Origin of the sequence: Plesiomonas sp. ZOR0011 (genome assembly GCF_000800945.1) — a bacterium.
Lineage (GTDB): Bacteria > Pseudomonadota > Gammaproteobacteria > Enterobacterales > CAMTGL01 > Plesiomonas > Plesiomonas shigelloides.
Map to the genome: position 1 here is coordinate 1 of NZ_JRKB01000028.1, position 100,310 is coordinate 100,310.

Genomic DNA, 100,310 nt, shown 5'->3' on the forward strand with positions numbered 1-100,310 from the left:
GGTGAGAGAGGATTCGAACCTCCGACCCACTGGTCCCAAACCAGTTGCGCTACCGGACTGCGCTACTCACCGAATGTGTGACGCATATTACTGCTGATAAAATTAAGCGTCAATACTTTAGATGTGAAATAACCATAAAAAGACGTGGGATAACAATAAAACTTCGCAGTTTCCATGAGATGTTTTATTAAGTTTTCCAACTCTTTTCTTTATGGATTTATCTTGTGTCTTCGCGGTTAACAATGCGTTTAATTGTATTACATGTCTGGTGGCGCGAAGGCGGTGCAGGGAAGCCCGTGATGTGGTATGCAGCATCAGGATGTTCAATTGACTCCGCCAAGCCGCGTTATTCAGCAATCGGCTACGCAGCGCAGATAATCTACTCGGTGAATAAAGATTGCAGTTTTGCACCGTTGCAGGCCGCAGTGAAGTTTTGCATTGCAATGTCAGTGTCTTTTTTCGGTGTCTTACGCGTTTTCTTTAAGAAGGCATGTAAAACAATGATGTCTTTATTTTTATCGCGCATAAATAATATACGCGCTGATTCTTTTCCACTGTCAACGCGTAATTTGTAAATGGTACCTTTATATCCCCAAATCTTTGGATTTAATATTTTCAAACTATTACAGGTATAAATATCATTGAGCGCTTGGTAGGCTCTGAATTTCTTTTCAATCGCGGATGTCAGCTTGGTGGAGATGTGCTGCATAAAATCGCACAACGAACTTGAGGTTGGCGTATTTTCGTTGTTATTCGCCGCAAGACAAAAGATCTGCATAAGCCTATTCGCTCTTTAAAATCGGTCGTTGAGGGGAGCGCGAGAGTGACTCAGGGTACTTTACATCAACGTTATTCAGATAACCGCCATGGGCCATGGATACATGGATAGTAGCATTGGGTTACGCGTGAGCTTAGAGCTAATGTGTGATGGGCTGTGTCAGTGAATGGGTGAACTGCAATGAATACAGCCCCAAGTGGGGCTGTATGAGGCTGATTTTATCGGGTTTGCGTATAGGCGTTATCAGCTATGCGGGCGCGTGGTCATGATGCTGGCACGATCGCCGAGGCGTAAAAACAGCGCATGCAGATGCGGACAACGTTTCGGCCAGTGGACATCGATTTCACGAAACAGCAGATAATCCAGCAAACAGACTATCGCGATGTCTGCCAAATTCAGCTGTGGCAAATTGCAAAATTGCTGATTGGCAGCCGCTTGCTCGAGGAAATTCAACCCACGACTGATTTTCAGGCGCTGTTTATCCATAAAGGCCACCGATTGCTCCGCTGCCGGACGTTGCAACTCCATCACAATCAAAATGGCGGCATCAGTGACCCCATCGGCAGCGGCTTCCAGTTGTCGCACTTGCAGGCTATGCAACGGATTGGCCGGTAAAAACGCCGGTTCGGGATACGTCAGCTCAACGTATTCGGCCAGTAACGGCGAGTCAAACCAGCAACCGCCTTCGTTGGGTAGCAGTACCGGAATTTTCCCCAGCGGGTTGTAATCCGGTACGCGACTTTCCGGTTTGCCAGGTGGATCGTTTACAAAGTCAAAGGCTACCCCTTTTTCTTGGAGCAAGATGGCAATCTTACGAGCAAACGGGCTGGTATGGCTTCCAATCAGTTTCATAGGCATGTCCTTGCGCAAGTTTTCACCTATCTTGTCACTCACCTGCGGGAAATACCAGCGGATTTAGTGTGCTACGTAGCAAGCTTTTTTCTTCCAGCTGAGCATCCAAAAACAGACTCGCCAGATCGTCGGCGACGGCTTCCACCTGCGGATCTTTTTCCTGATACAACAGCTTGATGTAACTACCGCAATCTCCACAGCTTTCGGCTTTCACCGCTGCCTGTTCACTGTCGAGTGACCAGTAATCCAGCTTACCGGTTTGCTCACAATTACTGCATTTGACTCGCACCACATGCCATTCGGATTCACACAGTGCGCAGTGCAGATAACGTAGTCCGGCGTGTGTCCCCAGATGCACGACGCCACAGACCGGAACACAGCCACACACCGGACAATGCTGACGAGCCTCACCGTAATCGGCTTGTGCTTGGCCTAGACTGCTGAGCGCGGCGGCGCACTGGGCGCGATACACCCCGAGTGCGGCCCAGATAAAGGGCGCTTTATCGCTGCCGACCACGTTGAAGTCATACTCCAGCAGGGCGGATGCTAAGGTATCTAGCTCACCGGCTGAGGTTTTAGCCAGATTTTCCAGTACGCTGCGCACCGGTTCATCGGCTTGCGGCAATAACTCGGCAATGATGGCATGCAGCAATTGCTGCCAATGGCGATGGGGGTTGCTTTCATCACGCGGGTCAAGATCAGCGCCCAGTCGTGGCAAATGGGCCAGCGGTGCGCGGCGTGCGTTGGCGCGCGCAGGCGAAATTAACAAGTTGTCAGTCGCCGCAGCTTGCTGCGCCGCGAGAGCATGCGCCAGTTGCTGACGTTCGCCCTCTGGTAGCGGATGGTCATGCTGGGCATGGTGCTGCGCATTGGCCAGTGTGGCCGCAAAGCGCAGATAATCCCCAAAGGGGTGTTTCACCGCCAGTGCGCTAAGACGCTCGGCACGGCGGCGGTACAGATGAGCGGGGGCGGAGAAAAGCAACGGTGGGATCTGGCCCACCGTTGAGGTTTTACCGCGCTCCGTACTCAGTTCTTCCTGAGAAAGGATGCGAATTGTCATGAAAAACAGAGTCCTGTTATGTCATCAATTATGTCAGAGAATGGGTGACTGACATGCAGCGCCATATGCCTCAAGAGGCATCACGGCGCGTATCTTGTCCGGCTTGCTTTTGTTTCCATTCACGGAACCAGCGTGGATGGTGCTTTTTGGCCCAAGCCACGCTCACCCAGCCTTCCACCATCGCGGTCAATGTCCCTTTTACCCACAATGCCGCATAAACGTGGATAATGATCACCAGCATCAGTCCCACCGCCGCCAGTGAATGCACCAGCAACGCCAGACGGATCAGCGGGATAGGGAACGACGGCGCAAAGTAAGGCCGCCAGATCACAATGCCACTGGCCAGCAATAACACCAGACTGCCGACAGCCAGCCAGAATACACACTTCTGTCCGAAGTTGTAGCGGCCGGTGTCACCCACTTCCTGATTCATCGCAATACGATGAATGTTTTTCGCCCAGCGCAAATCCTCTTTATTGATGAGGTTATGCCGCCAGTAGCGGAAAAACATCAGGCTAAATGCCACAAACATAAACACACCGATAAACGGGTGCATGATGCGAGCCAGTTGTGGGGTGCCAAAGATAGACATCAACCAGTTAAAGGACGGGAACAGCAAGCCCAATCCACTGATTGCCGCCAACACAAAGCAGAAGGCCACTACCCAGTGGTTGATCCGCTCCGGCGCGCTGTAGCGCAAAATGGTGCGCGGCTCACTCATAGCTTGTCCTCCTTGTGCTCGCTAGACGGTGTCTCCGCTTTTTTAAGGCTTTCGGAGGTGCTGTCATGGGCCTGATCCTGCGATGGTTGCTGCAGGTCGTGCTCAGCTTCGTCCTCTTCTTTCTTGCTGACGCGGTTAGGGCCTACGCCAACATAGTGGAAGATACTGGCAGCAAATGCCGCCGCAAAGCCGATCGCGGCCAACGGTTTCCATACCCCTTTCCAGAACTTCACCGCCTCACTGACTTGCGGATTTTCCGGCAAGCCGTGATACAGCGTCGGCTGGTCAGCATGGTGCAGCACATACATCACGTGGGTTCCGCCTACACCTTGCGGATCGTACAATCCAGCATTGGCATAACCACGCGATTTGAGCTCGGCCACGCGCTGGGCCGCCAGCTCTTGCATCTCGGCTTTGCTGCCAAAGTGAATCGCGCCGGTCGGGCAGGTTTTCACACACGCGGGCTCTTGGCCGACTTTAACCCTGTCGACACACAAGGTGCATTTGTAGACGCGGTTATCTTCCTTATTCATGCGCGGAATATTGAACGGACAGCCGGCAATGCAGTAGCCGCAGCCAATGCATTGCTCAGACTGAAAGTCCACTATGCCGTTAGCATACTGGATGATTGCCCCTTCCGATGGGCACGCCTTGAGGCAGCCCGGATCGGCGCAGTGCATGCAGCCGTCTTTACGGATCAGCCACTCCAGTTTGCCGTTTTGCTCAGTTTCGGAAAAACGCATCACCGTCCACGATTTGGCACTCAAATCGGCAGGGTTATCGTACACCCCGACGTTACTGCCGATTTCATCGCGGATGTCGTTCCACTCGGAACATGCCACCTGACAGGCTTTACAGCCGATACAAGTGGAGACATCAATCAGCTTCGCCACTTCCTGCTGGTTATCACGCACCTGCGGCGGTGGCGTGAGAGAGCTGGTGGCGGAGCGCCGGATAATGTCTTGAGATTGCAATGACATAAGACTCCTCCGTTACACCTTTTCTACGTTAACCAGAAATGCTTTGAACTCCGGCGTCTGGGTATTGGCATCCCCGACAAACGGCGTCAGGGTGTTAGCCAAAAAGCCTTTCTTGGCGACCCCTTCAAAGCCCCAGTGGATTGGAATACCGATGGTATCCACCTCTTGGCCGTTGACCTGCAAGGTGCGAATACGCTTGGTCACCACCGCCTTGGCCTTGATATAGCCGCGGTTGGAGCTGACTTTCACTGTATCCCCGTGTTGAATGCCTTTTTTCGCAGCCAGCGTTTCACCAATTTCGATGAACTGCTCAGGCTGGATGATGGCATTCAAACGCGCATGCTTGGTCCAGTAGTGGAAGTGTTCGGTGAGGCGATAGGTCGTGGCCACGAATGGGAACTCCTTGGCACTGCCCATGGCCGCTAAATCGTCTTTGAACACCCGAGCCGCTGGGTTTGACACCACATTCGGGTGCAGCGGGTTGGTGCCGAGTGGCGTTTCAAACGGCTCATAGTGCTCAGGGAACGGGCCTTCAGCCATTTTATCCAGCGCAAACAGACGGCCTAAGCCTTCCGGTTGCATGATAAATGGCCCGACACCGCTGTCCGGTGCGGCGGTGGAGTAGTCGGCGATATCAATACCGATCCACTTACCGTCATTCCAGCTGATCAGCTTACGCTTCGGATCCCACGGTTTCCCAGCCGGGTCGGCGGAGGCACGGTTATACAGGATGCGGCGGTTCAGCGGCCATGCCCACGCCCAGCCGAGAGTGTTACCGAGCCCTGACGGATCGGCATTATCGCGCCGCGCCATCTGGTTACCTTCTGGCGTCCAGCTACCGGCAAAGATCCAGCAACCGCTACTGGTGCTGCCGTCATCGCGCAATTGAGCGAAGCTGGAAAGCTGTTGGCCTTTTTTCACGATCACGTTGCCATCGGCATCGCGCAGGTCGGCCAGTGCTTTGCCGTTGTTCTCCATCGCCACTTCTTCGGCTTGCGGATTATGCGGCTGCAGGTAATTCCAGCTCATGTTCAGCACTTGCTCCGGCAATGCGCCACCTTCGTTGGCGTACAGCTCACGCAAGGTGCTGAAAAGACCGGCTAAGATCTCTCCATCGCCCAGCGCTTCGCCCGGAGCATCGGCGCCTTTCCAGTGCCACTGTAACCAGCGACCCGAGTTGACGATTGAACCATTTTCTTCGGCAAAGCAGGTTGATGGCAGGCGGAACACTTCGGTTTGAATATCCGCCGGATTGACGTCATTAAACTCACCGTGGTTTTGCCAAAAATTAGCGGTTTCGGTGTTTAACGGATCAATGATCACCAGATATTTCAGCTTCGACAGTGAGGCCACCACTTTGTTTTTATTCGGGAACGAGGCCACTGGGTTAAAGCCTTGGCACAGATAGCCGTTGACCTTACCTTGCGACATCATCTCGAAATACTGCAGTACGTCGTAGCCTTTATCCCACTTCGGCAGCCAGTCATAGCCCCAGCTGTTTTCCGGTTGGGCTTTATCGCCATAGAAGCTCTTCATCAGGCTGACGAAGAATTTCGGATAGTTACCCCAATAGTTCACCTGACCTTCGAGCAGTGGTTTCGGGGTCATGGCGGTGAGGTAGGTCTGCAGATCTGGCTGCTTTTCTGACGGCAGGGTTAAGTAACCCGGCAGGCTTTGCGACAGCAAGCCTAAGTCAGTCAAACCTTGAATGTTGGAGTGACCACGCAGCGCGTTAATGCCGCCACCGGCCATCCCCATGTTACCCAGCAGCAGCTGGATCATCGCCATGGTACGGATGTTCTGCGCACCGATAGAGTGCTGAGTCCACCCGAGGGCGTACAGGAATGAGGCGGTTTTGTCTTTGGCGCTGGTTTCGGCAATCAGTTGGCAGACGGTGAGGAAATCCTCTTTCGGCGTACCGCACAGATTGCTGACGACTTCAGGCGTGTAGCGGCTGACGTGCTGCTTGAGCAGATTCCAGACGCACTGCGGATCTTGCAGGGAAGGATCGCGCTTGGCAAAGCCGTTCTCATCCAACTGGTAGGCCCACGTGGATTTGTCGTATTTGCGTTTTTCTGCGTCATAGCCGGTGAACAGGCCATCTTCAAAGCCAAAGTCAGGACGTACCAGCAAGCTGGCGTTGGTATAGGCGTTGACATATTCCTGATTGATCTTGTGGTTGTTCATCAGGTACAAAATCACGCCGGACAGGAACGCAATGTCGGTTCCCGAGCGGATCGGGGTATAGAAATCGGCCACCGACGCTGTACGGGTAAAACGCGGGTCGATCACAATAATTTTGGCATTATTGTGGATCTTGGCTTCCATCGCCCAGCGGAATCCCACCGGATGCGCTTCTGCCGCATTACCGCCCATCACCACGATCAGGTTGGCGTTTTTGATATCTACCCAGTGGTTGGTCATCGCACCGCGACCAAATGTTGGAGCAAGACTTGCTACCGTTGGTCCGTGTCAGACACGTGCTTGGTTGTCGACGGCTAACATGCCGAGCGCACGACTAAACTTCTGGGTTAAATAACCGGTTTCATTACTGGCGGCCGAGGCACATAACATGCCCGTGGTTAGCCAGCGGTTGACCGTAACGCCATCGGCGTTGGTCGGGATAAAGTTGGCATCGCGGTCAGCCTTCATCAGGCGCGCAATGCGGGTAAAGGCGTCATCCCAGCTGATCCGCTGCCATTTATCCGAGCCCGGCGCGCGGTACTCTGGATACTGCAGGCGGCTTTCACTGTGAATGAAATCGACCAAGCCAGCCCCTTTCGGGCACAGTGCCCCACGGTTGACTGGATGATCCGGATCCCCTTCGATATGGAAAATGGTCTCTTTGGCGTTTTTGGCGCCATCCCCGAGGCTATACATCAGTAAGCCACATCCCACCGAACAGTAGGTACAGGTATTACGGGTTTCGCGCGCCCGCAGCAGTTTGTACTGCCGCGTTTCCGCGAGGGCTACATCGGGAGCAAACCCGAGTGCCGCAACCGTAGTACCCGCCATACCGCCAGCGCAGATCTTGAAGAATTGTCTTCTGCTGACTCGCACGGGATTCTCCTTGCGGTTGTAATCAAGCAATGGTTATAGGGTCGTTTTTAGTTTGCGTTTTCAGAGGGATAGGTTGGGGAAACACCTTCGTGTCGCAGATGAAGTGATGTTGCGGCAACGTATCCCTGTCGCGTCCGCGCTGCGAGCGATATCAGGTCATCTCCTGACGACAGCGCGGTACGTTGCAATAATACCACAATGTTTGCGCGGGTGTTAAATCTGCGCACAAGCTATTGGGGTGGCGTGAAAATAGCGTGTGGTTCTGGTCGGAAAATCCACCCTTTTTCTATTGCTCTGTGCAGATAATGCAGTGGTGAGCGGTAATATCATCGGTGATGAATATCACGCTTTGATGTGGCTTGATGGTAAAGGCTTGCAAAATAGTTTGCACTGGTCACAGACCATCGGCTATCGCAGGCGTAAGCTTATCCACTCCGATTAATCACATAATAATTACGATTACTATAATGAAATTAAAAGCAGTGGCAGGGTTATTCCTGTTAGCCTCCTCTTACTCTGTTCTTGCCGCGGATGGCGATATTCGTGAAGTCAGTATTTTGGGCACCTCTGATCTGCACGGGCATTTTGTGCCGTGGGACTATGCGGCTGATCAGGCCAATTTGGCGGGCAGCCTAAGTCAAATTGCGACCAAAATTAATGAAATACGTCAGAGTCTACCGAGTGTTATTTTGGTGGATGCTGGCGATACCATTCAGGGCAATTTTGTCGAAACGTTCAAGAATGAGCCTGTTTCACCCATGATGTTGGGTTTTAATGCCCTTAATTACGATGTGTGGGTATTAGGAAACCATGAATTTGATTTTGGTTTACCGGTATTAAAAACCTCGCTCGATCAATTCAAAGGCCAATCGCTGGGTGGCAATATCAAGCGCGCTGATGGCAATCCATTTTTACCGGCCTATACCATTATTGAGCGACAAGGCGTAAAAATTGGCGTTATTGGCATGGATACCCCTATGACGGCGCATTTTGCTGAAGGCAGTGACCGTCTGGGCGGCGTGACATTTACCAATCCTACGCAAGAAGTCCGCAAGACCATCGCTAAGATTAAAGACCAAGTGGATGCGATTGTGCTGGTGGCACACATGGGGCTGGATAATGAAAATGATATTGCCGATACCAGTGTGACCGATATTGCCAAAGGGAATCCAGAATTAGCCGCAATTGTTGCCGGACATATGCATGTCCGGGTTGATAAAGCGGTGGTTAATGGCGTGATCATTACCGAACCGGATAAATATGGTCGTGCGTTGTCGCGCATTGATCTGAAATTTGAAGAGAAAAACGGCAAATATACGCTGATCGATAAAGACAGTTATACCTACAAGATTAAAGATCTGGCATCAGACAAATCGTTGGAAAGCCTGTATGCGCCGTATCATAAAAAATTACGGGAAAATGCCAATCGTGTGGTCGCACAACTTTCCGGTAGTGATTTGGTACCTAAAGATGAAGTAAAAGGGATCCCACAAGTACAAGTTCAAGACTCAGGGATCAGTGCCTTATTCCAAGAAGCGGCATTTTATTATGCGCCGAAAGCCAATGTGATTGCCTTGGGGATTGATAACGATAAAGCACGCTTAGATGTGGGGCCGATTAAAGCCAAAGACATTGCCTATAACTATCAATATGCCGGCGGTGAAATTACGGTATACCAGATGACCGGCGCCGATCTGAAAGCGTATATGGAATGGGTCGCCGATTATTTTAATCCGGTGCAAGACGGTGATGTGACATATAGCTTTAATCCAGCGCGTCGTTCATCAAAATACTCCACCAATGACTTTTTCGCTGGCGTGACCTATACCATCGATTTGCGTCAACCGGTCGGACAGCGGATCACCAATCTGAAGCTGGCGGATGGCGCTGTGGTGCAGCCAGATACTGAAATTTGCTTGGGGATGAATAGCTATCGCATGGGGCATCTGACTAAAAAAGGTGGTCCATTGCAGGGTAAATCCTTCCCAGTGATTTTTGATACCGAATCGGCATTTGGTGAAGAGCAAGGCACGATCCGTAATTTGACTATTCGCTATCTGGAAGAGGTCAAGCAGGGCCAGTATCAAGGAAAACCGCAGCAACGCTGGTCATTGCAAGGTTTATCTGGTTATGAACGCGAGCGGGCAATTGTGCGCGATATGCTCAACCGCGGTGAAATTCAGGTGCCATCACTGGAAAACGGGCGTTATACCAATACGGCATCGATTAATGTGAAGCCTTATTTGTTTGCCGATGCAACAGCAAAAGCGGCCGCGCTGAAGCAACTGGACTCCCAGCTCAAATCCGCTAAAAATGAGGGAGATAAGCAAGCCGTTCAACAACAAATCTTGCTGATCAATGCGTTGAATTAAACTGAGCCGTTAGCCGCTAAGTATCTGGTTTGCGGCGGTTGACGGTACAAATGTGAATCACATTACCGTGTGCGCGTATTTTCGCGCCTAATGTGTGTAATGAATAATGCCATATCCTGAGTAATCGGTGATATGGCGTTTTATTTTAACCTCCAATGCTTAGCATCATGACCGGCTAGCTTTGGAATGACCGCTTTATCTTCAGCTCTCAGAGGGTGAACGTCTGTATGCCAACCCCCATAAAATGGACTGCTCGCAGCAATAAAATTGTGGTGTATACCGGTACGTTGAAAAATATGCAGCGTTATACCGGTACTGCGGAATTGTTCGAAAAAGGCATCCTCTTTGGCCGTGGCGAATGTCTTGATGGTACGCGTATTGGGCCGTGGCAGTTTTTTCACCCCTGCGGCGCATTACGCTCTGAGGTAACCTTTGATTCACAAGGGCGTGAAGAGGGCGTGGAGCGCTATTTCTATCCCGATGGCCGTTTACAATCGATTGGTCAATATCGCGCTGGCCAGCCTGTTGGCGACTGGATGGAGTATGGCCAACAAGGCGGATTGACCTCGTGCAGTGAATACAGTGACAGCGGAGAGCGTCTGTGTATGTATGACTATGTGGTAGAAGATAGCCCACACCTGCGCCGCTATATGCTCTTTGCTGCCAATAAAATGGTCTTGGAGTGTTGGTATCACCCAGATGGCTCGTTATGGCAGCAATCGCGCTATGAAAATGGACAAGAAATCTCCCGCTGGCGGCCCGATTATCGCTGCTAGTCATTTGTTGTGAACTTACGCATATGCATTTGATTGCGCTCAAGTCTCAGCAGGTTACACTGTGACACTCGCTACGTTGTAATCATTATGGATGATGTATGCCTGTATCCTCGCGTTTACTGGGGGCGTGTTTCGCCGCTTCCCGTTCAATGACCTTCAATCGCCGCACGCTATGGCGCGTTTTGCTCATGAGTGCCGGTCTGTCTGCCTCTGCGAGTGGATGGGTGTCCTCGGTATGGGCGTCGGAATCTTCCAACGTCATCCGTTTGGAAGATGTGCTGACCGAAGAAGGCTTGGCTGCGCTTCGGCAAGAGCAGGCGTTAGCCAAAGAAAAGGCCGCGACCAAGACGGCGTCGAAATCATTGGTTCCGATTCAGTCACAAGGGCCTGAGCATGCCGTTAAGCTGTCGGCTAATGGCCAGAGCCTGTTACTGCGCACCATCCCTCCGGTTACGGGTGAGACTGCGAATGCGCTGGCCGCATCGGGCGAATCTGCACCAGAACAGACTCAGTCTGCTGCTTCTGCCGGCATGGAAGAGTCTGGTATAGAAGATCTGAATGCCATGCTAGATGAGCTGTTGCCGACGGCATGGCGCTATGGTGATAAGCTCAGTGCATTCCACGGTGGACGGTGGCAGCAGTCAAATCGCAGTATCCCACTGACAGGCTTTACCTATGCCAATCTGAATCAGATCTTTTTTTCACAAAACGGACAAGTACTGGCGTTAACGGCAGGTTCGCACGGCTCATTGGATGCACTGCGGATGAATGCCGAAGGGCATCGCCAAAAACTGATCCCCGATGACATGGCGCGCTTTTCGGCAGTCACCGCCATGGATGCCACGGGTGCCACCATTGGGGGCTGGTTGTTAGCCAAATCAGCCACCGCGGTACCACAAGGCTTTATTTGGCATCAAGAGCGCGGCTTAACCGTCTTGCCTCCCGAGCACGTTTTGCCGCAGGCGATCTCGGCTGATGGTACTGAGGTGATCGTGGATGCCTACGTGGCCGATCGGGCGTTATTGCATCGGCATCACCAATTCGGCCAATTACCGGCTGATTTGCCCGGCAGCCAAGGCGGTGGGGCCTTTGCCATCAGCCAAGATGGGAAAAAGGCCGCCGGTTATACTTATGGCAAATCAGACTATGTCCGCGGTTGGATCTGGGATGCAACGCACGGCTACCATCCTGCTGCGCGGGCGTTGTATATCAGTAACGCCGATACGGAAAATCCTGAAAAATGGCAGGCATTTGGCGATCAATTGACCCGTTTGGCCGGCTTGAGTGAGACTGACCAACACTCACAACTCAAGACGCGTTTACTGCGCCGTGATGCTGCTGGTCAGACTGAAACCGTTGCCGATGACGGCTGGTTCTTGGGCTATGGGTCCTTATCGAAAGCCCTAATCTGGCAGGCGTGGAGTGAAGAGCAAGGGCCAATCGCCATGCTCAGCCGTACTGGGCAAACCGTAGTACCGGTGCCTAAACCGGACGGCGTTAAACCACAAGATCTGGTCATAATCGAATTATCCTCTGATGGACAATCGCTGCTAAGCGGTAATACCGAGCGGCAGATAGTCACGCGCGGTAAATGGCAAATCGCCATTCCGGATGAAGTGATCGGCCATACGTTGGTGATGTCGGCAGACGGGCGCATTCTGGCAGGCACCTATCCAGATGAGCAGTGGAGCAACCCCGATCATATTTTTTGGCTAGATCTGGATAGCGGCAAACGGCGCTACTTTGCCTCCTGTAGTGCGGCTAGCGGCGTTCGGCAGAACGTGATGCTCAATGAGAAGGGCGATGAGCTGATTGTTACCGATGAAGACGGCGGCTATTGCCGCTACCACATCGGCACTAACATAATCGGCGCTAACATAAAGGATGCACAATAATGGTTCGGCTAGGATGGCGCGAATTATGCGCGATAGTTATTGGTGTCAGTGTGAGTGTGTCGGTTCAGGCTAAAACGCAATCGAATTCTTGTGCTTGGCTCACAGGGGAGTATCAGATTATGTGGCCCAATGCCGAACCGCAGCCGATGCGCATCAGTGTGCATGACACACAAGACGTGCAAGTCGAAATGGCGGTCGCGCCAGATGTGTGGATTAAGCAGCCGCTGGAGTCTATGCGCAACCAAGATGGCATGCTACCGCCTTGCGCGCCGATGGTGATTGATTATGGGTTATTCTCAACCACCCGTCAGTTGTCATGGTTTTTAAATGAAAACCCGGGTGAGGCGTGGGTCTTTGTAACGGAGGGTAAACCTATCCCCGTGCGCAAACTTACCGGTGTTGGTGCATACCAGGCACAAAAAGCGGAGCACTAAGCCCTGCATTCAACCGTGGGCTCAATGCAGCAAATCGCCTGCATGTAAGTCAGGTGCATTAAGCAGAATGCCTAAACTTTTAGTTCTTAGTGACAGCGGCCCATGTGATTAGGCCGTTGATACGTGCTCGATCAGCACTACCGTCATATCATCTTCTGGCGTGCCACCGTGCAGATGATCAAACCACTGTGCGATCGCCCGCGCGGCTTGCTCAATTGGTTGCGAGAGCGTGGCTAAGAGTAGCTGTTCGAGTTCATGGTGATACAGTTGCGCACGAGTTTGGCTGCGCGATTCCAATAAACCGTCGGTGTACAGCATCAGCCGTTCACCGGCGGCGAGCGTCAGCTCCAGCTTGCTATAACGTGTATCTTCCGCAATGCCAGCCAACATGCCGGTGATCGGCAATATCTCTACTTTGTCAGGTTGAATTAGCCAAGGTCGCGGATGACCGGCACAGGCCAGAGAAACACTCTGCTCACCCAGTTCTGCGGCAATGCAGGTGGTTAACGCACCGCTCAGTAGGCTGTCATTGAGCATGCTTTGTGACAGGCTATTAAGCAAAATATCCACGCCTTCATTTTTATACAGCCCGCAAATCAGACCGCGAAAATAACCGGCATGGGCATAGGCAAAGAATTTGGCCTGTTCCCCGTGCCCCATAATATCGCCAAGTAGCAGCAACGAGTGATTGTGCAGCAGATAATCGCCACCGCCCGCTGAGGCTACCCGACTTTCTACCGCCAAGCGGTAACTTCCGATTTGGCTGGGTAGAGACGGGCGTAAGCCAGCAGTCACCTTCGGGTCTAACCGTTGGCTGATGCGGTTTTTCAGGTGCAAACTGCGTTGTAATACTCGCGAGACAATATCCAGCAGCGCCGCTTTTTTTACCGGTTTAACCAGATAGTCATCCACCCCGAGTCGCGCGGCGGTTTGCCGAACATGGCCGCTGTCATCACCGGTAATAAACACAAACGGCAAAATATCAGTTTCTAGCTGACCAGAAAGATTTTTGCGCAGACTCAGGCCGTCCATGCCTTGCATAGCAATGTCTGAGAGGATCAAGTCCACTTGATTACCGAGAATATAGGGGATGGCATCTTCGGCGGCAGAAAAGGGCACGCAGGTGTATTCATGCTCCAAATAACTTAGGATCAAACGCCGGATCACGGGGTCATCATCCACCACCACAATCACCGGTTTTTTCTGGGCACAAAATGGTGCCGCGACCACCAGTAAGTTGAGCCCGTCTGCGGTATGTTGATAATCCACCCGCGCAAACAAGGTGCGGATCACGGCAATACCGTAACCGCTTTCACTGAGTTCGTCGGGAAGCGCACTCGGTTCGGTGTGTGCTTGGGTTGCACCACCATCATCTTCAAAATGTAAACTCCACCCCTCGGGCGTGAGGCAGAGGGTCAGCAGGATATAGCTGGCCGCCGGTGTCGCGTGTTTGACGATGTTGGTGCCTAATTCCGATACCGCCAGCAGCCAGTGTTGATTCTCCTGTACTGCTACATTATGGCGACTCAACACGGCATTCACATGCGAACGTAACTCACGGATCGCAGCCAGTGTCGCCGGTTTTTTAAATGTCCACTCATGCGGTTTCATAGCAGAACCTATATGCGCAGGGAAAGGAGATGGGATTTACTGAGTCGGCGACGCAAACGTGCCATCAACCCCGGTGCATAGCTTTCTAGCCGGTATGTTTCGCGGATCAGCTCATCGGACAGCGGTGGATTAAAACAATCATTGGCGATATAACCCAAAATATGGGTTTCCGTGTGATGCAGTTTTTTCAGGGCACTTTTTACATCCGACTCTTGCGTGCGCGAGAACAAGACACAGAGCAAGGTGGCATCACAGCAGGAGCAGATGATCTCGCTGGGCAGATATTTGGTTTCATCACTGGTGACCGGTGGAACATCCACAATGATCAGGTCATACAGTTCACGCTGAGTTTGCAAAAAGGCGATAAAGTTTTTGCGCTGCCAGATATCACTCAGTGCGGTGTGTACGACGGTACTGGCACAGGAAAAATAGGCGGAGATCCGGAAAATATCGGGGAAATTTTTGCTAATTATCCCCGGATACAGGCTAGGCAGGATTGGCGAGCTGGTGTTGAGCTCTAGCAGCAAGACATTCAACCCCGCTTGCTCACCACGTTGTGCCAAGGCCAGTGCGGTACTGGACACGCCTTCTTGATGTACCGATGACGTAATAGCCAGCGAGCGAATACCTTTGGCCTGTGTACGGTCAAACAGGATATCGATCTCTTTGTGGTATTCGCTGGTATTCATGGCGCGCTCCTCAGATCTTGATCAGTAAGGTCACAACCGAGAGCATGGTAAAGACATCGCGCATGCCATCCATAAATATCGACCAATTACTGTCTTTAGTGTCCGGTATATACACCGTATCGCCGGCACGCAGGATTGGCAGACGGCTGTAATCAGGCTGCTGCATAAAGCTCAGGAGATCGAAGGTACGCGCCTGATCGTTTTTGCCGCTTTCTGATAAGTTGGCGACGATAATTTTTTGCACATAGGCTGAGCTGGTGGGGCCGCCAGCTTCTGCGAGCAGGTCAAGCAGGGTCATGCTTTCATTAAAGCGATAGCGCCCCGGTTTACCGATCGCTCCCATGATGCGCACGGTTGACTCTTTGCTGGTATCGAGCCAGAGCCGATCTTTTTCCGGGATATAAATCGAGTCGCCGGTGACCACTTTTGGCAGCAGGCTCTCATCGCCGGTTTCAAAGTACACCGAGAGATCCAGTTTACTGACGTTGGCGGTGTTGCCGTTACGGTGCACGATACGGATATTGCGCAGGTCTGCTTTATCGGTGGGGCCATCGGCGGCGGCCAGAATATCTAAAAAACCCATCTCGGAGGTAAAGGCGTAGCGACCGGGAGCGCCGACTTGTCCCATGATATAAATTGAGTTTTCTGGCGCTTGTTGCACCCATTGCGATTTATTGTCTTTCGGGTCGTTAGGCAGTTGCGGCACCGTAATGGTGTAACCTGCGCGAATGGTCGGTATTTGGCTCAGATTACCGCCGTTTTTCAGGAAATTATTCAGATCAAAAAACAGCGGCTTAGCTTGCCCGTTACCGGCAGTGGTCAGGATCTGGATTTTCGAGGTGTCTGCTTTGTCAGACGGACCACCGGCATTGGCCAATAAATCCAGCAACGACATTTCATCTGACCACTCATAACGGCCGGGCTTATTGACTTGCCCGATCACCATAACCGCATGACTTGGTGCGACCTTGAGCCACGATTTTTCATTAATATCGGTTTTTTCTGGAATAAAAATAGCATCACCGGGGTTAATTGGCGGTAAGGCGCGCTTAGTGAGCCCTTCGGTATAGCCTTGTAAATCGAACGGCTCGATGCTGCCATTGGCACGAATGATGCGAATTTGACGACTTTCCGAATAGCGCGTAGGGCCACCGGCGTTAGCCAAAATATCCATAAAAGAATCACCCGGACGGCTTTCATAGGCCCCCGGTTTGGCTACTTCTCCCATGATATAAACGGTTCTGGCGCCTTTTTTAATCTGCTCTTCATCCTTGGGGATAAAAATGGTACTGCCGGGGCTTAAGGTCGGCAGAAAACTCTTATCGCCAGTATCGAGAAACTTTTTCAGGTCAAACAAGGTGGGTTGGTTATCGCTAATTACTCGGATACGCTCTACGCCCGCATAGCGTGTCACGCCGCCTGCGCGCATCAGCATATCAATGACGCTGTCACCGGATTTTAAGCTGTAGGCCCCCGGGGTATTGACCTCACCAAATACTTTTACTGCTCGCTGGGCATCGGCGGCATCGCCACTTTTGGACAGCGTTGCGGCGTCAAAATCAATCTGAACATTACCGGTTAACGGTGAAGCGGGCACAAAAACGGTATCCAGTGTCTGCAGTGCCGGCATGCTGCTGCTATCACCGGTATCCAGATAGTGTTTGTAGTCAAACGCTAATTTCTGGTTATTACGCTGCACCTGAATATTACTCAGCTGGGCTCCCGGCACCAATCCACCGGCAGATTCCACGGCTAACTGCACATTGGCGTCTTCCGGCAGCTGATAATTGCCCGGTTTGCGCACATATCCCATGACATTAATCAGCAATAAACGCTCTTTGATACTGACACTAAAACCAGAGAGATCTTTGTAGACCGATTTTAAACGTTGCCGAATTTTGTCACTGGCTTGTGGCAAGGTGAGATTGAGTAGGTTGACTTCGCCTACTTCGGGTAAACGCACATTACCCGTGCGGGTAATTTGAAAGGGATTTTCAAATGCACTTTCACCGGGCAAATTAATAAAAATGAGATCGCCCGGCCGCAATTTAATGTTGTCATCGACAGGTTGCGCATACAGCGCAAAAGAGAAAAACAGGGCAATAATCCCGATGCCCGTGAGTTTTAATGTCCGCAGCCACAACATGCCACTCTCCTTGTATGGCGCAAAATTACAGCAATGACCACTTACTGAGTGTATATCCCGCTGATTTTCCGCATCCTGTTTTTTGTTGTAATTGGTTCAGATCACTGGTGGTTTGTTGGATATTTTTATCCAGTCGGTCAATGTTATATAAGGTATCGTACCACAGGCGGGCATGCAGCTCGCGATGGATTAATATACTCTGTTGGTCCAATTGCATCAGCCGACCGGGCATGCATTGCTGCAATTGCGGTCGAATTACATGGAGTTTATTTTCGACCTCTTTGTTATAGGCAATAATTTTCTCGATATTGTGACGGTTATCCGGAGAATCATAGGGTGAAGGTAATTGTGTCGGCCGCCGTTCAGCCATCCCGCCAACGCCGTGGGGAGGCCACTGGGAACATCCGGTGGCCAGTAACAAAAAAAACAGCGCTAACCCACGACATTGATAGTATTTCATTTGGCGTTCCTGCAAAACAGCGCATTAAAGTGTTGTGGAACGAATGGATATAATTATTAATTATAAATAAAATTTTAATTATTCATTATTGGCCATAATAAACTCCTTCAACGAGCTGTAGCAGTGTAAGGTGTTATCGATATGCAGCAGTTTAAGCAATTCTCGTGGCTGACCGTTATCACAAATCAGTGCCAGATCATAATTTTTAGCTTTCAATCGCTTATATAAAAACACCAGCGCGCCAATGCCGGATGAATCAATAAAATGCACCTCGCTCAGATCTGCCAACACACTGCTTTCTCGCACGGCTAGCGTTTCAAATACATCACGATGTTCGCTGACAAACAGCGCATCCAGCTCGCCGGTCAGCGTAACCACTTGCCAGTTATTAAGGGTATACATCATCGGTTTCATGGTGTTGTCCTGCCTTGTTATTGTCCGCGTTTCCCGACCATGACTTTCAGGGTGCGCCACACAATATTGAGATCCAGTTTGATCCATTTCCACGGGCTGGTGAGGGCCAGTGAATACGCGAGGTCATAAGCCAGCTTGCTTCTTACATCATCCAGTGTTTCATCGTATCCCTGACTGACTTGTGCCAAACCGGTAATGCCGGGAGCGATGCCGTAGGTTCTTTCCACATAAAAGGGAATGGCGGCTTCCAATTTATGGCAAAACTGTGGACGTTCGGGGCGGGGGCCAATTAAGGACATGTCCCCTTGCAGCACATTGATAAATTGTGGCAATTCATCTAATCGGGTTTTACGCAAGAAATTGCCCACTCGGGTGACACGTGGATCATTTTTCGTTGCCCACACGGCGCCGGTCTTGGTTTCCGCATCCTGACGCATAGAGCGGAACTTGATCATGTAAAAAAATTCGATGTAATCCGGATAAATGCGCCCGACCCGTTGCTGGCGGAAGAACACCGGCCCCGGACTTTCCCATTTGATGGCTAAGGCAATCAGCGGCCACAGCGGTAATGTCAGGATGATTCCGGTCAGTGCACCAAGAATGTCCATGGCGCGTTTGGCTTGTGCTGTGACAGGATGAATATAGTGTCCCATCATTTTTCTCCCTGTTCGCCGGCACGAGACCAGCGGCCTTTTTCTTTCCCGGCCAGATAACGACAGGCTCCGATCAAGTTATACCAATGACCATTCACCAAATACTGCACTTTTTTGACAATTGAAGGCCATGCATAGCGAGGTGTCATGTTAACCATAATAATAGTCAGATAGCCGCAAAGTTGTGCAATCAGTAGCAATAAAAAAAACAGCGAGTGCGGCGCGCGTAGCAGTGAAATCACAAATACGCCCACCAAGCAAAACGGCATCAAGACTCGTAGCCCTTTGCCGGAGAAAAAATTGAATGCATCCCAGCGATAACGTGGGTTGAGTAGGTGACGCAAGCGCCATAGCTGTTGGGTATTGCCCGCCGCAATCCGCCGCCGACGGCGCGATTCTAATGCGCTATCACTGGTTTCCAACTCGAGTGAAAGACAGCGCGGCTCGTACACGGCGCGATAGCCTTTGCTGATCGCCAGCATAGGCAGGATAAAGTCATCGTTAATGGTATCGGGCGGCAGAGGCTCTAAACATTCGCGGCGGATAAAATAACAAGCGCCGTGCATGCCGAGTACCGAGCCTAAGGCTGATTCCGAGAGTTTGATTTGGGTTTGGTACTGCCAATAGTGGGATTCGCCCTGTGAACCGGCATTTAAAATACGATAACCCGGCCCTACGACCCCAATATCCGGTTGTTGGAAATGCACGGCAGCGGTTAACAAGGTATCGACGGGCAATAAAGCGGATACATCGCTGAAAGCGACAATCGGTGTTTGAACGCGCTGAATTGCCTCGTTAATCACCGCAATTTTACCGCGGTTGGTACTAAACGCACGGATGGTCAGCGGCAACCAGCGACACTCGGGCTCGGCGTGCGCTAAGCGGGCTAAATCTGCGGTATTGTCGGTGCAGCCGTCGCACAGGATCTCCACAATAAAGTGCGCTGAAGGGTAGTCTTGCGACGCCAGATTGCGGATCTTATCGGCGATACTGGCCGCTTCGTTGTAGGCCGGAATGATCAGGGTGATATCCGGTAAATCGCTATCTTCGGCTTGTTCGCGATATTGGCGTTGCGGAATATCAGGTGCAGGCGAGTGCTTGCGGCGGCTGAGTTTTTTCAGCAGCAACGGATAGAGCAAATGATGATAGACAATCAAAAAGGCCAGCAGGGCAAACAGTACATCAGCTATTATGCTCCACATAGGCGTGCTCCTGACGTATCACTAATTTGGTATAGGCGCAGATAGTGTGCCGCCATGCTCGCTAAGCTGGCATGGCGTTCAACAAACTGGCGCGGCGCAGTGCTCGCAGGCTGACTGACACAGCGTTGTAAGGCCGCTGCCAGCGCTGGGATGTCACCGTAAGGCACCAGTTGACCGGTAGATGGCTCGGTGCATTCTCGGCAGCCACCGACATCGGTCAGTACCACCGGAACGTTGCAGGCCTGTGCCTCTAAGGGCGACAGGGGTAACCCTTCGGCTTGTGAGGCCAGACAAAAGCCATCAAGCGCGTGGTAAAAGGCGGTCATGTCACTGAGCAAGCCGGCAAAGTGCACCCGATCGTGCAACCCCAACGCGGCTGCTTGCTGACGCAAGGCGGCATCGAGTGAACCGGTGCCCGCGAGTACCAGATGTAACGATGGGCACTGTGTGAGTGATTGGCTGAGTGCTTGTAGCAAATTGCTGTGTCCTTTCACTGCCTCTAGCCGCGCGGCGCAGCCTATCAGTGGGACATCAAGAGGTAATTGTAGCGCCTGCCGGGCAGCTATTCGGCGGTGATGGTCGGCTGGGGTAAAGCGCGTAGTATCAATTCCGTTGAGAATTACCTCGGGCTGACAACCCGGTAGATACTGGCGCATGGCAGACGCGACTTGCTCTGAATCAGCCACCAAATGAGGGTGGCCGAGTTGACATAACAGCGCGGCCAGTTTGCGCCGTTTTGGGTTTTCCAGATGCCATGCATCATGTTCGGTATGTACTAAGCAAGGTACTTTCGCCAAACGCCCAGCCAATGCGCCATACAGTAAAGGGCCAATGTGATGGGTATGTACAACATCCGGCTTGTGCTGGCGCAACAAACGATATAAGCGAGCCAGTAAGCTCGGTTGCAAACCGGGCTGTTTGTCTAAAAAGATCAGCTCGTGTTGAAATTCGGTCAGCCGTGGCCAATGTGCGCTGGCACTGGCGTAATTGCCTTCGAGACTTATCAGCAGGCTGTCATGCTGTTCCCGAAATGTTCGATGCAATTCAAGCGCCAGTGTTTCAATGCCCCCCGGCGCGAGATGCTGAACTATCTGGATGATTCTGCTCCGGCCGGTTGGCATAGTGAGCGATCTCCTTGTTGTAAGGAATTCGTATTAATACTGGCGCTCCTATCAGCATAGTCAGCTTGTCGCTACGCTGCACGGTACTGTCGGTAATTTCTGCGATGACGGCAAAACCTATCCCAATACCCAGTCCGGCCACGATCCCGGCCAAAATAAAGACAATCAATGGCGGCGTACTCGGGGAGGTCGGGATGAATGGCGGATCGATGACTTTAACCCGATCGCCTTTTTCAAATTGCCCGAGAGCGCCGGTGACCTGCGCTTTTTTATAGCGAGTCAGCAGATCCTGATACAGCTCGCGTTGCACCTGTAAGTTACGCTCAAGCTCTGACATCTGGCGCTCAACATCACCAAAGCTGCCTACACTCTCTTCTGATTCGCGGATCAGCTTATTGATACTGTTCACCTCTTCTTGCAACGCTTTGACGTTGGTGGCGGCTTTTTGCAGCTCTTTGAGTTGGGAGTCGAGCAAGGTGTCATTCTTGTTGTTGCCGTTGCTTTGTTCTCGGTTGCTGTTTTGCGATAAGTTCAGCAGTTGGTTTAAGTCGGTACTGTCTATTTTGGGGATGGCGTTCATCTGCGCTTGGCGCTCATCTTCGAGTTGGTGCAGGCGATACAGCGCGGCTTGAATTTTGCTGTGTGAATCGGTGTAACGAGTACGCAATAAGGCAATTTCATTGGTGGTATTGACGATTTGCTGCTCCAGATTGGCGATCACCGGATTGACTTGTGAGATTCCCGTTTGTAGCGCCGCCAGTGCCGCTTTGGCACCGGCCAGTTGGGTGCGTTTTTCCTCTTCTTTATCTTTTAACGCATGCAGGCGATTCACGTTGGCGCTGTACAAATCCGGCAGCTCCGCGGATTGGCTTCGTTTAAAGTCGGCCAGATTTTTCTCGGCCTTGTTTAGCTCTATCTCTTGCTTAGTGATTTGCTCTTTGAGGAATTTTTCCGAGCCGCTGATGGAGGATTGCTCAGGAGCCAGAACGTTTTCCAAAAAGCGTTCGCTGATGGCTTGTAAGATCACCGCGCTGTCTTGCGGTTGCTGGGTTTTGAACGTTAATTGCACCAGATCGCTACCGACCAAACTTAAGGTCACGGCGGCAGAAAGTTGATTAATTTTGCTGTCATATTCGCTTTGTGGCGCATCTTTGGGCAGTAATTTCGCATCCTCGATGACGCGCTGTAACACATACCGGCTGTGTAGCAGGCTATCGAGCGCCGCGAAGCGATCTTTAAGGTTGGTGGATACCGAGAGGTCTTCCAAAAACGGATTCAGTTTGGCGGTTTCTTGAATCAGCAATGTGGTGTGCGAATGGTATTGTTTGGGCGTGAACAAGCCTATCAGTGTTGCCAGTATGGGCATCAGCAATAAGGGAATCGCAATCAGATAACGCCGCCGCCATGCGCCATTAAAAATCAGGCACAAAGAGACGGAGAGATTGTCATTCACGGCCCACCTCGATATTTAGGCTATCCGGCTCGGCATCAGGCTTGTATTGCAGGCTGACATCAATGGCCCGAGCGGCCAGCATTTTTTCAATATATTTGAGCCGCTGGTGGGCGATACGCGCACTTTGCAGTGGATCGCCGGCGCTATTACCAACCGAAACGGTAATGGCCGACGGATCTTGCTGGGCTAAAAATTGATGCAGCTGTTTTTCGGTGTCAGTGGGCAGCGCAATTTCATTTTGTGGATAGTGGCCGGAAAAGGCCGGACGATAGGCTTGCTGCCCAACACGCAGCGCTTCGAGTTGAGCCAAAGTGACTTTGCCGCCCGATGTGCTGGTGCTGGCGGCGCAGCCTGTCAGACACAGCAGTAACATCAAGCTTGCGGTTTGCGTCAGGCGGTTCATACGGTTTCACTGTCCTTGCGATAAGTCGGCTGAATTCGCTCATGGCTAAACGCGGTGATGCCGTTTGGCGCGAGTGATCTGTACGTTAAGCATCATCCCTGCGTGTAGTGCATTTTTGTAGTACATAGTTTTTAGTACATAAACACAATGTACATATATTGCACAGAACGTTATGTTTTACATATGTAAATCATTATATGTAAAGTTTGTGATTATAAAGTGATCGCTCAGCAATTATTTGGCGAATCTAGTTGGCCAGCTGCTGAATTTCCCTCCGCCACTGCTGCAATTGGGCTGGAGAGAGCTGCTGTGTGGCTTGCCAAGTATCGGGGATCTGTTGCCAAATTTTGTCGCGCAGTAATCGAGCCGCTTCCATATGCTGACTTTGGCTATCGAGCCAATGTAACCAGCGAAGATCATCAGTGCCTTCCAGTAATGCAAACAAACTGCGATCGGTATCCGGTAACGTACAAACGTTCATCGGCGGATACAAAAATTGAAAATCCGCTTCGCGTCCATCCACAGGATTAAGCGGATCGGCGGTTGGCATACGGGCATGCCATTGTAGATACCCTTGCGCGCCACTGCGCCACAGATAAAAGCCTGCCGCCAGCCGCGATGCGCCGAGGTTATACAGCCAAACTTGTTTTCCCTCTTTTTGCAATTGCGCGATGTTGTGCGCGGAAGCGCCAAAGCCGTCATTGATCAGCACCAGTGAGAGAGCAGGCAGTAGCGCCGTTTGACTGGGGTGATTAAGTTGGCCGGCCAGTTGGATATCCGGCACACGTGTACGTAGTTCTTGGGCAAAGCTCAGCAGGTTGGGGATTTGGCCGCTGTCGGCTTCATCAGCCAAACTCCACGCTAGCACCTGCGGATGCTCGCGCTCCACTTCGGCGATATGCATGATGGCGGCTTTATCGCCCAGATTGTCGCGCAGCCGTTTTAAGGGGGTGTAGGCCAGCAGCGGTAAATAGCGGTTCGACTGCATGGCGGCCCGTAAATCGCGCTCAAAACGCGCGGTATTTTGATCATCTGGTGTGGCCAGTGCGGGGGCAGGGATGCTAAGACCGATATTGGCTAGCCAACGTAAATCGCAGGCGCTTTGTCGTGTAGCCTGCTCTGCATCAAACCAATTCAGATGTGGCGCTGCATCCAAATATACCCCAACAGGGATTGGGACATCCGGCAGTTGCAGCGCGAGCACCTGAATTTGCAATGGATAGGTGTAGCGCTGTTCGCCAATTTGCAGGCGTAGCGTTGCCTGATAGTCTCCGGCAGGCGTTCCTTCCGGTACGCTAATGACCAGATGCAGGTAGCGGGGGCTCGCTGGTGTAAGGGGAACGCTATCCAGATCGGTGCGAAAATAACTGGCGGACGCGTGTAGTTGGTGACCTTGTGCCGGTTCGCGAACCCAGTGCCACTGCCCCCAGCGCAGCTCGGCGGGCAAGATGGTGTTTGAAGGGGTTATGGAGGTATCGCGGTCAGTCTGATTTTTAGCAACGGTTGGGACAAACGGCGATAAGTGCAGCGATGCGTTAACTGCGTGCGGCAACGATGCGGTCTCTAGCTTGAGATCGACACTCAAATGACTGTTGCCGGCGACCTTGCCTAACAAGGTTACAGCTGCTGCGGTTGAATTTACCCCTTGGTTTGGCGTCGGTAGCGCTAAACTAATGGCTTGCTCCGGTGCTAAAGGCTGCGGGTTAATATGCCAGTTTTCATGAAACAGTTGCGTCAGCCGTTGGTTCAGCTGTTGCTCCGGTGTTGGCGTATCGGCGGCGTTTGGTGATGTATCAGGCCGCAGTGTATCAGGCCACAGTAGTAACGCGGAGATGTACTGGGCATCAGGGGAATCCCCTTCCAAATCAATAATCAGATCGCCGCCCGGATGCGCCACGCGCGTACTCAATTTTCCCAGCTGTTCTGGGAGCAGTTGTTGTGCGGCGGCTTCTTGCGTGTTGGTGGTGCTCTGGGGTTGCGTTGTGAATGCCGGCAGTGCTTCTTGATTGCGATCGGCCAGATAAATGTCTTTTATCCATTGCTCCGGTGTTAGGTGCTGCTCCCAAATGGCTTGGCCGTTGACGCGTACACGCCGCTCCAATGGATGGGGAAGTAATTCCCATTCGCCGGGATCGCGATTCCACAGCCGTAACTGATATTGGCCTGCGGGAAGGGGAATTTTTATCTGATTCACGCCACGTAAGCCATCATTAAACGGAGCAAAGCTGCCGCTTCGGGTGGTGGCGGTGGGGCGTCCTTGCAAGTGAACGTCTTGTGGGCCGATGCGGGTAAAGCCACTGAAGGGGGCGCGTTGGCTGTCACCGAAATCCCAAGCCAATATCTCATCGGCAAAACGCAATCCACGTTGCAGCGAAAGCTTTTGCAGGGTGATGCCTTGTGGTTGCGCAGTGAACAGATACAGAGCCGTCAGGCGGCTCAGATCCGGGCGTTTTTTTTCGGCTGTCAGCAGCGAGGCCAGCGCGATGCGCAGTCGAAATGGCCCCGGCGGGATATCACGCTCTTCATTAACGCGTGAGGAGTAACCCGTGGAATTCACATCGTCCAGTCGGATCACCAGCAGAGCTTGTTGATCAGAAGGATTGTTTCCTTCAATGACCAGATCATCATTAGCGTTCCACGTTGTCGGTGGAGAAAAATGCTGCTCATAAGGGAGGGTGACAGTGTCACTTACAATGCCCGCGCTAGATTCAGAACCAGAGCTCTTCAATAGCTCTAGTGTGTGAGTGTCCGATATGGTTGCGGGTTGGGGCGTCGCAAGGACCGAGGTTGAAATGCCAATAAGCGTTGCGCACAGCACTACGCTCACTAGGAGCTGTGAGGGTTGTGACATCCCATGAGTGATCAGACACCGTGTGCGCGATATTATTTGCCGCACCCAATTTGGATTTTTCCATTCAAGCTTATTCCATCTCGAGGGCTGTTTAGCCTGCATAGTATTACAGCCTGTCGAGGAGACGATTTAAGTCGTCAGCGCGCGCTTCCCAGCTTTGTTGGCTGACGCTTTCACCGCGTGCGTGGCGAGGTTGGGTTAATGCCAGTACAGCCTCCCAATCAGGCGAGCTTTGCGCCAACCAGTGGTGAAAGGCCTGCGTATCGGGGGCATCCAGCGCCGCCTGTTGGATAGCCAGCGTAAAACGGTCGGCATCTGTGCCGACATGCACCAATTCGCGGTATCCGTCTAACGCGGGGAAATCAGTGCTGGCTACCGGTTTTTGCGCCGCGAGATATTCGCGCAGTTTTAGCGGGTTACAGGCTCGGATCTGGGCATTATCACGAAAAGGCAGCATCGACACCTGCCAATGTTGCACATAGCTTGGCAGGGCGTGATGTGGCCGTGGGCCGAGTAAAAAGATATTCGACTTGCCGTGTAGTGAAGCAATATCGGTTTGAATCGGGCCGATTAAAACAAAATTCCAGTGTGGTAGGCGTTCAGCGGTTTGTGCCAGCAGCTCAGTATCGATCCATTCCGAAATGCTGCCGTAAAATCCAGCGATGGGCTTTCCGCTAGGCAGATCGGCGGCGCGCGGCTGCGGGGTGGAGAATAGGCGGATATCCACGCCGTGTGGCAATAACTGGGTTTTATCGGCAGGGAATCTTTGCACTAACGCGGGGCTAGCGGCCAAGATCAAGTCGGCTTTTTCGGCTAACTCGCGCTCCAGCAGGCTCACTGCCGTATGGTCCACACCACTTAAAGCGGAGAAATCATCGCCACAATAATAAATCACGGCCCGTTCATTGAGCTGACCGATCAGATCAACGCCAGTGGGCAATGATAACCAAAGCACCGGCTGGCAGTCAGTCAGTTGCAGTTGTTGTAAGGTGCGTCGAATTTGGCGCCGCAATAAGCGGCGATTGATGGCTCTGGCCCAACCCACACCCGGTAAAGGGATCGCCAGTGGCGCAATAACGGTGGGTTGTGGCGGTGAGTTGGGCGCAGTGGTGGTACTTGTTGCCGGAGTGGATTCTGCCTGATTCGCTGCGGGCTTCGTGGCTAATTGTTGTTGTAATAGTGCCCGTAATTTTTGCCATACACGGCGCAAATCTCGGCGGTTAAACCCTGGGCGGCGCAAGCCAATGGAATTGACCCAAATCACCGGTCGCTCGGCAGTGAGCCGTTTGATGAGATGCTGGGTGCTGCTGGGATGGGCGCCCCAGTCTTCACCAAAAACAATCAGTGGCGGGAGCATGTTGGGTCTTCCTGCGAGTAAGTTGCATTGGTGGTTGACGGCGAAGTGGCGTCAGTGACTATGCCTTGCGCGGTACTGCGCATAGGCTCTGACTCGGGTAAGGCGCGAATCACCTTCGCTGGAACACCGGCGGCTAATACCCGCGCTGGTAAGTCATGGGTGACAATGCTACCGGCGGCAACTACCGTGCCCGCGCCAATACGCACGCCAGCATTAACCATCACGCCGGTGCCCAACCACACCTTGTCTTCCAAAATAATATCGCCCGTTTGTTCATCGTGCTCCGGTAGACCGGCGGCTCGCTCTTCGGGGTTGAGCGGATGTCCGGGGAAGCCGGCCAGAAAGACTTTTCCCGCCATATACACATCATCGCCCAAAATGACTTTGCGCCCCACGGCAATGGTGGTTTGCCACCCGATATGGCAACGATCACCAATGTGTAATTCGACCGGGCGCGTGCCTTGTCGGCCGATAAACGAAGAGATACCGCTGATCTGACAATGGCTACCGATTTGGATATACAGCGGCCCGATCAATTGTGGCATGCCGCTGTAGAGATATAAGTGTGGCGCTGGTTGGGCGAGGCGGGTTTTGAACAGTGGCGTCCAGTAAAAAATGCGAGTGAACGATGCGAATGCATTTTTCAGCAGTTGATGCAGCGCATACAGCGGACGGTGAATCGCTGGGATCACCGGACAGGACCATGTGCGCAGTGCTTTGGCGGTCGACCATAAATTGCGAGCCAGTGGACTGTTACCGGCTTTGGCCCATTGACGGAGGCGCTGGACGATCATCATGCGGCATGCTCCCGAATACTGACTAATACTTAATGATTAAGCATCTTTTGCGTTTTTAGCCAGTTTCTGCAGGCGTGAATTGGCGTCTTTGGCTATAAACATAAGTATACACACTGACGTGTTTAACGGATTTTTTATGCGCTTCCGATTGCCTTCCGCGTTGCAGCAAATGTTTTTTTATGGTCTTGGCCTGATCTTGATGAAAGGGATCTCCTTGATCATGCTGCCGGTTTTTACGCGCTATCTGTCGCCGGCGGAGTATGGCCAACTGGAAGTGCTGCTGGCGTTAGTCAACATCGGTACTTTATTGCTCGGGTTGGGATTAGTGGATGCGTTGTATCGTTTTGCGGGGTTAGCCGATAGTGAGGCTACGCGCCAGCAAGCCGCTGGTGTGTTATTCACCCAAACCCTGTTGATAGCACTCATTGGCTTATTGCTGTTGATGCCGTTTGCCGAACAAATTGCACACTGGCTACCGGGAAATGTGACAGCGTCACTGGTTCGTTGGACATTGCTCTCGGTGGTGTTGGAGGGCGTGATTGGCATTCCGCTGGCATGGTTGCGCATGCAGGGCATGGCGCGTTTTTTTTTCCTGTGCACCGCAGGACGCGTGGTGGTGCAGGCGCTGTTTATCTGGCTGAGCTTGCGCTGGGGGATGGGCGTGGAAGGCGTTGTGATGGTGGGAGCCATTACCACCTTCGGTCAAGCGCTGTTGATGGGCGGCTGGCAATGGCATAACACCGGGTTGACGTGGCGAATGCGTGGCGGTATGCAGTATTTGCGCTATGGAATCCCTATTTTAGTCAGTGGCTTAGCAGGATTCGCTGTTGCAGGATTGGATCGCTGGTGGTTAGCCGGCGCTGCCGGTGAAACTGAGCTGGCTTACTATGCGGTAGCAGGAAAGTTTGCGTTAGCCGCAGGGCTGGTTTTACAGCCGTTTGCATTGTGGTGGTATCCCAAGCGGTTTCAATTTCTCGGTGAAACTGGTGGATTACGAAAGAATGCCGATTTTGCCGAATTAGGCGCGGCGCTTGGCTATTTATTAGCGGGCGGTGTAGGGCTGGTGGCGCCTTACCTGATTTTGCAGCTGACCTCCGAGAGCTACCATCCAGCGATTAAATTGGTACCGTGGCTGGTGGCCGCGATGGCGTTAAAGACACAGTCTGAATTGATGAATGTGGGTTGCTATAGCCAGCGTGATAGCCGATTACAGATGAATATCCATCTGCTATGCAGCGCGGTAGGGGTATTGGGTTATGCGTTATTGATCCCACACTTTGGCGTTGCTGGTGTCATTGCCAGTCAATTTGTGGTGAATGGGTTACGAGCAACGCTGTTTTTGTACTTTAGCCAGAAACTGTTGTATCTGCCGTACCGCTGGTATGGCGTGGTGAGTGCAGCAATCGTGATGGTGGTGGCGTTATGGCTGGGCCAGAGCATACACCTGTTTCAGTAACTGAAGGGCTGCGCGGTATGAAAGCCGTGGCGGCTTGCGTCCTGTTTTGTCTGCTGTCTGCGCTGCTGTGGTGGTTTGTCCCGTTGCCGGTCTTAGGGCCGGTGTTGGGGGCCGTGGTACTGGCGGTGTTGTTTGCACTGCGTTTTCCGTTTGTGGTGATGTTGGCGTTTGTCGCTTTCTCGTTTTTCCGCATCCATGAAGTGATCCCGCAGCTAAATCCACTGCGTTTACCACAGTTGTTGGCGGTGGGCGCGTTGGCGGTATTGCTGTGGCATACCTTGATATCCAAGACGATCAGGCCATTTTGGTGCCGAGAGTTTACCTGGCTGGCGCTGTTTTTTGTTTTGGTAACGATTGGCGCATTGCTCGCTTCAAATCGTGGTGAAGCGTTAGCGGCGTGGAACGGCACTTACGTGAAAATCGTCACCATGACCTTTGCGATTGCCTGGTTGATGGAAAAACCGGCGCACTTTGCCATGGCCACGCGAGTATTCATTCTGAGTGGGCTGTTGGTGGGCTCGGTGGCGCTGTACAACAAAAGTGCCGGTATTGGGTTGGTGGAGGAAACTCGCGTTACGATTGGCCGTGAGTTGGGCTCGGTGCTGGGCGATCCCAATGATTTGGCGTTGGTATTGCTGTTTCCTGCCGGATTTTCTCTCGCGAGCGCGTTAGAGTCGCGAGCGGGTAAATGGGATCGCTTGCTGGGATTTGCCGGTTTTATTGTCAATCTGCTGGCGATTGTGGCTACCCAAAGTCGTGGTGGCTTACTGGGAATTTGCGCCGTGATGGGGATTTTTGCTTATCGGCGTATCAAGTCCAAAATGCTGCTCTTTTCCCTTGCCGCGATGGTGCTGCTAGTGCTGTTTGCCGTTGCAGGGATCAGCGATCGTAGTTCGGGCGGCGCGGCTGAAGAGGGTATTGATGCTTCGGCCATGGGGCGCTTATATGCGTGGGAAGCGGCGTGGGGCATGGCATTAGCGCACCCATTTCGTGGTGTCGGGTTGAATAATTTTTACTACAACTACTATTTTTACAGCCCACACTGGGATGGGCTTAATCATGCGGTGCATTCAACATGGTTTAACGTGCTGTCGGAAACTGGTTTCCTCGGTTTTGCAGTCTTCATGTTGATGCTGTTGACCACCTTATTTCATGTCTGGCGCGTGGCTCTGAAATTAGATCGCTCCGAGCCTTATCCTGTGGCCATTGCCATCAATGGTGTGGCCGCCAGTATGGTGGGCTTTTGTGTCTCGGGCACCTTTTTAACGCAAGGTTTTACTTGGCCGGTGTATTTGCAATTGGCCTTAGCGGTGGCCGGGATCCGCGCCGTAGAAAAGCATGTTGCAGAAAAGCGCGCAGAAGAAAAAACGAGAGAAGAAAAAGCGATAACGAACGTGTCGGAAAAACCATCGTTTACCGACCAGAGTTCCTCGTACCAGGCCAATTCACACAGTTCCACTTCGCCACCGCCAACCGGAGAGCAATCCCATGGCCATTAATCTCTTATATGTGCACTACGGTGAGGAGTGGATCCGCGGCAGCGAGCGTTGTTTGCTTGATTTACTTGCGCACCTTGATCGCGCGCAGTATCGGCCCGTGGTGTGGAGTAACAGTCAGACGTTGCTTAGTGCCGTAAAAGCACTGGAAGTTGAAACCGAATACTGCCCATTTACGCTATTAGGCGGTTGGGAGGCACCACGTATGGATGTAAGGGCTAGCTGGCGTTTATACCAAGAGGGATGTCGACTACTGCAAAAACACCAGATTGCCTTGGTACATTGCAATAGCGGCGCTCCGTGTCAGTGGATGGTGCCGGCAGCACGCACCGCAGGCGTTCCGTTACTGGCGCATTTACATGCGCGCTATCAGGCGCGTGATCGGTATAGCTTGCTACTGCACCAAGTCTCGCTCGCTATCGGGGTCAGCCAACCGGTGATTGCTGGTTTGCTGGCTGACGGCATGCCCGCCCATCGATGTCGTGTGATCCCCAATGGCATTGATGCTGCGCGTTTAGCTGCGCATCCGGCGATCGATATTCGGGCGCGGTTTGCAATTGCTCCTGAACAGTTGCTGTTGCTATCGGTCGGCTCGCTCATTCGGCGTAAAGGCATGGATTTGTTGATTGATGCTGTAGCGCTGTTACAGGGTAACGGTTTATCGGTGGCGTTGGTGATCGTGGGGGCCGGGGAAGAGCAGGCGGCCTTGGCTGAGCAAATTGCGCGTTTACACCTACAGCAGCAGGTTTTTCTGGCCGGTGAAGACGGGCAAGTAGGTGGTTGGCTACAAGGTGGTGCCGACGTATTTATCTCTGGGGCGCGTGAAGAGGTCTTTGGGCTGGTATTGGCTGAAGCCGGTTGGGCGGGATTACCGGTGATTGCGCCTGATGTGGGCGGGATCGCCGAGGTGGTGCTGGATCATGACACGGGGTTACTGGTTCCCGCAGACGATGTGCAAGCTTTGGCGGATAAAATCCGTGAATTACATGAAAATCCCGGGCTACGCATGCAGTTAGGTCAGCAAGGCCGGGCGCGGGTACGCGCCCAATTTTCGGTGCAGCGCTATGTGGCGGATATCAGCGCGGCCTATCAGGATTTGTTGCGTACACCGAAGAGTGCCTTGCATTGGCGTGATGGCTGGCGCTGCGCCGGGAGTTGCTTGCGCTGGCTAGGCGATCGCGTGCAGCAGCGTTTAGGGGGAAAACCGGCATGAGCGCAAATCATGAATGCCAAGCTAATGCAGACCCAGATTTGAGCAGCGCCAGCAAAAAGGGAACTGCACACTTGTTGTTGCTCGATCCCATCGCCTTTAATGGCGGCTCGAAAGTGGCAAATCGCTCGTTATTAGGGCTGCTCAAGGCTGATGCGAGTAACCGGCATGCAGTAAAGATCACCGTGCTGACTCGGGATCCCTCTAGCTGGCCGTCAGCGGCAGGGAATCACTTGCAAAACGCTAGCGTGAATGCAGAGCAACTCTCGCCCCGTTGGGAAACCGTGCCGTTGTATGAATTACCGGGGTGCCGTAATGCCGAATCAGGCTGGCGCTACTTTGCGCGTCATTTGTTCTTAGCGTTGCAAGTGCTGGTTCAGCGTTGCCGATTAGGGCGTCGGGCGATATTGGTGGGCGGTTCTGGGCCGGGGGTAGATTTATCGTTGTATCTCAGTGCTGTGTCTTTGGGCAAAGTATGGCCGGCGGCAACTATTGTCCAGCTGGTACATGGACCGGTTGCGCCTTCACGTACCTGTGCACGTTGTTTGTTGCGCGCCAATTATGTGTTTTATGTCCCTGGTGCTGCGCCTTCGCTGCAGGCGGCGCTGCGCCGGTTAGCGCCAGCGGATACACCTACAGCGATGATAAAAAGTGACCGTGATGACAGTATTGAACGCCCGCATTGGTTGGCATTACATAACGGTCTTTCCGCAGAGCGTTGGCCATCACCGGTAATGGCGGCAGACGCGGATGCGCCAGCGTTACGCCTGTTTTGGGCAGCGTCATTGCTTAAATGGAAAGGCTTGGATGTACTGCTGGCGGCATTAGAGTCACCACAATGTGTCGCCGCTTATACGGCGCATATCTGCTTTTTGCGACCCAAAGATACGCTGTTACCGGTGACCGATGCGCCGAGCGAAGTAAATCGTGTGCCGAATGCTCAAGCGAGCACCGTGTATTGGCATGAAGCGCCGCCGGATTTAGATGCCATCCGCCGACGTTGCTCGGTGTTTGTCTCCACCAGTGAGCGTGAGCCGTTTGGGCTGTCGGTACTGGAGGCGTTAGCGGCGGGCTTGTGCGTCCTGATCCCGCAAGATGGCGCATTTTGGGATCAGCAACTGGAGCACGGCGTCAGCTGTATCAAATATCGACCGATGGATGCCGAGGATTTGGCGCTGCAGCTGCAAACTTTGGCGCTAAGTCCGGCACAGATCCCAGCGATAGGGCTGCGCGGACAATCACTGGCGGCCGCGTTTCGTGCCGAGCAGACCTACGCGCCGGTGTTAGCGCAGTTGCAGCAGGCCATGGCTAATAACTAGCGGCGTACGCATTATCCGTGTAAGCGCGAGGCTTGTGGCCCTAAGGCGCGTTGATATACCGCAATAATTTGCGGTAATGCCGTTTCTGGCGTGTAGTGCTGGCGAATGGTTTCCCGCGCACACTGCTGTCGCCGGCGGTATTCGGCCGTTGGTAATTGTTGCCACTCATGTAGCGCCTGACTCATGGCATTCAGATCGCCGGCCGGCAGTAACCAGCCGTTGTCACCGTGGGTAATTAAGTCACCGAGCCCTCCAATCGCAAAGCTGCAAACTGGGATCCCATTGGCCATGGCTTCTAACGCAGCCAGTGGCAGCCCTTCGGCACGTGACGTAATGCACAGTAAATCAATCTGTGGCCATACCTCACTCATGTCAGCGCAAAATCCATGAAATTCCACATGCCCCAGATAATCGGCCTCCAAAGCGCTGCGCATGGGGCCATCGCCATACACATGGAACTCGGCGCGTGGATGAAGTGCGGCCAGAGAGCAAAACAGATCGGGGCCTTTTTCATGGCTCAGTCGCCCAACAAAGCCGACTCGAAAGGCAGGCTCCGGCTGTACTGCCGCACGTGGAGGGAGGGAAACAAAGTTGGCGATCACCGTAACCGGCGGAGGGAGGCGGCGTGCAATTGCACGACTCACCGCAATGCGGCGGCCTAAAAAAGCGGTCGCCAGATCAATGAGGCTATACCAACGTACCCGCCCACGCCCTAAATCCCCCGAGTGAAAAGTGGATATGACTTTGCAGCCATACCAACGGCCCAGCAAGCGGCAGATGATCCCGGCTTTATAGCCGTGTGAATGCAATAGCAGTGGCGGATGGGCTTTTAATTGGCGGAGGAAATCTTGGGTATTTTGGCACAATCGATAGGGGAGATTGAGCCGTTTCATGCGATTGATATTGGGGCTAGAGCCATAATCGGCCATCAGTACCACCACAGCATTTAATCCGTGACGGCGTAACTCGTTTGCCAGAATAAACACATGGTTTTCGATGCCACCGATGCTGCGGCTGTCCATGACCAACCAGATCTCACCAGATTCGGCAGGGACGGGGCTCGTGGTCAGTTGTCTTTCCATGACATGCTTTCCTTATTTCTTAACCCTCTGCTTTGTAAAGCGTAGCACCGAATTTGGTCGCTGCTTTGTTGGATAGCGTTGACACTCCACGCATACATAAAACTCTTGGTCACGTTATGAGGTGGGTCACACTGCGCAGGCTGCAACTCGGGCTGACTGTGCCGGAGGTTGGCCGCATTTTTGTGTGAGTATTGTTTCTGTCAAGCTGACAACATGGGTTGCCGTGTTAGCGTGGAACAACACTATGGGGATTGGTTAGCTGTGTGGCGAGCGAGCACAAGCTAAGTCAGACGCGTATTCGCAAAATACACATAAACGAAAAGAGCACAGGAGGTGTGGGTGAAAATTGAATTGAGGCAGCATAAAACCACCAGAACGTCGAGCGAGGCGCTTACCCATACGCACGCCAAGCGGCGTTTTGCGCTGGTTGGCGCGCCTTTTAATCAGATGGGCTGTGTCACCACGCGCGCTAATACGGCAGCGCAATTACGTGAGTCGACAGACAGTGAGCCGGGGCTGAGCGAATGGATGGCGGTGAGAAATGCGCGCTGGGGCGCGGATATCATCGATGCTGGCGATGTCTTACCTAGCCCTGAGGTATGGGCGCTGTTGGCGCAACTGGTCGACGGCGCGCCCGATGAGCGGGGCTTCAAAGATCAGGCCTTGGCGCGATATTGCGCAGATCTGCATGCGATGCTGTTAACGCAGTATCGCGCCGGTAGGGTGCCATTGACGTTGGGCGGCGATCACGCCATTGCGTTTGCCAGCGTACAAGCGGCATTGCAGTTCTATCAGCAGGAGCAGGGTAAAAAAGTGGCGGTGGTCTGGGTGGATGCGCACGCCGATTGTAACCATACGCTGGATAGCAACTTGCATGGTAAACCATTGGCGATGCTGATGAATCGCTATCCGTATCATGGTTGGTCTGTGCCAGTGGAGCGAGAGCTGGCGGCGGCTAATCTGTTTTATGTTGGTGTGCGCGATATGATGCCGTGTGAATACGCGCTGATCCGTGACTTGGGGATCACCTGTTTTGACATGGCGTTGATAGAGCAATTGGGCTTTGGCGAAGTCGTGCGCCGTTTGTGTCGTGAGCTGGAGCGCGATTACGATCATGTCTACCTTTCCTTTGATTATGATGCGCTGGACGGCAGTCTATTTCGCGCATGTGCGACGCCGAATGTGGGTGGGCTGAGCGCGCGCGAAGCGCTGCACCTGGTGCATTCGGTGGCCTCGTGTGCGGGATTTATCGGTGCGGATTTTGTCGAGTATTTGCCCGAGCGCGATCCTGACGCAATATCCAAAGCGCTGATGGTGAAGCTGATTGATGCGGTGTGGGGGTATCGGATTTAAGCGCGTATACTGGCTCCTCACTGCATCTTGTTGCTGATACACTTTGCGTTTTGCACCGGTTTCACAGGAGGCTGTCGTGGGTCCCAATGATGGGGTGATGTTGTTGGCCGTGTTTGAACGCGCGGCCTTGATGCTGATGACTCTGTTTTTTCTAACGCGGGTCTGGCCGTTTCAACATCTTTTTCAAAAACAGCGCCATTCGCCGACTGAGCTAGCGTTGGTCAGTGTGCTGTTTTGCTTGTTCGCGGTATTTAGTACTTACACTGGAATTCCCGTAGAGGGTGCGCTGATTAACGTGCGCATCATCGCCGTGATCTGCGGAGGGATCCTGTTTGGCCCGTGGGTTGGCATTCCAGCTGGTGTGATCTCGGGTTTACACCGATACCTGATTGATATTGATGGCTATACGTCATTACCGTGCCTGCTTAGCAGTATTTCGGCCGGTTTGCTGGCTACCTTGATCCACTATCGGGCGCGTAAGAGCCGGTTATGGCTGTATGGCATTTTGGCGGGGATGGCCTGTGAAGGGCTGACCATGCTGCTGATCTTGTTACTGACTAAGCCACATGCGATAGGTATTGAGATTGTCCGCAATATTGCCCTGCCGATGATTTTGGGTACCGTGTGTATCGGGCTGATTATTCGCTTGGTGCAAGATTTGGATGATGAAAAAGAGCTGATTGCCGCCAAACAGGCCAAATTGGCGCTGGATGTGGCCAATAAAACCCTGCCGTTTTTCCGCGAAATCCATCGTGATGCGCTCGAACAGGTGTGCGATACCATCCGCCGAGAAATTGATGCCGATGCGGTTGCTATCACCGATACCCACGATGTGTTGGCTTATGCCGGTGCCGGCAAAGAGTATTACGAGCTCGATGATCACCACACCATCAGTACCATGACGCAGCAAGCGGTGATCTCAGGGCAAATCATCATCAATAACAATTTGCAGCGTTATCACCTGTCTGATTTTCATTCGGCAATTATTATTCCGCTGCGCGAGAACGGCGCGGTGACCGGTACGCTGAAGATTTATTATCGCCGCACTCATCGTATTACCAGCTCGCTGCGCGAAATGGCGGTGGGATTGTCACAACTTATCTCGACTCAGATGGAAGTATCGCGGATCGCTAAGCTGCAAGAAGCCACTCGCAAGGCCGAATTTACCGCATTACAAAATAAAATTAACCCACACTTTCTGTTCAACGCCTTAAATGCTATTTCCTCGCTAATTCGTATCCAGCCGCAGCGAGCACGTGAGCTGATTGCTAATCTGGCTGATTATCTGCGTTATAACTTGTCGCGCGGTGAAGAACTCATCAATTTGAACGATGAGTTGCAGCAAGTGCGTGATTATGTCGCCATTGAGCAAGCGCGGTTTGGCGATAAGCTAACCGTTGAGTTTGATGTGGATGAGGTCGATATTCGGGTGCCAAGTTTGCTGTTGCAGCCGCTGGTGGAAAATGCCATTTTGCACGGCATTCAGCCCCGTAGCGCACCGGGAAAAGTAACGCTGGAAGTGCGGCGACTGGCTGGCGGCGTTAAAGTGGCGGTTCGGGATACCGGCTATGGCATCAGTCAGAACGTGATTGATAATCTGGCCGCTGGTACGGTCAGCAGTGATAGCATTGGTTTAACCAATGTCCATCAGCGCTTAACCCTGTTGTACGGCGCGGGGCTGCAGTTACGGCGTTTGGAGCCAGGCACGGAAGTCTGTTTTTATTTACCTGATCCGGAGGCAAATTTATGCTAACAGCCATCATCGTTGAGGATGAATATCTGGCGCGTGAAGAGCTGGCCTATCTTATCCGGACGTACAGCAAAATTGATATCGCCGCTCAGTTTGAAGATGGGTTGGAAGCCTTTAAATACTTACAAGATCACGATGTGGATTTGGTGTTTTTAGATATTCAAATTCCATCCATTGATGGGGTGATGCTGGCAAAAAACCTGCGTAAATCCTCACATCCTCCGGAAGTGATTTTTGTGACGGCGCATAAAGAGTTTGCCGTAGATGCCTTTGAGCTGGAAGCCTTCGATTACATCTTAAAGCCGTATAACGAAGCGCGCATTACCCATCTGCTGCAAAAAATCGAAGCCCGTAAAGTGCCTGCGGCGCCAAATCTTGCAGCTAATGCGGGGTCACCTGCGGCAGTTCATGCCGGTCAAGGCGCAGGGTCATCGGCTACGATGGCGGATGAAGGGATGTTACACCGTAACCAGACGGTGAATTTGGTTAAAGGTGAGCGCATCATCGTCACCCCGTGTGCGCAGATCTACTATGCGGAGGCCGATGAAAAACTGACCTATGTGTATACGCGTGATGATCGCTTTGTGATGCCAATGAGCATCAGTGAATTTATCAGTCGCTTACCGGCAGACGGGTTTTTCCGCTGTCATCGCTCGTATTGTGTGAACATCAACAAAATTCGCGAAATCGTGCCGTGGTTTAACAGTACCTATTTGATCCGTTTGCACGAGTTGAGCGCTGAAATTCCCGTCAGCCGCAGTAACATCAAAGCCTTTCGACAACTGATGCGTCTGTAATTGCATTTCATTCCTCCCGTTTTGCAGCTCATGCTTTTTATCGCCAGAGCGGGAGTTTTCCCTCGTATAGTGCCACCACTGAGAGAAGTTATCGCTTCTTACAATCATCATGGTTTATCAGGGGTGGCTTATGAGTCAGCAGCAGTTAAGTCCGCAACAGTATCAACGTACCCGAGTTCTGACACTGCTCGGTACCATTATCACGCAATTTGCCTTGGGCTCGGTGTATACCTGGAGCCTGTTCAATGCGCAGCTCTCCAGCAAGCTGGATGAGCCGGTCAGTCAGGTGGCGTTTGCTTTCGGTTTACTGAGTCTGGCGTTGGCGGTGGCCTCGTCTTTGGCTGGTAAACTGCAAGAACGTTTCGGTGTGCGTAAGGTGACGTTGGGCGCTGGCCTGCTGTTAGGTTTGGGATTTTTTCTCACCGCTCATGCCAGCAATCTGATGATGCTGTATCTGTGCGCCGGTATTTTGGTGGGTTTTGCTGACGGTACTGGCTACTTGATGACGCTGTCGAACTGTGTGAAATGGTTCCCTGAGCGTAAGGGGCTGATTTCCGCTTGCGCTATTGGTGCGTATGGGCTGGGTAGTTTGGGCTTTAAATACATTAACTTATTGCTGCTTTCTAGCACCGGCCTGGAAAATACCTTCAAAATGTGGGGATTACTGGCGATGGTGCTGGTGATGCTGGGGGCGCTGTTAATGAAAGATGCACCCGCGCGCCAAGAATCAGCTGGCACGCAACAAGCTCATGATTTTACGCTGGCACAAGCGATGCGTAAGCCGCAGTACTGGATGTTGGCGTTAATGTTTCTAACTGCCTGCATGAGTGGTTTGTATGTCATTGGCGTGGCCAAAGATATCGGCGAGAAAATGGTGAACCTGCCTGCCGTTGTGGCCGCCAATGCCGTGGCGGTGATTGCGATGGCGAACTTGGGCGGTCGTTTGGTACTGGGCATTTTGTCTGACCGTATGCCGCGCATTCGTGTGATTTCGTTGGCACAAGTGATTACGCTGGTGGGAATGGCTCTGCTGTTGTTTGTTCCACTGAATGCCAACTTGTTCTTTGCTGCGGTTGCCTGCATTGCCTTTAGCTTTGGTGGCACTATTACGGTCTATCCGTCTTTGGTCAGTGATTTCTTTGGCTTAAATAACCTGACCAAGAACTACGGGGTGATTTATCTGGGCTTTGGACTGGGTAGTATTATCGGTTCTGTCGTGGCATCGTTGTTTGGCGGCTTTATGGCGACCTTCTACCTGATTCTGGCACTACTGGTGGTGGCGTTGGTGATGTCGCTGACTATCCGTCATCCGCTGACAACCCAGCATCAGCAGCAGATAGAGTTAAGCTAAGTTGGCTATTTTGTAGGGAAGCAGAAATTTGCGACTAGATGCCAACCGAGCACTAGCAGACACCAAGCATAAAGAAAACAAACACAAAAAAGGCTGCGTAGGCAGCCTTTCTCATTGATGCTCGGAATTGCTTTTATCCGTAGATAACCGAGATCAGCGCGTTCTCTTACAGGGATGTAAACACCGCCCAAGTCCCTCCGGTGACGACAACCCAAAATACCGCCAATTTGATTAACTCTTTCATGTTGCCCTCCCTGCCTGATGTTTTTCAGGTTTCATCCATTAATCGTGTCACTCCCTTGGCTTATCGCACCGCATTGAGGTAGCTCGAAATGGGCTCCTTGCGATAGGCCTCTCAAGTGTTATACCACTTATTTTCAGTTAGTTGCTGTTTGTGGCACGAATATAATGGCGACGCGATCGCAAAACCCATGTTTAGTGCAAATTTCGCGCTAACATTGTGATTTTGTGATCGCGCTAATATCAAAAATTTCTAGAACTGCGGGGCGGATAACGTTGCGCATCGCTCGTGTACAAATTTACATATAGTTGAACTCTGTTACTCTCCGTTGCGCAAAGATGCAGCCCACTTAATGCAACTCGATGCATTGCTGGTGATAATTTGCAGCCTTGCGATCGGGATGGAGGTGACATGCTAAACCGGATAATTGTATTTGTGCTGATCTGCTATTTTTTCGACTTTGCCGATTTTTTCCTGTCTGACGTATTTAATGGCATTGCGCGCAGCATGATGGCATCGGTGTTGTTTTAGGCGTTATGCTGCGTACCACGCAAATAGAACGATGATTATGGGCGCGTTCGGCAGAAATCTTGCTGTGTTAATCTCGAGCTGTGAGTTGCCATGATTTCCGTCGATGGTTATTGATGTCATGACGCGTAAATTGGCACATAAAACATGCGTATTTATTTAGACTATTGGTATGGGAAAAGCATGTGCACATTGATGCACCGATCGGTGCTTGGTGTCGCAAAATATGCAACACCCTACGGGTAAAACCTCGGTCGGCTCTCAAATTAACAATGAAAGTTGTGTATGCATGTGGCGTCAACTATTCAGCAATAGGCGTTATGATATTATGATGTGACTATTTTGCTTATCCCCGCTTATAGCAAATGGTTTTAACAGTTTGTGTATTAATAAGGTTTATTTAAATTAGGTCGTTAAGTGAGCTTAGTGCCAGTGATGGAATTTCTCCATTGCTGTGAACTTAATGTGTTACATGGTTTTTATGTGCAGTCGCACTGATAGGGATATCAAATTTGTGCATTATCACCAACGTCAGCCTTATTCATTAATATATCGATGATATACCAATTTCTTATAAGCTGATCAGCTTATTATATATCGTCGCCAAACCCGCAGGTTGGTTATGGAAACCTACCGCTACGTTTTCTATCAGTTTTATTTATATACGTTACCAATCATAGGTAAATCATAGGTAGATGTACGTTACATCTGTCTTAGCTACTCTAGTTCGCCTAATAAACATTATAAAAAGAGACTCTATTGCTGAGTAATACTTTGGATGCTTGGTCAGGGAAGAGACGTTTAAGATGCATCAATATACTGATTTAATTGCAAAAATTAAGCCTGCTTCGCTCTTGCTTTTAGCTTTTGTGTTTTTACCTGTTCATGCGTTTGCCGCAGTGTCAGAATATGATTCGCTAATTATTGAGGCGCGTAGAGGCAATAGTACTCCGTTATTCAGTTACTTAGAAAATCAAGAAAATAAAAATACGCTATCTCCAAATCAGATCGCTGACTGGTTGCAAGTTTCCAGTTGGGGGGCGAACAGAGATGGGGCAACCATTGATATTTGGCAGCGGTACCAAGGCCGAATAGAATTGCCAGTGCGTGGAAAAATTGCTGCAGCGCGAGCCTATCGTAATCAGAAAAGTTGGAATAATTCATTAGCTATTTGGGAACAGGTGTTACTGACAGAGCCGAGTAATGCGGATGTACGTGCCGGTTGGATAATGACATTGGCTGATGCTCGTCATGATCAGCGGGCCTTGATGGAAGCACATAATTGGGCCCAGCGGTATCCGGGGGCAGAGTCTGAAACGTTACTTGCTTATGTTTATTCTTCACAGGGAAAACATGGGGATGCGTTATTAGCCGCCAGTAGAGCTGTTGCGATTGATGCCAATAATAAACATGCTAAGTCTATGCTGTTGTCTGCACTGTCTGCGAACAGAGTTAGTAAACCTGCGCAGGAATTGGCGCACGTCGTTTCCCCATCAGATGCCGTTAAACGAAGGTTGGCACTGAACTCTGCAGCGGAAGAGGTCAGAGCTTCTTACACTTCAGCGCGCAATGAAGAAGAACGCTTTTTCGTAGCGGATAAGGCATTGGCTCACTATGCCCAATTACTTGCGTCTTGGAAGGATGATCCTTCGGCGCTGAGTGATATACGTCGTGCCAGAATTGATCGAATGGGTGCGTTGTTGGTGCGAAAGCGTACTGATGAAGTGATTAAAGAATATGAATCATTGGCGAAAGACAGCGCAGTGCCGAACTATGCCAAGCGTTGGGTGGCTTCAGCATTACTTAGTGAACGTCAGCCAGAAAAAGCCAAGGCCATGTTGATGGATATTTACTATCCGAACGGCTCCATTCCTAGTACGCCATTGAATCATGAAGATCGCCAGGATCTGTTCTATACGTATCTTGAGACAGAAGACCTTGATGCTGCGAGTGCACAGGTCAATGCGTTGATCAAAGAAAGCCCATATCAGCGTCGAATTTATGGCTCGCCAACATTGCAGCCGAACGATAACTGGTTACTCGGCAAAATGTTGCAGGTTCAATATTACATCGCCGCCAATGAGTTACCTGAAGCAGAAAAGCGGGTGGCGCAGTTAGTTAGAACCGGACCTGGGAATCAAAGCTTGCTGATTCTCTATTCTTCTGTACTTAGCGCGCGTGGCTTGCCGCGTATGGCAGAAAAAGAACTCAAGTTGGCGGAAGTGCTTGAACCGCGTAACCGGGCTCTTGAACATCAGCAAGCTTATGTAGCTTTAACTCTTCAGGAATGGAAACAGGCAGAGGAGTTGACTGATGATGTTATGGCCCGTAGCCCTGAGGATGAAGAGACTCGTCGCCTTGCTCGAATGCGCGATGTGCGCAATATGCCGGAGCTGCGCATAGGCGCAACATCAGGAATTGCTTCTGATAACCCGATCAGCGGCAAGAATGATTTTACTTTTAATACAGCAATCTACAGCTCACCAATCAATCATCATTGGCGGATTTTCTCCGGATTTAATTTCGCTACCGGTGTTTTTGAAGAGGGTAAGGGAATTAGCCGCGACTTAGCCGCGGGCCTTGAGTGGACCTCACGTGATTATTGGGCCGAAATGGATTTGTCCGCGCGGAATTATGGTGATGGGCAGAAAATGGGCGCTCGCCTCGCCGCTTGGCATGATATCAATGACAACTGGCGCATTGGTGGTTCAGCGGAACGCTTTTCTCGTTATACGCCACTGCGCGCACTGCGTAGTGGTGTATTTGCAAACAGCGGAGATGTGTATGCCCGCTGGTATCAAAATGAAAGGCGTGAGTACCAGTTATCGCTCTCCTCGTCGCATTTCTCAGACGGTAACGCGCGTTTCGAGTTTGGCCTTCACGGCAAAGAGCGTATATGGACAACGCCTCGACTAACTATTGATTTTATTCCTGAGATCGGGGGTAGCCGAAATACCAAACAAAATGTTCCTTATTATAACCCTGAACGAGATCTCTCCGTTGTCCCGAATGTGGCAGTCGAACATCACATTTACCGTCGTTATGACACTGTTTGGACACAACAAGGGATTGCTGGCATCGGCGCGTATGTACAGCGCGGCGAAGATGTGGGAAGCATCATTCATCTTGGATATGGGCAGCGGCTTCAATGGAATAACGTTGTTGATGGTGGACTGATGCTGCTGTGGGATAAGCGGCCCTACGACGGTGAACGTGAGCGGAATATCTCTGTTGCATTCGACTTGAACGTCAGGTTTTAAGGATTTGTCATGCTGAAAAGATGCCTATGGTTCCGTGCAATTATTGCTATTGGTTGGATAATTTCTGCATATAGCAGTGCTGAAAGCACAGTGTACAGTTATGTCCCACCAGAGGAGCGACCGGGGTTGATGGCCGATCAGCCATGGCCTAAAAATAGCTTCTTGGTGCTTTCGTATCACGATGTTGCGGATGATGCCGCCGATCAGCGTTATGTTGCGGTACGCACCAGCGCGCTGAACGAGCAAATAAGCTGGCTGCGTGATAATGACTACCAACCGATTAGCGTGCAGCAAATTCTAGATGCGCATGATGGTAAAGCAGTGCTGCCGCCAAAAGCCGTACTCCTTACGTTTGATGATGGATACAGCAGTTTCTATACCCGCGTTTGGCCCCTACTGAAAGCGTATAACTGGCCTGCACTTTGGGCGCCAGTTGGCAGTTGGGTTGATGCGCCAACCAACCAAAAAATCGATTTTGGTGGCTTAATGACGCAGCGAGATAAATTCGCAACGTGGAAAATGGTTCGGGAAATGGCGAATTCACCGTTGGTAGAAGTCGGTGCACATACCTGGAATCTGCATTTTGGTAGTCAGGCTAATCCGATGGGAAGTAAATTGCCCGCGGTGGCAAATCGCCTGTATAACAAGAAAACGCGTACTTATGAAACGGATGAGCAGTACTTTCAGCGTGTCAATGGCGATATTACGTTGATTACCAATAAGCTCAAATCAGTGACGGGTAAATCGCCGCGGGCATGGGTTTGGCCATATGGTGCGGCTAGCGGTACCGCCTTGGATTTAGTGAAGAAGCAAGGCTACCAGATGGCATTTACGCTCAACAGTGGGCTGGCGAATGCAGCATATCTTGATGATATTCCGAGAATTCTTATTGCAGATAATCCTTCCCTTAACAGCTTTGCCAGCCAAATCGCTCAGGTAAGTGAATCTCAGCGAATGCGCGTTATGCATGTCGATTTGGATTATGTGTATGACAGCGATCCGGTGCAGCAGCGAAAAAATATCGATACGCTGATCCAACGCGTTCATGACATGCGCATTTCACATGTTTTCCTACAGGCATATGCCGATCCTGAGGGCGATGGGAATATTCACGAACTCTATTTCCCTAACCGTTGGTTACCTATGCGTGCCGACTTATTTGGTTATATTGCATGGCAACTGAAAACGCGCGCGCAGGTTTCTGTATTTGCGTGGATGCCGGTATTGGCCTTTGGGCTAGATGCTTCTCTTCCTCGTGTTGCGGCGTGGGATCCGCAAACAGGGCAAGCCGTAGTTGATCGTAAACAATATATTCGTCTTTCCCCATGGGATAGTGAAGTCCGGACTCGTATCACTGAAATCTATGAGGATTTGGCTAAGCACGCCGATTTCAAGGGTATTTTATTTCATGACGATGCTTTCTTATCAGACTTTGAAGATGCTTCGCCTCAGGCATTAAGCGCTTATCGGGCAGCCGGATTGCCAGATAGCATTGAGAAGATCCGCAACGATCCGCAGGCGTTTGCGAACTGGACCCGATTAAAAAGTAAGGTATTGATTGATTTCACCGAACAGCTGACTCAATCGGTGCGTCATATTCGTGGCCCGCAGGTACAAACGGCTCGCAATATGTACGCAAACCCAATACTGGAGCCAGAAAGTGAAGCCTGGTTTGCACAAAATCTGAATGATTTTCTCAATACCTACGATTGGACTGCCCCTATGGCAATGCCTCTCATGGAGAAAATCCCGGCTAATGAGGCCAACGCTTGGCTTGATAGATTGGTTCAGGCTGTCGCACAAACGCCTGGAGCTCTGGACAAGACCGTATTTGAATTGCAGGCACGTGACTGGAATAAATCAGGACCAGCAGCTGAGATCAGCGGTAAACAAATTGCTGAATGGATGAGACAGCTTTCATTAAGTGGTGCTGCTAACTACGGTTATTATCCGGATGATTTTATCAATGGTAAACCGGAGTTGTTAGAGGTTCGTCCAATGTTTTCTTCATATTGGTACCCCAAAAATGACTGATCGCATTATTGCTTTCTTGATACTGTGCCTGATGTTCAGTCTGCCATTTGGTATTGCGCTGGTTTTTACGGGTGAAGCGATTCTGAACTTCGTGTTTTTCTGGCCGTTATTCATGTCCGCACTGTGGATGAGCGGGGGTGTCTATTTTTGGTATTACCGTGAGCGTCATTGGAAATGGGGCGATGATATACCACCACCTGAACTCGAAGGCGAACCGCTGATTTCCATTTTGATCCCGTGTTTTAACGAAGGGCTCAATGCGCGCGAAACCATCGGTGCCGCGCTGGCGCAGCGTTATAAAAATATTGAAGTTATTGCTATTAATGACGGTTCAACCGATAACACGCACGATGTACTAGAGCAGCTAGTTGTAGAGCATCCTAGCTTACGCGTTATTCATCTTGCTGAAAATCAAGGAAAAGCGCTGGCGCTCAGAGCCGGTGCAGCAGCAGCGCGAAGTGATTATTTAGTGTGTATTGATGGTGATGCGCTATTGGATCGTGATGCTGCCGTCTATATGGTTGCTCCGCTCATAGCCTTTCCCCGTGTGGGGGCGGTGACTGGAAATCCGCGAATTCGTACCCGTTCAACATTAATTGGGCGGATTCAAGTGGGAGAGTTTTCCTCCATTATCGGTTTGATCAAACGAACTCAACGAGTCTACGGACAGGTGTTCACTGTTTCGGGAGTCGTCGCTGCATTTCGCCGCCGTGCGCTGGCGGAAGTTGGCTATTGGAGCTCGGACATGATCACTGAAGATATTGATATCAGTTGGAAACTGCAATTACGCCACTGGTCAGTTTTTTTCGAACCGCGTGCTCTGTGTTGGATCTTGATGCCTGAAACATTACGAGGATTATGGAAACAGCGCTTACGTTGGGCGCAAGGTGGCGCGGAAGTTTTCATCGTTAACATGCGTCGTTTGTGGGCATGGGAATACCGACGTATGTGGCCACTGTTTTTTGAGTTCTGTTTCTCAACGGCGTGGGCGTTTGCTTATGCGGTAAGTGTCGTATTGTTTCTGTTAGGGCTGATAACCGCGATGCCAGACACCCTATACGTGAAGAACCTATTTCCCCCAGCATTCACGGGATTAACCCTTGCTGTGGTGTGTATTTTGCAGTTTGCGGTGAGTCTTATGATTGAACGGCGCTATGAAAAAGGCATGGCGAATTCGTTGTTCTGGATCATTTGGTTTCCCGTGGTCTACTGGATGTTGAGTCTGTGTACCACGCTCGTGTCATTCCCCAAAGTGATGCTTAAAAACAAACGAGAAAGAGCGCGTTGGGTGAGTCCTGATCGTGGCATTGGGCGGATAAAATCATGAGTCAGCCGCTGATATTTACTGAGCAGCGCTTGCTGCCTCGGGTCATCGATGTGTTGTTGACGATATTTGCTTGGGTCGCGTTTTTACACTTGATCCATGAAGGACTAGTTATCGCCCTGATGGAGCCGCGGCATATGGAAGTGCGACCTTTTTTCAATACACTGGATACGGTCACATTCTACATTTTTATCGCCTTGATGAATGGGCTGCTTCTGATTGGTTGGGCGAAGTACAACCAGTTTCGCTTCAAGGTGGAACGACGCAAACGCCGACCAGGATGCGAGCATCATGAAATCGCGGAAAGTTTACAGATTTCGCCATCACTGGTGATGGAAATGAGCAAGGGAAAACACCTTACCGTTTATCACCATGATAGTGGGCACATCAGTTACGTTGTCGTAGAACATTACATGGCGGATAACCTATTGCCCTCATCTGAGACAACATTGTTGGAGCTTCAGTTACCTTTTAGCGAGCTTACGGTACAAATCAAGGGGGAGCATGAGCGAGGGTAAATAATGGAGTATGGGATTTATTGGGTGGTTCAGATAATCGTCTGGATTTGCGCTACGTAATCATGAGTTATGTAACAGTGCTACTTAGGCTTTTACCGAACAGGTCTTCTTTTTTATCTCTATCATTTGCTCGATATGTGCAACAGAGATGTGCTTTTTAGGCTGTTTTTGTCCTCATCATGAATCAATACACTGCATGCATCCCAATTAAGGCGTAAATAAGGAAAACGGAATCATGCGTAAAACAACAATGTTGATGAGTGGGGCAGCGTTAATGGCAGCAACAAGCTTACAGGCGGCACCGCTGACAGTGGATGTGTATAACCCGGGAAAAAATGCGATTTTCCCTGTTTCTTCAGAGCTTATCAGCGGTGAGCATGAAGCGATTTTGGTTGATGCGCAGTTTTCCGTGCAAGACGGGCAAGCGCTGGTGGAGATGATCCGCCAAAGCGGTAAGAAGCTCAAAGCGGTGTATATCAGTGGGGGGGATCCTGACTATTACTTTGGTTTGCAAGCGGTGCGAGCCGCGTTCCCCGATGTACCTGTGCTGGCCAGTGCCCATGTCACTGAGCATATTAAAGCCACCCATGCGGCCAAATTAGCCTATTGGGGCCCGATTTTAGGCCAAGGCGCACCGGCGCAAGTGACAGTGCCACAGGTGCTGAATGACGACTATCTGACAGTTGACGGTGAGCGCATTGAAATTCGTGAGCTGAATACGCCAAATGCCTATTTGTGGCTACCACAAACCAAGACTGCGCTCGGCGGCGTATTGGTGACCGCAGGACAACATGTCTGGATGGCCGATAGCCAAACACCTGCTGCCCGTGCCGAGTGGGTAGCGGCGCTTAATCGCTTGCTGGCATTGTCGCCAGAGCGTGTGATCCCTGGGCATTTCTTGGGGCAGGCTCCGAATGGTACAGATGCGGTGACGTTTACCCGTGATTATATTCAGCGCTTTGAGCATAACTTAACCGAGGTTAAAGGCTCTGCCGCGTTGATGCAGGCGATGCAAAAAGCGTATCCGGCACTGCCAGTGGACGATGGGTTAGCGATTGGCGCTAAAGTTGCTACCGGTGAGATGAAGTGGTAATGCCGAAAAGTCGGCCAGTATGGGCGTGGGGGGCGAATAGCGCAACACGCCTGTGCGTAGCATGCGGCTAGTGGAGGAAAAGATGAGTCGAGCTGTCGTGCATTATATCTACGATCCGTTATGCGGTTGGTGCTATGGCGCCGCGCCGTTAATCGACGTGTTGCATCAGATGCCAGAAATACAGATTTGCCTGCATGCAGGCGGATTGTGGACGGCGGATAATCGGCCGGTAATGGGGGAGGCGCTACGTGATTATGTGCGCCCGCATGATGAGCGCATCACTGAGTTGACCGGCCAGCCGTTTGGCGCTGCCTATTTCAATCACTTGCTGCTGGATAGTAACCATCGTTTGGATTCAGAACCACCAATCCGCGCGATTTTAGCCGTGCAACAGTTGCAAGGCGAGGGTGTACAGATGCTGTCGCGCATTCAGCAAACGCATTATCGTGATGGAGTATGGGTAGGCGATCCTACGCGTTTAGCTTTATTGGCCGCAGAGCAAGGTATCGTATCGAGAGATTTTGAACAGGCTTACCAGCAGGTAGCGTGGCAAGAGCATGTGGCCGAAAGCCGAGCATGGTTGGCGCGCTTACAAGGGCAAGGCTTTCCAACCGTGGGTATCGAAATTGCCAATCAACTGATTGTATTGCCGATTAGCCGTTATTTTGGCAATCCACAAGGTTGGCAACACGAAGTTCGTCGTTTAATTGAACTTCCTAGTGGCATGGTGTCGTCATCAATCTAATGACATCAATCTAGCATCATCAATGTAACGACAGCGAAGGGGACCGCGATAGACACGGTCCCCTGCGTTTAACAGGAGTTTAGGCTAAGTGCGATACTTAGCCGCAACGCCGATGAGAATGAATGTCACGGATGACATTACACGTGAAAATCCGGCCCAATCAGATCGATTCGGTCGGTGCAAATGCTATCCACGCCCCACTCAAGTAACTCTTTCGCGCGTTGCGGCTGATTTACGGTATACACCATGACATACAAGCCGGCGTCTTTCAGCTGTTTAACCCGCGCTTCGGTCAGTGCATGGTGATCGATGTGCAGGGAAAGACATTCCAGCTCGCTGGTCAACGTTGGCCAGTTTTCATCCCATGCTTCCAACAGTAATCCACGCGGCAATTCCGGCGCAGCAAGTTTTGCTGCCGCTAATGCCTCTACAGAGAAGGAGGAGAGCAGCGGTGGAATGGGCTGTCCGGCCCACAAGGTTTGTACTGCGCGTGCTACATCGGTACCGGTTTGCTGTTCTTGATCGGTAGTCGGTTTGATTTCCACGTTGGCCAGCATGTGGTGCTGGAAACAACGCTGCGCGACTTCACTTAATAGCGGTAGTGGCTCATGGCGAAAGGCGTGGCTAAACCAACTGCCGGCATCTAGCTTGTGTAGCTGCTCCCAGGTCAGTAAACCGGCCACTCCCCAGCTATTGGTGGTGCGATCCAGCGTATCATCGTGCAGTAAGAAAGGTTGTAGATCGCGTGAGAGCTTAACGTCAAACTCAATCATGGTATGACCATAGCGCGCGCCGGTATCAATGGCGGCTAAGGTATTCTCTGGTGCCAGTTTACCGCCACCGCGGTGAGCTATGATAGTTGGGTATGGCCAATTGGTTGATCGTTCACATTGCATAATGACTTCTCACTCTAGGCATCAGGGTGCAGGGTGCGGCGCATATGTGTCGCCGGTTATTGTTGCGGCACTCTGGTGTATCAGCATATGCCGTAGGTCTGTGCTGGATGCCGGTTTTGTTTAGTTCAGTGTGGTTCATTGTAGTTTTACGGTCGAGCGAAAACAGTACATGTAAGCATAAGCAGCGCGATAAATATGTAAAAAAATCTACCCGCATAGCGCGATATGGCCATAATTGCACTTGGGGTTCAATGCAGAAGATAGCGAGTAGTCAGGTGATGTCACTGTGGCGTGATTGGGCGCAAGTGAAAGGATTGAGAGGGAATTTGGGTAAGAAGAACAAAAATAATAGCGATAGGTGAAATGGCTTATTTGTTACCGTGGTTATTATTTTATTGTTCGTGGGATTAATAGGTAATTAATTGGTTGCTGCGATGTGTGAATTGTTAATTTGATACCGGTAACATCGAGCCTTTTTTAGAGAGTTTACATAATTATCTGGATATAAGGGACAAGGAACATTTTCTCAAACAGATATTCAGCGATCATTCCCAGCCCGATAAATAAAACCAGCCAGAGCAGGTTTTTGAATAAATACTGTGGTTTAAATAGGTCAAACGTCCGGCTGACTATTTTCTTTAACATCAGTGCAACAGCCTTGATAGGGAAGACCTCTGAATTATGCAAATCATTGTCTAGTATATCAATTGAAAATGCGATCAATTTCAATATCTGTGAGTCTAATCATAGTATTTTTCACTGTGATTCATGAATGCTTGACGCATAAATTACGAATTTGCAATCAATGTTATAAGTGACAATAACCGCCAATGTGAATAATTTAACATTTTATTGTGCATAATTAAGCTTCATTTTTAAAACGTTTACTTCCAAATTCACATCATCGTCTGCTCATTTTTACTTGGTTATGTTGATATGACTAGATATGACTAATTAAGTGCACTATCAGTGTTATCCTCTTATTTCCCTTTCCTTGGCTGAAAATTTGATGCTTTATTTTCTTAGGCTAACCAAGATAACGCGAGTATTGGCTCATTTTGTTTAGTCGAGATACAGCGAGAGATATAGAGTTAAAGAAGCGATTGCTTTGGTAGCCAGTGTCGATTGCCTTATCAAGGCAGTATTGCATACTTATGCGTGGGCGCCATGTTCACTAAAGGGTAGGAGAAAATCAATGATAACAATGTGTTCTATTAATGGTGGTGCTCTAATCGGTACATCTAATCAACGAGCAGAAGGTAAAGCGTGATCCGATAAACATCCCGCCAAGGGATATTCTTATATTCTGAGAGGGTCATGATTATAAGGAGAGTAATATGAAAAATAAGACACGCAGTCTGCTCGCTCTTTCCCTTGCTGTCGCATTAGTTTCTCCGACTTTTTCTGCGTTTTCTGCTACCGAGGCATTACAGCCACAGGCCAAATATGCTGAGTTAGTAACGCAACGTCAGGTTGTTGACCAATTATTACAGCAGGCTGTAGATGCCTTTAAATCTCCGGCGCGTGTTTCTCACGCCGGCTTTACGGCTAAATTACCTAGCAATATGGAGATAGTGGCGGACCGTTTACTGTCTGCCAATAAGCTAGAGCCGTATCGTGCTGATTTACTGTTCAGTGCCGCAAATGCCTACATCTATAATAAAGATGTGGATCAGGCGATTGCCATTTTCAACCGGATCCTCGATTTAGCCCCCGATGATCTGGATGCGCATACCTATCTGGCCACGTGGCAACGCTTTAAAGGTAACGAAGCTGAGGTGGATAAGCATTTAGCGCGTTTGAAAGCGTTGAATCCGGCCCGTTACCAAAAAGTGCAAGATCTGTTTGCGGTGGTGGACAAGGTCAGCAAAATGCCTATTCGTGATCAGCTCCCGCAGCCGTTAGGGGCAGATTCAGCGATTGTGGTCTTAGGCTATGCACTAAACCCTGATGGTTCGATGCATGATGTATTGATACAGCGCCTGCAAAAAACATTGGAGCTGGCCAAGCAAAGCCCGCAGGCATTGATTGTGGTTACCGGTGGTGTGCCGCAAAACAACCAAACCGAAGCACGTTTGATGCAAGAGTGGTTAGTTAAGCAAGGTATTGATGCGAAACGCATTGTGCAAGACAACTATGCCACATCCACCGTTGATAATGCGTTATATAGCCGCTATGCCTTGACTCAACATCGCATTAAGCATGCGGTACTGCTCAGTTCCGGTAGCCATGTCCGCCGTGGTCAAGCATTGTTGGAAATCGCAACATGGGAAACCGGTCCACAGGGGATTACCTTCGAGTCAGTCGCCGCGCTGGATAAGCCGCTGGCCGAGCTGCAAAAAGTGTCCGATGGTGATTTGCTGGGTATTTATCGCGATGCGCTGCGCGTGATGGGGATGTGGAGTTTCCGCAGTGCCCCGTTATTAGAGCGTTAATAGCCGTTAGAGCGTTAATCGCACTTGGCATGCTGCTAGCACGATTGGCGTATGAGCAAAACCGGTGCCGTGTTGATGTATACAGGGTCACCGGTTTTTTATTCCCTGATTATAATACGGATGCTTTTTCGTGCGTTACGGGTTCGTCGACCGTTATTGTGGCAGTTGCCGCGGCTGGGATAGGGAATATGCGATCATAGGCCCAGTTATAGAAAAACGCGTACACCAGATAAAAGATCACAAAGCCCATATCTAGCACAAATGCCTGTTTCAGTGAGATCTGTAACCACCAAGCAATCAATGGCAGAACAAACAGCAACAAGCCGGCCTCAAATACCAACGTATGTAAGACCCGCTCCGGCAAGCTCTTTTGCGTGCGTCCCAACAGCTTTTGCATCAGCTTGTCGACCAACAGGTTATAGACATAATTCCATGCGGTGGCGATCACCGACAACATGATAGCAAGCTTGCCTAATTCCAGTAATTGCATTCCCATCACCCAACTGGCGATCAGCGGGCAAAGCATAAGGCCAATGAGTTCAAAACCAATGGCGTGACGTAAACGATCGGAGCCTGTGCGCATAGTATTTTCTCTTTCTGGTTAGCGATGTGGCTGCTAATCTATCGTCTAAAATGCGTAGTTGTTAGTTAGATACTATCGCTAAAATAGATAGATTGGCTGTGTCTCATGACACAGGCATACAGGTATATGGAGCGCGGCATGAATATGACATTGGAGCAACTGCGCTGTCTGCAAGCCGCTGCCGAGTGTGGCTCTTTCTCGGCCGCCGCGCGGCGCTTGGGTAAAGCGCAATCGGTGGTAAGTACCACCATTTCGAATTTAGAAATTGATCTGGGTGTGCAACTCTTTGATCGCCGCGCGCGTAATCCGGTACTCACCGCGGCCGGTGAACGGTTACTCCAGCAAGCACGCGGTATATTAAATCAGTGCGATCGGTTTACTGCACTAGCCGGTGAATTGGCCGCCGGAGTCGAGAGCCGCCTGACATTGGCGGTGGATGATGACTCGCTATTGCCGAAATTGGGCTCGCTGCTGGAAGCCTTTGCCTTGCGATTTCCTGATGTTGAATTAGAGCTGTTATTTCCCGTGATGGAAGACCTAACGGATATGCTGCTCAGCGGCCGAGCGCAGCTAGGAATCAGCTATGAACAGCCCAACCCGCACTCGACGCTTAGCTGTGTGCCTGTAGGGCAAATCCGCTTACCGCTGGTGTGTGCACCATCACATCCGCTCGCACAGCGTACCTCACTTAGCCAAAGTGATTTGCAAGGCGCACGGCAGTTGATGGTGGCGGCGCGGCGTGAAGGGGAAATTCGCCATCGCTTTCGTCTTTCACCACAAGTGTGGTGGGTGGAAGGGGATTGGGCAGTGTTAGAGTTGGTTAAGCGCGGACTCGGCTGGGCGGCCGTGCCGGAGTTTTTACTGGGTAGCGCGTTGGCAAAAGGTGAGGTGGTGCAGTTAGAGGCTGAATGTTGGCCTTCCCCGCCGCGATTACAAATGGAGCTCTTTTGGCATCAAGGGCAACCACTGGGTGTGGCTGCGCGTTGGTTGAAAGAGAGCTTGTTACAGGATTTTCTGCATTTACGCTGAGATTGGGCGTGATGCTGGGTGCATTGATAGTATTATTTCGTCAATCAGACCCAACTAAATTGTAATTCTCGCTATTTAGCGCTGGTGATTCAGGGAACTGGCGAGTGTGAAAATGGCGAGTGAGAAAACAGGGAAGACAACCGGATGGATATTGATGCTTTAACCTCGTCATCGGCGGGGGCTCTCGATGCCGGCTACACGGCCCAAATATCTAGCGCGGAGAGTTCGCTTATCGCGGGTGTCGAATCGGTGCTTGTGAACCGCCGTGGGCATTTAGCGCAAGAGACAGCGGATTTGCTGGCACAAGAAGTACCGGTCGCCCTTGTCTACAATGGTATCTCCCACGTGGTGATGATGGCTTCACCGTGCGATTTAGAGCTATTCGCGCTCGGATTTTCCTTATCGGAAGGCATTATTCGCTCTTCTGCCGATATTTACGGTATGGATATCGAGCCTAGCTGTCAGGGAATTTCAGTACACATTGAACTGTCGAGCCGCTGTTTTGCGGCGCTAAAAGCGCGTCGCCGCGCGCTGGCTGGGCGCACCGGTTGTGGTATTTGTGGTACTGAGCAGCTGGCGGAAATTCATCGCGAATTGCCGCACTTGCCGATGACCCAGCGGTTTTCTCTGTCGCAGATGGATAGCGCCTTGTCAGCCCTACGTGAAGTACAGCTAATTGGCAATCTAACCGGTTGCACGCATGCCGCCGTCTGGCTCTCTTCGCAGGGCGAATTACTGGGGGGATGCGAAGATATTGGCCGTCATGTCGCCTTAGATAAATTGCTCGGGCTGCGTGCGCGTCAGCAGTGGCAACAGGGTGTGTTGCTGGTGTCCAGTCGGGCCAGTTATGAAATGGTACAAAAAGCGGCGGCGTGTGGCGTGGAGATTTTATTTGCGGTTTCGGCGGCGACCACGCTCGCTCGGGAGACGGCACTGCAATGCGGGTTGACGTTGGTTTGCTTTACGCGCCTCGGACGCGCGGTGGTGCTGACCCATCCAGAGCGTTTGCAAGACGCGGTTTAGTGTGGGCTTTGGTGTTCGTGTGAGTTTGATATAACGGCGGCTCCACAATTTTATGTCAGAATGTCGAGTTTCATCTGTTATGTGATAATCACTCTCCGGTATAATCATATAAATGAGACTACTTATCCTAGTTTGCCGCATCCTGTGCGGTGGTTTTTTTATTGTCAGTGCGCTGACAAAACTATCGCATCCGAGTGACTTCGCACTCACGATTGCTGCTTTTGGTTTAGTGTTGCCTGCGCTAATTACCCCTATTGCATGGTTGTTGATCCTAACCGAATTGCTCGTTGGCCTTGGCGTGTTGTGTCGCCGGCAAATTGCATTAGTTGGGATGATGGCGCTGCTGGTGGTTTTTATGGCCGTGCTGAGCTATGGCATGGTTATTGGGTTAGACATTAATTGTGGCTGTCTGGGGCAAGCCGATTTAAGTGGTTTGCCCCAGGCGCTAGGTCGCGATGCCGTTTTACTCGGTATGTGCTTGTTGCTGTGGTTCAAACGAGCCTCTCGCCCAGATACGCCAAAACACAGTAAGAGAATCAGTAAAATAACATGGAGATAAAGATGAAAAAGCGTTCACTGACAGCATTGGCATTGCTGACCGCTGCGGTATTCACTGCCGGTTGCTCTGATAATAAATTTGAGCAGGAAACGGCGGCAGAGAAGCAGGCTGTTACGCTTGCCCGTGAAGCGCAGCAGGGCGGCTACCAGTTGATTACGGTGGAAGAGCTGAAAAATCGTCTGGATGGTCAACAAGATATGCTCATTATCGATACCATGCCGTACGACAGCAGCTTCAAGAAGGGCCACATTCCGGGTGCTAAAAACTTTGTGTTCGCTAAACAAGCTACCGATGGCGAAAGCTGGGCGGCGTTGACCGAAGATAATCAATCCGAACAAGTCTTCTTGGAGCTACTGGGTCCAGATAAGAGCCGCACTATTGTTATGTACTGTGGCTTTGTCGCCTGTGGTCGTAGTCATAATGCTGCTATTTGGGCAGTAAACCAAGGCTACGAAAATGTGTATCGCTTGCCAGGTGGCATTTTTGCGTGGCGTGGTGCCGGTTATCCGGTTGAAGAAGTTAAATAACCGATGTGAAATTTTAGCTTCACTAAAGCGGCAGAACGGTATTGGCACCTATGGGCGTTAAACACATTCTGCCGTTTTTTATTGCCTTTGGCATACTGAGTAAAGTATTTCGCGTAAAGCGATGTTGATCTGAAACTTGCTGTGCGATGTAAAGTCAGTATCGGCACATCAGCGAAAGAACTCACAAAATACAGCCGTTTACGTTTTCGCATTGCTCAGCTTTGTTACTGTGGATCAGTGAAATAACAAGGAGTGAGTTATGCGGAACGTGAAAACATGGATGCTGGCATCAGTGCTGATGACCGGATGCGGCATTTCGGTGCAAGCACAGGCTGAAGTGAATATTGGTTTTAAATATGACTACACCAAATACAGTGATTCTGGCTCTAATTACAGCGGTGATATCACGCTGAATCAATATTATGCCACCTTGGGGGCGAGTAATGAGTTCAGTGAAGCTTATCTGGCTCTGGGCGCGGCAAATCTGAAGTCTGACTATCGTGACGATGCGTTGTCAATCAATGACTCACAATCTGGATTGCTCTACGGTGTGGGTACTCGTTTGTTTACGGAGTTGGAAAGCGGCTTACGCCCGAGCATTGATGTGTTCTATAGCGTCAACGATTTTGATTCGGTCAATGTGAATGCGTTCGATATTACCCCTGAGATGGGCTATGTCATCAATATGCAAAATGACATGCAGCTCATTCCCAGTGCGGGGTTGAAGTATCAACACCTGAAACTGGAATATGATCTGCCTGGCGATCTGGAAGAGTCGATCAACGCCACTAGTGGCGTGGTGGCGTTGACGTTGCAATCACAGTCTGTACCGTTGTTTGCCCGTATTGGTGGTAGCTTTGGCAGTGATATGAATACCTTTTCATTCCAGATTAACTATGGGTTTTAGTGGATAGCAAGTAAGTGACAACGTCACGTTAGTGATTGGATTAAGTGACACGCAGCTATTAATAAAATAGCCGTAGATTTATTAAAAAAAAGCGACTAGCTTCGGGTAGTTGCTTTTTTTATGTCTGATTTATTGTTTATAGCGAAGTCAGCGCTTAGCAGAAAATAGGACCGATTTAATGCTGTTAAATAGGGTGCTTGTTCAAAAAAGATGAATAATTGTGCTGTCGTTAATTGAAGTCATCTAAATTGGGCTAACAGCCTTGGATTAATAAGTGATGCACCTCTCAAATTACAACATGATACACGTTGTAAATACATATTTTTCTTTTGCAGGAGTATGGTTTTAGTTAATTGGCAAAGTAAAAAAAGGAACGGGTATGACGGAACAATGGAGTGTGCGAAAATCATGCGCAATTGTGATGTTGGCTGTAGCGCTGATAGCGCTGTTTTTTTACCTGAAAAGTTATCATGATATGTTTGGCATCGTTACTGACTGGGTGTTAAACACGCTGTGAACGGCTTGATGACTGGCTGAGCTTTACGTTTCATGCAAACGTACTCGCTGCTGCTTGGCACGCGGTGCTTAAGTCCTTTACAGTGTAAGACTAACCGTAATTATCGTTATTAGATCGGGTTAACGGAAACTCAATGCGTAAACTAGCTGCGCTGCTGCCGCTGGTACTGGTTCTCAGTGCTTGTAGCAGCAAGAATATCGAGCCGGAAACGGCGGCTGAAGCGTTAAAAAAACACAATTCCGGTGGTTTTGTTTTACAACCGGAGCATACGCTGTATCTGGAAAATGGCGATTATGCCTATAACCCAGCTACAGGGCAGTTCATCGACAAAATGGTGCGAGAGCATGGTTTTGATCGCCAGCAACTGGAAAGTGTCATGTCACAGACCAAACGTCTGGACTATGTGCTGCGCCTGATGGATCAGCAAGCGCCGACAAAACGCCCTCCGAGTGGGCCAAACGGTGCATGGCTGCGTTATCGCGGTAAGTTCATCACGCCGGATAACGTGCAAAATGGCGTGCAGTTCTGGAACCAATATCAGGCAGAGCTCAAACGTGCCGAAGCTGTGTATGGCGTACCGCCAGAAATCATTGTCGGTATCATCGGTGTTGAGACGCGTTGGGGTCGGGTGATGGGCAAAACGCGCATTATCGATGCCTTATCCACACTGGCTTTTTCCTATCCACGTCGTGCCGAGTATTTCAGTGCCGAGCTAGAAACTTTCTTGCTGATGGCGCGTGAAGAAGGCAAAGATCCTCTGACTTTAAAAGGCTCGTTTGCTGGGGCGATGGGCTACGGTCAGTTTATGCCATCAGCCTTCCAAAACTATGCCGTAGATGGTAATGGCGATGGGCATGTTGACCTGTGGGATCCGGTGGACGCGATTTTCAGCGTCGCCAACTATTTCCGCGGTTATGGCTGGACGCCAGGCGCGCCCGTGGCGATCCCTGCCAGTGGCCAAGCACCAGATTTAGACCACGGTTTTAAAACGCGCTACCCAGTTAGCACATTAAACCAAGCAGGCTTGACGCCAAATGGCTCGTTACAGGGTCACAAAGAAGCCAGCTTACTGCGCCTTGATGTGGGCAGTGGTTATCAGTATTGGTATGGATTACCGAATTTCTACACGATTACGCGTTATAACCACAGTACGCATTATGCCATGGCCGTATGGCAATTGGGTGAGGCGGTTGGCCGGCAGGCACGCCAGCAATAATCGGCTTTAATGAAATAGGCAGGATGTGTTTCGCATCCTGCCTGATGATCGAAAGGGCGTGCTGCGTGGTAATCAGCGGCAATCTTTACGGACGGTAAAGCGCAATTTAGAACAGACTGGCACCAATATTCACAGACATACCCAGTACCGCCATATTGAAGAAAAATGATATGACGGATTGCAGTAATACCACCTTCCTCATCTCTTGCGATCCAATACACACATCCGCCGTTTGTGATGCAACCGCAATCGTAAATGAGAAGTACATAAAGTCCCAGTAACTTGGGATTTGTGTGTTATCAGGGAACAATAACCACGGATTCTCGGTATCGTTGTTGGAGTAAAAGATATGGGCGTAGTGCATGGTAAAGGCCATGGGCAGCAGCAACCAAGAGGAGAGCAAGGTCGAACCGGTGATCATCAAATGCAGCAATCGCTCATCACCATGCATTTGACCTGCGGTGGCAAGCTGCAGAAGCATCACCAATACGCTGATACAGCAGCCAATGATCACAAATAAGATCACCATCTTCGCACTTTCATCTTCTCTGCGCGTGGTTCGTTGAATATCGCGTCCTTTACGGTTGATTATTTTGATTAATAAGAAGCTGATATAAAGCCATGCAAAAATATTCCAGCTAAAGGTGAGACGCATCGTGGCCGAGAAATAGGGCAGTAGAGCAAAATAAAATAATACTGCCATTGATAGGGAAAATAAAAACTGCGGACGAGAGCGCAGATAAACGCGTATCTTACGATAAAGATGGTGTATGTGATGACTCATTGAAGATCTCGTTTTACCGGTATTGGAACCATTTTAAAATGTATAACAACTGTTGGCAGGGTAATGATATCTAGGCATCCCTGCAAACACTCTCTTGTTGCAACCTATTATTCACACATCCTCTACAGTAAAAATGCCAAGGTAGCTGCAGATTACAAATTTGCTTAGAAGTACGGTCTTCTCAAAGCGTCAGTGTGATGTCTTGTTTGATCTCTTCATCCACCCATTGCAGCAACTGCTTGATAGCGCGTGACAAGATTTGGTTTTGCCGCACGATATAGCCTAACCGGGTGCCGGGAAAGTGCGGTAATGCGGCGGTGGGCGAAGTCAGTTGGCGTTGTGGGCGCAATGAAAAAGACGGCACAATCGCGGTGCCGAACCCTGCCTCTGCCCAATCAATTTGTGCATCAACACTGCCCACTTCCATGACCCGATAGGTTGGCAAGCTCAATTGATGCAATGCCGAGTCAATAAGCGCGCGGGTACGGGTATCGTGTCCGAGTAAGATTAGCGTTGGGCACTCGCTGGTGGCGGTATCGGTTGAGCTGACAGACGCGCTATCCAGCCTGTCTTCGAGGCGTTGCGGGCTTTGACTTTCTGCCGTTTGTGTTGCGGTCACTGCATCCGGTAGCATCGGCGCCTCGCGCAGCATGGCACTATTTTGACCCAGAGCGCACCATTGTACCGGCTGCAGTGGTGTGAAATGCAAAGGCTCACTGCGCTTTTGTGCTAGCACAAATCCCAAGTCGGCCTTGCCGCTACGCACCAATTCTGCGGCTTGATCCGAGGTGGTGTTATACAAGGTCAGATCAATGCCGGGAAACTGCTGTTTAAATAACTGAAAAGGGCGAATTAACAATAAGCGTGAAATGATATCACTGGCGGCAATGGCCAACGTACCTTGACTAAAATCGCCCAGCGCATTGAGGTCAGATTGACATAGCTGCAATTCACGTAAGGTGTTTTCGGCGCTCAGCAGCAGACGTTCTCCGGCTTGTGTCAGACGAAACGGATTACGCTCAATCAGTTTTACCCGCGTTGCGCGTTCTAAATTTTTGATGTGCAAGCTGACATTGGGTTGGGTCATGTGCAGCTCGGTGGCCGTTTGCCCAAAATGCTGCAATCTGGCCAATGTAGCAAAGGTATTCAGCCAGTGGATATCCAGCATCATTGCCTCCGGTGCTTGTAACTTAGTGTTTGGGTATGTGCCCGCACTGTTCTCGGGCTGATACATGCGTGTAGGTAGTATATCGAGAAATGCTCTCTCATATGAAAAAATTATTGGTTTGATAATTATAATTAATTTTTCTAATTCACGAGGCCGCCGTAGGATAACCTCATTGCTTTCAAGGAGAATTGATTATGTCGTCTGTTGTTGTAGTAGGTGCTAACTGGGGTGATGAGGGTAAAGGTCGGATCGTTGATTATCTGGCAGATCAAGCGGCGGCCAGTATCCGTTTCCAGGGTGGTAACAACGCCGGTCACACGGTGGTAAACAGCTTCGGTACCTTCAAGCTGCACCAACTGCCAAGCGGCGTATTCAATCCTAACTGTCTGGCCGTGCTTGGCCCTGGCATGGTGATCAGCCCTGAGCCACTGTCTAAAGAGCTGGCTGAAATTCAGGCTGCCGGTGTGAATGTCAATCTGTGCATCTCTGATCGCGCTACCTTGTGTCTGCCGCTGCATGCGCTGGAAGATACCTTGGAAGAGGTGCGTCTGGGCTCTGGCGCATACGGCTCGACTCGTCAGGGTATTGCGCCAGCTTATGGCGACCGCGTGATGAAAAAAGGCATTCTGCTGGGCTGGCTGAAGCAACCAGACGTGCTGCTTGAGCGTATCCAATTCCTGCTGGATTGGAAGCTGCCACAGCTGAAAGCACTGTATCCCGATTTCGAGTTTACCCAAACGGCCCAAGAAATGGCGGATTGGCTGTTGGATGTCTCTGCGCCATGGCGTGATGCGATTTGCAACGTGAGCGAGCCATTAAAAGCACTGCAAGCCAAAGGCGACAATCTGCTGTTTGAAGCGCAGTTAGGCGCTGGTCGTGACTTGGTATACGGCGAATATCCGTGGACGACGTCTTCCAACGTAACCGGTGCTTATGCAGGTATTGGTAGTGGTCTGCCAGCACTGCGTCCTGAGCGTATCATTGCTGTGGCTAAAGCGTTCAGCTCTTCTGTGGGTACCGGTACACTGATCACTGCTATGGAGCATCAAGATGCATTCCGTGAAGCGGCGAATGAGTTTGGTGCAGTTACCGGACGTCCACGTGATATGGGTTATTTTGACGCCGTGGCAACTAAAAACGGTATCGAGATCCAAGCGGCAACAGAAATTGCACTGACCAAGCTGGATTGCTTGAGCGGCATGCAAGATCTGAAAATTTGTGTAGCTTATGATGGCGACCACAGTGCTAACCCAATTTGGCCGCAGACTGCCGCATTAGCGCCAGTGTATGAAAAAATGGCTAGCTGGCATGAAGATATTACCGGTTGCCGTACCTTTGAAAGCTTGCCAAAAGCTGCACAAGATTACGTGCTGCGTATTGAAGAGTTGATGGGCGTGCCAGTGAAAATGATTTCTGTGGGCCCTGAGCGTGCACAGATGATTGAGCGTTAATTGATATTTGCTTAATCTAATTTAGATAAATAAAAAAGAAGTTCTCCCTTGGGTGAACTTCTTTTTTTTACGCTTAAAATCAATACGGGTGACAACGCATGAAGCATTTTGCGATGACCTGAGTATTAAACCATCAGGTGTATGAGGGCAGCAGTAATGATTTTAGGCGTAAAAAGTACGCAAACTTCCATGATAGATAAAATTAATCCGATCAGCAGGGTAACTTGTACCAGTATTATTGCGATAGGACTTAGCTCATTCATCGACGCTAAAAGCATACATCACCTTCCATTGCTTATGTAATACGACTTTTACATCATGATAAACGTTTCCCTAGCAATAATATAACACATTGGGTCTTCTTAAAGTGAAATACACATTCAGCAAACCTTTGTTGCAGCCGATTAATAACTCTATAGATTAATGAATCAAGTTGTCGCATATTTGCTTTGACTAATTAAGCAATTCTTAGTGCAAGCTAAATTAGTTTAATTAATGCTTTCCTGTGATCCGTGTCATCTTACTGAATTGCAGTTCAGAGGAAAATTGATTAAGCGCGTCAAAAATAACCGGTTCATTAAGCGGTTTAGTGAGCACAAAATTACAACCGGCTTTTAGCATCGAGTCTTTGGTTTCTTTATAAGCATCTGCTGTGCAAGCAAAGACCAAGGTGTTTGCAATGCGAGGATTGGGATGTTTTTTGATTGCCATGGTGGCGGAGATCCCATCCATCACGGGCATATGATTATCCATAAATATGACATCAAATGCTTCTTGTTCGAGCAGATCAAGACATTCTTGTCCATTTTCTACACAGGTTACTTGATGTCCTTTTTTGCTCAAAAAGGTCTTCAAAATAACCGTATTCACTTTATTATCCTCCACGATAAGAATATTCAAATCGTCAATCATAGAGCCGACGGCAAGGCTTTTTAACGGACGCTGATTTTTGCCCATTGCCATATGTACATCAAATTTGACCTCCGTTCCTTGGCCGACTGTACTGTCAATAGCAATGGTGCCATGCATCAGTTCAACTAGCTGCTTCACAATAGCCAGCCCGAGACCTGTTCCACCGTAAGTTCGGCTGGTACTGCTGTCTGCTTGGGTAAACGGGTCAAAGATAGTCGCAATGCTATCGGGGGCGATCCCAATCCCGGTGTCGGTTACCCGGCAAAATAAGCGAAAGCCATTTTCGGCAAAGGAATGGCAAGGGTATTCAGCATCAAAGTAGATGGCCACTTCACCTTTTGCGGTAAATTTAATGGCGTTATTGACCAGATTGAACAAGATTTGCCGAATGCGTGATTTGTCGCCGAACAGCCAAATATCACTGGGTACCGAGGAATAGATAGTGAACTCTAACCCTTTTTCTTTTGCCAGCGGCGAGTAGGTGGATACCAGTGAGCCGACCACATCATTAAAGTTAAAATGGTAGTGATCGATTTTTAATTTTCCCTCCTCAATTTTTGAAAAATCCAAAATGTCATTAAGGATAGACATCATGTGGATCCCCGAATCATAGAGGCTATTTAGGTGCTGAGTTTGTTCTTGGCTTAACGGAGTTTTCATCAACAGCTGGGCTAATCCCAACACGCCGTTCATGGGCGTACGGATTTCATGTGACATGCTGGCCAAAAACGTTGATTTGACTTTGTCGGCACGAATGGCATTTAAACGCTCTTGATTCAGGATTCGGATCCGCTTGTTGATTTCATGCACCATGATGTCCATCTCGTCACCGGCATGCAGAAATTGATTTTTGAGCGATACATCCTGTTTGGTTTGGGTCAAATCGTGCGTGATTTCTTCAATAGGTTTTACCAGCCAGCGTGAGATTGCTTGATAAAGGAGGTACAAAAATAACAACGTGATCGGGACTGCAATAAAGATTATTTTTTTGATGATCGCAATGGCTTGCTGATCCACTTTATCTTTTGGGTAAGTGGCTAAAATTTGCCAGTCGCCACTGTGCGATTTAGATGTGGTTAACAGAGCATTAGGATCGGGAATAGCGTCTTGCCCTAAAATATTGTGCCCGTGACGGTCAATAATATAGAGCTGGCCACCAAAGTTGGTTTGTTCTTTTTGGATAGTTTCAGAGAGCTTTTTCAGCGAAATATCGAGTGTTACCACTCCGCGAAACTGATCATCAACATAGTAGGGTTTGGACAACGTTACCATACTGACGTTCGTCACAGGGTCAGTGTAAGGATCTGACCATTCGACAATATTTGGCCCTCGATACTTCACGCCAGCATACCAAGGCTCGTGAAAATAGTCTGGTGCCTGTGGGTGGTTGTAGTCCTCTAAAGACTTATAGCCGGCGTGATTGGCATTGTAAAAAATGGAGGATTTATATTGATCGCGGTCTAGAGCAAAAGGTTCTGGCCAGATCCCGCCACTGATAATAAACGTATTATTGTTTAATGATGTCAGCAGGGTATGGGTAATCTGGCTCAGAAGTGTTTTGGCCGGATATTCTGCGGCAAAATCGGCTAACGTGTTGATGGTTGGCAGTAGGCTGTCTAAATCTTGGTTAATCTGCAACGAAACGGTATCAGCTTTATTGGTGATGGTTTCTTTCGCGTGTAAGTAGAGTGGGGTTGTAATAAAAAAATAAAAGCCAATCGCAATAATACCGAGAAACAGCAAGGTATAGGCGACAAAGAGTGTGATGACCTTTTTTCTGATAGTGTTAAATCCAAGCATCACGTTCCCTCGCGCAAACTTGCTCGCTTTCAGTATAAACATTAAGCAATGATATTAAAGAGAATAGAAAGCTTTTCTCATTGTGACGAGATGATTTATTCCATGATGCGGCGCAGACATCAACTGTTTAATATCGTTACATACAGAGATGTAGAAAAATGCTTAAGTATCAATAGCCTGTATTTTTTGATTTCTGTATATCTTGCACAGGGTAATCATATGAAAGTCATTGCAATCCCAGGAAAAGTGCCTGCAACAAAAACGTGGATCCGTGAAGTAGTCGATGCGGCGAAGATCCCATCACTGGATCTCTATGTACATAGCTTTACTGCTTGGCAACATCCAGAGGCTGATTTCAATTTGGTGGCAGAGCTGCCATACATGCCAAAAGCAAACTGTGATGTGGTAGTAGCCAAGTCAATTGGTACATTGGCATCTCTTAAATCACCGAATCTGGAAGCTAATCACGTCATTTTTATTGGCGTAGCCTTGTCACTGTACTCTGAAAGCGACAAACAGCTTCTACAGGAGATGGCGGCGAGCAAGCCGATGCTGGTAATTCAACAGACGGCGGATCCTTTTGGGACATTTGCCGAGCTTCAGGAATTGCTTGGCCAGCACGCAACCTGTGTCGAGGTTGCTGGCAATGATCACCTGTACAACGACGTTGATGAATTGGGCCGAATTATTCACGGTTGGCTAGCGTAATTACTTAGGAAAAAAAAGCTGCCGGATAGTCTGGTACGTCTATCTGGCAGCTTTTCTTTTTTATACATGTAGTTTTATATGTGTAGCGATGTGCGGTAACAGGCGACTGGCTATTAGATAAATACTTTCTTCCAGCACATGATACTGAACAGGAAAAAGGCGGCACCTAATATCCCGTAATCCCACGTTTCTGTCAGTTCGTCATTTGTCAGTACAGAATGCTGAAACACTGTGTTACCGGAATGGTAAAACATCATCAGCGATACAATAAACATGACACAACCAATCAGTTTACTCAGACCAAACTTGGTGGGGAATACGCCGAGTTTGTGGTTCTTTCGTTGACTTAACATTATTATTTTCCGAAACAGTGTGTGCTAGGTGTAAATACGTTGTGTAATTATTTTGATTAGTAAAGTAAACATTACACTTTAGCGGGTTGGACGATATTTTGAATGCCAAATATCTATTCCATTTTGGCGAATTTTATTCCTTGCTTTTTCTAGCATGAAAAGTATGCGGGTGCGCGCCAATAATGTAATTAAATATGTCTTATGACGTGATGTATCATTATGAAAGTGCCTGCACAGAGCGTGCAGACACAAGGTGATGAGAGTTATTCGCTAGCGGGGATGTTGAGTGCATTCAGCTCTTGTTCACGCAGCTCAGCAAAGGCGCTATTAATGGCGTGACGCGCTTCGTTACGGTGTGTTTTCGGCGGTAACTCAAGTGTGCGTATAGAAAAATGTACACTGTTATCAGTTGGTTGACCGACGCCCATTAAACCTAAGTTATCTACCTGCAGTAATACGCGCTGCTCCACAATTGTGGAGCCACTGAGCATAGTTTCAGGCAACATGATAACAAATTCATTATAGCCGTATCGAATTGCCGTATCGCGCGGACGATATAATGCTCGGCGCAAACATTCGGCAGCACGCTCTAGCAATTGGCCAACGGCATATTTGCCAAAGGTGTACTCATATTGCTTGGTGTTATTTAAACTGATGAGTAAGAGGCTTAACGGTGTGCTATTGCGTCTGCCTGCCGCTAATTCAACTTCGAGTGCTTGGTCAAAGAATTTACGATTTTTCAATCCGCACACGGGATCCAATAAACCTGCAATATCCAAATCTTTGCGTAATTGCTCTTTATCAAATTGATGGCGTATTGCACGCTTAAACCAATGTTGCAATTGCCACTGAAGCATCGGTAACAATACGATCAATAGCAGTGCTTGTGTTATTCCACTACTACCGGCATCGGAGAAAAAGAAGAGGCTACTGAAAAGAGCAGGTAGGAGCAGGGTGTAGCAAGCAAGTGGATAGATTGAGAAAAACATCACAGCAAGCAAACTACTGCTTAGAATCCCTAACTGTAGGATGTGGTCGGGATAGACCTTGACCAACAGTGGAGCCGTAATCAGTGTCAACAATCCACTGCCAATGGCGCATACGGTAGCATAATACGGAGCATGAACGGGTTCGGGTAACAATTTGGTGCCCACGAATCCACACAGTAAACCAGACAAAATAAACGCAGAGAGCAGGGTGTAGATGCTGTAGCCCCAGATGCTTAGGTTGAGCTGGGCTGAAATATGCCAGGCAATAAAGTAAGCCGCAAACGTGTTGAGAAAGAAGACAATTTTGCTGCCGCGCAGCAACTGGTGATCACGTGCGTGATGATAATACTGAGTGTACTCAGGATTTATGTCATGGCTGAGGGTCATAAAATAGCCGTGCCCGGTTTTCTGTAAATTAAAAAAGAGGCTAATTATAAAGTAATCATTCAGTTACCACGACTGCTAGTCGGTAATTATCGATTAAGATCGCAGCTGCAATGTCATCACCATTAATATTAAGTCATCATACAAAGTGGTTTAATATTAGATTCCCCATTAGCACATTCACATAACTCTGGAAAAAGATGTGTTTATTCTCATAATTTCGTCAGTATTTACAATCCGTTGCATCTCTCTATTTTCAATAATCCGCATCTGATCCTACACTCAGAGACAACAAATCAATTGGATATTCTGGTGACTTTACCGGGATATCACCATGGAGTAGTAACTATGTCTAAGCAGTTTCATGACCTAACCTCCGAAACAAGTAAGATTTGGGGCAACCACGTATCAGATCCCGAAGCACCGAAAGGCTTTACCTTTCGCTCAACCTACCCAACGAATCCGGATGGGGTTGATGTGATGTTGGAGCAGTGGGAGGCGGGCGTTTATGAAGGCCCACATTTCCACCCTGGTGATGATATGACGGTGGTTGTCGAAGGTAAGATGTCAATTCAGTTTTACCTAGAAGGCGAGCACGGCTTAGAAAAAGACGGTGAGTTATTGATCCTGAATCAAGGTGAAACCGGTTATATCCAAGCTGGTCGTATTCACGATGCAACCTACATTGATCACTGCAAACTGGTCTATGTACACGACAAAGCGTTTGGCTATAACGTCGTAGAATAAAACGCATGCTTGAGGATAGCGCGGAATCACTATCCGCGTTGTCCTCTTTGTGTTTCGTGTCTTACCGATTTTATTTTTACACCACATCAACGCTTCAATCTTTCTGTTACCATCCGATTCATTGGCAATTCTTGCATTGAAACGCGACGAATATAGCGCATTACGGTTTGATCATTCCGCCACCGGCCTAAGCGCATTATTTCATGCACGCTAGCACCGTATACAAACAAGTCTATTGCGGCACCGACTCGGGCGCTATGGCCAGTCCACGTTTGGTAGCGAGAGGCATCTGCTGCGTGAATTGAATTTTGTAATTCGGCTCTAGCATCAGGATCAATTTGCCAATAAAAGAAGCGAAAAATATCATCCACGGTGCGACCTGACAGTTTTTTGCAGTTCTCTTCGCTATGGAATAACTCACCATTTTTTTTCAAACGCCGAAACAAATAACCAGAAGACGAGAGTGGTAAGCCAAAATGCGTCATATAGCGGTGTAGCCACTGTGAACAGGGTTCACTCAGCAAGACTTCGTTATCTTCCAGCGTTTTGGTGGTTTTCGTTTTTCTTACGCGAATGCTGTATTGGTAACCGGGTAGTAAATCATTACAGCGAATGTTGACCAGTTCAGACTCGCGTAACAAGCTTTCGTATGCGATCCACACGAGCAGCAAATCGCGCATCAATTTTGGATCGTCCGTATCGGCAAAAATCTGTAGCAATAACTCCAGATCATGCAAACGAAACGGTTGTGCCTGACCAATTTGCTCACCGGCATCCAGTGCGCGGTTCGTGGCGCGCCGCATAGCCCATTGAACGTGGGTGTGTTGCAGTAAAGAAGGAAAACCCAGTTTTTTATTCTTAAAATTCAATAAATTGATGTAAGTCTGTACCGAATTAAGCGACATGCTTTCCGATAACTCATCAATGTAGCGACACAAAATATCGGGCCAAATCGGATACAACAACAGCTGCTGTTCGTGCCAACATTCAGCTGGCAAATCAGTCTGCTTAGCTAACCAATGCGCCCAATGTTTTTCGGCAAAATCCACCATCCGCAAGGTATTGGCGGAATAGGAGTCTTCCGCGTAACGCGTGAATTGCTGATGAGCGGTCGCCATTCCACGCAGATGCGCGGGTAATGCATTGAAACTTTGCCGTTGCGACAACGCCTGTTGATGCTGAGATAAGGCCATATTTTGTCCGTTTTAAAGCGATTATATTTCGCGAATTAGGTTAGCCTAACTTTTTCAGATTTTACCATATCGTACCAATAACTTCATATAATTTACATTATATGAAGTTATTATAATGCAGAGCGGATGATGAAAAAACGTGCATGCCGCGAGCTTTGTGTCACTGTTTGAGTGTTTACCACAGCGCTTCTCACTTAATGGGTAGCTTGGCATAAGCTGAATACAGCACAATAGCACAAATGCAAGCTCTTGCCTCTTGGCTTACCCAGTGTTGTTTGCCGTGTTAGTGGTTTTACTAGGTGGAGCTTACCCGAATCTTTTGTCCAGTCAGAAATAAGTGACGTTGTCACATGTATTAATGCTCGCACCCATTAGGTTATACGCTGAATACCGATAGGCAGCGGTTATGCTTGGTTACAACCCGTGTTGAAGTAGATACACAAAAAAGTGCCTACTTACATTCACGTGAGATGCTTTTGGCCGTTTTACCTGTCAAATACAGTATTGCATACGCTGACATCGTTTGTGTCACATGTTTCAAGGTACTGATTCTAATGAAAGACAAATTAACGGCCTATACGGTTGAGTTCTCAGGGCGCTTACAGGTCGCGCTGAACATTTCACTGCTGGTTCTTTCTGTGATTTTGCTGGCCTTTTTGTGCCGCGATCTGTACGAGCTGGTTCTTTCCTTATTTAATGCCAATACGTCATATAACTCTATTGAAGGTATTCTGGTCTATTTCTTATACTTTGAATTTATTTCTCTGATTATTATCTACTTCAAATCAAAATATCACTTTCCCCTGCACTATTTTGTCTACGTTGCAATAACAGCAATAATTCGAGCGATTATTCTGACCCATGATAATTCAGTGCATACGTTGATATATACATTGGCTATTTTTATTTTGGTTGGGATATTGTATATCTGTACATCAGATAGATTAAAAGATGAATAATATCTCACACACAGGATTTTGAATATAAGGCACCCTACAGGGTGCTTTTTTATGCGACATGATTACGATCACAGTTTTCTTCAACCGAGATAGCATTCATAGTGTCACTCATCAACATTTGTTAGACTCATGGCGCAAACGGTTACTTGACAACAATAACGAGCGTCGATATGAAATATATAGCATCATCTCTCCTACTTGCCTGCTGCTCATTCAGTGCTTTTTCTGCTACTCCTATTGATATCAAAACTGTTCCAGAAATAATGCAAGCGTTTGAAAAACCTGAAATCTATAGAAAGCGCACGGTAACGTTAGGCCGTCTTCCACAATCGGTTGAAATTGGGCAACAATTTCCCACTTACGTTTCTGATGGTAAGGGCGGCTACAAGCTGGAAACCACCAATAGGGTCACCGACAATGTGATTGTCGCGCGGATGCCTTTTGCGGTGGCGGGCAATATTTATAATGAATGGTTAATTCCTAAAGATAAGTGGCAAGAAACTTATGGGGAGCTGCCTACATCGACTAAATTTGAGCGTTTTAAAAGAATAAAGACGATTCAAGCGATTAAGATCGATGAGCGTATTTTGAAATTACTGAATAGCCAAGATGGAAAAACAGCGACTATTGCGGTTAGCTGGGATCCGAAAGGAATGCAGGTTTTCAAAAATGGCTATTTAGCCGAACGTGAATACGGTATTGCGCCAGAAGAGATGCAACAAAACTACGAACGGATAAAATAAGTCTCAAGGGTTTTGCATGATAAACCCGTGCAAGACCCTATTTTTCTCATTCACGCCAATGCAAGATGACGCTCTTGCTTGCCAACAATTCCGCTACTCAGTGCCCTCTTCTTTCTTACTGTAACTATCATCTGTATTAGCTAAACCGCAACTAAATGCACATCACGTAATCATAGCTTATCGTGTCACAGATGATTTACATATGCTTAAATCAGTGCTATTGACGATAACAGATGAAAGGGGTTCATTTTGTTGCTTACTCTGATGCATGCAATACAAAAGCATAAAGGCAAAGCGGGTTTGATTGCGATTTTTCTCTCTTGGGTCATCTTTACGACCGCGGCGATGCAAACTAACTTGTCAAATAGCCAAGAGCGCCCGACATGGGTGACGTATGCGTTTTTGGGAACGTCTATTTCTACTTCGTACATTGCCGTTTTGATCCGTGAACCTTAATTGATGAACGCGCGTTGAGGACAACCTATTGAAACTAAAACTAAAACACTCTTCTCCACTCCTCTCTTTAGGTGCATTGGGCATTGTTTATGCTACCGCAAGCGACTCGGCCCTGATGATCGCATTCACGGCCATCGCCTTGATGTACGCGGTATTTTCTGCGGTTTACTATGCTGAGCGAATTGCGCATAAGGTGGGAGAACCGCTGGGCACATTAGTGCTGGCTCTGGCTGTAACGGTCATCGAAGTTGCGCTCATTATCTCTATCATGTTATCCGGTAGTGGCGACGGTAATGCTGGCGATCTCACCTTGGCCAGAGATACCGTGTTCTCTGCGGTAATGATTATTCTTAACGGCATTATCGGCTTTTGCCTGTTCATTGGTGGTGTACGCCATAATGAGCAAGGCTTTCAGGAGCGTGGCGCGAGCACGGCCATTGGAGTTTTGACGGCCTTATGCGTTTTAACCCTCGTACTCCCGAATTTTACCAGCTCTGCGGATGGTCCGGTGTTTTCATCATCGCAGCTGGCTTTTGCCGGTATTGTGTCGCTGGTTCTGTATTTGTCGTTCATTTTTATTCAGACGGTTAAACATAAAGAGTATTTTATGTTTAGCTCGGTTGAAGATGAGGTCAGTATTGAAGAGGAAAGCCATAGCCCTGGTGGCTGGTTAGTCCTAGATATTTTTGCGTTGCTTGTGTGCTTAGTCTCAGTGGTGGGTTTAGCAAAATTGCTTTCTCCGACATTAGAAGCGTTTGTTTCTATCATTGGCGCGCCACAAGCGGTTGTGGGGATTATTATTGCCGCCTTGGTATTAATGCCGGAAAGTATTTCCGCATTTCGTGCGGCCAGAGCTAATCAATTACAAACCAGTATGAACCTCGCATTAGGCTCCGCATTGGCCAGTATTGGGCTAACTATCCCTACTGTTGCAGCAATTTTTATCTATCTGGATCAACCGCTGACTCTGGGTCTGAATACCAAAGAGACAATCATGCTGGCGTTGACTTTATTGGTAAGCACCCAAACCATTAGCACCGGTAAAACAACGCTCATGCAAGGGGTTACCCACATCGTGTTATTTGCTACTTTCTTGTTTATGTCGGTGTTTCCATAGCATTCAGCAATGCACTAGCATGCATAGCCATGATTTATAAAATAAGGTGCCTTAGAGCACCTTATTTTTTTCATGATTTTTATGTGTAAGCTTTGCCTGAGTTCTTACTGCTAAATATCGCAGAAACAAATTGAAATACATCGTCAATCACGTGACGCCACTGGGTTTGTTTGGTGCCATTTAATTGTTAATTGGTGTTATTTAATCCAAATGATTAAACCGTTTGAACAGGCTTTCAGAAAACCTTATGAATTGACATCACTGTTAACGTATACTCATAAAAAATATCATCCACTTTGTTTTATTTCTTACTAGCTTGCTAAAAAAGAATGATTGAACTCGTTAAAAAAAGTCTACTTAGTCGGATTGTCATTGCCTTTTTTGTTTTTATTCTGATGATTTCGGTCGGATGGATGGCAATTGTATGGCAAGCAAAAACTGAACTAAAACAAGAAACTGAACGTAGGTTGCAGATTGCAATAACCCAGTTTGATTATATTTTTGAGCGAGCAGAGCAGGCCGCTAACAATATCGCTTCGTCAGCAGACCTAAGCTGTTCTGATGCCATGGTAAAGAAGATGCTTTATCAGGTAATCACGATTCCTTATGTCAGGAATGTAAATATTGCTTTAAATAATAATATTTATTGCACGATCCTATCAGGGAAAAAAAATTCTGATTTTGAGCTAGCCAATTATTACGAAGGCAAATTGTATTTGATGAATGGCAGTTCAGTGACGCCAGGATCACCGCTGGTAGCCTTTCGCCAAACAGGACCTGAAGGGCTTGCTGTACTGGTGGGTATTGATGGTTTGTATTTGCATCAGACGCTGAATTTACTCAGCAACCACTTACAGATAGTGGTACGTATTGGTAATAAGTGGATGACCTCTGATGGCGCTGTGTATAGCGGCCCTTTACCACAGAAGAAAATTACCCAAGTTATGGAGTCTGACCACTACCCGTATGAGGTACTGACGCAGATCTCCAGTCGTAAGCTGCTTTGGTACGCCATCAATAACTCTCATGCCAGTATCGCTGTCTTTATTTTGATTGGGTTGTTGTTCGCGTACATTACTTACCGTTATCTCAGCCGAGTGGTTTCACCGATTAGCATGCTGGCGCGTGCAGTAGAGCAAAATGAGTTTGTCCCTTACATGCAGCCGATTGTACGTAGCCAAGACTTTGGTTTGCATGGCTGTGAAGTACTGATGCGTTGGCAACATCCGCAATTAGGGTTGATCCCGCCGAATCAGTTCATTCCATTAGCCGAAGAAAGTGCGTTAATTGTTCCTATGACGCGTAGCCTCATGCATCAGGTGCGTACCATTTTCGCGGCGCAGGCAGCGCTGTTACCGCCCAATTTTCATTTTGGCTTTAATATCAGCTATACCCATTTCAAAAATAAAGACATTGTGACTGATTGCCGTGATTTTCTGGCAGCCTTTCCACAAGGCGCGATCACGTTGGCGCTGGAAATTACTGAACGTGAAATGATTACTGACAACCCGATGACACGTGAAATTTTCACTGAATTACACGAATTGGGCATTTTGTTTGCGTTAGATGATTTTGGCACGGGTAACTCTAGCCTCTCCTACTTGCAAACCTTTCACATCGATTCGCTGAAAATCGATCAAATGTTTATCAAGATGATTGGAGAAAATTCTCCCGCAGAACATATTGTGGATAATGTGATTGATTTAGCGAATCGCTTGAAGCTCATTACGGTAGCTGAAGGGGTTGAAACCATGACGCAGATTCGTCACTTGCAAGCACTGAATATCAATTTGTTACAAGGGTATTTCTTTGGCAAGCCTGTCACGTGCGCCGATTTTATAAAAAAACATCTGGTCGACAAAATCCATCAGTAATTTGAAATCAGCAGCTACATGATATAACAGTTAGTTTTAAATATTTTTTAAAGATGCATTCATAATGTCATGTAGCTACGTTGTTTGACATGCATCAACAACAGAATAAATATTCTTCGCATAATACTAATTATGCTTTGGCGTAATGCTGTTGAGTGTCAAAAAGGAAAAGGATTACATATCATCATGTTATTCTGAGCGTGCTTTGCCGCAAAAGGATCTATTTATAGAGTGAATAGCGCTATTCACCTGCTCATCTATAAACATCAGTAACTCGCAGTAATAATGTCACAGCAAAACCTGATTAACGTAACGGTGTGGCATATATAAAAATACCAGCTACGCTGTAAAGTGACACCCATAAACAAGAAGCTGCGGGATACCATCTTGGCTACAGATACTCATCTCTCATCGCCATCAAAACTGGCGTACCAATTGATTTTTGATCAATCGGGTAAAATTACGCGATGTCATGTCTCATCAGAGCATGCTTCGCATGCGACTCAAGCACTCGTTGCCCCGAGTGAATCAGACGAACCGGTTAAAAACGCACAAGATTTAGACGAGCTATACCAAAGTCTGGATATCATTTTCAATATGTCGATCAAGACGGTTTCTTTTGCCGCTACTCCGGCTTGTTTTCGCTCGGTCTATTTTAAGAAACTGCGCAAGCTGGCAGCCAAAGGCTGCGAGTTAGGTATTTCCTTTATTTTGAAAATCCCAACCACTTCAATACCACATAATGCACTGCAGTCGGTCAAGCGGCAGGTTAAAAATAGCAATATCGTTGTGCAAGAGTGCCAAGACGAATCGGCGGATAATACTGAGCGAGCTTCACGTCCCTCTTCGTTGAACTGGTTATACGGCTATACCTCACTATAACCCATACGTCACGACAAGCGAAAAGCCCTGCCGGATCTTTGACCTTTCGATTCCGGCATGGCTACCCGTATAATGGCGCATCTCTGTTATATATGATGAATCAACTATGGGTCGCGCAACACGTCGCCGTAAACTCTTTATTGCACTGATTATCTTACTGATTCTGGTGAGTCTTATTTGGGGATTTTGGCCAAGCAGCGATAAGCAGACTTATCTGACCACTACAGTCGCCAAACACCATATTCAGCAAAGCGTACAAGCCACTGGCGTACTGCAAGCCTATGAGCAAGTGGATGTTGGTGCACAGGTTTCTGGGCAAATCACGCGCCTGCTGGTAACCGAAGGTCAGCGCGTTAAAAAAGGTGACTTGCTGGCGGAAATAGATCCGAAATTGGCGCAGAACAAACTGTCCGCAGCCGAAGCCGATCTCATCAAAGCACGGGCGACGTTGCAAACCCGCGAGGCGCAGCAACGTCTTAATCTTCTGAATTTACAGCGCCAGCAAAAAATTTATGCACGCCAAGCCGGTTCGCAAATCGATTTGGACAACGCAATCGCCAACGAGGCAGTGAGCCGTGCCGAGGTCAGTACCGCACGGGCGGATATTACCGCCGCAGAAATCAATGTTGAAACGGCAAAAACTGAATTGGGTTATACCCGGATCACGGCGCCGATGGATGGCACAGTACTCAGTTTGGTCGCTAAACAGGGTCAGACTTTGGTGTCTACGCAGCAAGTTCCCACTCTGCTTAAACTGGCTAATCTGGATACCATGACGGTCAAAGCGCAAATTTCTGAAGCTGATGTCGCGCGGATCCGCGCAGGAATGCCGGTGTATTTCACCCTGCTCGGCGATCCAGATACCCGCTATCAGGGCGTGCTGCGCAGTATCGAATTAGCACCCACCAATATTAATGATGCCAATACGACCACCTCTGGTACCACCAATAATGCCGTTTACTACTACGCACAATTTGAGGTGCCGAACCCCAAACACACATTACGTGTGGCGATGACAGCGCAAGTCACCATTGAATTAGGCGAGCGCAACGATGTATTGACCATTCCTCTATCGGCAATCACCGGTACGATTAGCGGTGATAAAGCGGAAGTGTATGTCTTAGAAAATGGCAAGAAAGTAGCTCGGCCAATTACCTTAGGCTTGCGTAATGATGTTAATGCCGAAGTCACCAGCGGTTTGCAAGCCGGTGATGAAGTGATTATTGGCAGTGAATTGCCAACCTCAAACGGTATGCCATCAGATGAGGAGAATCGCTGATGCAGCCGCCATTGATCGAACTACGCGGTTTATCGCGCAGTTTTAGCCACGGCGATCAGCAGGTAACGGTTTTACAGCCACTGGATCTGACGATTCATGCTGGTGAAATGGTCGCGATTGTCGGCACCTCAGGCTCGGGTAAATCGACCTTAATGAATTTGCTCGGCTGTCTGGACCGACCGAGCAGCGGACACTATTTTTTCCGCGGTCAAGATACTGCGACCTTAGATGCGTTAGGGCTTGCGGACCTGCGCTGTCACCATTTTGGCTTTATCTTCCAGCGTTATCATTTGCTTCCGCATCTGGATGCGTGTGCCAATGTCGAGATCCCCGCTATCTATGCAGGCCAAGCACGCCAGCCGCGACGTGAGCGCGCCATGCAACTTCTGTCGCGCTTAGGCTTAGCGGAGCGCATGCACCATCAGCCTGGTCAGTTATCCGGTGGTCAGCAGCAACGCGTCAGTATTGCGCGCGCGTTGATGAATGGTGCCGAAGTGATCTTGGCCGATGAGCCGACCGGCGCGCTTGATAGCCAAAGTGGGCAAGAGGTGCTCTCTATCCTTAAAGAGCTGCATCAGTTAGGTCATACCGTTATTCTGGTCACCCATGATCCAGCGATTGCGGCCCATGCGGAACGGATCATCGAGTTAAAAGATGGCCGCGTGATCCGTGATAGTGCTTCGCAGCCTGCAAATTTGCCTACACATACTGCCTTGCGCGAGCTACCAGCAGAAGACATTACGCAGAACATTAGCGCCGTACAATCTAAGCCACCTGAGCTGACACCCGATACAACCGCAGCTCGACGTAGCAATAATACGCTCGACCGTTTGCAAGAGGCGTTTCGGATGGCGTGGCATGCCATGCGTGCCCACCGGATGCGGACATTTCTCACCATGCTCGGGATTATCATCGGTATCACGGCAGTGGTCAGTGTGGTGGCATTAGGTCAAGGCGCACGGCAAAAAGTCATCGATGACATCAATGCCATGGGCACCAATACGATTGATATCTTCCCCGGTAAAGGCTGGGGCGATGAAAATGCCTCTGCAATCCGCACATTGAATGAACGTGATTTACGGGTGTTGCAGGAACAGCCATATTTGAGTGGTGCATCACCGAAAATAACGTCGGCGGCGCAAGTGCGCTGGCGTAACAAAAGCCTAAGCGGCTCGCTGTCTGGGGTTAGCCCAACGTTTTTTTCGGTTACCGGTTTGAAACTGGTGCAAGGGCGGTTATTTAACGCCCAAGACTTGTCGCAGCAAGCGGCAGTGGCGGTAATTGAAGAAAAATCGGTCCGTAGCTTGTTTGGTAAAACCGATCCGGTGGGTCAAGTGGTCGTCACGGGCAATATGCCACTACAAATTATTGGCGTTGTGCGCGAGGAAAATCGCTGGGGTGGCGCAGGTAATACATTGTCATTGTGGATCCCGTATACCTCGATGATGAGCCGAGTTATGACGCAATCGTACTTTTCACAAATTACCCTACGTGTGCGTGATGGCGTGTCGCCGCCGTTAGCAGAGCAGGCTGTGACCGAGTTACTTACTCGTCGTCACGGTAGCAAAGATTTCTTCACCTACAGCAGTGATACCATTTTGACGTCGGTGAAGAAAACCACGGCGACCATGACCTTGTTAGTCTCAGCTATCGCAGTGATCTCTTTGATTGTTGGCGGCGTAGGCGTGATGAATATCATGCTGGTTTCCGTGGTTGAACGCACGCGAGAAATCGGGATCCGGATTGCGGTCGGTGCACGTCAGAGTGATATCTTGCAGCAGTTCATGATTGAGGCGGTGATGATTTCGTTGGTTGGCGGTTTGATTGGCGTGGTGTTGTCTCTCGGGATTGGTGTGATTTTCGGCCTGCTGGTCAGCAGCATGAAAATGCAATTTTCCCTGTTGTCACTGTTTATGGCCTTTAGCAGTGCCACCTTAATTGGCGTAATTTTTGGTTACTTGCCAGCACGCAATGCCGCACGCCTTGATCCGGTGGATGCTCTTGTGCGTGAGTAATGAGTGAGTTCTTCCCTCCTTCCAGTTTAAAAGCGGCGTTATGCCGCTTTTTTCTCACTGATATATTGCTTCATTCATCACGGTCGCCAAACCATACTGAAAGCTTTTCCGTCGCCTGTTGCTTTACGCTCGCATCCAGATACAGCGATACGGACAATAACGCTGAGGCCAAAATGCTGATGTCATCGCTATAGCCGATCCCAGGAATAAAATCCGGAATCGCATCTAGCGGTAACACAAAATACGCCAGTGCAGCATAAATTGCGGTTTTCGCCCATTTTGGGGTGTCAGGCTTTTGCGCGGTGTAATATAGCCACAGGCATTTTTCTAGCACACTGTAGCCGGCTTTTTTAGCCACGCCTTTTAGCTTGTGCCAAAACCGGCGCTCGTTGAAATCTTCAGCGCACGCATAATCCTCTAACACCGGCTCACCAATACGTGTCTGCGCCGACTCTGTGGGCGATTTTTTCAGTAATTTCTGTAGACGCTGTTTAACCATTGCGTTAACGGTACCTTTCATACTGGGGAGTTCACTAAACCTTCTCCTCTCAGTATGCCTGATTTTTCACCGTGTTTAAGGTTCTATGATGCGGCAGCTAAACATTGCGCCATGGTTTGATGACCAAGCTGCGCCTCAATACACACTAACCATGTGCAGTTCTGCGGAAATTCACGTAAGTTAAATCCCCCCTCTTCCGCGACATGGGTATACACGTACAAGCTAATATCGGCCAGACAGTAATTTTCCCCCAGCAAGCTATACCGCTTGTGCAGAGCGCAAAACACTGTAGCGAAAAGACAATAAAGATCCTGATAAGCAGAGTTTAGCGATGATGTTTGCGCGCCTTTGGCGCGTGTAGGATTTATGAATTAATATTTCGGATGATGACTTAATAGATTGTGTATTGCACCAGTAAAACTCAGCGGTAGTGTGATTACCTCCCGCTGAGATTCCAAAAGACTAATTCAAGCAGGCAAGCCGTATCGGCATTATGGCCGCTCACCTTCAGCCAACCGGCGATTAATATCCGCCAAGACCGATTCAATTTGCGCCAACGAGTCAATCACATAGTGCGCTCCCGCCTGCTGTAAACGCGAGGTTGCGCTAGCACGACGCTGTGCTATGAGCTCCGCAGACATGGCGTTAAACTCAGCTAACGATGCGCCAAACTCATTACCGGTGATGCTTAAGCCGACAGTCCACATCCCCGCATTGCGCCCTTCCACAATACCCGGCGCAGAATCATCCACTTTGACACACTGCCAAACGCTCGGCAGCCCCAGCGCGATGACATTCGCCAGTGCCATCCACGGCCCAGGACGCCCGCCGGCGGCTAAATCATCGGTTGCAACCCAATGATCTGGTCGATAACCTCGCTCGGCCGCGGCCGGCACCAGACGCTCCATCACCGCACGCGGATAACCAGAGCACGAACCAATGCGAATGCCCTGCGCTTGTAAGCGCTGCAGCACCGGTAACACATCTGGGATCAGGTCGGCATAGCGCTCTACCGCTTCAATTTGCAGTGGCATGAACGTGGAGTAGATTAAATCGACATCCGCATCCTGCATCGGGCGACCAAAGCGGCTACGCCAACGTGCGTCCACCTCCGGCAAGCGACCGACCGCGGCGATATGATCCCATTTACCCAATCCCATTGGCTGACGTGCTTCCTCCAACGACACAGGGAAATCAAACGCGCGCTCGAAAGCTTCCATAAAAATTGCCGTAGGGGCAAACGAACCAAAATCGACCACGGTCCCCGCCCAATCCAGTACTAATCCTTTTACCTGTGACATGCCCTTTCCTTTAGATCTAAAAGTGAGAAATAGCGCGCTGCATCAGCAGTCATGCAGCATTGGCTTGCAGTTCATAAAATCGCGGTTAGTTAAATCGTGGCATCTTGAACCACCGGCATCATGGCCGGTACTGCACGCGCCATGGCTTGCAGTAAGCCGCGAATATCGGCCTCATGCACATCACCAATGGTGCCAATACGAAAGCAATCGGCTTGCGATACTTTACCGGGATAAATCACAAAGCCCTGCGCTTTAAGCGCCTGATAAAAATCAGCAAAGCTATATTCAGGGATGGTGGGGGAATAGAAGGCGGTGATCACCGGCGAATGCAGCGCTACGGGCAATAAAGGTGTAAAGCCAAGCGTCTGCATCCCCTGCACCAACAGCTGCTGATTACGACAATAGCGCTGATAGCGCGCAGCGATACCGCCTTCCAGCATCAGCTCATGCAGTGCCTGCGCCAAAGCCAAAACCGTGTGAGTCGGTGAGGTAAAGCGCCATTTTCCGTGCTGCGTTTCCATGGTGTGCCACTGAGCGTACAGATCCAGCGCCAACGAACGCGCTTGGCCACGACAACGCTGTAATGCCTCGCGCTCGGCAATCACAAACCCGAACCCCGGTACCCCCTGCAAACACTTATTCGCCGAACTAATTAGAAAGTGGATCCCCAGCTGCGCCATATCTAAAGGGATCCCGCCGAAACTGCTCATAGCATCGACAATCAGAGTCAATTTGTGCTGACGGCATAGCGCCGCCACTTCACTCAGCGGGTTCAGCATGCCGGTGGTAGTTTCACAATGCACCATCGCTACATGAGTGATCTCATTGTGACAACGTAACAGTTGCTCAATCTGAGCAAGATCAGGTAATTCAGTTTCACCACAGCGATACAGATAATGCGCCAGTCCTAACACCGCGGCGATCTCGCCCATTCGTTCGCCATAAGCACCATTACAGATGATCAAGACACAATCTTGTGCACCAATGGCAGAGCCCAGCACACTTTCGACCACATACGAGCCCGAGCCTTGCAGTAACACACTGGTAAAACGCGCCGGATCTTGCGCAGCAGCCAAGGCCTTCAAGGTATGCCGGATCGGCTGTACCACGCCCTGATTGTAATCCGCATCCCAAGTACAGCTGTCATACAGCATTGCTTCTTTAACGGTTGCCGTGGTGGTTAATGGGCCGGGCGTTAACAACAGATAATCTGCTTGTGGCGCTTGAGCGCGTATATGCTGCTGTCCAGTCTGGCTCACGGGGTGATTCATCTTGATGCCCTCTGCAATGAGATAGGTTGTCGCGCTAATGGAAAATATCAACCTGGTATATACCAGTTTATTTTTATTGTGCGGGGAGTCGGCATGAACGTCAAAGGGGCAAGTGCAACTGCAACAAAAAATTCATCAATACGGCCATGGGCAATCGTGGCTATAATGCTGGCCTGAGTACGACAGCCTGACGCGGGCTAGCCTTTAGCTGACTTACAGGATCATCATGACCAAACCTCAGTATCTGCGTATCAAAGATGAACTGACTCGCCAGATCCATGCTGGCGGGCTGCACAAATTGCCGTCAGAGCGTCAGCTGTGTGAACTGTTCTCGACCACCCGCGTGACGATCCGTGAAGCACTGGCGCAATTAGAAGCGTCCGGCCTAATTTATCGGCAAGACCGCCGTGGTTGGTTTGTTAGCCCACCGCGCCTGCGACTCAATCCACGCGTTACCTCGAACTTTCACCAAATCGTGGCCGAACAAGGTGGAGAAGCCAAAACCGAGGTTCTAGATGCAACCCGCCAGCCGGTGCCGCCGGCCTTACGTGAACGGTTGGGAATGAAGCCAATGGAGACGTTGTTTGTGATCCGACGGTTGCGCTTTCTCAATGGTCGGGCGGTCTGTTATTGCGAGAACTACTGCTTGCCGCAGCAAGTGCCGGATCTGCTCAGTCATAATCTGGCAGGAAGCCTGACGGAACTCTATCGTCGCCATTACAATCTGGAATATGCCAGAATGCAGGTGCGCTTTCGACCAACGGCGTTACCTGATGATGTAGCGGGCTTACTGGCGGCAACGGCCGGTTTACCGGCACTGCATCTAGAGCGATTGAACTACGACCAATTTGGCCGCGTGCTGGATTTTGATATCGAATACTGGCGTCATGACAGCTTAGAGATTGAAGTCGATACGGCCGATTAGGCCGTGAGATGCCGCGGGTTTTGTCATCGCTATAACAGGTTTGTCTTGGTATCGGTCATTGATGCTGTCAGTACGGATCGCTAAGTTGTCATCCCCCGATCACGCCGCTGTCATATTCCTTTTCTACCCTCTCCCTCAGTTATCTGGTTTATACCAATTTATCCGGTCTAGTTATCCATCTAGGGAGAGAATTTCATGTCACACCCAATATCGGCGTTACTGTCACGTACTTGTTTAAGTTCTATGCTGGCCATTGCCTGCAGCACACCGGCCTTGGCGGCAACGGAGCTGACCGTGTACACCGCGTTTGAGCCGGAGCAGTTAGCGGAGCTTAAGCGCAGTTTTGAAACTCAACAGCCTGATATCCGTATCAAATGGGTACGCGACTCGACCGGAGTGATCACCGCCCGTCTGTTGGCAGAAAAAGCGCGTCCGGTAGCCGATGTGGTATGGGGATTAGCGGCCACCAGCCTGATCCAGCTTGATGATGCCGGCATGCTAGCCGCCTATGCGCCGAAAGGGCTTGAGCAGCTGGATGCGCGCTTTCGCGATGCGCGCGAGCAACCGCGCTGGATTGGTCTGGATGCCTATTTCAGTGCGTTGTGTTTTAACACGGTGGAAGCACAAAAACAGGGCATTCCTGCCCCCACCAGTTGGGCTGACCTGACCAAGCCTATCTACAAAGGCAAGATTGTGATGCCAAACCCCGCTTCATCAGGCACCGGTTATTTGAGTGTCGCCGGTTGGATGCAGACCCAACCCCAAGATCAAGCTTGGGATTATATGCAAAAACTGCATCAGAATATCGACCGCTACACCCACTCTGGCTCAGCACCGTGCAAGTTAGCCGCCAGCGGTGAAACCGTTATCGGGATTTCATTTGATTTTCCTGCCACCAGTCTCAAAGCCAAGGGCGCGCCACTGCAAGTGATTTTCCCTAGCGAAGGCTCCGGATGGGATATGGAAGCCGCCGCGATTATCGCCGGCACACCGCGTGAAGACGCCGCGCAGCGCCTGATGGACTTCGCCGCATCGGCAGAAGCTAATGCGCTGTATGCCAAATCGTTTGCGGTGGTCGCTCGCCCCGATCAGGCCAAAGCCCACCCAGGTTATCCGCAGGATATCGCCGCACAGATGATCAAAAATGATTTTCAGTGGGCATCACAAGCGCGCACGCAGATCCTAACGGAATGGAGCCAGCGCTTTGATGGTAAGAGCGAGCCGAAAAAACAGTAATTGTGCCTTCATCCTAGGCTGAGCATTTACACATAGTGAGCGTGTACACATAGATTGTTCACGCTCGACCTTGCCGCACACGCTGACCGATCCCGAAGTGACAACGTAGCTAATTTATTATGTAGCTATATGTACAAGGGATCGGTTTTTCATTTCCCGCCTGCTTCTAGAGCACATCATCCATCCCCCCAAGTTCCGTACCATCATCGGTTTGTCATTTTTCAGTCATGCTTTGGTCATATACCTTCCGCAAACTGGTATATACCAATAAAGGAGTGTTCCGGCATGAGTCATCCCTATTTACAGATCACCCACCTGAATAAGTCATTCGGCGCATTTCAGGCTCTGCGTGATATCTCCCTCTCGGTTGAAGCGGGTGAGTTTGTCTGTTTTCTTGGGCCATCAGGATGTGGCAAAACCACACTGCTGCGCGCGATCGCCGGTCTGGAGCTACCGGACAACGGCCGAATCATCCAACAAGATCGCGATATCACGTGGCTGCCCCCTGAGCAGCGCGATTTTGGCATTGTCTTTCAATCTTATGCCTTGTTTCCCAATCTGACCGTAGCGCAAAACATTGCCTTCGGGTTGGAAAATCGCCGCTTGCCCAAAGCGCACATTCAGGAAACCATATTGAAATGGCTGGATCTAACCGGCCTGCGCGAACATTCACACAAATATCCGGCGCAAATCTCCGGTGGCCAGCAACAACGTGTGGCGCTGGCGCGCGCATTGGCACTTTCGCCAGGACTGTTATTGCTCGATGAGCCCCTGAGTGCACTGGATGCCCAAGTGCGTACCCATTTGCGCACCGAAATCCGCGCGTTACAGCAACGCCTTGGCATCACCACCATCATGGTGACGCACGATCAAGAAGAAGCCCTCAGCATGGCCGACCGCATCGTGGTGATGGAGCAAGGTCAAATCAGCCAAAGCGGTAGCGCACGCGACATCTATCAGCGCCCGAGCAGTCAGTTTGTCGCCCGCTTTGTCGGTAGCATGAATTTTCTTGAATGCATGGTCATCAGCCCACGGCAAATTCGCCTCAATACCCATCCGCTGACATTGGCGAATCGCGGCCAAACCGGGAGTCGTTTGAGCATTGCGCTGCGGCCAGAGTCAATTCAATTGCATCCCGCCGAAGCCGGCGCGCTTCCGGCGGTGATCACGCAAATAGAGTTTTTAGGCAGCCAGCTGCGGCTATTTTGTCAGGCCGAGACCTATTTCGGCCCTCAGACCATTCAAGTATTAGCACCCTTTGCCAGCGCGGCACACTGGCGTAGTGGTATGCGCTGTGCGCTGTCTTGGCCCGATGATGCCATGCAAGCCTTTGAGGGCGCACCGCGAGTACAGGAGAGCGCCGCATGAGCGATCAATCCCTGAAATCCCCTTCCCTGTATGTTGATACCCGCGTCGACACCGCAAATGCCTCGGTGACACTACCGGTTACATCGTCACATTCCGTCTGGTTGCGCTGGCAAAAGCTGCGTGCCGCCAGTGGTCCCGACCAACGTCTGCAACTGCTGTTGCTGATCGGTGGCATCGCACTGCTGACAATGGGTGTATTACTTCCACTGCTAAGTATGCTGCTCAATAGTGTGCGTGACGCGCAAGGCAATTGGACAGGGCTGCGCTATTTTGCCGAATACCTGCAAAGCCCGAATCTGCTGCAGTCCGTTAAAAATACGTTGTGGTTAGGTCTGGTGCTTACAGTCAGCGTCATTACCTTGGCATTCTCTTACGCCTATGCGCTGACCCGAACCTGTATGCCGTGGAAAGGTTTTTTCCGCCTCATTGGTTTACTGCCTATATTAATGCCATCACTGCTGCCCGCGATCAGTTTGATGTACTGGTTTGGCAATCAAGGCATTGCGCGCGGTTTACTGGGTGAGCAGAGTATCTATGGTGCGCTGGGCATAGCCATTGGACTGGGGTTTTGGTGCTTTCCGCATGCGTTGATGATTTTGACCACCGCATTAGGGCACAGCGACGCGCGGCAGTACGAAGCGGCCCGTGTACTGGGTGCTTCCCCGTGGCGCACCTTTGTTACAGTGACATTGTCACAAGCGCGCTATGGCTTACTCAGCGCAGCAATTGCGGTATTCACCTTGAGCATCTGTGATTTTGGTGTCGCCAAGGTCATTGGCGGTAATTTTAGCGTGCTAGCAACCGACATCTATCGGCAAGTAATTGGTATGCAAAACTTCACGTTGGGGGCGGTAGCCAGTGTGTTGCTGCTATTACCGGCGTTGCTCAGTTTTGCTTTAGAGCATCGCCTACGTTCACGGCAACAAGAGCAAGCCAGCACCCGTAGTGTGCCTTATATCCCTCAGCCACACCCTGTCCGCGATACCTTGGCCTTTATTTGGTGTGCCACGATAGCCTTATTGTTTATTGCATTGGCGGGCATGGCGATTTACGGCTCATTGATCCGTTTTTGGCCTTATGATCTGAGCCTCACTTTCGCCAATTATGATTTTGATAGCGGCAGCGTGTACGGATGGTTGCCGTTTCTCAACACGATCAAGTTGGGATTTCTCACCGCATTGGCCGGTACCCTGATCCTGACTCTGCTAGCGTGGGCACAGGAAAAAGGCCGTCACTTTGCCCCCTTACGTCAAGTGCTGCACTTGCTGGCGATGCTGTCATTGGCCGTGCCCGGTATGGTGCTCGGACTCGGTTACAGTGCCTTTTTTAACCATCCTGCAAATCCGCTCAATCTGTTGTACGGCACGCTGCCCCTGTTGGTGTTGTGCTGCGTCATGCACTACTACACCGTTGGGCACATGACACTGCTGACAAGCTTGAAACAGCTGCCGCGCGAGCTGGAGCAAGTGGCCTCATCGCTACGGATTCCTGCATGGAAAGCTTTTTGGCGCGTCACATTGCCCGTTTGCCTGCCCGCCTTGCTGGAGGTATTCATTTACCTCTTCGTGAATGCCATGACCACCACCTCTGCCGTCATCTTCTTGTATGCCGGCGATAGCATTCCCGCCTCGGTCGCGGTGTTGAACATGGAAGACTCCGGCAATACCGCCGCCGCGGCCGCCATGGCGACCTTGATTTTATTAGCCGCCGCTGGGGTCAAGCTGCTCGAACATCTCGCCAGTCGCGCATTACTTCAGCGCACGCAACGCTGGCGTCAGCATGCATAAACATTGAAAAGGAGTTGTTGTCATGTCGTCCCCGTTTTATCCGTTTTGGCTCGAACAAGCACTGGAAGGTGAAGGCTACCCTGAGCCGCAGCCACTTAGCGAAACACTGCATGCCGATGTGTGCATTATTGGTGGTGGTTATACTGGCCTGTGGAGTGCCATTGCGCTGCGCCAAGCGCGCCCAAATTGGCGCATTGTGGTGCTAGAAAAAGACCTGTGTGGCTCCGGCGCTTCTGGGCGCAATGGCGGTTGTATGCTGACGTGGTCAGCAAAATACCTCACTCTACGCCGTTTATTTGGTGAGCAACAAGCGCGCTGGCTGGTCAGCGCTTCCGAGCAAGCGGTGCACGCTATCGCCAACTTTTGTGATGAGCACGGGATCCACACCGACTTGCGCTTAGAAGGCACCCTGTATACTGCCACCAATCGGGCGCAGCAGGGGGGAATGGCGCCAGTACTCAGCGCACTGTCAGATTCAGGCCTCAACCATTGGCAGCACATTGATGGCGAACAACTCGCATCAGCCTGTGGCTCAACTCAGCATAAAGAAGCCCATTTCAGCCCTTACGCTGGTTCGGTGCAACCGGCGCTGCTGGCACGTGGCCTCTTGCACACCGCCCGCGCGATGGGCATTGAAGTCTACGAACGTACCCCGATGACCGAGTTAATTCCTAATAGCCAACAGGGCGGCGTAGTCACTATTCGTACCCCGCAAGGGCAAGTTCAGGCTGGACAAGTGATTTTGGCGATTAACAGTGCCATGGCAGAGCGTTTTCGCGAGTTCCGGCGCAGCATTGTGTTGGTGTCATCCGACATGGTGATCACAGAGCCAGCACCTGCCTCATTACAGCAGCAACAGATGGATCATGGCCGCTGTGTGGTAGATGGGCGCACGTTTGTTTACTACTACCGCTCTACACCAGATGGCCGTTTGATGTTAGGAAAAGGCGGTAACACCTTTGCTTTTGCTAACCGCCATTTGGCCGAATTTGACCAACCAAGCCGCTATAAAGAGTCACTCAGCCAAGCGCTGTATCACTTCTTCCCACACCTGAATAAAACCCCGATTGCCGCCAGTTGGTGTGGCGCCTCCGATCGCTCGGTAGATGGCCTGCCCTTTTTTGGCCCGTGGCGGCAGCATCCCAATATTTTTTATGGCTTTGGCTATTCAGGCAATGGAGTTACCCAAAGCTGGATCGGCGGACAGATCCTCTCGGCGTTGGTTTGTGGCGAAGATAATGACTGGACTCGTTGCGCGCTCACTGGCGGCCCCCGCGGTTATTTCCCACCGGAGCCATTTCGCTGGGTTGGCGCTATGTTGGTACGTAATGCTATTCGCCGTAAAGAGAGAGCCGAAGATGAAAACAGAGCGCCACATTGGTGGGATAAGCAACTGGCCAAACTGGCTGACGCCGCCGGCAAAGCCGACACTCACTAACGTTTCCTAACCCGCTTATCCGAAAGGGAATGACATTTTCTAGCCGCGAAACGGGGAAGACTGGAAACGCTCAACCGGCAAGAGCAAGATAGATAAAAAAACCGCCGCAGTCTAAATCTGCGGCGGAATAAACAACACAAAACGCAAAAGGGTGATAAAACAACGTTGACACATAATCAACTGCCGGCAGGGTAACGCATGTATTTACCCAGTACGATAAAAAGCGTCACGCACCGCACGGGTTGTAAATGAAACCTTTCAGCACAAGTGAATAAACCCCATCGCAATCACAAAAGCGCGACCGATAACCCATACAAAAGCAAGGTTAAGCCAATCACCCGAATCGGTGACCAACGCAATTTTTGCAATGCCAACCACCCAACGACGGCGATCAGCGCCTCTGACGGGCGATGGATAGCACTTGAGGCCACCGGATGATATAAAGCCGCCGCTAAAATCCCCACGACCACCGCATTGATGCCCGTTAGTACAGCCCGATAACGAGGCTGCGCGCAAAACGCCTGCCAGAACGGCAATCCACCTAAGACCAATAAAAACGCCGGCAAAAAAATCATCAGGGTCGCCAATAACGCCCCTGTCACGCCCTGCTCGCTCATGCCCAGATAAGCGGCAAAGGTGAACAACGGCCCAGGAACCACCTGTGCCAATGCATATCCAGCCAAAAAGTGATCGGCTGACATGCTACCAACCGGCTGCACGAACTCCGCTTCCAGTAACGGCAACACCACATGCCCGCCACCAAACACCAAGGCACCCGCGCGGTACATGGCGGAAGACAGTGACAACGTCGGTGATGTCACCAGTAGCATCAACGCGGGTAGCAGCACTAACAACGCCGCAAACAGCAACAGGAGAACAATCCCCTGCCTAGGCGACATCCCCCTAGAGTGCACCGCCATCGACGAGGCCGTATTAGGAATGGAGTGAGAGATAGACTCACGCAAGCCCACGGCCGCGGGCGACAAGCAAAACCGACCGACCACCGCGCCAAATATGATGAATAGCAGTTGCATACGAGCATCCGCAATCATCAGCGATCCCGCCAGCGCCATCACGGCAAGCAACAGCGTGCCGCGAGTACGACACAGTTGCCAGCCCATATTCCACACCGCATGCGCCACCACCGCGACCGCCGCTAACTTAAGGCCACTCATTAAAAAGCCATTGGGTAACAGCCCATAGTGCTGGATTCCCCACGCCGCCCCCGCCATCAACAGTGCCGACGGCAAAGTAAAACCCAACCACGCCGCCAGCGCACCAAGATAGCCGCCTTGACGAAAGCCCAGCGCAATGCCGAACTGACTACTGGCCGGCCCGGGTAGGCATTGGCATAAGGCCACTAAATCGGCGTACTCAAACTCACTTAACCAACGACGGCGAGCAACAAACTCATGATGGAAATAACCCAGATGGGCAACCGGTCCACCAAATGATGTCAGACCAAGACGGAGAAAAATCAGGAAAAGATGAAACGAAGGAGTAGCAGCTGAGGACATAAGTTAACCAAAATCCCGATGAATAACGCCAGCCGACCACTGTAGCACTCAATTATGACAAAACAGTTAATGCGTATAATCAGTATGTTAGCGATTACACGGGAGTGCGAACGCTCCAAATAGCGCGATACTGCGCTCTCCCGTCGTCCCGCCGCTTACCTCAGCGCCTGAACCAACCAGCCTCATCACTGGATTATCAAAAGATAGCCCAATATCTTTAGGTGGACTCTTGCTGTTTGAACCAGTATTGCGACAACTTTTGCGCTCGCTTTATCTCTTCCGGCGTCATCATACCTTCAAGAGTTTCACGAGCTTGGATCGCCTCTTCCATCCCTTGGGTTGCCGCTAACGAGAACCATGCATACGCATGCAGGCGATTACGCGGCCCACCTAAACCCTCTTCGCGCATCATTCCCATACGGTATTGCGCCATGCGATTGCCTTGCTGCGCAGCGTAGCGGTATTGCTGATAAGCGCCGTGATAGTCATGCTCACCACCTTGGCCAGCACGTAACATCTCACCGTATTCAAAACGCCCTTCCACATCCCCTTGCGCAGCCGCTTTAGCAAACCATCCTCGCGCTTGGCTGAGTGACTGCGCACGCAAGCTGGCACGCCCTAAGGCGACTTGGGCTTTAGCCAGCCCACCTTCTGCCGCCAGCGTTAAATAATGTTCGCGTTCAACGGAGCTCGCTTGCTGTAGAGCAAACAGGTACTGCGCTTCATGTGACCCATTGTTCACCGCTTTGACCAACCATTCACGCGCTAATGCGGGATTAGCCGGCACCTGATTGCCGGATAGATAGGCATTCGCTAGCCACAACTGCGCCGACGCGGCTCCGGCTTCTGCTGCTTGTTGGTACCAACGAAAGGCGGTTTTACCGCTACTCTGTTCTGCCATCCAAAGCAGCGCTTGCGGATCGCCTTGTGTTGCGGCTTTGGCATACCACCGCTCTGCCGTCGCGAGGTTACGTGGTACACCACGCCCCTGCGCGTAAAAACTGGCTAATGTGGCCTGCGCGCTACAGTCACCGGCTTGAGCGGCTTTCGTCAACCAGACTATTGCTTCTTTAGATGCCTCGGATTTTTGACTGTACCACAGGGCCAGTGCCCGCTGAGCCTCAATGACATCACCTTTCGCGGCTTGCTCCAAACTATCCACACACTCAGCCACCAGTTTGCCATCATTGTTTTGTTGACAGAGCTGCGCCAAACGCCATGACGCCTGAGCATTTCCCAAAGCAGCAGACTGTTGCCACCACGAGCGCGCTTTGACAGGATCTTTCGGCTCCCCCAGACCTTGCTCATACCACGTGGCTACTTGTGCTGCGGCGCGGCTTTGTGTTGTCGAATCAGCAGCCATCACTCCACCTTCGGCGGCTTGCTTCATCCAGTGCATCGCTGAGCTGTAATCTGGTTGTGCTTTTCCTGCTAAGCGAGTAGCTAGCTCAAACTGTGCTCGCCCCTGACCTTGCAGGGCTTTTTGTAATAGCTGCTGATCACTAAGTGATGTCATCTGTGATGTGCAGCCGGCCACGAATAACAGTAGACCTAGATATCCGTATTGTATATTTAGCATTGGATGGTTCTTTATATTCACATTAGTTGTATATTCAGAATTCAAGACTCAATGTTTTGAGCCGCACAGTAACGAAAAAAAACGTTACAATAGTTATATACTCAATAATCTAATGCCTGTGCGGCTTCATCACTGATGGATTCACCCAACAATTCGCGCACATCACCTACAGTGAAAATCGTGCGACCTTTAGCGTATTGTTCGGCTAATAACTGATTACAACGCACCAAACGCGCACTCGGTTTTGCCCATTGCTCTAGCGGCAGAGGCTCGCTCCAGGCTGCAAACTCAGGATGGGCAGAGAAATAACGCTCGGCAAAACGTTTTTGGACCCGGCTTTGAATATTGAGCCGCAAAATACCCAAACGGGTACCGTTCATTTCCCACCAAAGACGGCGCAATGGCGAGAAGGCACTACGGGGTATTTTTCGCTCTCGGCAAAATTCATCAATCATGCCGTTAAAGGTGATTGGCGCTGGCTCATCAAGAGCCTCAGGGCCTTCATCCATATAGCGGCGGATCATTTCCCATTCACTGGCACCAATTTCTTTGCTCAGCGTACCGACATTGATACCCGACCAAAAATGCCCCGGTCTCTCATCGGAATTAATACCAAAAAACAACGTTGCCATGGTCATTACGCCACTGGTGGATACCGCGGAACCTTCCCCGACCATGGCGCACATCTCTTCCCACGGAAAAATTCGCACTTCAGTTTTTTTAGCTCGCTTATCCCAGCGCGATAGCATCACCTCGCGGCGTTGGCGATGAAAGCGAAATGGTAACACCCGGTGCAATTGTTGCTGATGCTCCCAAATAATCTTTACCGTCACATACAACGCAAAACCTGGCCCCATTCCCAACCCCATAACAGCTCCCAGTAAGTTCATCCAACTGAACTCCATCCGCCACTGGTTAGGGCCAACCCACACCTCTTGATAGTTCCCAGCCCAAACACCTGACCAGCCTTGCCCCTGACTCATACCATGACCATGCTCCCACGGTAATCCCCAAAAAGCCATAGCCGACACAGATAACCCTATTATCCAAAGCATGTAAAAAGCCTGAGTTTGGAATAGAGAGCCGCCCGCGCCCCCTATTTCAATATAGTGGTCGCATTTTTTAGTGAGCCAATCAGCTCGCCGCACAGGTGGAACATTAGTCATGACCGGTAACGGGCTAAAAACGGTACGGGCACTGAGCTGCTCTTGCCGATGCTGTCCGGCAAAAAAAGGTAATACAGATTTTTTTTTCATTAAATAATCTCAAATCAATTCAATAATGGCTGCAACAGTGCAGTGATCTTGCTCCGATCTAAAGGATATTTATCATCGTCCTCCACCGGTTTGGCCTGTCGCCATCCCGGTGTATCCCCTGCCAAATTAGCCTCTTCCAGCCCTTGTAGCTGCCTTAAATTCAGAGAAAAACGCAGCCCGCCTTGCTCATCAAATAATGTAATGCCTGCTGAAGTGGTGACGGCAATAACCAGATACAGCCACTCCATGCGGCCTTGGTCATCTGCAGGCCAATCAAAATCCAGCCGAGAATATAATCCGGCGTCTTGTATTGGGGATTTTTGGCGTAAATTTTTAGTAATATCAACCAATTTGCCATTACTGAGCACTAAGGCAAGTATACGCACTTGGTCAGGGGTGCTCATGGGAAGCACAATACGCAGTTGGGTCAGCCATGTACGTTGTACTGGCATGGTAATTGAGTTGCTTTCAACGAGCTTAATCTTCGACCCATACTGCACCTGCAACCGCGGAGTTTGCATTACCTCCAGCCATTTGCGCAGCTGGGTGGTATAGTCCCACTCTTGGTTCGTGTGTAAAAAAGGAATACTGCCGCGCTTTCCCCACCGCGACTCACTGATCCACCTCATCAGCGGCGTTGATGTCAGGAAGTTATAGGCCAGTTCGCCGGTAAAAATCAGTACAGCGGCTACCCACATCGTCGGATTAAAACGCACCGCAAAGCGTAACGTTACCGTGGCGGCCTGTTGCCAAGAAATCTCTCCAGCCACCGCAGCCATCATCATGCGGTATCCAGCAAGCGCAACCTTACCACTGGCATAAGTGACCATCCCATCACCCGCCAGCACCACAGTAGACGCTAACATCGGCTCCCACTCGCCACGCCGCCAATGGCGAGCAATCTGTGAAGCCTGTTTGTAGCCATCCGCAGCCGCCGATATCGCACCTAATACACCAACAGCTGTAGTCCCTAGCGTCACAACTTTGCCACTTGTTTTGAGCAAACTTTCCGCTCCATTCTTCAACCACCGCAGGTAAATCCCCACACGAATGGCTTCCACACTTAGAGCGAGAGATGCGCTTACCAACCCCGTCACTGCAGAAATATAATCCATAGTCTGTGCACGTGTTTTCTCACCTTTATGCTCTAAATCAGCCGCAGTTTTACTGTAATTAAGCCAATTGGTGAATATTGCAATCACGCCTAAGCAAGCCGTACCTCTACTTCCCCGCATCACTTGATGACTCAAGGCCTCTCGGCTGAGTCTCAGATGCTCTTCCAATTCGATTAACGTGGCACCACTTGCTTTGATGATAATATGCGAACGTGGTTTCGGTGCGCCAGGTTCAGCCAAAGGCTGACTATGGGTGAATAATTGTTCGCGCAGCGCCGCACTTTCTCGCTGTAATGCGGCCCATTCACCGTTAGCCCAAGCACGCCTTGCTGAATCAGCTGGCGTATTTTTGGTTGCCTTGTTATATACTCGCTTGGCCTCTTCAGCACGCGTCCGTAACTTTTGTAATTTATCTACTGTGCCTTCTTGCCATCTAGCGTAAGCTTCATCACTCTGAGAGCCAATATCTAACGTGACCCCCGCGTTTTTAGCATGCCCTAATAAGAGTGCAACAATACCGGGTTTGGCATGATGCAATACCGCATTAACTTGAGCCGTGGCCGAACGCATACGTTCAGTCATATTCTGCAACTCAGGAATAGAAAGGCGCGCAATTTCAGAAGCCAATCGCCCCATTGAAGCTTGTAAAGCTTGAGGTATGGTTTTTATCAAAACCAGATGCACGCCAGCCATCTGATCCTGAAACTCTTTCAAACCAGACAAGCCGTCCAACTGAGCACTGAAACTCTCTTTAAGGGACCATGCATTATTAATATCACCAGCTAAACCATCATAATCCTCTACAGTTGCAATATTTTTTGCATTCGAAACCCAAAGCTGAGTATTTTGCTCTCCAAGAGTTGCAAAAAATTCACTGATCTTTTCCCTATTTGCTGGGTCCTCCCCCAAACCGAGTAACCAGTGATATTCTAACTCTAAGCGATGCTTAAATTTATCTTGCTCTTCTTTATCAAATACAGGAATAGCCGTGTACGCAGCAGGCAACATCGCAGTACGGTCATTATCAAGCTGAACACACATTTCACGCCAATGGGTGATTTTAGTTTGTGCTGGCTTATACCAACTGCGCATGGCGGCTTCATCAATGCGTTCTAAAATTCCGCGAGATACACGCAGGCCGAGTAAGCTTTCGCCATAGAGTAGATCTTTTTTCTGCTCGCCTGCCAGATCAAACATTTTTTGCAAATCTTGCGAACTGATCCCTATTTTCTTCGCAAGAGCTTCGTTTTTGGCTAATTCATTGCGGTAAGCAATTTGCTCTTTCGTATCCGTTACATACATGGAAGAACTTGCATAAGGCAAGGTCTTCATATTGTATTTTTCTGGAGCAAAGTTCTGTTTGGCTTGCCAGTAGTCACGATAACGCGCTTCCAATACATGCGGATGAGCTTTATTAAACTTATTTAATGCATCTTTATTGTCTGCATGGACAAGTAGCAACTCATCGCTCATTTCAATCAATTGGAGTATCTGGCTCGCAGCAAAGTAATCAGCTCTATTACTGTCTTTTGCCATCCACTCTTCTTCTTGCATCAACATCGCTTGGTAAGCGCTGGCTAGCTCTGTCATAATCCCTATTGGATCCTCCAATAACAGAACCGCAGCCTCATTTTGATAATTGGGCAAAATTTTACTGGTTAACACACTCACATTTTGTGGTACTGGCTTTTGTTTAAGCCAGCACCACTGATCTATTTCCTCATTGGTACTGTGCTGTGGATTAATATCGGCTAAATATTGTTCCAATTGACTCGGAGGTAATAGATGCGGTGCACCTTTTTGGCAATCAAAGCGACCTAACTCGCAAGTTTGCATCATTTTTTTTCGTAACTTGGCCGACCTTAGTAACTGGCCTTGTAATTTCGACGAAATTTTAACTGGGCTATAGAGTGCCTGAATGCTTCCCGAACGACTAACTACAATCGTTGACTCAGACACTTGATAAATAAATTCACCATTTTCAGACGCAACATCTAATCCTGTTTGTTCTAATTTTTTGACCAATCCATTTTGACCTAACTCATAAGCATAAATAATATCCGGTCTTTTACTGTGGATGAGGTAGAGATAACTTTCTTCATCTATCAAGCGGATTCCGATGGGACGATATTGAATATCAGTTTTATGTGTACTAGCTATGGCTGGATGCGAATGTTCTTGCTCTACTAGTGCATAACGCACAGGCAATAATTGAATTTTATTTTTTTTCAGCGGGCATGGTGAAGATTGCGCTTTAGCATCAATACAGCTCGCAGTCGATACATCTTGATTTGGACTACTCATTGTTCTATCCCTATTTTATTCTGTATTTCCGCTAACTGCGCCGCTTTCTCAATTCTCTGTGAAGGCGTTAAGACCGATGCGTTCATTAAAAGCTCTACAATATCTGGGCAATGCCCATCATCAAGCCATACAGTACCGATGTAACCAATTACATTAGAAAAAAACATGAGATCACGAAGACTCGTGAAACCTTGCTTATATCCCCATGTAGCCCAATCAGTGATCCATTGGTTCGGCGTCTCCTGCTCAGCCAATCGGCTAGGAAACCATTTCTCCATATGCCGGTAGAGCGTATCAAGGCTATTTAACCAACTGACTTCACCCAAACGTTGCCACTGGGCATCACTCAGGCGTAGAGGCGCATTCTCACGCAGTGGTGGCAATTTTGTTGCAGCAGCAGTAGATAGGTTAGCGGTTTTATGCCACCAGATGAGCTTACTGCGCGGCTGCATTTGCTCACGAACGGGGATCCACACCTGCGAGATATCTTGCCAAAAGCGCGGATCATCGTCCTGAAAAAGCCGATACATGCCTTCTGGTTGCGCTGGTTTAAGCAAAATCCGACTGCCATAAGGGCTTTGCGCTTCAATCCAGCCACGTAGGCGTTCAGCAAACGGTAACAATGCCAAGGTTGAGGCGAGCAAATAGCCGCTGTTGGGTTGAAACTCGGCCGCATACCAGCGCAATAATGGCTCAGTAGCGACGACCAAACAGGGGGAGACTTCACGCAAACTCTCCCATGGTGCATACAAATACAATGGCTGGTATGCGGGGGTATCCGCTATCTCGAACAAGCGCCGCTCTAGCTGCGCGATTTGCCCACCATCGAGGAGCAAGTAAAGTTGCTCCTCTTTGTGTAAGACTATTTCAGGTAACGAAAAACTCATTGGGCTCCCTGTGCAGCGGCTTCACAGACTTCACAAACAGGCTCGGCCGATTTTAAGGTCGGGATCTGACGCGCTGGCTCCATTGTCGGCGGCGGTGCGACCACCTCGACGTCATTCGGTTGAATAGGCATCTGTCCTCCCCAACCCGAGCCAGAGCCTGGGCTACCCCCTGAGTTCATTTTGATGGTTGGGCCCACGAGTGTGACACCACTGGCATCCACTTTGACAAAACAGCCGCCCACTTTGAGGGTGATCTCCGCACCAGCCTCCAACACGACTTTCATGCCGGCTTTCACATGCACTTCCTGACCCGCCTCCACTAACAAGGCTTGTCCTAATTTTTGGTGCATGGAAGCGTCAACCGTGAGGGAATAGTCCGCTTTAATCTGATCGCGCTTTTCGCCCTCAACGGTCAGGTGATCATTGGCCTTAATGCGTGTCACCCGTTCGTTATCGATATCCCGATGCTCATCGTGCTTTATGTGCCAAGCCACATCGTTTTCAATCAGCACATTCAGGTCTTTTTGACCGTGGATGTAGATCTCTTCTTGTCCGGCCTGATCTTCAAAGCGCAGTTCGTTAAACCCTTCCCCTTGATGCGTCTCGGTACGCAGCACGGTACGCGTTTTATGCGCAGGTAAATCATACGGCGGTCGGTTGGTCGCGTGATAGGTGCGTCCTGTGACAATGGGCTGGTCCGGATCGCCTTCTAAAAACGAGACAATCACCTCATGGCCAATGCGCGGAATGGCCACCATGCCGTATTGTCCACCGGCCCAACCTTGAGATACGCGCACCCAACAGGAGCTTTGGTCATTACTCGCACCATATCTGTCCCACGGGAATTGCAATTTCACGCGGCCATGTTCATCACAATAGATCTCTTCTCCCTCAGGACCGACCACGGTAGCGATTTGTGGGCCATCGACCATCGGCTTGTGCGGCATTAGCGCGCGCCACGGTGTTTGCGCGGGGATCACGGAAAATTGGTTATAGTAAACCGTTGGGCTACTGCCGCCCTCTTCTTCCAGCGCCTGTGGCTGTTTACCGGTATGTGTAATGCGCACCACTTGCCAATCGGTATTCAGCATCCCGTTCGGATGTTCACTTAAACTGAACGCACAACCTGGCATCAATTGCGGCGCATTAGAGTCGCCCTCGCCGGTCATGGCATCGGCGCGCAGCGCATCGAGGCGATAACCGGTAAATGCCGTACCGCTCGGGTCTTGTTTAAAACGGCCGGGGTAATCAAAATGCTGGTAGCTTTCACGCTGATGGCTCAGTTCACTGCCTTGTTTTTTATGCGACAGGGCATAAGCGGGCGTTTTGAAGCTGTAGTCTTTGAGCTCCACTTCCGCAGGACGTACGTTTTCGGCATAGTGGAAACGGCGCACAAACGGGCCATGTTGCTTACCTTGATTGGCCAAGTTGAAAAACAGCGCCGGCCCCGTCTGTAATGCCGCTGTATTATCGGCAAATATGACGCGGTGCTTACCTGCTTCAAATTCGTGAAAACAGCACAACCCTTCTTCTGCAGCCAGACGCTGCATAAAACCTAAATCGGTTTCTCGGTACTGTACGCAGTATTCTCGCTGAGCATGTTCATCTTTGAAGGCAAAGGCATAATCCGTGATCCCCGCTTCTTGCAGTAGGATACTGATGATTTCTTGCGGTGTCTGAGTCTGAAAAATGCGCGCATTATGGCGCAGAGATAAACGCCACAACGCCGGTTTCACTTGCAAACTATAGCGGGTACGCCGAAAACCGGTATCCCCTTGTGCAAATTGGCTGACTACTCCACTGATCCGGCGCTGGATCTCGCCGTCAAACCAGACCAACAACTCGCACGGTTGCTCCAATACGGCAGCAAAATCAATATCTGGCTGTAAACTTGCCAGCTCAAGATTTAGCTCAAACGGCGTATTCAGGGCTTCATGCAACGTAAACTCTGCAACCGCAAAGGTGCTTTCCGGTAATTCACCGACTGTGACGGTAAATTGCAATCCCGCTTGATTCGCCATTCACCACTCCTTCCTTGATGATGCTTTGCCATGCCGCCGACAACACAGCCGCATGGCAAAGCAAAAAAGCCTCGAACACCTATGGCGTTCGAAGCAAATAACAGACTGTATTTGTTGACAGTCTGATGTCACTTGGGATGTAACCTGTCCGCTTGCAGCGCAAACGGACAGTGACTCGTAGGTCATTAGGCTTCGATCGGTGCGCGCCAGTCATCAGCACCAGAAGTGCCAGCAACAGTGTGCTCCCAATCAATTTTGCGGTAGGCCAGAGAAACCTGAATCAGCTGGGTAAAGTCTGATTTAGCTGGGTCTTGGCAGTGTGGCATCTGGCAATCGATATCCACGATAGTGGCATCAGTCAAAATGGTAGAGAAGAAGTGCTCTTGCTTACCTTCTACAGAGGTGCGGTACCACTTCAGGGTTACGGTTGGCAGCATTTCACCCGAAGCCAAGGCGTTGTACATCAATGGAACTGCTTTGTTCAGCGCAACGGTGAACTGGAATGGCTTGTGAACACGCTGACCTGATGGTTGGCCTGACTGTGGATCAGTAGGTACAGTCACGATATGTTTGAATTCTTGTACCAGCATTTCATCTTCGTGACCTTGTACAAAGATGTTACCCACGGATTCAGAGGTGAACGCGCCTGCAGTGATGT

Annotated in this window: 79 protein-coding genes; 41 read left to right on the forward strand and 38 right to left on the reverse strand. The window is 49.9% G+C overall.

The features are described from left to right. Window positions 1-379 precede the first annotated feature (379 nt). From L975_RS04925 to fdnG, 6 genes are all read right to left on the reverse strand, one after another. Window positions 380-778, reverse strand: a complete 399-nt coding sequence (locus tag L975_RS04925) for a type II toxin-antitoxin system RelE/ParE family toxin (RefSeq protein ID WP_047707491.1) — start codon at window positions 776-778, stop codon at window positions 380-382. 243 nt (window positions 779-1,021) lie between these two features. Then, the gene (locus L975_RS04930; RefSeq protein WP_052181281.1) at window positions 1,022-1,630 is read right to left on the reverse strand and encodes a glutathione S-transferase; all 609 of its coding nucleotides are present in this window, start codon (window positions 1,628-1,630) and stop codon (window positions 1,022-1,024) included. A gap of 34 nt (window positions 1,631-1,664) precedes the next feature. Continuing rightward, on the reverse strand, window positions 1,665-2,690 hold the full coding sequence (gene fdhE / locus L975_RS04935; protein WP_047707493.1) for a formate dehydrogenase accessory protein FdhE: 1,026 nt from the start codon (window positions 2,688-2,690) through the stop codon (window positions 1,665-1,667). Between the two features lie 70 nt (window positions 2,691-2,760). Continuing rightward, on the reverse strand, window positions 2,761-3,411 hold the full coding sequence (gene fdoI, locus L975_RS04940; protein WP_047707495.1) for a formate dehydrogenase cytochrome b556 subunit: 651 nt from the start codon (window positions 3,409-3,411) through the stop codon (window positions 2,761-2,763). Then, the gene (fdxH, locus tag L975_RS04945; RefSeq protein WP_047707497.1) at window positions 3,408-4,391 is read right to left on the reverse strand and encodes a formate dehydrogenase subunit beta; all 984 of its coding nucleotides are present in this window, start codon (window positions 4,389-4,391) and stop codon (window positions 3,408-3,410) included. The genes fdoI and fdxH overlap by 4 nt, the downstream gene beginning before the upstream one ends. Window positions 4,392-4,403: 12 nt before the next feature. Continuing rightward, entirely contained in the window at window positions 4,404-7,451 is a 3,048-nt protein-coding gene (gene fdnG, locus L975_RS04950; protein ID WP_081995606.1) for a formate dehydrogenase-N subunit alpha, read from the reverse strand. A gap of 256 nt (window positions 7,452-7,707) precedes the next feature. On the opposite strand from fdnG, the gene L975_RS18070 reads away from it, so the two are divergent. The 5 genes from L975_RS18070 to L975_RS04975 all read left to right on the forward strand — a co-directional run bounded on the left by L975_RS18070 (window position 7,708) and on the right by L975_RS04975 (window position 12,928). Beyond that, window positions 7,708-7,893 (forward strand): hypothetical protein, encoded by a 186-nt coding sequence (locus L975_RS18070; protein WP_147279526.1) that lies wholly within the window; start codon window positions 7,708-7,710, stop codon window positions 7,891-7,893. 25 nt (window positions 7,894-7,918) lie between these two features. Next, complete coding sequence (locus tag L975_RS04960) at window positions 7,919-9,823, forward strand: bifunctional UDP-sugar hydrolase/5'-nucleotidase (protein ID WP_047707501.1); 1,905 nt, start codon at window positions 7,919-7,921, stop codon at window positions 9,821-9,823. Between the two features lie 227 nt (window positions 9,824-10,050). Next, window positions 10,051-10,599 (forward strand): toxin-antitoxin system YwqK family antitoxin, encoded by a 549-nt coding sequence (locus L975_RS04965; protein WP_156121100.1) that lies wholly within the window; start codon window positions 10,051-10,053, stop codon window positions 10,597-10,599. Window positions 10,600-10,697: 98 nt separating this feature from the next. Next, window positions 10,698-12,494 carry a hypothetical protein gene (locus L975_RS04970; protein WP_047707504.1) on the forward strand — a complete coding sequence of 599 codons (1,797 nt, stop codon included), beginning with the start codon at window positions 10,698-10,700 and terminating at the stop codon, window positions 12,492-12,494. 119 nt (window positions 12,495-12,613) lie between these two features. After that, entirely contained in the window at window positions 12,614-12,928 is a 315-nt protein-coding gene (locus tag L975_RS04975) for a hypothetical protein (RefSeq protein WP_039044988.1), read from the forward strand. Window positions 12,929-13,036: 108 nt separating this feature from the next. Here L975_RS04975 and L975_RS04980 read toward each other — a convergent pair whose 3' ends face one another. From L975_RS04980 to L975_RS05040, 13 genes are all read right to left on the reverse strand, one after another. Then, window positions 13,037-14,539: a SpoIIE family protein phosphatase gene (locus tag L975_RS04980; RefSeq protein ID WP_047707505.1), complete on the reverse strand. Its 1,503-nt coding sequence runs from the start codon at window positions 14,537-14,539 to the stop codon at window positions 13,037-13,039. Between the two features lie 8 nt (window positions 14,540-14,547). Further along, complete coding sequence (locus L975_RS04985; RefSeq protein WP_047707507.1) at window positions 14,548-15,228, reverse strand: hypothetical protein; 681 nt, start codon at window positions 15,226-15,228, stop codon at window positions 14,548-14,550. Window positions 15,229-15,238: 10 nt separating this feature from the next. Next, window positions 15,239-17,374, reverse strand: a complete 2,136-nt coding sequence (locus L975_RS04990) for an SLBB domain-containing protein (RefSeq protein ID WP_039044991.1) — start codon at window positions 17,372-17,374, stop codon at window positions 15,239-15,241. Window positions 17,375-17,399: 25 nt separating this feature from the next. Beyond that, complete coding sequence (locus L975_RS04995; RefSeq protein ID WP_010863113.1) at window positions 17,400-17,834, reverse strand: hypothetical protein; 435 nt, start codon at window positions 17,832-17,834, stop codon at window positions 17,400-17,402. Window positions 17,835-17,912: 78 nt separating this feature from the next. Next, the gene (locus L975_RS05000) at window positions 17,913-18,248 is read right to left on the reverse strand and encodes an STAS domain-containing protein (RefSeq protein WP_010863114.1); all 336 of its coding nucleotides are present in this window, start codon (window positions 18,246-18,248) and stop codon (window positions 17,913-17,915) included. Window positions 18,249-18,265: 17 nt separating this feature from the next. After that, complete coding sequence (locus L975_RS05005; protein WP_207542358.1) at window positions 18,266-18,904, reverse strand: sugar transferase; 639 nt, start codon at window positions 18,902-18,904, stop codon at window positions 18,266-18,268. Next, the gene (locus L975_RS05010) at window positions 18,901-20,103 is read right to left on the reverse strand and encodes a glycosyltransferase family 2 protein (protein WP_047707509.1); all 1,203 of its coding nucleotides are present in this window, start codon (window positions 20,101-20,103) and stop codon (window positions 18,901-18,903) included. The genes L975_RS05005 and L975_RS05010 overlap by 4 nt, the downstream gene beginning before the upstream one ends. Next, window positions 20,091-21,224 (reverse strand): glycosyltransferase, encoded by a 1,134-nt coding sequence (locus L975_RS05015; protein ID WP_047707510.1) that lies wholly within the window; start codon window positions 21,222-21,224, stop codon window positions 20,091-20,093. Before L975_RS05015 ends, L975_RS05010 begins: the two co-directional genes overlap by 13 nt. Next, window positions 21,163-22,677, reverse strand: a complete 1,515-nt coding sequence (locus tag L975_RS05020; RefSeq protein WP_052181282.1) for a GNVR domain-containing protein — start codon at window positions 22,675-22,677, stop codon at window positions 21,163-21,165. Before L975_RS05020 ends, L975_RS05015 begins: the two co-directional genes overlap by 62 nt. Continuing rightward, window positions 22,670-23,080, reverse strand: coding sequence for a hypothetical protein (locus L975_RS05025; RefSeq protein ID WP_052181283.1), 411 nt, complete (start codon window positions 23,078-23,080; stop codon window positions 22,670-22,672). Before L975_RS05025 ends, L975_RS05020 begins: the two co-directional genes overlap by 8 nt. A 247-nt stretch (window positions 23,081-23,327) precedes the next feature. Next, on the reverse strand, window positions 23,328-25,808 hold the full coding sequence (locus tag L975_RS05030) for a hypothetical protein (RefSeq protein ID WP_047707512.1): 2,481 nt from the start codon (window positions 25,806-25,808) through the stop codon (window positions 23,328-23,330). Window positions 25,809-26,037: 229 nt separating this feature from the next. Further along, window positions 26,038-27,288, reverse strand: a complete 1,251-nt coding sequence (locus L975_RS05035; protein ID WP_047707513.1) for a glycosyltransferase — start codon at window positions 27,286-27,288, stop codon at window positions 26,038-26,040. Further along, complete coding sequence (locus L975_RS05040) at window positions 27,273-28,085, reverse strand: acyltransferase (RefSeq protein ID WP_072033017.1); 813 nt, start codon at window positions 28,083-28,085, stop codon at window positions 27,273-27,275. The genes L975_RS05035 and L975_RS05040 overlap by 16 nt, the downstream gene beginning before the upstream one ends. Before the next feature lie 136 nt (window positions 28,086-28,221). On the opposite strand from L975_RS05040, the gene L975_RS05045 reads away from it, so the two are divergent. From L975_RS05045 to L975_RS05060, 4 genes are read left to right on the forward strand one after another with little or no spacing between them, the layout of a single operon-like run. Next, window positions 28,222-29,541 (forward strand): lipopolysaccharide biosynthesis protein, encoded by a 1,320-nt coding sequence (locus L975_RS05045; RefSeq protein ID WP_218185558.1) that lies wholly within the window; start codon window positions 28,222-28,224, stop codon window positions 29,539-29,541. After that, complete coding sequence (locus tag L975_RS05050) at window positions 29,508-31,040, forward strand: O-antigen ligase family protein (RefSeq protein ID WP_218185559.1); 1,533 nt, start codon at window positions 29,508-29,510, stop codon at window positions 31,038-31,040. Before L975_RS05045 ends, L975_RS05050 begins: the two co-directional genes overlap by 34 nt. Then, a complete protein-coding gene (locus tag L975_RS05055) occupies window positions 31,030-32,250 on the forward strand; it encodes a glycosyltransferase family 4 protein (RefSeq protein WP_047707515.1) in 1,221 nt (406 codons plus the stop codon). Before L975_RS05050 ends, L975_RS05055 begins: the two co-directional genes overlap by 11 nt. After that, window positions 32,247-33,566, forward strand: a complete 1,320-nt coding sequence (locus L975_RS05060; protein WP_052181284.1) for a glycosyltransferase — start codon at window positions 32,247-32,249, stop codon at window positions 33,564-33,566. The genes L975_RS05055 and L975_RS05060 overlap by 4 nt, the downstream gene beginning before the upstream one ends. 11 nt (window positions 33,567-33,577) lie before the next feature. Here L975_RS05060 and L975_RS05065 read toward each other — a convergent pair whose 3' ends face one another. After that, window positions 33,578-34,648 (reverse strand): glycosyltransferase family 4 protein, encoded by a 1,071-nt coding sequence (locus tag L975_RS05065; protein WP_052181285.1) that lies wholly within the window; start codon window positions 34,646-34,648, stop codon window positions 33,578-33,580. Between the two features lie 339 nt (window positions 34,649-34,987). On the opposite strand from L975_RS05065, the gene L975_RS05070 reads away from it, so the two are divergent. The 10 genes from L975_RS05070 (at window position 34,988) to L975_RS05115 (ending at window position 49,642) form a co-directional block, all read left to right on the forward strand. After that, window positions 34,988-36,001, forward strand: coding sequence for an arginase family protein (locus L975_RS05070; RefSeq protein WP_218185560.1), 1,014 nt, complete (start codon window positions 34,988-34,990; stop codon window positions 35,999-36,001). A gap of 97 nt (window positions 36,002-36,098) precedes the next feature. Next, the gene (locus L975_RS05075) at window positions 36,099-37,754 is read left to right on the forward strand and encodes a sensor histidine kinase (protein ID WP_047707589.1); all 1,656 of its coding nucleotides are present in this window, start codon (window positions 36,099-36,101) and stop codon (window positions 37,752-37,754) included. After that, complete coding sequence (locus tag L975_RS05080; RefSeq protein WP_047707517.1) at window positions 37,748-38,548, forward strand: LytTR family DNA-binding domain-containing protein; 801 nt, start codon at window positions 37,748-37,750, stop codon at window positions 38,546-38,548. Before L975_RS05075 ends, L975_RS05080 begins: the two co-directional genes overlap by 7 nt. Window positions 38,549-38,678: 130 nt before the next feature. Then, window positions 38,679-39,899 carry an MFS transporter gene (locus tag L975_RS05085; RefSeq protein ID WP_047707519.1) on the forward strand — a complete coding sequence of 407 codons (1,221 nt, stop codon included), beginning with the start codon at window positions 38,679-38,681 and terminating at the stop codon, window positions 39,897-39,899. Between the two features lie 1,575 nt (window positions 39,900-41,474). Next, complete coding sequence (gene pgaA, locus L975_RS05090; protein ID WP_047707521.1) at window positions 41,475-43,928, forward strand: poly-beta-1,6 N-acetyl-D-glucosamine export porin PgaA; 2,454 nt, start codon at window positions 41,475-41,477, stop codon at window positions 43,926-43,928. Window positions 43,929-43,937: 9 nt separating this feature from the next. Continuing rightward, a complete protein-coding gene (pgaB, locus tag L975_RS05095; RefSeq protein ID WP_047707523.1) occupies window positions 43,938-45,962 on the forward strand; it encodes a poly-beta-1,6-N-acetyl-D-glucosamine N-deacetylase PgaB in 2,025 nt (674 codons plus the stop codon). Further along, window positions 45,955-47,289: a poly-beta-1,6-N-acetyl-D-glucosamine synthase gene (gene pgaC, locus L975_RS05100; protein ID WP_047707525.1), complete on the forward strand. Its 1,335-nt coding sequence runs from the start codon at window positions 45,955-45,957 to the stop codon at window positions 47,287-47,289. The genes pgaB and pgaC overlap by 8 nt, the downstream gene beginning before the upstream one ends. After that, complete coding sequence (gene pgaD / locus L975_RS05105) at window positions 47,286-47,804, forward strand: poly-beta-1,6-N-acetyl-D-glucosamine biosynthesis protein PgaD (protein ID WP_047707527.1); 519 nt, start codon at window positions 47,286-47,288, stop codon at window positions 47,802-47,804. The genes pgaC and pgaD overlap by 4 nt, the downstream gene beginning before the upstream one ends. A gap of 235 nt (window positions 47,805-48,039) precedes the next feature. Next, complete coding sequence (locus tag L975_RS05110; RefSeq protein ID WP_047707529.1) at window positions 48,040-48,897, forward strand: MBL fold metallo-hydrolase; 858 nt, start codon at window positions 48,040-48,042, stop codon at window positions 48,895-48,897. Between the two features lie 82 nt (window positions 48,898-48,979). After that, window positions 48,980-49,642 carry a DsbA family protein gene (locus tag L975_RS05115; protein ID WP_047707530.1) on the forward strand — a complete coding sequence of 221 codons (663 nt, stop codon included), beginning with the start codon at window positions 48,980-48,982 and terminating at the stop codon, window positions 49,640-49,642. A gap of 137 nt (window positions 49,643-49,779) precedes the next feature. On the opposite strand, the gene ugpQ is transcribed toward L975_RS05115, so the two are convergent. Beyond that, window positions 49,780-50,538, reverse strand: coding sequence for a glycerophosphodiester phosphodiesterase (gene ugpQ, locus L975_RS05120; RefSeq protein ID WP_047707532.1), 759 nt, complete (start codon window positions 50,536-50,538; stop codon window positions 49,780-49,782). Window positions 50,539-51,875: 1,337 nt separating this feature from the next. Here ugpQ and L975_RS05130 point away from each other — a divergent pair. Beyond that, window positions 51,876-52,973 carry a YdcF family protein gene (locus tag L975_RS05130; protein WP_047707534.1) on the forward strand — a complete coding sequence of 366 codons (1,098 nt, stop codon included), beginning with the start codon at window positions 51,876-51,878 and terminating at the stop codon, window positions 52,971-52,973. Between the two features lie 109 nt (window positions 52,974-53,082). Here the strand turns inward: L975_RS05130 and L975_RS05135 are convergent, their stop codons facing one another. After that, window positions 53,083-53,556, reverse strand: a complete 474-nt coding sequence (locus L975_RS05135; RefSeq protein ID WP_052181286.1) for a PACE efflux transporter — start codon at window positions 53,554-53,556, stop codon at window positions 53,083-53,085. A 138-nt stretch (window positions 53,557-53,694) separates the two neighbouring features. Between L975_RS05135 and L975_RS05140 the strand changes: the two genes are divergently transcribed. The 6 genes from L975_RS05140 (at window position 53,695) to mltB (ending at window position 59,334) form a co-directional block, all read left to right on the forward strand. Then, window positions 53,695-54,585: a LysR family transcriptional regulator gene (locus tag L975_RS05140; protein ID WP_010863138.1), complete on the forward strand. Its 891-nt coding sequence runs from the start codon at window positions 53,695-53,697 to the stop codon at window positions 54,583-54,585. Window positions 54,586-54,729: 144 nt separating this feature from the next. Then, window positions 54,730-55,608, forward strand: coding sequence for a formate dehydrogenase accessory sulfurtransferase FdhD (fdhD, locus tag L975_RS05145; RefSeq protein ID WP_081995607.1), 879 nt, complete (start codon window positions 54,730-54,732; stop codon window positions 55,606-55,608). A gap of 112 nt (window positions 55,609-55,720) precedes the next feature. Beyond that, the gene (locus L975_RS05150; protein ID WP_047707536.1) at window positions 55,721-56,167 is read left to right on the forward strand and encodes a MauE/DoxX family redox-associated membrane protein; all 447 of its coding nucleotides are present in this window, start codon (window positions 55,721-55,723) and stop codon (window positions 56,165-56,167) included. A 2-nt stretch (window positions 56,168-56,169) separates the two neighbouring features. After that, complete coding sequence (locus L975_RS05155; protein ID WP_047707538.1) at window positions 56,170-56,694, forward strand: rhodanese-like domain-containing protein; 525 nt, start codon at window positions 56,170-56,172, stop codon at window positions 56,692-56,694. A 259-nt stretch (window positions 56,695-56,953) separates the two neighbouring features. Beyond that, window positions 56,954-57,601 (forward strand): hypothetical protein, encoded by a 648-nt coding sequence (locus L975_RS05160; protein WP_047707539.1) that lies wholly within the window; start codon window positions 56,954-56,956, stop codon window positions 57,599-57,601. Window positions 57,602-58,251: 650 nt separating this feature from the next. Next, a complete protein-coding gene (gene mltB / locus L975_RS05165) occupies window positions 58,252-59,334 on the forward strand; it encodes a lytic murein transglycosylase B (RefSeq protein ID WP_010863143.1) in 1,083 nt (360 codons plus the stop codon). 106 nt (window positions 59,335-59,440) lie between these two features. Here the strand turns inward: mltB and L975_RS05170 are convergent, their stop codons facing one another. Beyond that, the gene (locus L975_RS05170) at window positions 59,441-60,037 is read right to left on the reverse strand and encodes a DUF1345 domain-containing protein (RefSeq protein ID WP_081632844.1); all 597 of its coding nucleotides are present in this window, start codon (window positions 60,035-60,037) and stop codon (window positions 59,441-59,443) included. 262 nt (window positions 60,038-60,299) lie between these two features. After that, a complete protein-coding gene (locus tag L975_RS05175) occupies window positions 60,300-61,286 on the reverse strand; it encodes a LysR family transcriptional regulator (protein ID WP_047707541.1) in 987 nt (328 codons plus the stop codon). Window positions 61,287-61,480: 194 nt separating this feature from the next. Here L975_RS05175 and L975_RS05180 point away from each other — a divergent pair, with 194 nt between their 5' ends. Beyond that, window positions 61,481-62,737: an adenylosuccinate synthetase gene (locus L975_RS05180; protein WP_047707542.1), complete on the forward strand. Its 1,257-nt coding sequence runs from the start codon at window positions 61,481-61,483 to the stop codon at window positions 62,735-62,737. A 492-nt stretch (window positions 62,738-63,229) separates the two neighbouring features. Here the strand turns inward: L975_RS05180 and L975_RS05185 are convergent, their stop codons facing one another. Continuing rightward, complete coding sequence (locus L975_RS05185) at window positions 63,230-65,449, reverse strand: hybrid sensor histidine kinase/response regulator (RefSeq protein WP_177326617.1); 2,220 nt, start codon at window positions 65,447-65,449, stop codon at window positions 63,230-63,232. Between the two features lie 219 nt (window positions 65,450-65,668). Between L975_RS05185 and L975_RS05190 the strand changes: the two genes are divergently transcribed. Next, window positions 65,669-66,157: a hypothetical protein gene (locus L975_RS05190; protein ID WP_047707596.1), complete on the forward strand. Its 489-nt coding sequence runs from the start codon at window positions 65,669-65,671 to the stop codon at window positions 66,155-66,157. Window positions 66,158-66,270: 113 nt separating this feature from the next. On the opposite strand, the gene L975_RS05195 is transcribed toward L975_RS05190, so the two are convergent. Both L975_RS05195 and L975_RS05200 read right to left on the reverse strand, forming a co-directional pair. Then, on the reverse strand, window positions 66,271-66,510 hold the full coding sequence (locus tag L975_RS05195; RefSeq protein WP_010863149.1) for a hypothetical protein: 240 nt from the start codon (window positions 66,508-66,510) through the stop codon (window positions 66,271-66,273). A 263-nt stretch (window positions 66,511-66,773) separates the two neighbouring features. Beyond that, window positions 66,774-67,886 (reverse strand): diguanylate cyclase domain-containing protein, encoded by a 1,113-nt coding sequence (locus L975_RS05200; protein WP_047707545.1) that lies wholly within the window; start codon window positions 67,884-67,886, stop codon window positions 66,774-66,776. A 345-nt stretch (window positions 67,887-68,231) separates the two neighbouring features. Here L975_RS05200 and L975_RS05205 point away from each other — a divergent pair, with 345 nt between their 5' ends. Further along, window positions 68,232-68,630 carry a hypothetical protein gene (locus L975_RS05205; protein ID WP_039045013.1) on the forward strand — a complete coding sequence of 133 codons (399 nt, stop codon included), beginning with the start codon at window positions 68,232-68,234 and terminating at the stop codon, window positions 68,628-68,630. 86 nt (window positions 68,631-68,716) lie between these two features. Here the strand turns inward: L975_RS05205 and L975_RS05210 are convergent, their stop codons facing one another. Beyond that, window positions 68,717-69,823, reverse strand: a complete 1,107-nt coding sequence (locus L975_RS05210; RefSeq protein ID WP_039045014.1) for a tyrosine-type recombinase/integrase — start codon at window positions 69,821-69,823, stop codon at window positions 68,717-68,719. Window positions 69,824-70,377: 554 nt separating this feature from the next. Here L975_RS05210 and L975_RS05215 point away from each other — a divergent pair. From L975_RS05215 to L975_RS05250, 7 genes are all read left to right on the forward strand, one after another. Then, window positions 70,378-70,782: a phosphate-starvation-inducible protein PsiE gene (locus L975_RS05215; RefSeq protein WP_010863153.1), complete on the forward strand. Its 405-nt coding sequence runs from the start codon at window positions 70,378-70,380 to the stop codon at window positions 70,780-70,782. A 170-nt stretch (window positions 70,783-70,952) separates the two neighbouring features. Beyond that, complete coding sequence (locus L975_RS05220; RefSeq protein ID WP_010863154.1) at window positions 70,953-71,525, forward strand: hypothetical protein; 573 nt, start codon at window positions 70,953-70,955, stop codon at window positions 71,523-71,525. Between the two features lie 484 nt (window positions 71,526-72,009). Continuing rightward, a complete protein-coding gene (locus tag L975_RS05230) occupies window positions 72,010-73,098 on the forward strand; it encodes a calcium:proton antiporter (protein ID WP_047707548.1) in 1,089 nt (362 codons plus the stop codon). A gap of 329 nt (window positions 73,099-73,427) precedes the next feature. Continuing rightward, window positions 73,428-74,972 (forward strand): cyclic diguanylate phosphodiesterase, encoded by a 1,545-nt coding sequence (locus L975_RS05235; RefSeq protein ID WP_047707550.1) that lies wholly within the window; start codon window positions 73,428-73,430, stop codon window positions 74,970-74,972. A gap of 387 nt (window positions 74,973-75,359) precedes the next feature. Further along, complete coding sequence (locus tag L975_RS05240) at window positions 75,360-75,854, forward strand: hypothetical protein (RefSeq protein WP_039045018.1); 495 nt, start codon at window positions 75,360-75,362, stop codon at window positions 75,852-75,854. 106 nt (window positions 75,855-75,960) lie between these two features. Further along, entirely contained in the window at window positions 75,961-77,133 is a 1,173-nt protein-coding gene (macA, locus tag L975_RS05245; RefSeq protein ID WP_047707552.1) for a macrolide transporter subunit MacA, read from the forward strand. Further along, the gene (locus L975_RS05250; RefSeq protein WP_047707554.1) at window positions 77,133-79,148 is read left to right on the forward strand and encodes a MacB family efflux pump subunit; all 2,016 of its coding nucleotides are present in this window, start codon (window positions 77,133-77,135) and stop codon (window positions 79,146-79,148) included. The genes macA and L975_RS05250 overlap by 1 nt, the downstream gene beginning before the upstream one ends. A gap of 70 nt (window positions 79,149-79,218) precedes the next feature. Here the strand turns inward: L975_RS05250 and L975_RS05255 are convergent, their stop codons facing one another. The 3 genes from L975_RS05255 to phnW form a co-directional block, all read right to left on the reverse strand. After that, window positions 79,219-79,668, reverse strand: coding sequence for a YkvA family protein (locus L975_RS05255; protein ID WP_230400781.1), 450 nt, complete (start codon window positions 79,666-79,668; stop codon window positions 79,219-79,221). 470 nt (window positions 79,669-80,138) lie between these two features. Then, window positions 80,139-80,948 carry a phosphonoacetaldehyde hydrolase gene (phnX, locus tag L975_RS05265; protein ID WP_047707557.1) on the reverse strand — a complete coding sequence of 270 codons (810 nt, stop codon included), beginning with the start codon at window positions 80,946-80,948 and terminating at the stop codon, window positions 80,139-80,141. A gap of 89 nt (window positions 80,949-81,037) precedes the next feature. Continuing rightward, window positions 81,038-82,219: a 2-aminoethylphosphonate--pyruvate transaminase gene (gene phnW / locus L975_RS05270; protein WP_052181287.1), complete on the reverse strand. Its 1,182-nt coding sequence runs from the start codon at window positions 82,217-82,219 to the stop codon at window positions 81,038-81,040. Window positions 82,220-82,445: 226 nt separating this feature from the next. Here phnW and phnR point away from each other — a divergent pair, with 226 nt between their 5' ends. From phnR to L975_RS05295, 5 genes are all read left to right on the forward strand, one after another. Next, window positions 82,446-83,144 carry a phosphonate utilization transcriptional regulator PhnR gene (gene phnR / locus L975_RS05275; protein ID WP_010863165.1) on the forward strand — a complete coding sequence of 233 codons (699 nt, stop codon included), beginning with the start codon at window positions 82,446-82,448 and terminating at the stop codon, window positions 83,142-83,144. Window positions 83,145-83,339: 195 nt separating this feature from the next. Continuing rightward, window positions 83,340-84,380 carry a putative 2-aminoethylphosphonate ABC transporter substrate-binding protein gene (locus tag L975_RS05280; protein ID WP_010863166.1) on the forward strand — a complete coding sequence of 347 codons (1,041 nt, stop codon included), beginning with the start codon at window positions 83,340-83,342 and terminating at the stop codon, window positions 84,378-84,380. A 285-nt stretch (window positions 84,381-84,665) separates the two neighbouring features. Next, window positions 84,666-85,748: a putative 2-aminoethylphosphonate ABC transporter ATP-binding protein gene (locus L975_RS05285; protein ID WP_047707559.1), complete on the forward strand. Its 1,083-nt coding sequence runs from the start codon at window positions 84,666-84,668 to the stop codon at window positions 85,746-85,748. After that, window positions 85,745-87,535, forward strand: a complete 1,791-nt coding sequence (locus tag L975_RS05290) for a putative 2-aminoethylphosphonate ABC transporter permease subunit (protein WP_052181288.1) — start codon at window positions 85,745-85,747, stop codon at window positions 87,533-87,535. Before L975_RS05285 ends, L975_RS05290 begins: the two co-directional genes overlap by 4 nt. 22 nt (window positions 87,536-87,557) lie before the next feature. After that, on the forward strand, window positions 87,558-88,973 hold the full coding sequence (locus L975_RS05295) for an FAD-dependent oxidoreductase (protein ID WP_047707560.1): 1,416 nt from the start codon (window positions 87,558-87,560) through the stop codon (window positions 88,971-88,973). 287 nt (window positions 88,974-89,260) lie between these two features. On the opposite strand, the gene chrA is transcribed toward L975_RS05295, so the two are convergent. The 7 genes from chrA to L975_RS05330 all read right to left on the reverse strand — a co-directional run bounded on the left by chrA (window position 89,261) and on the right by L975_RS05330 (window position 100,308). After that, window positions 89,261-90,490: a chromate efflux transporter gene (gene chrA, locus L975_RS05300; RefSeq protein ID WP_047707562.1), complete on the reverse strand. Its 1,230-nt coding sequence runs from the start codon at window positions 90,488-90,490 to the stop codon at window positions 89,261-89,263. A 217-nt stretch (window positions 90,491-90,707) separates the two neighbouring features. Further along, entirely contained in the window at window positions 90,708-92,006 is a 1,299-nt protein-coding gene (locus tag L975_RS05305) for a tetratricopeptide repeat protein (RefSeq protein ID WP_230400782.1), read from the reverse strand. Window positions 92,007-92,170: 164 nt separating this feature from the next. Further along, a complete protein-coding gene (locus tag L975_RS05310; RefSeq protein ID WP_218185561.1) occupies window positions 92,171-93,124 on the reverse strand; it encodes a hypothetical protein in 954 nt (317 codons plus the stop codon). Between the two features lie 215 nt (window positions 93,125-93,339). Further along, entirely contained in the window at window positions 93,340-96,744 is a 3,405-nt protein-coding gene (locus tag L975_RS05315) for a toxin VasX (RefSeq protein WP_218185562.1), read from the reverse strand. Continuing rightward, complete coding sequence (locus L975_RS05320; RefSeq protein WP_047707566.1) at window positions 96,741-97,631, reverse strand: DUF4123 domain-containing protein; 891 nt, start codon at window positions 97,629-97,631, stop codon at window positions 96,741-96,743. The genes L975_RS05315 and L975_RS05320 overlap by 4 nt, the downstream gene beginning before the upstream one ends. Next, entirely contained in the window at window positions 97,628-99,652 is a 2,025-nt protein-coding gene (locus L975_RS05325; protein ID WP_047707568.1) for a type VI secretion system tip protein VgrG, read from the reverse strand. The genes L975_RS05320 and L975_RS05325 overlap by 4 nt, the downstream gene beginning before the upstream one ends. Before the next feature lie 185 nt (window positions 99,653-99,837). Then, window positions 99,838-100,308, reverse strand: a complete 471-nt coding sequence (locus L975_RS05330) for an Hcp family type VI secretion system effector (RefSeq protein ID WP_052181289.1) — start codon at window positions 100,306-100,308, stop codon at window positions 99,838-99,840. Window positions 100,309-100,310: the final 2 nt, after the last annotated feature.

Excerpts from the sequence above, each read along its gene's own strand:
- L975_RS04960 (WP_047707501.1), top strand. The coding sequence starts at position 7,919 with ATGAAATTAAAAGCAGTGGCAGGGTTATTCCTGTTAGCCTCCTCTTAC.
- L975_RS05325 (WP_047707568.1), bottom strand. The coding sequence starts at position 99,652 with ATGGCGAATCAAGCGGGATTGCAATTTACCGTCACAGTCGGTGAATTA.
- pgaB (WP_047707523.1), top strand. The coding sequence starts at position 43,938 with ATGCTGAAAAGATGCCTATGGTTCCGTGCAATTATTGCTATTGGTTGG.
- macA (WP_047707552.1), top strand. The coding sequence starts at position 75,961 with ATGGGTCGCGCAACACGTCGCCGTAAACTCTTTATTGCACTGATTATC.
- L975_RS05195 (WP_010863149.1), bottom strand. The coding sequence starts at position 66,510 with ATGTTAAGTCAACGAAAGAACCACAAACTCGGCGTATTCCCCACCAAG.
- L975_RS05130 (WP_047707534.1), top strand. The coding sequence starts at position 51,876 with ATGAAAAATAAGACACGCAGTCTGCTCGCTCTTTCCCTTGCTGTCGCA.
- L975_RS05015 (WP_047707510.1), bottom strand. The coding sequence starts at position 21,224 with ATGCCAACCGGCCGGAGCAGAATCATCCAGATAGTTCAGCATCTCGCG.
- L975_RS04965 (WP_156121100.1), top strand. The coding sequence starts at position 10,051 with ATGCCAACCCCCATAAAATGGACTGCTCGCAGCAATAAAATTGTGGTG.
- L975_RS05305 (WP_230400782.1), bottom strand. The coding sequence starts at position 92,006 with ATGACATCACTTAGTGATCAGCAGCTATTACAAAAAGCCCTGCAAGGT.
- L975_RS05080 (WP_047707517.1), top strand. The coding sequence starts at position 37,748 with ATGCTAACAGCCATCATCGTTGAGGATGAATATCTGGCGCGTGAAGAG.
- L975_RS05190 (WP_047707596.1), top strand. The coding sequence starts at position 65,669 with ATGAAAGTCATTGCAATCCCAGGAAAAGTGCCTGCAACAAAAACGTGG.
- L975_RS05200 (WP_047707545.1), bottom strand. The coding sequence starts at position 67,886 with ATGACCCTCAGCCATGACATAAATCCTGAGTACACTCAGTATTATCAT.
- L975_RS05140 (WP_010863138.1), top strand. The coding sequence starts at position 53,695 with ATGAATATGACATTGGAGCAACTGCGCTGTCTGCAAGCCGCTGCCGAG.
- fdxH (WP_047707497.1), bottom strand. The coding sequence starts at position 4,391 with ATGTCATTGCAATCTCAAGACATTATCCGGCGCTCCGCCACCAGCTCT.
- L975_RS05045 (WP_218185558.1), top strand. The coding sequence starts at position 28,222 with ATGCGCTTCCGATTGCCTTCCGCGTTGCAGCAAATGTTTTTTTATGGT.
- L975_RS05210 (WP_039045014.1), bottom strand. The coding sequence starts at position 69,823 with ATGGCCTTATCTCAGCATCAACAGGCGTTGTCGCAACGGCAAAGTTTC.
- ugpQ (WP_047707532.1), bottom strand. The coding sequence starts at position 50,538 with ATGCAATGTGAACGATCAACCAATTGGCCATACCCAACTATCATAGCT.
- L975_RS05280 (WP_010863166.1), top strand. The coding sequence starts at position 83,340 with ATGTCACACCCAATATCGGCGTTACTGTCACGTACTTGTTTAAGTTCT.
- phnW (WP_052181287.1), bottom strand. The coding sequence starts at position 82,219 with ATGAATCACCCCGTGAGCCAGACTGGACAGCAGCATATACGCGCTCAA.
- fdhD (WP_081995607.1), top strand. The coding sequence starts at position 54,730 with ATGGATATTGATGCTTTAACCTCGTCATCGGCGGGGGCTCTCGATGCC.
- L975_RS05170 (WP_081632844.1), bottom strand. The coding sequence starts at position 60,037 with ATGGCAGTATTATTTTATTTTGCTCTACTGCCCTATTTCTCGGCCACG.
- L975_RS04975 (WP_039044988.1), top strand. The coding sequence starts at position 12,614 with ATGTGGCCCAATGCCGAACCGCAGCCGATGCGCATCAGTGTGCATGAC.
- L975_RS05220 (WP_010863154.1), top strand. The coding sequence starts at position 70,953 with ATGAAATATATAGCATCATCTCTCCTACTTGCCTGCTGCTCATTCAGT.
- L975_RS05035 (WP_047707513.1), bottom strand. The coding sequence starts at position 27,288 with ATGCTCCCGCCACTGATTGTTTTTGGTGAAGACTGGGGCGCCCATCCC.
- L975_RS05285 (WP_047707559.1), top strand. The coding sequence starts at position 84,666 with ATGAGTCATCCCTATTTACAGATCACCCACCTGAATAAGTCATTCGGC.
- L975_RS04990 (WP_039044991.1), bottom strand. The coding sequence starts at position 17,374 with ATGTTGTGGCTGCGGACATTAAAACTCACGGGCATCGGGATTATTGCC.
- phnR (WP_010863165.1), top strand. The coding sequence starts at position 82,446 with ATGACCAAACCTCAGTATCTGCGTATCAAAGATGAACTGACTCGCCAG.
- L975_RS05250 (WP_047707554.1), top strand. The coding sequence starts at position 77,133 with ATGCAGCCGCCATTGATCGAACTACGCGGTTTATCGCGCAGTTTTAGC.
- L975_RS05155 (WP_047707538.1), top strand. The coding sequence starts at position 56,170 with ATGAAAAAGCGTTCACTGACAGCATTGGCATTGCTGACCGCTGCGGTA.
- L975_RS05055 (WP_047707515.1), top strand. The coding sequence starts at position 31,030 with ATGGCCATTAATCTCTTATATGTGCACTACGGTGAGGAGTGGATCCGC.
- L975_RS05060 (WP_052181284.1), top strand. The coding sequence starts at position 32,247 with ATGAGCGCAAATCATGAATGCCAAGCTAATGCAGACCCAGATTTGAGC.
- L975_RS05180 (WP_047707542.1), top strand. The coding sequence starts at position 61,481 with ATGTCGTCTGTTGTTGTAGTAGGTGCTAACTGGGGTGATGAGGGTAAA.
- L975_RS05175 (WP_047707541.1), bottom strand. The coding sequence starts at position 61,286 with ATGCTGGATATCCACTGGCTGAATACCTTTGCTACATTGGCCAGATTG.
- L975_RS05235 (WP_047707550.1), top strand. The coding sequence starts at position 73,428 with ATGATTGAACTCGTTAAAAAAAGTCTACTTAGTCGGATTGTCATTGCC.
- L975_RS05050 (WP_218185559.1), top strand. The coding sequence starts at position 29,508 with ATGGCTGGGCCAGAGCATACACCTGTTTCAGTAACTGAAGGGCTGCGC.
- L975_RS04985 (WP_047707507.1), bottom strand. The coding sequence starts at position 15,228 with ATGAATACCAGCGAATACCACAAAGAGATCGATATCCTGTTTGACCGT.
- pgaA (WP_047707521.1), top strand. The coding sequence starts at position 41,475 with ATGCATCAATATACTGATTTAATTGCAAAAATTAAGCCTGCTTCGCTC.
- L975_RS05065 (WP_052181285.1), bottom strand. The coding sequence starts at position 34,648 with ATGGAAAGACAACTGACCACGAGCCCCGTCCCTGCCGAATCTGGTGAG.
- L975_RS05185 (WP_177326617.1), bottom strand. The coding sequence starts at position 65,449 with ATGCTTGGATTTAACACTATCAGAAAAAAGGTCATCACACTCTTTGTC.
- L975_RS05040 (WP_072033017.1), bottom strand. The coding sequence starts at position 28,085 with ATGATGATCGTCCAGCGCCTCCGTCAATGGGCCAAAGCCGGTAACAGT.
- L975_RS05295 (WP_047707560.1), top strand. The coding sequence starts at position 87,558 with ATGTCGTCCCCGTTTTATCCGTTTTGGCTCGAACAAGCACTGGAAGGT.
- L975_RS05205 (WP_039045013.1), top strand. The coding sequence starts at position 68,232 with ATGTCTAAGCAGTTTCATGACCTAACCTCCGAAACAAGTAAGATTTGG.
- L975_RS04995 (WP_010863113.1), bottom strand. The coding sequence starts at position 17,834 with ATGAAATACTATCAATGTCGTGGGTTAGCGCTGTTTTTTTTGTTACTG.
- L975_RS05005 (WP_207542358.1), bottom strand. The coding sequence starts at position 18,904 with ATGATGGGACACTATATTCATCCTGTCACAGCACAAGCCAAACGCGCC.
- L975_RS05135 (WP_052181286.1), bottom strand. The coding sequence starts at position 53,556 with ATGCGCACAGGCTCCGATCGTTTACGTCACGCCATTGGTTTTGAACTC.
- L975_RS05290 (WP_052181288.1), top strand. The coding sequence starts at position 85,745 with ATGAGCGATCAATCCCTGAAATCCCCTTCCCTGTATGTTGATACCCGC.
- L975_RS05320 (WP_047707566.1), bottom strand. The coding sequence starts at position 97,631 with ATGAGTTTTTCGTTACCTGAAATAGTCTTACACAAAGAGGAGCAACTT.
- fdoI (WP_047707495.1), bottom strand. The coding sequence starts at position 3,411 with ATGAGTGAGCCGCGCACCATTTTGCGCTACAGCGCGCCGGAGCGGATC.
- pgaC (WP_047707525.1), top strand. The coding sequence starts at position 45,955 with ATGACTGATCGCATTATTGCTTTCTTGATACTGTGCCTGATGTTCAGT.
- L975_RS05215 (WP_010863153.1), top strand. The coding sequence starts at position 70,378 with ATGAAAGACAAATTAACGGCCTATACGGTTGAGTTCTCAGGGCGCTTA.
- L975_RS05315 (WP_218185562.1), bottom strand. The coding sequence starts at position 96,744 with ATGAGTAGTCCAAATCAAGATGTATCGACTGCGAGCTGTATTGATGCT.
- L975_RS05255 (WP_230400781.1), bottom strand. The coding sequence starts at position 79,668 with ATGAAAGGTACCGTTAACGCAATGGTTAAACAGCGTCTACAGAAATTA.
- L975_RS05010 (WP_047707509.1), bottom strand. The coding sequence starts at position 20,103 with ATGTGGAGCATAATAGCTGATGTACTGTTTGCCCTGCTGGCCTTTTTG.
- L975_RS05150 (WP_047707536.1), top strand. The coding sequence starts at position 55,721 with ATGAGACTACTTATCCTAGTTTGCCGCATCCTGTGCGGTGGTTTTTTT.
- L975_RS04930 (WP_052181281.1), bottom strand. The coding sequence starts at position 1,630 with ATGAAACTGATTGGAAGCCATACCAGCCCGTTTGCTCGTAAGATTGCC.
- chrA (WP_047707562.1), bottom strand. The coding sequence starts at position 90,490 with ATGTCCTCAGCTGCTACTCCTTCGTTTCATCTTTTCCTGATTTTTCTC.
- mltB (WP_010863143.1), top strand. The coding sequence starts at position 58,252 with ATGCGTAAACTAGCTGCGCTGCTGCCGCTGGTACTGGTTCTCAGTGCT.
- L975_RS05115 (WP_047707530.1), top strand. The coding sequence starts at position 48,980 with ATGAGTCGAGCTGTCGTGCATTATATCTACGATCCGTTATGCGGTTGG.
- L975_RS05110 (WP_047707529.1), top strand. The coding sequence starts at position 48,040 with ATGCGTAAAACAACAATGTTGATGAGTGGGGCAGCGTTAATGGCAGCA.
- L975_RS05000 (WP_010863114.1), bottom strand. The coding sequence starts at position 18,248 with ATGAAACCGATGATGTATACCCTTAATAACTGGCAAGTGGTTACGCTG.
- pgaD (WP_047707527.1), top strand. The coding sequence starts at position 47,286 with ATGAGTCAGCCGCTGATATTTACTGAGCAGCGCTTGCTGCCTCGGGTC.
- L975_RS05075 (WP_047707589.1), top strand. The coding sequence starts at position 36,099 with ATGTTGTTGGCCGTGTTTGAACGCGCGGCCTTGATGCTGATGACTCTG.
- fdhE (WP_047707493.1), bottom strand. The coding sequence starts at position 2,690 with ATGACAATTCGCATCCTTTCTCAGGAAGAACTGAGTACGGAGCGCGGT.
- L975_RS04970 (WP_047707504.1), top strand. The coding sequence starts at position 10,698 with ATGCCTGTATCCTCGCGTTTACTGGGGGCGTGTTTCGCCGCTTCCCGT.
- L975_RS05025 (WP_052181283.1), bottom strand. The coding sequence starts at position 23,080 with ATGAACCGCCTGACGCAAACCGCAAGCTTGATGTTACTGCTGTGTCTG.
- phnX (WP_047707557.1), bottom strand. The coding sequence starts at position 80,948 with ATGTCACAGGTAAAAGGATTAGTACTGGATTGGGCGGGGACCGTGGTC.
- L975_RS04980 (WP_047707505.1), bottom strand. The coding sequence starts at position 14,539 with ATGAAACCGCATGAGTGGACATTTAAAAAACCGGCGACACTGGCTGCG.
- L975_RS05085 (WP_047707519.1), top strand. The coding sequence starts at position 38,679 with ATGAGTCAGCAGCAGTTAAGTCCGCAACAGTATCAACGTACCCGAGTT.
- L975_RS04925 (WP_047707491.1), bottom strand. The coding sequence starts at position 778 with ATGCAGATCTTTTGTCTTGCGGCGAATAACAACGAAAATACGCCAACC.
- L975_RS05310 (WP_218185561.1), bottom strand. The coding sequence starts at position 93,124 with ATGCTTTGGATAATAGGGTTATCTGTGTCGGCTATGGCTTTTTGGGGA.
- L975_RS05160 (WP_047707539.1), top strand. The coding sequence starts at position 56,954 with ATGCGGAACGTGAAAACATGGATGCTGGCATCAGTGCTGATGACCGGA.